At 51.9% G+C, this 113,023-nt stretch carries 116 protein-coding genes, 1 tRNA gene and 2 pseudogenes (1 of these 119 cut by a window edge); 57 read left to right on the forward strand and 62 right to left on the reverse strand.

From position 1 onward, the window contains the following. Positions 1-151 precede the first annotated feature (151 nt). Positions 152-1,432 carry an MFS transporter gene (locus AArcSt2_RS08055; RefSeq protein ID WP_250583814.1) on the forward strand — a complete coding sequence of 427 codons (1,281 nt, stop codon included), beginning with the start codon at positions 152-154 and terminating at the stop codon, positions 1,430-1,432. Between the two features lie 4 nt (positions 1,433-1,436). On the opposite strand, the gene ligA is transcribed toward AArcSt2_RS08055, so the two are convergent. Continuing rightward, entirely contained in the window at positions 1,437-3,095 is a 1,659-nt protein-coding gene (gene ligA, locus AArcSt2_RS08060; RefSeq protein WP_250583816.1) for an ATP-dependent DNA ligase LigA, read from the reverse strand. A gap of 125 nt (positions 3,096-3,220) precedes the next feature. Between ligA and AArcSt2_RS08065 the strand changes: the two genes are divergently transcribed. Both AArcSt2_RS08065 and AArcSt2_RS08070 read left to right on the forward strand, forming a co-directional pair. Next, positions 3,221-3,460 carry an amphi-Trp domain-containing protein gene (locus tag AArcSt2_RS08065; RefSeq protein WP_174654624.1) on the forward strand — a complete coding sequence of 80 codons (240 nt, stop codon included), beginning with the start codon at positions 3,221-3,223 and terminating at the stop codon, positions 3,458-3,460. Positions 3,461-3,517: 57 nt separating this feature from the next. Continuing rightward, complete coding sequence (locus AArcSt2_RS08070) at positions 3,518-5,056, forward strand: glutamate-cysteine ligase family protein (RefSeq protein WP_250583818.1); 1,539 nt, start codon at positions 3,518-3,520, stop codon at positions 5,054-5,056. 65 nt (positions 5,057-5,121) lie between these two features. Here AArcSt2_RS08070 and psmB read toward each other — a convergent pair whose 3' ends face one another. Both psmB and AArcSt2_RS08080 read right to left on the reverse strand, forming a co-directional pair. Further along, positions 5,122-5,847 carry an archaeal proteasome endopeptidase complex subunit beta gene (gene psmB, locus AArcSt2_RS08075; RefSeq protein ID WP_174653952.1) on the reverse strand — a complete coding sequence of 242 codons (726 nt, stop codon included), beginning with the start codon at positions 5,845-5,847 and terminating at the stop codon, positions 5,122-5,124. A 104-nt stretch (positions 5,848-5,951) separates the two neighbouring features. Further along, positions 5,952-6,125, reverse strand: coding sequence for a hypothetical protein (locus AArcSt2_RS08080; protein ID WP_174653951.1), 174 nt, complete (start codon positions 6,123-6,125; stop codon positions 5,952-5,954). Between the two features lie 280 nt (positions 6,126-6,405). Here AArcSt2_RS08080 and AArcSt2_RS08085 point away from each other — a divergent pair, with 280 nt between their 5' ends. Both AArcSt2_RS08085 and AArcSt2_RS08090 read left to right on the forward strand, forming a co-directional pair. Continuing rightward, positions 6,406-6,762 carry a DUF555 domain-containing protein gene (locus AArcSt2_RS08085; protein ID WP_250583820.1) on the forward strand — a complete coding sequence of 119 codons (357 nt, stop codon included), beginning with the start codon at positions 6,406-6,408 and terminating at the stop codon, positions 6,760-6,762. A gap of 61 nt (positions 6,763-6,823) precedes the next feature. Beyond that, positions 6,824-7,363, forward strand: coding sequence for a CBS domain-containing protein (locus AArcSt2_RS08090; protein WP_250583822.1), 540 nt, complete (start codon positions 6,824-6,826; stop codon positions 7,361-7,363). 9 nt (positions 7,364-7,372) lie between these two features. Here the strand turns inward: AArcSt2_RS08090 and AArcSt2_RS08095 are convergent, their stop codons facing one another. The 4 genes from AArcSt2_RS08095 to AArcSt2_RS08110 form a co-directional block, all read right to left on the reverse strand. Then, a complete protein-coding gene (locus AArcSt2_RS08095; protein WP_174653948.1) occupies positions 7,373-8,389 on the reverse strand; it encodes a proline racemase family protein in 1,017 nt (338 codons plus the stop codon). Between the two features lie 49 nt (positions 8,390-8,438). Further along, positions 8,439-9,425: a phosphoribosylformylglycinamidine cyclo-ligase gene (purM, locus tag AArcSt2_RS08100; RefSeq protein ID WP_174653947.1), complete on the reverse strand. Its 987-nt coding sequence runs from the start codon at positions 9,423-9,425 to the stop codon at positions 8,439-8,441. Between the two features lie 133 nt (positions 9,426-9,558). Then, positions 9,559-10,194 carry a zinc metalloprotease gene (locus AArcSt2_RS08105; protein WP_174653946.1) on the reverse strand — a complete coding sequence of 212 codons (636 nt, stop codon included), beginning with the start codon at positions 10,192-10,194 and terminating at the stop codon, positions 9,559-9,561. Beyond that, positions 10,191-11,897, reverse strand: a complete 1,707-nt coding sequence (locus tag AArcSt2_RS08110) for a TraB/GumN family protein (protein ID WP_174653945.1) — start codon at positions 11,895-11,897, stop codon at positions 10,191-10,193. The genes AArcSt2_RS08105 and AArcSt2_RS08110 overlap by 4 nt, the downstream gene beginning before the upstream one ends. Before the next feature lie 114 nt (positions 11,898-12,011). On the opposite strand from AArcSt2_RS08110, the gene AArcSt2_RS08115 reads away from it, so the two are divergent. The 3 genes from AArcSt2_RS08115 (at position 12,012) to AArcSt2_RS08125 (ending at position 13,879) form a co-directional block, all read left to right on the forward strand. Further along, positions 12,012-12,770 (forward strand): ArsR/SmtB family transcription factor, encoded by a 759-nt coding sequence (locus tag AArcSt2_RS08115; protein WP_174653944.1) that lies wholly within the window; start codon positions 12,012-12,014, stop codon positions 12,768-12,770. Positions 12,771-12,827: 57 nt separating this feature from the next. Continuing rightward, positions 12,828-13,328: a bifunctional nuclease family protein gene (locus AArcSt2_RS08120; RefSeq protein WP_174653943.1), complete on the forward strand. Its 501-nt coding sequence runs from the start codon at positions 12,828-12,830 to the stop codon at positions 13,326-13,328. A 62-nt stretch (positions 13,329-13,390) separates the two neighbouring features. After that, positions 13,391-13,879 carry an acyl-CoA thioesterase gene (locus AArcSt2_RS08125; protein WP_174653942.1) on the forward strand — a complete coding sequence of 163 codons (489 nt, stop codon included), beginning with the start codon at positions 13,391-13,393 and terminating at the stop codon, positions 13,877-13,879. Here the strand turns inward: AArcSt2_RS08125 and AArcSt2_RS08130 are convergent. Then, positions 13,868-14,926: a S1C family serine protease gene (locus tag AArcSt2_RS08130; RefSeq protein ID WP_250583824.1), complete on the reverse strand. Its 1,059-nt coding sequence runs from the start codon at positions 14,924-14,926 to the stop codon at positions 13,868-13,870. The two genes, AArcSt2_RS08125 and AArcSt2_RS08130, sit on opposite strands and share 12 nt — an antisense overlap. 354 nt (positions 14,927-15,280) lie before the next feature. Here AArcSt2_RS08130 and AArcSt2_RS08135 point away from each other — a divergent pair, with 354 nt between their 5' ends. Together AArcSt2_RS08135 and cobT are read left to right on the forward strand one after the other, a co-directional pair. Then, positions 15,281-15,739, forward strand: a complete 459-nt coding sequence (locus tag AArcSt2_RS08135; RefSeq protein WP_250583826.1) for a DUF7992 family protein — start codon at positions 15,281-15,283, stop codon at positions 15,737-15,739. Positions 15,740-15,752: 13 nt separating this feature from the next. Continuing rightward, positions 15,753-16,802 carry a nicotinate-nucleotide--dimethylbenzimidazole phosphoribosyltransferase gene (cobT, locus tag AArcSt2_RS08140; protein ID WP_250583828.1) on the forward strand — a complete coding sequence of 350 codons (1,050 nt, stop codon included), beginning with the start codon at positions 15,753-15,755 and terminating at the stop codon, positions 16,800-16,802. Here cobT and AArcSt2_RS08145 read toward each other — a convergent pair. Beyond that, positions 16,799-18,019: an MFS transporter gene (locus AArcSt2_RS08145; RefSeq protein ID WP_250583830.1), complete on the reverse strand. Its 1,221-nt coding sequence runs from the start codon at positions 18,017-18,019 to the stop codon at positions 16,799-16,801. The genes cobT and AArcSt2_RS08145 overlap by 4 nt on opposite strands. 111 nt (positions 18,020-18,130) lie before the next feature. Between AArcSt2_RS08145 and ileS the strand changes: the two genes are divergently transcribed. Then, complete coding sequence (gene ileS, locus AArcSt2_RS08150) at positions 18,131-21,277, forward strand: isoleucine--tRNA ligase (protein WP_250583832.1); 3,147 nt, start codon at positions 18,131-18,133, stop codon at positions 21,275-21,277. Here ileS and AArcSt2_RS08155 read toward each other — a convergent pair. The 6 genes from AArcSt2_RS08155 to AArcSt2_RS08180 all read right to left on the reverse strand — a co-directional run bounded on the left by AArcSt2_RS08155 (position 21,270) and on the right by AArcSt2_RS08180 (position 25,540). Continuing rightward, positions 21,270-21,491, reverse strand: a complete 222-nt coding sequence (locus AArcSt2_RS08155; RefSeq protein WP_250583834.1) for a hypothetical protein — start codon at positions 21,489-21,491, stop codon at positions 21,270-21,272. The genes ileS and AArcSt2_RS08155 overlap by 8 nt on opposite strands. 71 nt (positions 21,492-21,562) lie before the next feature. Then, positions 21,563-23,323, reverse strand: a complete 1,761-nt coding sequence (locus tag AArcSt2_RS08160; protein ID WP_250583836.1) for a DNA mismatch repair protein — start codon at positions 23,321-23,323, stop codon at positions 21,563-21,565. 49 nt (positions 23,324-23,372) lie between these two features. Next, entirely contained in the window at positions 23,373-23,612 is a 240-nt protein-coding gene (locus AArcSt2_RS08165; protein ID WP_174653933.1) for a UPF0058 family protein, read from the reverse strand. 93 nt (positions 23,613-23,705) lie between these two features. After that, complete coding sequence (locus tag AArcSt2_RS08170) at positions 23,706-24,176, reverse strand: YeeE/YedE family protein (RefSeq protein ID WP_250583838.1); 471 nt, start codon at positions 24,174-24,176, stop codon at positions 23,706-23,708. Further along, on the reverse strand, positions 24,173-24,664 hold the full coding sequence (locus AArcSt2_RS08175; protein WP_174653931.1) for a YeeE/YedE family protein: 492 nt from the start codon (positions 24,662-24,664) through the stop codon (positions 24,173-24,175). The genes AArcSt2_RS08170 and AArcSt2_RS08175 overlap by 4 nt, the downstream gene beginning before the upstream one ends. Before the next feature lie 72 nt (positions 24,665-24,736). After that, complete coding sequence (locus tag AArcSt2_RS08180) at positions 24,737-25,540, reverse strand: N-acyl homoserine lactonase family protein (protein ID WP_250583840.1); 804 nt, start codon at positions 25,538-25,540, stop codon at positions 24,737-24,739. An 87-nt stretch (positions 25,541-25,627) separates the two neighbouring features. On the opposite strand from AArcSt2_RS08180, the gene AArcSt2_RS08185 reads away from it, so the two are divergent. Then, on the forward strand, positions 25,628-27,028 hold the full coding sequence (locus tag AArcSt2_RS08185) for a serine/threonine protein kinase (RefSeq protein WP_250583842.1): 1,401 nt from the start codon (positions 25,628-25,630) through the stop codon (positions 27,026-27,028). Continuing rightward, the gene (locus AArcSt2_RS08190; RefSeq protein ID WP_250583844.1) at positions 27,025-27,753 is read left to right on the forward strand and encodes a hypothetical protein; all 729 of its coding nucleotides are present in this window, start codon (positions 27,025-27,027) and stop codon (positions 27,751-27,753) included. Before AArcSt2_RS08185 ends, AArcSt2_RS08190 begins: the two co-directional genes overlap by 4 nt. Here the strand turns inward: AArcSt2_RS08190 and AArcSt2_RS08195 are convergent. The 5 genes from AArcSt2_RS08195 to AArcSt2_RS08215 form a co-directional block, all read right to left on the reverse strand. Then, positions 27,746-28,150, reverse strand: coding sequence for a desampylase (locus AArcSt2_RS08195; RefSeq protein WP_250583846.1), 405 nt, complete (start codon positions 28,148-28,150; stop codon positions 27,746-27,748). The two genes, AArcSt2_RS08190 and AArcSt2_RS08195, sit on opposite strands and share 8 nt — an antisense overlap. A 37-nt stretch (positions 28,151-28,187) precedes the next feature. Then, positions 28,188-29,336, reverse strand: a complete 1,149-nt coding sequence (locus tag AArcSt2_RS08200; protein WP_174653926.1) for an acyl-CoA dehydrogenase family protein — start codon at positions 29,334-29,336, stop codon at positions 28,188-28,190. A gap of 61 nt (positions 29,337-29,397) precedes the next feature. Further along, entirely contained in the window at positions 29,398-31,089 is a 1,692-nt protein-coding gene (gene menE / locus AArcSt2_RS08205; RefSeq protein ID WP_250583848.1) for an o-succinylbenzoate--CoA ligase, read from the reverse strand. A gap of 48 nt (positions 31,090-31,137) precedes the next feature. Further along, positions 31,138-31,566 carry a universal stress protein gene (locus tag AArcSt2_RS08210; RefSeq protein ID WP_174653924.1) on the reverse strand — a complete coding sequence of 143 codons (429 nt, stop codon included), beginning with the start codon at positions 31,564-31,566 and terminating at the stop codon, positions 31,138-31,140. Positions 31,567-31,612: 46 nt separating this feature from the next. Beyond that, complete coding sequence (locus AArcSt2_RS08215; RefSeq protein ID WP_174653923.1) at positions 31,613-31,888, reverse strand: DUF7964 domain-containing protein; 276 nt, start codon at positions 31,886-31,888, stop codon at positions 31,613-31,615. Positions 31,889-31,995: 107 nt separating this feature from the next. Between AArcSt2_RS08215 and AArcSt2_RS08220 the strand changes: the two genes are divergently transcribed. From AArcSt2_RS08220 to AArcSt2_RS08245, 6 genes are all read left to right on the forward strand, one after another. Continuing rightward, positions 31,996-33,621: a flippase activity-associated protein Agl23 gene (locus tag AArcSt2_RS08220; RefSeq protein ID WP_250583850.1), complete on the forward strand. Its 1,626-nt coding sequence runs from the start codon at positions 31,996-31,998 to the stop codon at positions 33,619-33,621. 66 nt (positions 33,622-33,687) lie between these two features. Continuing rightward, positions 33,688-33,963: an ArsR/SmtB family transcription factor gene (locus AArcSt2_RS08225; RefSeq protein WP_174653921.1), complete on the forward strand. Its 276-nt coding sequence runs from the start codon at positions 33,688-33,690 to the stop codon at positions 33,961-33,963. 105 nt (positions 33,964-34,068) lie between these two features. Beyond that, positions 34,069-34,374 (forward strand): DUF8036 family membrane protein, encoded by a 306-nt coding sequence (locus AArcSt2_RS08230; protein ID WP_250583852.1) that lies wholly within the window; start codon positions 34,069-34,071, stop codon positions 34,372-34,374. Positions 34,375-34,945: 571 nt separating this feature from the next. Further along, positions 34,946-35,932 carry a transcription initiation factor IIB gene (locus AArcSt2_RS08235; RefSeq protein WP_174653919.1) on the forward strand — a complete coding sequence of 329 codons (987 nt, stop codon included), beginning with the start codon at positions 34,946-34,948 and terminating at the stop codon, positions 35,930-35,932. Between the two features lie 65 nt (positions 35,933-35,997). Next, positions 35,998-36,177: a DUF7836 family putative zinc-binding protein gene (locus AArcSt2_RS08240; protein WP_174653918.1), complete on the forward strand. Its 180-nt coding sequence runs from the start codon at positions 35,998-36,000 to the stop codon at positions 36,175-36,177. A gap of 180 nt (positions 36,178-36,357) precedes the next feature. Further along, positions 36,358-36,597 (forward strand): UPF0058 family protein, encoded by a 240-nt coding sequence (locus AArcSt2_RS08245; RefSeq protein ID WP_174653917.1) that lies wholly within the window; start codon positions 36,358-36,360, stop codon positions 36,595-36,597. Positions 36,598-36,689: 92 nt separating this feature from the next. On the opposite strand, the gene AArcSt2_RS08250 is transcribed toward AArcSt2_RS08245, so the two are convergent. From AArcSt2_RS08250 to malQ, 4 genes are all read right to left on the reverse strand, one after another. Next, positions 36,690-37,112: a DUF555 domain-containing protein gene (locus tag AArcSt2_RS08250; RefSeq protein ID WP_174653916.1), complete on the reverse strand. Its 423-nt coding sequence runs from the start codon at positions 37,110-37,112 to the stop codon at positions 36,690-36,692. Between the two features lie 64 nt (positions 37,113-37,176). Next, positions 37,177-38,091 (reverse strand): DNA-3-methyladenine glycosylase family protein, encoded by a 915-nt coding sequence (locus AArcSt2_RS08255; RefSeq protein ID WP_250583854.1) that lies wholly within the window; start codon positions 38,089-38,091, stop codon positions 37,177-37,179. 75 nt (positions 38,092-38,166) lie between these two features. After that, positions 38,167-39,429: a Zn-dependent hydrolase gene (locus tag AArcSt2_RS08260; protein WP_250583856.1), complete on the reverse strand. Its 1,263-nt coding sequence runs from the start codon at positions 39,427-39,429 to the stop codon at positions 38,167-38,169. 50 nt (positions 39,430-39,479) lie between these two features. Next, on the reverse strand, positions 39,480-40,967 hold the full coding sequence (malQ, locus tag AArcSt2_RS08265; RefSeq protein ID WP_250583858.1) for a 4-alpha-glucanotransferase: 1,488 nt from the start codon (positions 40,965-40,967) through the stop codon (positions 39,480-39,482). 102 nt (positions 40,968-41,069) lie between these two features. On the opposite strand from malQ, the gene AArcSt2_RS08270 reads away from it, so the two are divergent. From AArcSt2_RS08270 to AArcSt2_RS08280, 3 genes are all read left to right on the forward strand, one after another. Then, entirely contained in the window at positions 41,070-41,495 is a 426-nt protein-coding gene (locus tag AArcSt2_RS08270; protein ID WP_174653912.1) for a DCC1-like thiol-disulfide oxidoreductase family protein, read from the forward strand. 340 nt (positions 41,496-41,835) lie between these two features. Continuing rightward, positions 41,836-42,618, forward strand: coding sequence for a helix-turn-helix transcriptional regulator (locus AArcSt2_RS08275; protein ID WP_250583860.1), 783 nt, complete (start codon positions 41,836-41,838; stop codon positions 42,616-42,618). Positions 42,619-42,692: 74 nt separating this feature from the next. After that, positions 42,693-42,983: a PRC-barrel domain-containing protein gene (locus tag AArcSt2_RS08280; RefSeq protein WP_174653910.1), complete on the forward strand. Its 291-nt coding sequence runs from the start codon at positions 42,693-42,695 to the stop codon at positions 42,981-42,983. A 53-nt stretch (positions 42,984-43,036) separates the two neighbouring features. Here AArcSt2_RS08280 and AArcSt2_RS08285 read toward each other — a convergent pair whose 3' ends face one another. Further along, on the reverse strand, positions 43,037-44,494 hold the full coding sequence (locus AArcSt2_RS08285) for a DHH family phosphoesterase (RefSeq protein ID WP_250583862.1): 1,458 nt from the start codon (positions 44,492-44,494) through the stop codon (positions 43,037-43,039). Positions 44,495-44,644: 150 nt separating this feature from the next. Here AArcSt2_RS08285 and AArcSt2_RS08290 point away from each other — a divergent pair. From AArcSt2_RS08290 to gyrA, 5 genes are all read left to right on the forward strand, one after another. Continuing rightward, positions 44,645-44,718: transfer RNA gene (locus AArcSt2_RS08290), tRNA-Lys, on the forward strand. A 135-nt stretch (positions 44,719-44,853) separates the two neighbouring features. Next, on the forward strand, positions 44,854-45,249 hold the full coding sequence (locus AArcSt2_RS08295) for a hypothetical protein (protein WP_250583864.1): 396 nt from the start codon (positions 44,854-44,856) through the stop codon (positions 45,247-45,249). A gap of 84 nt (positions 45,250-45,333) precedes the next feature. Then, a complete protein-coding gene (locus tag AArcSt2_RS08300; RefSeq protein ID WP_250583866.1) occupies positions 45,334-46,518 on the forward strand; it encodes a cytochrome P450 in 1,185 nt (394 codons plus the stop codon). Between the two features lie 116 nt (positions 46,519-46,634). After that, on the forward strand, positions 46,635-48,548 hold the full coding sequence (gene gyrB / locus AArcSt2_RS08305; RefSeq protein ID WP_174653906.1) for a DNA topoisomerase (ATP-hydrolyzing) subunit B: 1,914 nt from the start codon (positions 46,635-46,637) through the stop codon (positions 48,546-48,548). A 12-nt stretch (positions 48,549-48,560) separates the two neighbouring features. After that, complete coding sequence (gene gyrA, locus AArcSt2_RS08310; protein WP_250583868.1) at positions 48,561-51,080, forward strand: DNA gyrase subunit A; 2,520 nt, start codon at positions 48,561-48,563, stop codon at positions 51,078-51,080. A 23-nt stretch (positions 51,081-51,103) separates the two neighbouring features. On the opposite strand, the gene rocF is transcribed toward gyrA, so the two are convergent. Next, on the reverse strand, positions 51,104-52,012 hold the full coding sequence (gene rocF, locus AArcSt2_RS08315; RefSeq protein WP_250583870.1) for an arginase: 909 nt from the start codon (positions 52,010-52,012) through the stop codon (positions 51,104-51,106). A 140-nt stretch (positions 52,013-52,152) separates the two neighbouring features. On the opposite strand from rocF, the gene AArcSt2_RS08320 reads away from it, so the two are divergent. Then, complete coding sequence (locus AArcSt2_RS08320; protein WP_174653903.1) at positions 52,153-52,686, forward strand: Rrf2 family transcriptional regulator; 534 nt, start codon at positions 52,153-52,155, stop codon at positions 52,684-52,686. Between the two features lie 112 nt (positions 52,687-52,798). On the opposite strand, the gene AArcSt2_RS08325 is transcribed toward AArcSt2_RS08320, so the two are convergent. Both AArcSt2_RS08325 and AArcSt2_RS08330 read right to left on the reverse strand, forming a co-directional pair. After that, positions 52,799-53,962 carry an NAD(P)/FAD-dependent oxidoreductase gene (locus AArcSt2_RS08325; RefSeq protein WP_250583872.1) on the reverse strand — a complete coding sequence of 388 codons (1,164 nt, stop codon included), beginning with the start codon at positions 53,960-53,962 and terminating at the stop codon, positions 52,799-52,801. Between the two features lie 77 nt (positions 53,963-54,039). After that, positions 54,040-54,861 carry a nucleoside phosphorylase gene (locus AArcSt2_RS08330; protein ID WP_250583874.1) on the reverse strand — a complete coding sequence of 274 codons (822 nt, stop codon included), beginning with the start codon at positions 54,859-54,861 and terminating at the stop codon, positions 54,040-54,042. Positions 54,862-54,948: 87 nt separating this feature from the next. Here AArcSt2_RS08330 and AArcSt2_RS08335 point away from each other — a divergent pair, with 87 nt between their 5' ends. Further along, positions 54,949-56,085, forward strand: coding sequence for a serine hydrolase domain-containing protein (locus AArcSt2_RS08335; RefSeq protein WP_250583877.1), 1,137 nt, complete (start codon positions 54,949-54,951; stop codon positions 56,083-56,085). 4 nt (positions 56,086-56,089) lie between these two features. Here AArcSt2_RS08335 and cdd read toward each other — a convergent pair whose 3' ends face one another. Beyond that, complete coding sequence (gene cdd / locus AArcSt2_RS08340; RefSeq protein ID WP_174653899.1) at positions 56,090-56,515, reverse strand: cytidine deaminase; 426 nt, start codon at positions 56,513-56,515, stop codon at positions 56,090-56,092. A 91-nt stretch (positions 56,516-56,606) separates the two neighbouring features. Here cdd and AArcSt2_RS08345 point away from each other — a divergent pair, with 91 nt between their 5' ends. Further along, positions 56,607-56,885, forward strand: a complete 279-nt coding sequence (locus tag AArcSt2_RS08345) for a hypothetical protein (RefSeq protein WP_174653898.1) — start codon at positions 56,607-56,609, stop codon at positions 56,883-56,885. A gap of 50 nt (positions 56,886-56,935) precedes the next feature. Further along, a complete protein-coding gene (locus AArcSt2_RS08350) occupies positions 56,936-57,193 on the forward strand; it encodes a DUF8142 family protein (protein WP_174651920.1) in 258 nt (85 codons plus the stop codon). Here AArcSt2_RS08350 and AArcSt2_RS08355 read toward each other — a convergent pair. Next, the gene (locus tag AArcSt2_RS08355) at positions 57,190-57,768 is read right to left on the reverse strand and encodes a GNAT family N-acetyltransferase (RefSeq protein ID WP_250583879.1); all 579 of its coding nucleotides are present in this window, start codon (positions 57,766-57,768) and stop codon (positions 57,190-57,192) included. The genes AArcSt2_RS08350 and AArcSt2_RS08355 overlap by 4 nt on opposite strands. A 100-nt stretch (positions 57,769-57,868) precedes the next feature. On the opposite strand from AArcSt2_RS08355, the gene AArcSt2_RS08360 reads away from it, so the two are divergent. After that, complete coding sequence (locus AArcSt2_RS08360) at positions 57,869-59,872, forward strand: AMP-binding protein (protein ID WP_250583881.1); 2,004 nt, start codon at positions 57,869-57,871, stop codon at positions 59,870-59,872. Positions 59,873-59,898: 26 nt separating this feature from the next. On the opposite strand, the gene AArcSt2_RS08365 is transcribed toward AArcSt2_RS08360, so the two are convergent. The 3 genes from AArcSt2_RS08365 to dnaK all read right to left on the reverse strand — a co-directional run bounded on the left by AArcSt2_RS08365 (position 59,899) and on the right by dnaK (position 63,921). Continuing rightward, on the reverse strand, positions 59,899-60,615 hold the full coding sequence (locus AArcSt2_RS08365; RefSeq protein WP_174653895.1) for an acetyl-CoA synthetase: 717 nt from the start codon (positions 60,613-60,615) through the stop codon (positions 59,899-59,901). Between the two features lie 151 nt (positions 60,616-60,766). Beyond that, positions 60,767-61,921, reverse strand: a complete 1,155-nt coding sequence (dnaJ, locus tag AArcSt2_RS08370) for a molecular chaperone DnaJ (protein ID WP_250583884.1) — start codon at positions 61,919-61,921, stop codon at positions 60,767-60,769. A 113-nt stretch (positions 61,922-62,034) separates the two neighbouring features. Then, positions 62,035-63,921, reverse strand: coding sequence for a molecular chaperone DnaK (gene dnaK / locus AArcSt2_RS08375; protein ID WP_174653893.1), 1,887 nt, complete (start codon positions 63,919-63,921; stop codon positions 62,035-62,037). 262 nt (positions 63,922-64,183) lie between these two features. On the opposite strand from dnaK, the gene AArcSt2_RS08380 reads away from it, so the two are divergent. Beyond that, positions 64,184-65,833 carry a sensor histidine kinase gene (locus AArcSt2_RS08380; protein ID WP_250583886.1) on the forward strand — a complete coding sequence of 550 codons (1,650 nt, stop codon included), beginning with the start codon at positions 64,184-64,186 and terminating at the stop codon, positions 65,831-65,833. Here AArcSt2_RS08380 and AArcSt2_RS08385 read toward each other — a convergent pair. From AArcSt2_RS08385 to AArcSt2_RS08395, 3 genes are all read right to left on the reverse strand, one after another. Next, positions 65,814-66,566, reverse strand: a complete 753-nt coding sequence (locus AArcSt2_RS08385; RefSeq protein WP_250583888.1) for a DICT sensory domain-containing protein — start codon at positions 66,564-66,566, stop codon at positions 65,814-65,816. The two genes, AArcSt2_RS08380 and AArcSt2_RS08385, sit on opposite strands and share 20 nt — an antisense overlap. Positions 66,567-66,628: 62 nt before the next feature. Further along, a complete protein-coding gene (locus tag AArcSt2_RS08390; RefSeq protein ID WP_174653890.1) occupies positions 66,629-67,237 on the reverse strand; it encodes a nucleotide exchange factor GrpE in 609 nt (202 codons plus the stop codon). A 66-nt stretch (positions 67,238-67,303) separates the two neighbouring features. After that, on the reverse strand, positions 67,304-68,044 hold the full coding sequence (locus AArcSt2_RS08395) for a proteasome assembly chaperone family protein (RefSeq protein WP_250583890.1): 741 nt from the start codon (positions 68,042-68,044) through the stop codon (positions 67,304-67,306). Positions 68,045-68,152: 108 nt separating this feature from the next. Here AArcSt2_RS08395 and AArcSt2_RS08400 point away from each other — a divergent pair, with 108 nt between their 5' ends. Both AArcSt2_RS08400 and AArcSt2_RS08405 read left to right on the forward strand, forming a co-directional pair. Continuing rightward, positions 68,153-69,061, forward strand: a complete 909-nt coding sequence (locus AArcSt2_RS08400) for an RsmB/NOP family class I SAM-dependent RNA methyltransferase (protein WP_250583892.1) — start codon at positions 68,153-68,155, stop codon at positions 69,059-69,061. Further along, positions 69,058-69,612, forward strand: a complete 555-nt coding sequence (locus tag AArcSt2_RS08405) for a DUF7122 family protein (RefSeq protein ID WP_250583894.1) — start codon at positions 69,058-69,060, stop codon at positions 69,610-69,612. Before AArcSt2_RS08400 ends, AArcSt2_RS08405 begins: the two co-directional genes overlap by 4 nt. 1 nt (position 69,613) lies before the next feature. On the opposite strand, the gene AArcSt2_RS08410 is transcribed toward AArcSt2_RS08405, so the two are convergent. Next, on the reverse strand, positions 69,614-69,823 hold the full coding sequence (locus AArcSt2_RS08410; RefSeq protein WP_174653886.1) for a hypothetical protein: 210 nt from the start codon (positions 69,821-69,823) through the stop codon (positions 69,614-69,616). Positions 69,824-69,880: 57 nt separating this feature from the next. After that, positions 69,881-71,392, reverse strand: a complete 1,512-nt coding sequence (locus AArcSt2_RS08415) for a DUF790 family protein (RefSeq protein ID WP_250583896.1) — start codon at positions 71,390-71,392, stop codon at positions 69,881-69,883. 110 nt (positions 71,393-71,502) lie between these two features. On the opposite strand from AArcSt2_RS08415, the gene AArcSt2_RS08420 reads away from it, so the two are divergent. Continuing rightward, positions 71,503-71,922, forward strand: coding sequence for a hypothetical protein (locus tag AArcSt2_RS08420; protein WP_250583898.1), 420 nt, complete (start codon positions 71,503-71,505; stop codon positions 71,920-71,922). Between the two features lie 8 nt (positions 71,923-71,930). On the opposite strand, the gene AArcSt2_RS08425 is transcribed toward AArcSt2_RS08420, so the two are convergent. Beyond that, the gene (locus AArcSt2_RS08425) at positions 71,931-73,283 is read right to left on the reverse strand and encodes a DEAD/DEAH box helicase family protein (protein ID WP_250583900.1); all 1,353 of its coding nucleotides are present in this window, start codon (positions 73,281-73,283) and stop codon (positions 71,931-71,933) included. A gap of 51 nt (positions 73,284-73,334) precedes the next feature. Between AArcSt2_RS08425 and AArcSt2_RS08430 the strand changes: the two genes are divergently transcribed. Both AArcSt2_RS08430 and AArcSt2_RS08435 read left to right on the forward strand, forming a co-directional pair. Then, positions 73,335-74,273, forward strand: a complete 939-nt coding sequence (locus AArcSt2_RS08430; protein ID WP_250583902.1) for an alpha/beta hydrolase — start codon at positions 73,335-73,337, stop codon at positions 74,271-74,273. A 111-nt stretch (positions 74,274-74,384) separates the two neighbouring features. Then, the gene (locus AArcSt2_RS08435; protein ID WP_174653881.1) at positions 74,385-74,726 is read left to right on the forward strand and encodes a hypothetical protein; all 342 of its coding nucleotides are present in this window, start codon (positions 74,385-74,387) and stop codon (positions 74,724-74,726) included. 11 nt (positions 74,727-74,737) lie between these two features. On the opposite strand, the gene AArcSt2_RS08440 is transcribed toward AArcSt2_RS08435, so the two are convergent. The 4 genes from AArcSt2_RS08440 to mvaD all read right to left on the reverse strand — a co-directional run bounded on the left by AArcSt2_RS08440 (position 74,738) and on the right by mvaD (position 78,116). Then, positions 74,738-75,880: an NAD(P)/FAD-dependent oxidoreductase gene (locus AArcSt2_RS08440; RefSeq protein ID WP_250583904.1), complete on the reverse strand. Its 1,143-nt coding sequence runs from the start codon at positions 75,878-75,880 to the stop codon at positions 74,738-74,740. 36 nt (positions 75,881-75,916) lie between these two features. Next, positions 75,917-76,402 (reverse strand): toxin-antitoxin system TumE family protein, encoded by a 486-nt coding sequence (locus tag AArcSt2_RS08445; protein ID WP_250583906.1) that lies wholly within the window; start codon positions 76,400-76,402, stop codon positions 75,917-75,919. Positions 76,403-76,407: 5 nt separating this feature from the next. Continuing rightward, positions 76,408-76,953 carry a DUF7342 family protein gene (locus AArcSt2_RS08450; RefSeq protein WP_250583908.1) on the reverse strand — a complete coding sequence of 182 codons (546 nt, stop codon included), beginning with the start codon at positions 76,951-76,953 and terminating at the stop codon, positions 76,408-76,410. 191 nt (positions 76,954-77,144) lie between these two features. Then, the gene (gene mvaD / locus AArcSt2_RS08455; protein WP_174654622.1) at positions 77,145-78,116 is read right to left on the reverse strand and encodes a phosphomevalonate decarboxylase MvaD; all 972 of its coding nucleotides are present in this window, start codon (positions 78,114-78,116) and stop codon (positions 77,145-77,147) included. Between the two features lie 124 nt (positions 78,117-78,240). Here mvaD and AArcSt2_RS08460 point away from each other — a divergent pair, with 124 nt between their 5' ends. Next, positions 78,241-78,567, forward strand: coding sequence for a 2Fe-2S iron-sulfur cluster-binding protein (locus AArcSt2_RS08460; protein WP_250583910.1), 327 nt, complete (start codon positions 78,241-78,243; stop codon positions 78,565-78,567). A gap of 3 nt (positions 78,568-78,570) precedes the next feature. Here the strand turns inward: AArcSt2_RS08460 and AArcSt2_RS08465 are convergent, their stop codons facing one another. Further along, positions 78,571-79,035: a hypothetical protein gene (locus tag AArcSt2_RS08465; RefSeq protein ID WP_174653877.1), complete on the reverse strand. Its 465-nt coding sequence runs from the start codon at positions 79,033-79,035 to the stop codon at positions 78,571-78,573. A 155-nt stretch (positions 79,036-79,190) separates the two neighbouring features. Further along, on the reverse strand, positions 79,191-79,505 hold the full coding sequence (locus AArcSt2_RS08470) for an ASCH domain-containing protein (RefSeq protein ID WP_174653876.1): 315 nt from the start codon (positions 79,503-79,505) through the stop codon (positions 79,191-79,193). A gap of 167 nt (positions 79,506-79,672) precedes the next feature. Between AArcSt2_RS08470 and pyrB the strand changes: the two genes are divergently transcribed. From pyrB to AArcSt2_RS08490, 4 genes are all read left to right on the forward strand, one after another. Then, positions 79,673-80,590, forward strand: coding sequence for an aspartate carbamoyltransferase (gene pyrB, locus AArcSt2_RS08475; RefSeq protein ID WP_174654621.1), 918 nt, complete (start codon positions 79,673-79,675; stop codon positions 80,588-80,590). Next, positions 80,587-81,048 carry an aspartate carbamoyltransferase regulatory subunit gene (gene pyrI / locus AArcSt2_RS08480; protein WP_174653875.1) on the forward strand — a complete coding sequence of 154 codons (462 nt, stop codon included), beginning with the start codon at positions 80,587-80,589 and terminating at the stop codon, positions 81,046-81,048. Before pyrB ends, pyrI begins: the two co-directional genes overlap by 4 nt. A gap of 230 nt (positions 81,049-81,278) precedes the next feature. Next, positions 81,279-82,139, forward strand: coding sequence for a hypothetical protein (locus AArcSt2_RS08485; RefSeq protein WP_174653874.1), 861 nt, complete (start codon positions 81,279-81,281; stop codon positions 82,137-82,139). Between the two features lie 194 nt (positions 82,140-82,333). Further along, positions 82,334-83,674 carry an RNase J family beta-CASP ribonuclease gene (locus AArcSt2_RS08490; RefSeq protein WP_174653873.1) on the forward strand — a complete coding sequence of 447 codons (1,341 nt, stop codon included), beginning with the start codon at positions 82,334-82,336 and terminating at the stop codon, positions 83,672-83,674. A 215-nt stretch (positions 83,675-83,889) separates the two neighbouring features. Here AArcSt2_RS08490 and AArcSt2_RS08495 read toward each other — a convergent pair whose 3' ends face one another. Further along, on the reverse strand, positions 83,890-84,084 hold the full coding sequence (locus AArcSt2_RS08495; protein ID WP_250583912.1) for a DUF5786 family protein: 195 nt from the start codon (positions 84,082-84,084) through the stop codon (positions 83,890-83,892). Between the two features lie 120 nt (positions 84,085-84,204). Here AArcSt2_RS08495 and dacZ point away from each other — a divergent pair, with 120 nt between their 5' ends. Next, positions 84,205-85,011: a diadenylate cyclase DacZ gene (dacZ, locus tag AArcSt2_RS08500; RefSeq protein WP_174653871.1), complete on the forward strand. Its 807-nt coding sequence runs from the start codon at positions 84,205-84,207 to the stop codon at positions 85,009-85,011. Between the two features lie 4 nt (positions 85,012-85,015). After that, entirely contained in the window at positions 85,016-85,822 is an 807-nt protein-coding gene (locus tag AArcSt2_RS08505; RefSeq protein ID WP_174653870.1) for a mechanosensitive ion channel family protein, read from the forward strand. Here the strand turns inward: AArcSt2_RS08505 and AArcSt2_RS08510 are convergent, their stop codons facing one another. The 3 genes from AArcSt2_RS08510 to AArcSt2_RS08520 are packed head-to-tail and all read right to left on the reverse strand — an operon-like array spanning position 85,823 to position 89,950. Next, a complete protein-coding gene (locus AArcSt2_RS08510) occupies positions 85,823-86,356 on the reverse strand; it encodes an acyltransferase (RefSeq protein ID WP_174653869.1) in 534 nt (177 codons plus the stop codon). A 48-nt stretch (positions 86,357-86,404) separates the two neighbouring features. Continuing rightward, positions 86,405-87,685, reverse strand: coding sequence for a phosphoribosylamine--glycine ligase (gene purD / locus AArcSt2_RS08515; RefSeq protein ID WP_250583914.1), 1,281 nt, complete (start codon positions 87,683-87,685; stop codon positions 86,405-86,407). Positions 87,686-87,745: 60 nt separating this feature from the next. Further along, positions 87,746-89,950 carry a hypothetical protein gene (locus AArcSt2_RS08520; RefSeq protein WP_250583916.1) on the reverse strand — a complete coding sequence of 735 codons (2,205 nt, stop codon included), beginning with the start codon at positions 89,948-89,950 and terminating at the stop codon, positions 87,746-87,748. 87 nt (positions 89,951-90,037) lie between these two features. On the opposite strand from AArcSt2_RS08520, the gene AArcSt2_RS08525 reads away from it, so the two are divergent. Both AArcSt2_RS08525 and AArcSt2_RS08530 read left to right on the forward strand, forming a co-directional pair. Continuing rightward, entirely contained in the window at positions 90,038-92,161 is a 2,124-nt protein-coding gene (locus AArcSt2_RS08525; RefSeq protein ID WP_250583918.1) for a thioredoxin domain-containing protein, read from the forward strand. A 64-nt stretch (positions 92,162-92,225) separates the two neighbouring features. Beyond that, entirely contained in the window at positions 92,226-93,461 is a 1,236-nt protein-coding gene (locus tag AArcSt2_RS08530) for an HAD family hydrolase (RefSeq protein WP_250583920.1), read from the forward strand. Between the two features lie 15 nt (positions 93,462-93,476). Here the strand turns inward: AArcSt2_RS08530 and AArcSt2_RS08535 are convergent, their stop codons facing one another. The 9 genes and pseudogenes from AArcSt2_RS08535 to tnpA all read right to left on the reverse strand — a co-directional run bounded on the left by AArcSt2_RS08535 (position 93,477) and on the right by tnpA (position 103,494). Next, positions 93,477-94,643, reverse strand: a complete 1,167-nt coding sequence (locus tag AArcSt2_RS08535) for a DUF5305 domain-containing protein (protein ID WP_250583922.1) — start codon at positions 94,641-94,643, stop codon at positions 93,477-93,479. Between the two features lie 36 nt (positions 94,644-94,679). Continuing rightward, on the reverse strand, positions 94,680-95,828 hold the full coding sequence (locus tag AArcSt2_RS08540; protein ID WP_250583924.1) for a signal peptidase I: 1,149 nt from the start codon (positions 95,826-95,828) through the stop codon (positions 94,680-94,682). Positions 95,829-95,904: 76 nt separating this feature from the next. Beyond that, positions 95,905-96,750: a hypothetical protein gene (locus tag AArcSt2_RS08545; RefSeq protein ID WP_250583926.1), complete on the reverse strand. Its 846-nt coding sequence runs from the start codon at positions 96,748-96,750 to the stop codon at positions 95,905-95,907. Between the two features lie 66 nt (positions 96,751-96,816). Then, positions 96,817-98,352, reverse strand: a complete 1,536-nt coding sequence (locus AArcSt2_RS08550; RefSeq protein ID WP_250583929.1) for a PGF-pre-PGF domain-containing protein — start codon at positions 98,350-98,352, stop codon at positions 96,817-96,819. Positions 98,353-98,686: 334 nt separating this feature from the next. Beyond that, the gene (locus tag AArcSt2_RS08555) at positions 98,687-100,039 is read right to left on the reverse strand and encodes a hypothetical protein (protein ID WP_250583931.1); all 1,353 of its coding nucleotides are present in this window, start codon (positions 100,037-100,039) and stop codon (positions 98,687-98,689) included. Then, on the reverse strand, positions 100,036-100,641 hold the full coding sequence (locus tag AArcSt2_RS08560; protein WP_250583933.1) for a hypothetical protein: 606 nt from the start codon (positions 100,639-100,641) through the stop codon (positions 100,036-100,038). The genes AArcSt2_RS08555 and AArcSt2_RS08560 overlap by 4 nt, the downstream gene beginning before the upstream one ends. Before the next feature lie 248 nt (positions 100,642-100,889). Beyond that, positions 100,890-101,571, reverse strand: a pseudogene (locus AArcSt2_RS08565) (IS6 family transposase). Positions 101,572-102,093: 522 nt separating this feature from the next. After that, entirely contained in the window at positions 102,094-102,714 is a 621-nt protein-coding gene (locus AArcSt2_RS08570) for a DUF1102 domain-containing protein (protein ID WP_250583935.1), read from the reverse strand. A 381-nt stretch (positions 102,715-103,095) separates the two neighbouring features. Further along, on the reverse strand, positions 103,096-103,494 hold the full coding sequence (gene tnpA / locus AArcSt2_RS08575) for an IS200/IS605 family transposase (protein WP_250583937.1): 399 nt from the start codon (positions 103,492-103,494) through the stop codon (positions 103,096-103,098). 53 nt (positions 103,495-103,547) lie between these two features. Here tnpA and AArcSt2_RS08580 point away from each other — a divergent pair, with 53 nt between their 5' ends. The 8 genes and pseudogenes from AArcSt2_RS08580 (at position 103,548) to AArcSt2_RS08615 (ending at position 109,841) form a co-directional block, all read left to right on the forward strand. After that, the gene (locus tag AArcSt2_RS08580) at positions 103,548-103,697 is read left to right on the forward strand and encodes a DUF2080 family transposase-associated protein (protein ID WP_250583939.1); all 150 of its coding nucleotides are present in this window, start codon (positions 103,548-103,550) and stop codon (positions 103,695-103,697) included. A gap of 83 nt (positions 103,698-103,780) precedes the next feature. Next, complete coding sequence (locus AArcSt2_RS08585) at positions 103,781-103,918, forward strand: hypothetical protein (RefSeq protein ID WP_250583941.1); 138 nt, start codon at positions 103,781-103,783, stop codon at positions 103,916-103,918. Continuing rightward, positions 103,918-105,192: an RNA-guided endonuclease InsQ/TnpB family protein gene (locus tag AArcSt2_RS08590; RefSeq protein WP_250583943.1), complete on the forward strand. Its 1,275-nt coding sequence runs from the start codon at positions 103,918-103,920 to the stop codon at positions 105,190-105,192. The genes AArcSt2_RS08585 and AArcSt2_RS08590 overlap by 1 nt, the downstream gene beginning before the upstream one ends. A gap of 127 nt (positions 105,193-105,319) precedes the next feature. After that, positions 105,320-105,716 (forward strand): annotated as a pseudogene (locus AArcSt2_RS08595) (zinc ribbon domain-containing protein); the annotation flags it as partial. Between the two features lie 418 nt (positions 105,717-106,134). Next, the gene (locus AArcSt2_RS08600) at positions 106,135-106,722 is read left to right on the forward strand and encodes a DUF7344 domain-containing protein (RefSeq protein ID WP_250583946.1); all 588 of its coding nucleotides are present in this window, start codon (positions 106,135-106,137) and stop codon (positions 106,720-106,722) included. 6 nt (positions 106,723-106,728) lie between these two features. After that, positions 106,729-107,484 (forward strand): hypothetical protein, encoded by a 756-nt coding sequence (locus AArcSt2_RS08605; protein WP_250583948.1) that lies wholly within the window; start codon positions 106,729-106,731, stop codon positions 107,482-107,484. Positions 107,485-107,555: 71 nt separating this feature from the next. Next, positions 107,556-108,794, forward strand: coding sequence for a mandelate racemase/muconate lactonizing enzyme family protein (locus tag AArcSt2_RS08610; protein ID WP_174653864.1), 1,239 nt, complete (start codon positions 107,556-107,558; stop codon positions 108,792-108,794). A 75-nt stretch (positions 108,795-108,869) separates the two neighbouring features. Further along, positions 108,870-109,841 (forward strand): acetamidase/formamidase family protein, encoded by a 972-nt coding sequence (locus AArcSt2_RS08615; RefSeq protein WP_174653863.1) that lies wholly within the window; start codon positions 108,870-108,872, stop codon positions 109,839-109,841. Here the strand turns inward: AArcSt2_RS08615 and AArcSt2_RS08620 are convergent. Beyond that, positions 109,838-110,362, reverse strand: a complete 525-nt coding sequence (locus tag AArcSt2_RS08620; RefSeq protein WP_250583950.1) for an MOSC domain-containing protein — start codon at positions 110,360-110,362, stop codon at positions 109,838-109,840. The genes AArcSt2_RS08615 and AArcSt2_RS08620 overlap by 4 nt on opposite strands. Before the next feature lie 29 nt (positions 110,363-110,391). Next, positions 110,392-110,757: a hypothetical protein gene (locus AArcSt2_RS08625; RefSeq protein WP_174653861.1), complete on the reverse strand. Its 366-nt coding sequence runs from the start codon at positions 110,755-110,757 to the stop codon at positions 110,392-110,394. 87 nt (positions 110,758-110,844) lie between these two features. Here AArcSt2_RS08625 and AArcSt2_RS08630 point away from each other — a divergent pair, with 87 nt between their 5' ends. Both AArcSt2_RS08630 and AArcSt2_RS16710 read left to right on the forward strand, forming a co-directional pair. Then, entirely contained in the window at positions 110,845-111,585 is a 741-nt protein-coding gene (locus tag AArcSt2_RS08630; protein WP_250583952.1) for a ThuA domain-containing protein, read from the forward strand. A 53-nt stretch (positions 111,586-111,638) separates the two neighbouring features. Next, positions 111,639-111,764: a hypothetical protein gene (locus tag AArcSt2_RS16710; protein ID WP_302928649.1), complete on the forward strand. Its 126-nt coding sequence runs from the start codon at positions 111,639-111,641 to the stop codon at positions 111,762-111,764. Between the two features lie 70 nt (positions 111,765-111,834). Here AArcSt2_RS16710 and AArcSt2_RS08635 read toward each other — a convergent pair whose 3' ends face one another. Then, the gene (locus AArcSt2_RS08635) at positions 111,835-112,464 is read right to left on the reverse strand and encodes a response regulator transcription factor (protein ID WP_250583954.1); all 630 of its coding nucleotides are present in this window, start codon (positions 112,462-112,464) and stop codon (positions 111,835-111,837) included. A gap of 117 nt (positions 112,465-112,581) precedes the next feature. Continuing rightward, positions 112,582-113,023, reverse strand: partial view of a TrmB family transcriptional regulator gene (locus AArcSt2_RS08640; protein ID WP_174653858.1) — the 3' end only. The gene runs 650 nt beyond the window's last position; 442 of the gene's 1,092 nt are visible here — the last part of the coding sequence; its start codon lies beyond the right edge, outside the window — the gene reads right to left on this strand; its stop codon occupies positions 112,582-112,584.

Below are 113,023 nucleotides of genomic sequence, written 5' to 3' on the forward strand. Positions count from 1 at the left end.
TGTACTCCATCGCTGTCTCTTGATTAGTGGTATGTTGAGTTAATGGTTTGTTTCATAGTCTGTCGGATTCAACCTCGGGGCATTCTCCTCGCATTCTGTAAAACCGTGAGCAAACCCAACCGTTAGTACGCTCGATCCCAACTGTGAGACTGTGTTTAACGACCCCACAAAGCGACGCTGGATTGGGTGGGGTGCGCTCGCTATTGTGTTTTTATTGGTGAATATTCACCGGCTCTCAAGTGCGGTTCTCTCCGAAGAGCTCCAAGCAACATTTCAGACATCCGCTGCACAGCTCGGGACACTGCACGCTGCGTTCTTTTATATTTATGCGATCGTCCAGATCCCAACCGGATTGTTGGCAGATCGGGTTGGCCCTCGATACGTTGGGGCTGCTGGTGCAGTAGTGCTCAGTGTCGGTGCAATCTTGTTTGCACTGAGTGATAGCTATCTTGCTGCGTTTGCCGCACGGGCACTGATTGGGCTTGGCAGCGGTGTCATCTTTATTTCGATGCTCCGATTCAGCGCAAACTGGTTCCGACCCGATGAGTTTGCAACGATGACTGGACTCACTGCCGGGATCGCAGGACTAGGAGCGATCCTCGCAACGACACCGCTTGCACTGGCCGTAAGCGCAACCGGCTGGCAGCCAACAATAATCCTGCTTGGAATTGTGGGGTTCCTTGCTGCTGCTGGTGTGTTTGTATTTGCTCGAAACTCTCCTTCGGATGCTGGATTAGCGCCGATCGACGGCGTTCCTGAACGCCCAACAGTTACAACCGCAGATGCACGGCGTGCGCTTCGGCAATTAGCTGGCGATATTGATCAGTGGCTGCTGTCGATTGTCTTCTTTTCGGCAATGGGGACGTTGTTGACACTGCTTGGTCTCTGGGGAGTCCCATATCTGGTTGTTGTCCATGGCCTCGATCTGACGACAGCCTCTTACTACACACTTCTTGGCTCAGTTGGAATGTTATTTGGTGCGCCTGTGATTGGCCGCATCTCCGATCGGATTGGCAAACGAATCGTACCGATGATTGTCGGTGTTGGGCTCTTAATGATTGCACTCTCAATTATTCCGATCTTTGGGCGTCCACCGCTGGCTGTTGTTGCACTCACATACATTGCGATCGGATTTTTCACCGGTGCAGCAATGCTTTCGCTCTCGATCATTAAAGAGCGCTATCCTGGTGAAGCGAGCGGTGTGGCAACTGCAACAGTCAATACTGCGGGCTTCGTTGGTGGTGCACTCTTTCCGACACTCATGGGCGTTGCGCTGGATACATATCAACAAGACGAACTTGTGGGCGGAACCGTGGTGTATACGGAGTTTGGCTACCGCGTCGCGTTTGCGATCGTTACGGTTGCGGTCGCCGCTGGGTTCCTCTGTGCGATAGCCGTGTATATCCGTGAACACCGCCGTCAACTAGTTTGATCTACTACTGTGATTCAGCGAGCCGATCGACCCGATCGAGGCTGTCTGCCGTTTCTGGCGTCTTGTCATCACGAACTGCAACAAATCGTGGGAATCGAAGCGCATAGCCGGACGCATACGTCGGCGACTGTTGGATCTCCTCATATCCAACTTCAAACACCACCGCCGGTGAGAGATCGATCGACTGCCCGGATTCGGACAGAATATGGGGTTCACAGAGCGTTGTAAGCTCTTCGAGCTGTGCGTCAGTGATTCCGGTTGCAACCTTGCCGATCGGTGCAAACGAGTCTCCATCACGGACGGAGACAAGAAAGGTTCCAATATGGTTTGCCCGTCGCCCCTCACCCCATTCCGCCCCCGTCACAACAAGATCAAGCGTCTCAATATCGGGCTTTCGTTTCAACCAGTGTTGTCCTCTATTTCCTGGTGAGTAGACTGCGGCTGGGTCTTTCAACATAATCCCCTCGTGACCAGCTTCTAAGGACTGCGTCTCAAATACAGCAATCTTATCAAGCGAATCCGTTTGGATCGTCTCAGACACTGCTTGAGATCCATCTAATACCGATCGGAGCGTTGCATGACGCTCTGTCACCGGCTCATCAAGCAGGTCAACACCGTCGGCATGCAGACAGTCAAACGCATTCAGCTCAAGCGTCACTTCATTGCGCATCTTGGCAATATCGTGCTTCCTTCGAAACCGACGAAGCACTGCTTGGAACGGAAGTGGGTCACCATTCTCGTCGATCGCAATAACCTCGCCGTCCAAAATACACGGCACAGTTGCGGTTTCAGAAACGAATTCGACGATTTCTGGAAGCGGGTCTGTTACGTCATCCATATTTCTCGAAAACAAAGACACACTAGTCCCATCGTAATGAACCTGTACTCGTGCGCCGTCAAACTTCGTCTCGGCGATCGCCTCACCCCATGTGTCAATGCCTTCGGCTGCTGTGCCTGCCTGTGCAAGCATCGCTTGGACTGGCCGTCCAATCTCTAGTTGGAGTGCGGTAAGTCCATCCGCACCATCTTCACGCGCGACCCGCGCAACATGGCCGTAATCGTTCGTCACCTGTAGCGCACGCTCTACGGTATCGGCAGGAACCGAGAACGCGTCCGCGATCGCATCCCGCACAGCCCCTTCACCAACCCCAATTCGCATCTCCGAAAGGACAATCCGTGCAAGATATCTGGCTTCGATCGGCGAACACCGCGTAAACAGCCCAAAAAGGAGATCCAATTTTCGATCTTGGCTTCCCGAACCACTCGTTTTTGCAAGCGATCGAAGCTCCGAATCAACCTCCGAAACTGTGAGTCTCCCCTGAGATCCACCAGCACCAAACGCAGCTAATCCTTGTTGGCCGCCAAAATCATAGCTCTCTGCAACGGCACCGATCTCGCCACGTTCTGCGAGCCGATTCTCAATATCCTCTGGACGTACGTTCGGACCTGCAGCACGGGCGATCGCCACATGACAGAGCGATGTGCCGATATTGAGCGTTTCAGAACTCCATGCTGGAAACACACGACCCTGAATGAATCGGGTAATCGTCGAGAGATCTTCGTCTGACTCAGAAAGTAGTGCTGCGACGAGCGACACAGTCTCAAGATCACCGGACTCTGCCTCAATCGCAGCGGACCGCTTGCAGAGCGATTCAAATTTCATCTATCGGTGTTCAGTCTGAGACGTACGTAAGTACGACGATCAGGGAATCCGATTCATCGGTGCCCGTGACGGTCACGACCAGCGAAAAAAGCTTCAACCGGCCGGACGTGGACCGTTTAGATGTCATGGCAGACAAAACGGTACATACACGAGAACTCACCCGTTCAGACATTGCAGCTGAACTTCGAACACTTGCGGATGAGTTCGAAAACAGCGAACAGGTCAATGTCAGCGTTGGGAACAAAATTGTTGAGCTGCTCCCGCCAGAGACGGTTGATTTTGAGATGCGGGTTGAAGAGAAAGGATCAATCATTGGTGGGAAAAAAGAGCGTATTACCATTACAATGGGTTGGAAAAAGCAGTAGTGACCCACTCAACAGAAGCCGCCACACTTGAGAGGCTCGACAACAGATAGATGAGTCATGAGTACGTTCGAGTTGGTGGAGTCGATACGTGATATCTTGGCAGTTGATTCGGATGCGTTCCGAGCGGAGGCACAAGCAGACGCTGACGTCATTCTCAAAGAGATACAAAACGGGACATTCGATAACTACCAATCGATCATCGGCCTTGAGTACGAGTTCTATGCGGTTTCGGAGGGTCGGTGGCGAGATGACGGCGATGAAACACAGTATTCACTGACCCGTGTTCCACGTCGGTTACTAGAACTTATTGGATTTGAAAAAGAACTCGGGCTTCATAATGCAGAGATGACAACGAGCCCACAGCCATTCAACGAGCATGGGCTCCGTGCCCAGGAGTCGGAGGTTCGTGGACGACTGCAAGCAGCACTTGATTGCACAAGCGCAGAAGGGATGCGACTCGTAAGTGACGCAATGTGGACGGTTCCACCCGCAGGTGAGACTGCACGGGGGTACCTTACCGACAGCATCGAAGAGGATGGGATTCGGATTGCGACGAATATGACCGATGCAGTTCGGTATCACGCGATGGCAAATGGTGACACAACAGCGAATACATTTCGTGTCGACGCACCACATATCGATATTGAGGCGGATACCGTCATGCCAGAGGCGTTGATTACCTCGATTCAACCACACTATCAGATGCAGCAGGCTGAGGATCTTCCTCGATATTTCAACTATGCTGTTCGGGTTGCAGGACCACTTCTCGCACTTGGCGTCAACGCACCGTTCTTCCCAGCAGATCTGTATGAAGATGTCTCCGCAGAGACAATCATTGACGAGGGGTGGCATGAAAATCGGATCGCTGTATTCGAGTCCGTCCTCAACAGCGCAACAGAGCAGAACAAAGTTGCGTTCCCTGAAGATCTTAACTCGATCGAGGAGGCTGTCGATCGTGTTGTCGAAGACGAAACGATCGTTCCAATGCCTGTCGAACGTGGAGAGCGTTTTGATGATCGCTTTGCAACACTACGTCGAAAACATGGCACCTACTGGCGTTGGGTTCGGCCGGTATTTGATGGCCCGACGCGATCGTCTGCCAATGCTCGGATCGAGTTCCGACCGATTCCTGCACAGCCAACAGTCCGCGACTCAGTTGCGCTCCAAGCGGCGTTTGCTGGCTTAATGGAGAGTCTGACCCGACATGAGCATCCTGTAATCAATCTTCCATGGGAAGATGCACGAAATAACTTCTACGTCGCAGTCGAGGATGGTATTGCGGGCGAACAGCAGTGGATTACGAGCGATGGCAGAGAGACAACCGATCAATCGGCGCTCTACACGGAGCTGTTAGCGCATGCACACGCAGGGCTTTCAGCAGTTGGCCTCTCGGATGCAGAAGCCGATCGGTACATCGAACCGCTTCGATGGCGTGTCGAGAATACAGTGACCCCAGCTGCATGGAAGCGATCGATCGTTCGCGAAGAGATTGAATCGGGCGCATCGCTTGCGGAAGCGATCGGAACCATGCAACGGACGTATATTGAGAACCAACGAGAGACGCTGATCGACGGCTCGTTCTCTGATTGGGGGTAGACGGGTCTCGGCACGCGATCGCGATATACTGTGTGAAAAAACGAGACAGAAAGGGACGTTGCTACTTACAGTACGTCGTCGAAGTCCTTGTGACGGGTTACGTCAACACCATCTTCGGTCACGACTGCGATGTTGATTCCGTTACCGGATGCAAGGTCACGCTCAACTGCAGATTTGACCGCACGTGCGGCGGCGTGTTTTGCATCTTCGATCGACATCTCGGACTCGTACTCCTGCTCGAGCAGTCCAAGTGCATACTGGCTACCCGATCCCGAAACAGTATATTCTTCCTCTGTTGTGCCACCAAGCGGATCGAGGCTGTAGATGTGTGGGCCGTCGCTGTCAACACCGCCGAGAATTGGGCTCACAATAAAGAACGCGCCTGATCGGAGGAAGTTTCCAGTGAGCGTTGAAAGCGCTTTCATGCTCATATCCTCTCCGCGGCGAGCCTCATAGAGACGGACCTCCGCTTTGAGCGAGCTAATCAGGTTCTGTGCAGCAGAAACCGAGCCAGCGATCGTCAGCGCACCGGTCGGATGGATCTCCTCGACCTTCTGGACGTCTTTACTGGAGACCATGTAACCCATGCTCGCGCGCATGTCGGTTGCGAGTACAACGCCGTCTTTGGCTTTGATGCCAACGGTCGTGGTTCCTGTTTTGAGCGTTTCGTCGTCTGACGCGCTCTGTTGGCCGTTGGACGGGAACTCGCCGAGTTCCGGACCAAAGACACGTGAGGCGTCACCATCAAGCTGACCTAACTCGCCAGCAAAACCGCCATTGGGAGTTCGCATTAGTTCATGTAACGCTCCGTCGCTGATAAATGCAACCCTTCAGGGAAACACCTCCGGAAGCGATGCTGTAGCTCAGAGATAAAAATACACGGTGAAAAGAGGCGTTATTTTTGCGTGGCGTTTTCGTATGCGGTTTCAGTTGCTTCGATCGCGTTTCGGATCGGAACTGTGACACCAAATTTCTGGAGTGTGATCGCAACTGGGAGCATGACGATCCCAAATGCAACGGTCAGTTGGTACAGCGTAAACAGCGTGAGCCGGGTGGCCGATTCGATCATTCGATACTTCTGCTGGCGTCACCTGTGTATAAATACTTGTTGGCCATGATCATTCATCTAGGTAGACGCAGTCTTGCGATTCAATTTGACTTGTGTCAGACACAACAACAGTTGTTATTCAGTCACTGAATAGCATATTACAGCCGTCAGCAACTGAAGAGATAGCCATAAGTTATACAGATAGCGTAGGATTCGTACGCCAATTTGTGGTGACTGCTGGCACACACCGAGGAGAGAACCAAACCACAAGCTACGAAACCCTGCATCTCATTGACCACATATGAGCAACTATCTCGTCGCCATGGAAGCGGCATGGCTTGTGCGCGACGTTGAAGATATTGATGATGCAATTGGCGTCGCTGTGAGTTCAGCTGGCAAGCGACTCAATCAAAAGAACAAAGAGTATGTTGAGGTCGAAGTCGGTGTCACTGGCTGTCCTGCCTGTGGCGAACCGTTTGACTCCGCATATATCGCAGCAAACACTGCGCTCGTCGGCCTTCTCTTGGAGATAAACATTTTCAATGCAGATGGTGAAGAGCATGCGGCACGAATCGCAAAGAGCGAAGTCGGTGGTGCACTCCGAGACGTTCCGCTCGAAGTCATCGAAGTCATCGAGACCGAACCCGACGACGAGTAAGCACCGGCTGGGACTGTCGCCGACGAAACGTTTTCATATAACCCAAAGTAATTAGTGGAATATGGAACTTCCGACGCCACAGGATTTACGCGAGCGTCGCACCGCTCTTGGATTAACACAAAGCAGTCTCGCAGATGCTGCTGGCGTCTCACAACCGCTTATTGCGCGGATTGAGGGCGGTGATGTTGACCCTCGTCTGTCTACCCTTCGGCGGATCGTTACTGCGCTTGATGAAGCAGAGGGCGATGTTGTCCGGTCGGAGGATCTGATGAATGAGACGGTTATCTCAGTTGCACCGGATGACTCGGTCCGTGAAGCGATCGACCTGATGGAACACGAGGCATACTCACAACTTCCTGTGCTGCAGAACGGTATTCCGGTTGGGTCGATCAGCCAGGGTGATGTAATCCGAGCAGGCAACGATGTGAGTAATCTCCCAGTGAGCGATGTGATGAGCGAATCATTCCCAACTGTTGCGCGGGATGCAACTGTTGATGAAGTCCGGAATCTGCTTGATCACTACAAAGCGATTATGGTCACTCAAGGCGGTGAAACAGTTGGCATCATCACTGAAGCCGATCTTGCGGCACAGCTCTCGTAGCGCTCATCATCATAAGAGAAACCCATTTTTAAACGGGTCTGTGGGGTCGAGAACAAATGTGTGTACACCAGTAATGTACGCACTGCCTTCGATCGTCGGAATAACCGCATCGTATCCACCATATGTTGTTTCCGTGTAGCTTCCGGTAAACGTGGAGCCGACAATGCTTTCGACGGTAAACGGCTCAGTGGGTGCGATCGTCTCATCCTCATGTCCAAGCGCCAGCCGGCCGCTCACACCGGTTCCGGTCGGACAGCGATCGATCTCTCCATCAGCAAATACACAGATGTTTCGGCTATCAGCAGCTCCGTTTGCGGGGCCGGTGAAGATCACACCATACAGAAATGAGAGGTCACCCTCATACGGATGGATAATCTCACAATCAGCGGCGACTGCGGCTTTGATTTTTCGTCCCACATCAATTAATGATGCAGCGTCCGCGCCCGTTAATCCAACACCGGCATCCGTAGCCTGACAGTATGCGTAAAATGCGCCGCCGAATGCAATATCATACTGGAGTTCACCAATTCCGGGAACGGTCACGGTTCGATCGCGAGCGTAGACAAACGATGGCACATTAGTGAACGCGACACGAGAGACGCGATCACCATCGTCGATCGGCTGTGCGGTCACAATCCCTGCCGGGGTTTCGATCCGAAGTTCCTCGGCTTTGTTCTCAACAAGATTGCTCTCTGCGAGAATCGCACCAAGCGCGATAATGCCATGCCCACACATTGTGCTGTAGCCTTCATTGTGCGTAAACAGGACACCAATATCGGCGTCATCCACGGTAGGTTCGACGAGAATTGCGCCGTACATATCGGCGTGCCCACGAGGTTCGTACATCAACGCTTGTCGATACCTATCCAGTTCGCGCTGCATATACTGGCGCTTCTCAAGAATTGTCTCTCCCTCGATCGGCGGCAGTCCATCAGTCACGATCCGGAGCGGTTCGCCACCCGTATGCGCATCAATTGTCTGAATCTGAGTCCAGCCCGCAGGAGGAGAGATGTCGATCGGTGTCATACCATATGAAGCGGTACACCGACAGAAATAGCTATCCGAAATGTGAATATTAGAGCGTCAACCCTCGAATTGACACATCTGATCCCTCTTCGACCGTTCCAATAACCTGCCCACCAGTCTCAGCTGCGAGCGACGAAGCGGCCTCCGAATCGGGGACTGCCGCGACAAATCCAGTACCCATATTGAACGTTTTATGCATCTCTTTCTCGGATACGGAGCCACGCTCTTGAATGAAGTCGAAAACCGGCTGTGAATCGTGAGGATTCTCGATCAGATAGCTGTTCTCTCCTAACCGATCGAGATTCGTCCATCCACCACCGGTGATGTGGGCGGCACCGCGAACGCCGTGCTCGCGCATCGGATCAAGTAGTTTCGTGTAGATCGCCGTTGGCTCTAACAATGCCTCACCGATCGTTTCGTAGCCAACAAACGGACATGGGTCCGTGTATTTTCCACCATCTTTTGTCGTCGCTTTTCGTGCGAGCGTAAGACCATTTGAGTGGATCCCCGAGGATGCCCATCCAACGAGCGTATCACCAGGCCTTGCTTCGCCGTCAAACAACGCATCTTTTGCTGCAAGCCCGGCACAGGCTCCTGCGAGATCGAGTCCCCGAACAACCTCCGGCATCACTGCAGTCTCACCGCCAACAAGCTCAATACTCGACTGTTTCGCGCCGGCTGCAAGCCCCTCTCCAACCTGTTCCGCGAACGTCTCATCGGGTTCGTCGATCGCCAAATAATCCACAAACGCCACCGGCCGAACACCTGCGGCAACGAGATCATTGACATTCATCGCGATGCAGTCAATGCCAACCGTACTGTAATCAGAAAGCGCCTCCGCAACAAGGAGTTTTGTTCCAACACCATCCGTTGCAAGTGCTAAGTAGCGATCGCCAATATCCAACAAGCCTGCATAGTCGCCGGCGCTTTCACCGACTGCGCCAATCAGCGCCGCTGTTGCGCTCTCACTCGCTGCAATATCGACACCCGCATCCGCATAGGTTAGCCCTTCGGTTTCCTCAGCATCGTCGCTCATATCCAAGGTGGCGTCACGAACCCACAAAATCCCACCGATCACTTCCCTCTATCTATGCACGATCGTGCCTTAGAATACAATACGAAAACAGAATGACCGGCGTATATTGCACTACTGTGCAACACGCCCACCGTTAGAATCCGATGCCAAACAGCAGTCCAATCGTTAACAGGAGGCTTGGGAGGAAGACGCCGGCCCAGACACCTTTGTTCCAGCTCATCACTGTCTTGCCATCGAGCGGTCCATATGGGATCATATTGAACGCAGCAAGGAACATGTTCACGAGCACACCATACCAACCGAGGAGGAACAGGAGATTACTCTGTAGCAGTACGCCCCCAAACAACGCGGGGACAAAAATAATCGCAAGCCCGATGTTCGTCACCGGGCCAGCAAGGGCAATCAGGCCGTGCTCTTTGTCAGTCAGGTAGCCGCGGTGGTGGACGGCACCCGGTGCCGCAAATATGAACCCGATCATTGCGCTCATCACTGCAATAAAGAGCATACTATAATCGGCTCTGAACTCCGCAAACTGGCCAAACCGCACCGCAACAACCTTGTGTGCGACTTCATGCAAGAGGAACCCGACACCGGCTGTAAACAGACTTACCACAAAGATTGTTGGATTGATGAGCTGTGAGAGCGATCGAGCCCCTCCGGAGAAGAAGATGGCAAACGCCACACCGAGAACACCCCATGCGATGAGTAGATCTTTGATTTCTTGGTTACTGAACTGGTAGCCAGCGATCGTTCGGCCACCACTGCTCATCGGAGTACCCCCCAAATGAGCTCAGCACTATTTCGAGCGCCTTCAAGCATTAAGCGGGAGACGCCATCAACACCCCCAATTTCTGCCGCGAACAGCGGTAACACGTACGCGACAAACAGAATACTTGCGATGATACTACCAACGTTCGTCAGTGCAACAACCATGATGAGTTTGAATAGGGGCACGTCAAACATATCTGAAACGATATCGCTGACTGCCCGCGTCTCATCAGAGAGCAATGCATTCAGTTTTGAAATATCTCCAACATTGACGCGGAGATGTCGAAGCTCCATGTAGCCGGTGAACCAGCCAGGAGCGAGCAGTGGATTGATTGATGTCATCCATGCAACCGCTCCACCAACGCCTGCGGAGCTCCACCGTGCGCCTGCGAGCTTTGCAAGGCCTGCTGCGAATACGGCATTAATTACGAACCATGCACCGAAGAGTCGAAGCAGGAAGCCATCTCGAACGCCCGCCATCGCAAGCAGGACAAAGAACGAAATGAATGCGATCGAGACACCGTAGCCGATGATTTTCCCCCACGGAATCCCGCGGCCTTTCTCTGTCCCAACCAGCGAGTCCATCGGTGGCAGTGTCGATGGGTCCGCAAGATATCGCTCAATGCCGGCTCTGTGGCCTGCACCAACGACAGCGACAACGTGGTAACCTGCGTTTCGAAGCGCAACCAGCTGGTGGCCGATGTACGCATCTCGCTCGTCAATCAGCGCTTCTGCCCCACCCGGGCTGAACTGACGGAACTCCTCCATCATCACTGTCACAACGTCTGCATCAGTTAATTGCTCGATATCCATCTCGTCGATTCCTTGATGCTCAGGCTCTGTTGAGCCAAAGAGCCCAATCAGTGCAGCCGCGGCAAGGCCAAAGGCAAGTCCGCCGCCAAGTCCAAGCGACATGCTTCCGATGATCGTAATTGCAAACTCTCCGAGGAAGCGATCGACAATTCCATCGGCGAGGCCAAAGACGAGTCCACCAACGATACCAGCACCCAACCCGCCGGCGATCGCCGCATAAAAGCGATCGTCTCCATCAAGCACAGTTCCACCAACGGTATCAATGACAAGTGCGGCTGCAATCGCCAGCAGTGCTGCACCAGTGATCGTCGCAAGGAACGGTGTTGTGATGCCAACAGCCCCACCAAAGATTGCAATCCCCGGCCCTGCAAGCAGCCCAACGATCAGCCCGACCATAATCCCAACAACTCGGCTATCGGTGATTCCAAATGCAAGCCCACCAACCATCCTGAGCTTTTCTCGGATCGTCATCCGTGCCCAGAATCGCTGGATCGTCTGTTGGATATCGCGATCGACAAGCGCAACATCGATTCCATGCTCCTCTGCAGTCTCGATCGCAGCCATCATATCTGCACCTGGCTTCACGTCAAACTGATCGCCAAGCCGTGTTTGGACATACGAAAGCATCCAGTATGCGAGGAACTGAAAGACGGTGTTTCCTTTTAGAAGGTCGCTTGCATCCAAATCTTCAGGCTCTTCGCCCTGCATCTGTCGGTATCGACCTTCATCCAATTCAACTGCAACAATATCGGGGTTTTCGGCCGCGATCGTCTCTTCAACCTCTTCAACGCTCTTTTGAGAGACGTGCGCGGTGCCGACGATTGTAATGCGGCCGTCACCAGAAGCAGCGCCATCTGGAGGGCCATCGATTGTATCCGCCGGTTCACTCATTAGCGACGTTACATGGCCGTGCGGTTTACTTGTGTCGGACTGCAATTGTGAGCGTATCCCATGCACAGTATGTTACAGCAGAAGATTTGTATCCATGTGCGGTAGTGGGAGGATATGGCGAAGCTCCTGCCCTCCAGTTCGGACGTTCCGCCAGCAGTTGATGGAGACCCACGCATTGTTGGCTTAGATAGCGACGATGCCGAGTCCGTGATTGCTGCACTCTCGTCTGAAACCGCGAGACAACTACTAACTGCGCTGCACGAACAGCCTGATTCTCCCGCTGCGCTTGCCGATCGGATCGATACCACGCTACAAAACGTACAGTACCATATCAAAAAGCTCGAAGAGGCAGCGTTGATCGAGGTCGTGGATACCGTCTACTCCGAGAAAGGGCGTGAGATGAACGTCTATGCACCGGCAGATGAACCATTGGTACTGTTTGCCTCCAAGGAGCCGGACCGAACAGGACTCAAAGCGACGTTGATGCGACTTCTTGGAGGTGTTGGTATTCTTGGACTCGCAAGCCTCCTCGTCCAACGGTTTGCGGATCGCGGCGGCGTTCCGGTGCAACCTGGCGGCGAAGATGCAGGTGCTGCGACAACCGAAGATGCAGACACTGCAGAGTCAACCGCGACACCGAGCGACGATCGATCGACAGAAACACCAGCTGAAGCGGCCGAAGAACCAGTTGCGGATGAGGTAGCGGAGTCAGCAGACGCTACTGATGACGCTGGCGGGACCGAAACGATCGCAGAGTACACTGCAGAACTTGTCGAGATGATCGTCAATTTAGAGCCTGGTGTTGCCTTCTTCCTTGGTGGGGTAACAGTCATGCTTGCTGTCACTGCACTCTGGTACTATCAGCATCACTGAACGTTTTGTTGGGTCGCGAGGAACAGCTATTCATACCGTCGCGTAATAGATGTGAACATGGAGCATACTGCCGAGATCGAAGGGATTGGAATGGGTGTCGGCCCCGACGGTGCAAGCATCCCTGCAGTGATTCTCGCAGCGAGAGAGGAGTATGTCCCGATCTTCATCACCGATGATCAGGCACAGTCAATCCAACTCGCGATCGAGAGTCACACATTTGAGCGGCCACTCACGCATGATCTGCTCGTTGAGATGGTCACAGAGCTTGGCGGAGCGATCGACAGCGTTCGTATTGATGACCTTGCTGATGGGACATTTTATGCAAAAATTCGAGCCGAGCGGTACGTTAGCGGTGAGCCAGAGCCGTTTACCTTCGATGCACGACCAAGCGATGCGATCGCGATCGCCGTCCGATTAGAGTGTCCAATTATCGTATCCGATGCGGTGTTAGATGCTGCTGGACGGCCGCCGTCAACTATCGATGTCGCCGACTCCGGTGTCTCCGAACAGGCACTTGATACGCGAGATGATTCAGATCACGAGTCTGAAGATCGATAACTAACCGTACACCCAAACACACAACCACAGGTGTTCTTACTGTGTCTCTCTAACATATTCGTATGACAGAAACAGCAACGCTTGCGGAGTCCTACACAGAGATGACTGAGCTGCTGCTCCCGAACGATACGAACAATTTGGAGCGAGCACTTGGTGGACGCGTTCTTCACTGGATGGATATTTGTGGGGCAATTGCTTCGATGCGGTTCTCAAGTCGTCAGTGTGTAACTGCATCAATGGATCATGTTGATTTTATTAGTGCGATCGATCTCGGAGAAGTTGCCGTGATTGAGGGGTATGTGTTCAATGTTGGTCGGACAAGCATTGATGTCAAAGTCGACGTTCGTGCAGAGAATCCAAAAACAGGAGCTGAGCGCCAGACGACGACATCCTACTTTACGTTTGTTGCACTGGATGAGCGCGGAACCCCAACGCAAGTGCCACGATTGGAGTGTCCGACCGAGGCGGAGCAAGAACTCAAAAACGAAGCAATTGAAGGCCGACGAGAGCAGCTTGAAGCAGTTGTCGATCGCTACGGGTTAACCGAGTGAGTCCGGCCGAGGCTCAAGCTCAACAGTCCCCGTCTGTTCATCGCCGTCTCTAATAAACGTGATCTCGATCGAATCGCCGGGTGATGTTTCAAGCGTTAGATATCGAGAGAGACCGGACTGATTTTCGATCTCGGTACCGTCGAGTGCGCGAATCACATCTCCGCCGATCGGATACTGTGTCCCGTCAACAACTGTTGAATCGGATGCCCCTTCTAGCACCCCTTCAGCTGGGCTCTCTCCCGGTAGGTCGACAACCATCACGCCGCGAGCATCGGCTAATTCGTTCAACTCTGCAAGCGTCGGGTCCACATCCACCGATTGGATTCCAAGCCATGAGTGTTCGTACGAGCCATCTGTTACAAGTTTCGGAAGCACTCGTTCTGCCAATGCCGCAGAAATTGCAAAGCCAATGTTTTCGCCACCTGTTGCACTGACAACGCCTGCCACGTCTCCATTGAGCGTGAGTAGTGGACCACCGCTATTCCCTGGATTAAGCGCTGCATCGGTCTGGACGGTATCGGAGATGGAAAATCCTTGTGGCCCAGGCAGCGATCGGTTTCGACCGCTAATAATCCCTTGTGTGACCGTATTTTGCAGATCAAGCGGCGCACCGATCGCAAGTACCTCTTCACCAACTGGTGGAACCTCACTTACCAATGACAGTGGCGTGGCATCCGATGGTGCCTCAGCCACAGAAAGCACTGCTAAATCACTGAATGGGTCTGTTCCGAGAACGTCAACATCCGCCCAGGTTCCGTCGTGGAAGGTCACACTGACATCTGAGCCATCCGGCACAACGTGATCGTTTGTGACAATGAGTGTCTCTGTAGTGTCGTTTACATCATCAATTGCAGCGACAAATCCGGAGCCTTGTCCGTCTTGACCACCAACGCTGGCGTGGACCTGCACAACCGACGGCACTGTCTGCTCATACACTTGTGTATAGATTCCGTCCGGGTTCGATCGGCCGCTTTGCGTTGGCGCGGTACAGCCAGCAATAAGACCACCGCCGAGCGCGAGGAGGAGCCCGCGTCGAGTCTGCTTCATATGCAGTATTCGTCTGCGCGATCAAAAGCCCCCGGTGTCAACAACACAGACAATTTCTCACGTTGTGAGATGGTATTTGGCGACTGGAAGGTATTCGTGAGAATCAAACGCGATCGACCGACCGTACCGATACCGAGCACAATCACAGTCACACCGGGAAGCGTCAGCGCTTCCCGACGGTACATCCGATCGAGAGAGCACGCTCTTTGCGTGGATGGTCTCGATTAGTGATTTGCGATTGCGTGGGCGCCGCTTGTGTGGGTGTTGTTGGTCGGTGCAGACGAACTTGTTGTCCGTGTCGCTGCAACCGACTGACCGGACGCGTTTTTGTACTCCGACATGAAATGGTGAGCCATGACATTAGATGTCGATATTCCAGAGCCACCTGAACCGACAGACATCGACCCGAACCAGTATGAGGATGCCGAAATCATCGGTGATACCGACTATCGACGGGATGAAATCAAAGAGTTGCTTCAGGCGGGTGCATGGAGAGACTCCTTCGAAGAGTGGGCAGCGAGTGCAGACCTCACAGAAGACGAGTGGACGATCGTTGAGGACCTCAACATGATCGAACAGTTCGATTTTTTCTGGGATGACTTTGCCGATCGCGTTGGATATCACGCGCCTGGAATCCCTGAAGACTGGAAAGAGCGAAACCTCCACCCTGAACTTACAAGTTGGGAAACCGTCTCCGGAATCAACGCGGGGCTCACAGAGCTTGGACAGATTGTGTGCGATGTGTTGAAAGAGGAGTACATTGACTGGGAAGCAAGCTATGATGCACCGGATGATCTGCCGGATTTTGAGTGAGCAGTGAGTTCGCGTGCAGACATTTACCCCACCGACGATACCCCCAATTGATGCGGCAGCGATCGAGCAGGCAAGGACTCAGCAAGAATCGCTTGCGAAACCACCGGGAAGCCTTGGACGTCTTGAGGAGTTCGCGATACGGATTGCAGGGATACAAGCGACAGAGACTCCCACTGTCGACCCTGCAACGATCGTGACTGCGGTTGCGGATCATGGCGTCGCAACGGACGGTGTGAGCGCATACCCACAGTCGATTACAGGTGGGATGCTCAACGCGCTTGTCAACGATCGGGCAGCAGTCAATGCCATTGCCCGATCGAACGCTGTTTCAACGATCGTCTGTGATTTTGGCGTTGTTGATGGTGAAGATGCGGTTGGGTCGGACGCCTATGCTTCGTCTGTCATTGATTGTCGAATCGGTGCAGGCACGGCAAATATGCGTACGGAGCCGGCTATGTCACGAAAAGCAGCCGTTGCATCGATCGAACAGGGACGATCGGTGGTTACGTCACACCTTACAGATGCCGGCTGTATCGGGCTCGGTGAGATGGGGATTGCAAACAGCACCGCGGCCGCAGCGATCACTGCAGTTCTCACCGGAAATGAGGTGTCAACAGTCACTGGCCGTGGCACTGGTGTTGATGATGAAGGGCTGACCCACAAACAGCAGGTAATTGCAGACGCGATCGAAACAACTGAGCCGGATCGAACGGACCCGATCGACGTCCTTCGCTGTGTTGGCGGGTACGAAATAGGCGGGCTTGTTGGTGTGACGATCGAAGCAGCCTCCAGACGGATTCCAGTCGTGATTGATGGCGTTATTACGGGTGCTGCCGCACTGCTTGCGGTGGCGATCGATGAGCGCGTACAGCCGTATCTCCTCCCTTCGCATGCATCTGTGGAGCCGGGTCATACAGTGCAGCTAGAGTCGTTGGGAGTTGCGCCGCTGTTTGACTATCAGATGCGCCTTGGTGAAGGAACGGGTGCAGCACTCGCAATCGCGACCTACCGATCGGCATGTCAGACACAGACGGAGATGGCGACAATAGCCGAACTCACCTAAGCGGCCTTTTTAACGAGCAGCACGCCAAGCGCCGCACAGACCGTCAGAAACCCTGATAATACAATAAAGAGGAGTGGGAGCGTTCCGAAATCCAACACTGCACCAGCAACTGCGGCACCGATTGCACCAACGCCGAACGTCCCAAAGTAGACAAACCCAAACGAGAGGCCGTGGCTATCGTCTGCGACATACTCAGCAACGAGCGTTTGACCGATCGGCGCAAAGGCATATATAAAGAAGCCAAGCACAGCACATACCGCCAGCAATGGGAGGACGCCAATCTCGGACGCCGGGACAAACAGGAGTGATGCAGCAATCAGAATACAGAATGTTACAACAACCGTTCGCTCAGGGTCGACACGATCGCTCAGCGCACCACCAGCATACTGGCCAAAGACGCCAACGAGTAACAGACCAGAGTACGCGAGCTGACCAGCCTCAACCGTTCGCTCGCCGATGGTAACCGGTTCAAAAATCGGGAGTCCAGACAGGACATCCGGAAGGAACGTAAAGATTCCCCGATAGTACATTCCGTACACCATCTGGATCGCAAGCACGATGACGAATCCACCGACCAATAGCTGCCGGCTATCTGTAACGAACGATCGGAGCGCGTCGGTAAGCGGCCGACCACTTGGCTCACCGTCAGTGTTTGAACTCGCCGTTGATTCGTCGATCTGCAAGAGCGCCCCAATGAAGAGTGCGATCATAGACGGCACTGCGAGCAGTACGATCACGATCCGCCAGTCGAATATCGACAGCAGCGCAATCGCGACAAGCGGCACAATAACGGTCCCAAGACTGCCACCTGCCCCATGGTACCCGAGGACGGTTCCACGTTGGGTTGCGTTTCGGCTAATCAGTGACAGTCCTGCCGGATGGTAGATACTTGCTGCTGCTCCCCAGATGATAAGTGCGATCGCAAGCGTGACGATCGATGTTGTGAGGCTGATTGCAGCGAACGAAAGCCCCATCCCTGCGATCGAGACGAGGACCAACTGTTTTGAGCCGTACTGATCGGCCAACACTCCAGCAAGCGGCGATCCCAGTCCAATAATCGCGTAGCCAGCACCAACAACAACGCCAATGACGGCGGGAGAGGCATCGAAGGCGGCAATCCAGATCGGAACAAAAAGCGGGATCGAAAGCTCAAATCCGTGAAACGTCCCGTGTGAGAGGCCTGTAAAGCCGGCAATAGCGTTATCCTCGCGATCCATATTTCCGTCATCACGACCGGTGTATAATGACACACGCCTTGCGGCGAAATCTTCCCACTACTGCAGTGCCGGATCACCGTTTTGATATATACGGGCGAACACCACTCACACATGGACGATATCGGAGAGCAGTACACACCCGCTGACGTGGAGGAAGCGGTCACTGCGTACTGGGACAAACACAACGCCTACGAGGCGACGAAAGAGGCACATGCCGATGATCCGGATTTCTTCTTTGTTGATGGACCGCCGTATACCTCCGGACAGATGCATCTCGGAACGGCGTGGAACAAAACGCTGAAAGACGCCGTCATTCGGTACAAACGCATGACCGGTCACAACGTAACTGATCGGCCGGGGTACGATATGCACGGTCTCCCGATCGAGGTGAAAGTCGAGGAGGAGCTCGGCTTTGAGAACAAAACCGACATCGAGGAGTACGGAATGGAAGCATTCATCGACGAATGTATGCGGTTTGCAGAGGAGAACCGCGAAGCGATGGATGAGGATTTCAAATCGATCGGTGCATGGTTTGATTGGGATAACCCGTACAAAACGATCTCACCGGAGTATATGGAGGCCGCATGGTACGCGTTCAGCCAAGTGGCAGAGCGTGGCCTTGTTGAGCAGGGGAAGCGATCGATCTCACAGTGTCCACGGTGTGAAACTGGCCTTGCAAACAACGAGGTTGAGTACGAAGACGTCGACGATCCATCGATCTACGTGAAGTTCCCGCTCGTAGATCGAGAGGGAAGCGTTGTCATCTGGACCACGACACCATGGACAATCCCCGGAAACACATTCGTCGCTGTTTCGGATGAACTCGACTACGCTGCGGTCAGAGCAACGAAAGATGGTGAAGAGGAAGTCATTTACGTTGCCGAAGAGTGCGTCGAGGAAGTCCTAAAAAAGGGCCGATACGACGACTACGAGGTTGAAGAAACAATTGCTGGCGAAGCAATGGTTGGATGGGAGTACAGCCATCCGCTCGCTGAGGAGGTGCCGCAGCATCCGAGTTTCGAGGGTGCAGCCACGATCTATACTGCCGACTATGTTGAGGCCGATCGAACCGGATTGGTCCACTCCGCACCAGGGCATGGTGAAGAGGACTTCCACCGCGGGACCGAACTTGGATTAGAGATCTTCTGTCCGGTCAAGAGCAACGGAACCTACACGGGCGCGGCCGGCAAGTACGCAGGCCAGTTTGTTCGTGACGCAAATGAGGAGATCCGTTCGGACTTAGACGCAAACGGCGCACTGCTTGCTGATGAGACGTACAACCACTCTTACGGCCACTGTTGGCGCTGTGACACCGGAATTATCCAGATGGTCACCGATCAGTGGTTCATCTCCATCACCGACATCAAAGACGAACTCCTTGACAATATCGAAGATGCAGAGTGGCACCCACAGTGGGCCCGAGACAACCGGTTCCGTGACTTCATCGAGAACGCACCCGATTGGAACGTCTCCCGACAGCGTTACTGGGGGATTCCAATTCCGATTTGGGTTGCAGAAGACGCAGACCAGAACAACCTAACCGAGGACATGATTGCGATCGGCAGCCGAGAAGAGTTGGCCGATCGAGTCGATCAGGATATCGACCCAACCGACATTGATCTTCACCGACCAACGGTTGACGAGCTTACGATCACCGAAGGTGGAACAACGTATACACGCGTTCCTGATGTGTTCGATGTGTGGCTTGACTCCTCAGTCGCAACATGGGGAACCCTTGATTATCCTGGCGAAACGGATGCCTTCGAACAGCTGTGGCCCGCTGATCTCATCATCGAAGCACACGACCAGACGCGTGGCTGGTTCTGGTCCCAACTTGGCATGGGGACTGCGGCATTTGGCGAGAGTCCGTACAAAGAGGTGTTAATGCACGGCTTTGCAAACGACAAGAACGGCCGAAAGATGTCGAAGTCGCGTGGGAACATTGTGACTCCCGAAGAGGCGATCGATCGCGCCGGCCGTGACCCGCTCCGGACATATCTGTTGAGCCACGATCAACAGGGTGTTGATCTCTCATTCGAATGGGATGGCCTTGGCGATATGGTTGGCCGGTTCAATATCCTCTGGAACGTGTTCCGGTTCCCGCTGCCGTACATGGAACTTGACGGCTACGATCCAGCTGACGCTAATCTCGATGACGGCGAGCTGACGATCGTTGACGAGTGGGTACTCTCGCGACTGCAAACCGTCAAAACAGAGATGGACGAGGCATGGGATTCGTACGAAGTTCACGATGCACTGAACACACTCATCAACTTCGTCACTGAAGATGTCTCTCGCTTCTACGTCAAAGCAATCCGAGAGCGCATGTGGGAAGAGGATGAATCCGCATCGAAACTCGGTGCATACGCGACATTGGCGACAATTATGGATCAAGTCATCCGACTGCTTGCTCCATTTGCGCCGTACATTACAGAGCGAATGTACCAGCGATTCGACGGATCGGCGACGACTGTGCACGCGCTCTCATGGCCAACAGTCGATGCGGATCTGCACAATCCCGCACTTGAGACTGACATGGCTGTGCTTCGCCGTGTTGAGGAGGCTGCAGCAAACGCCCGCCAACAGGGTGGGCGAAAGCTTCGGTGGCCCGTCCAACGGATCATCGTCGAGACTGACAGCGACGAGGTTGCAGGTGCTGTCGATCGGCTTGAATCGCTCTTGCTCGATCGCGTCAACAGCCGATCGCTCGAAGTCGTCTCACAGTTCGATGAGTTAGTTGAGTACGCAGAGCCGGAGATGGGTGCAATTGGCCCCGCATTCGGTGCAGACGCACAGAAGGTGATGAACGCAGTTGATGGAGCAACCCGCACAGAGATTGCGGCTGGCATTACTGTTGATGGTGAGACGATCGAACTCGATGAGGAGATGGTCACCTATCATGCGGAGCCGCCGGAAGGAATCAGCGGTGCTAGCTTCGATGGTGGAACCGTCTACATCGATACGACGCTCACAGACGAACTGGAATCAGAAGGGTATGCTCGGGACGTCATCCGGCGTATTCAGGAGATGCGAAAACAGCTTGACTTGGACGTTGAAGAGTCGATCGAGGTTGGCGTTACTGTCACCGACGACCGTGTTGCTGGATTCGTTGCCGACAATGAAGCGCTCATTGCTGAGGAAGTTCGCGCAGAAACGTTTGACACGGATCCCGATGCACGATCGGATCTCGTTGAGACGTGGGACGTCGAAGAGACTGAGATTCGGATCGGAATCGATCGAACTGCCTCATTTAGCTAAGCAGCCCTTTCGAACTCACGTTAGTCGATCGCCGTCCACCGTGATACGATCGACGCTGAAGGAACTGGCTCACATCAAGCGGATCAATCGCTAACCGATGGGTATCCCAATGATGTTCGCAGAGCTGTTCAACTGCCTGGTCCTCGTTCCCGACACTAACCGAAAAACCACACTCATACAAACAATCGCCAATATATACTATATTTCTATCCACATTTGCTACTATCGGTCACAGTATGTATCAGTATCGGCTGAAAAACTAGTTCAAACAAACGTCGCAACTGCCTAGTTGTCTGTTGGGCTCCACTGTGAGTCCACAAGTGTCCGCTGGACCGCCTCTTGTCCTACTGCGGCCGCCAACGCCTCAAACCCAGCGCGTTCGCCCCGGTCACGCGCATTTGCAACTAGTCGCGACACAATGAACTCCGGCGTAGACTTTCCAAGCGTTCCAAACCGCGGCTGGTAATCGACTCGTAACTGGAGGTCTTGCGTGAGCCCCTCTGCAAAGATGCCATCAACCCGAGCAGTCTCCGGGAGCGGACTCAGATCCTCAGCGAGGTGTGTGACATAGACACCGAGTGCCCCCCGATCAACCGTCAGTTCGACAAGGCCATTCAACAGATCTGCAGCGCGGCCTGGCTCTGTAATCGCCTCAAACTCATCGACGAGCATGAGCGTATTTGAGTCCGTTGTCAGTGGTGGCACGATCGATTTAAGCGTCGATTCAAGCACACCGGCATTGAATGAGGCATGGCGACGATGGAAGACGATCGTCTCAAACCGACCAACTTCCGCGTTTATTGCCGGGACCGGCAGCCCCATTGACGACAACAAGACGACTTGACACAGCGTTTCAAGGAGCGTCGTTTTCCCACCGGAATTGGCTCCAGTGAGGATTGTGACTCGGTCGCCAGACGGTGGTGTTGGTGTCCCATCTGCTGTGAGTGTGTGTGTCCCAACACCGTAGGTAATTGGCTCAACATTCTCAATAAAGAGGTTTCTTGCACCAACAACTGCGATCCCATCAGAGACAAACGTTGGCCGAGTGAGTTCATGCGCGGCTGCAAACCGACCAAGAGAGAGGTCAAACGCAATCTCCGACACTGCATCAATGACACCGTCAATATCGCTGTCAGTTTCTGCAATCTGTGCCTGCAGCGTTTCAATAACGGTCTCTTCTCGGCGATCAACTGCCGTCTGTAGGTCCGTCGAGAGCGTCCGGAGTGTTGTGCTTACGAAATCAGCTGCATCCGCAGGATCGTCTGCGGCTGCGCTTCTGATCGTTTCTCGATCAATCTCGGTTTCGTTCCCAACGTGGCGAATAACGCCATTTTTGAACGATTCGAGATCACGAGCACCCTCGCTTCTTACCGTTTCAATCACATCAAACGCCGCATTTTCGATCGCCGTCGCCGCCTCATACTGCTCTCTGAGGCGATCGAGCTGGTCGTCACTCCCCGTTTCAACTGTGACGCCCGTATTGGTGTCGCGAAGCGACCCAAGCGCCGCTGCTGCGGCTTCCAGTTCGGCTGGCTCGATCGCCGCTAGCGTCTCAAATGGCTCTCCGGAGAGGCCAACCGTTTGGAGTGTGAGCGCGGTCTCGACGGCTGCTCGATCCGAGCCACCTGCAGCATCATAGGTTGAGAATGCCTCAGTAACAGCGGTGCGCTCGGATTCACTGAGCGTTTCCCACGCGTCTTTCGCCCCAAGTACACGTTCGAGGCGCTCCGTAACGACAGTCTGCTCGGTCAGTGGTGTAAGCACACGAATCCGATCGGCAGCATGTGCCGTGACGGCATACTCACTGGCGAGTGTTACAAGCTCATCGTAGACCGTACGTGTGTCACGGGTTCCAAGCATGTCCATCCCCGCACCACCGGTTGCACGACGAAGAATACGAACTGCTCGCCCCCGTGGAATTCCTGCGTCTGTGAGTGTTCGAACCGCGCCCGATTCGATCGCTTCGATCGCTTCCTGTTCGCCAAGCGACTCGCGAAGCTGTGTCGCGGTCTTTGGCCCAACGCCCCAAAACTCCTGCAGTCGCATATCTGTCGCTCTCGCGGCGATGGCTTAGGGGTTTTCTTCTCGATGCTACTTATCGGGCATGAACACTCTCGGTGGACTGTTCAGTGTCGGTTACTGCCGAAGCGAGAAGCGACGCAAGAAGGAGTACCGCTTCTTCGTGTCGGTCACGTCGAACACGGAAATCCACTGGTGTGATGTCAAGCGATCGGTAAGGTTCAAAATGCGCAGATGAAACAACCTCACGGCTCACAAGGTCTTCGACCAACTGCGCTAAGAGCGCATGCATGTGCATCAACTCGTTCTTTTTCACTGTAGGGGTACTACGTTGTGCACGCGGGTAAATCCAACGACGAGTGTCGTGAAAATCATGGATTTTGAGACGTGTAACACCGAATTTGTCTATTTAATCTGCAGGCTGTCCACTCATAGATTCGGCCTTGGCTTCTCGCAGATAGCCTTGGAGATATGCACCAATAAACATCCCAACGATTCCATACAGAATTGCAGCATTTCCGATTCCCAAACTTGCATATGCTGCACCGGGACAGATGCCGGAGAGGCCCCATCCAACACCGAAAATTGTGCCTCCGTACATTACATTTCTGTCCATTGATTTCAGCCGTCGAGCATATCGCTTTCCGGTCAACGGTGCTGATCGCCCCGATTGTGATGCAACGAAAATCGTTGTCCCAACGACCGCTGCGGCACCACCCATGACAAACAACAACCCAAGATCAGAGAACTGCAAAAAGGCCAGTACAACTTCCGGACGGGCCATCTGACTCATTGCCAATCCAGCACCAAATATGAGTCCGCCAACAAAGATGAGCGGTAAAAATAACGGATGCTGCTCGTGGTCCTTTTGAGCGCTCATGGGCTCACCCCCAGTGCCATCACAAGCTGTGCGACACCAACTGCAACAATCATGAATACCGCGACGTTTGCGATCGATGTTGATGAGCCGGAACCAACACCACAGACGCCGTGGCCGGAGGTACAGCCCTTACCGAGTCGTGTTCCAACGCCAATCAGAATTCCACCAAGAAAGAGTCGCCACGGCTGGACCTCAGTTGTCCATCCAAAGTCACCCGCAATGAGCGAGTAGCCCGCTGCTCCGGCTACAATTCCGAGTGTGAAGACAACACGCCAATCGCGTGAGGCAATGAATTTCGGCTGCTGGAATCGCGAGAGCTTTGAGACGTACGAAAGCGTTGATTCAAGAAATGTGCTGGCACCTGCAGGGATCGCCGTGCCAAGATAGATAACAGCTGTTCCCAGTCCGATCAGGATCCCACCCAGAAGATAGTGGCTAATCCCGTTAGGAAACAGCGTCTCAACCAAGAGTGGTACTGTCGCTGTCATTACCATCTTTCAGGTATCGAACCCCGAAAAGGTTGCTGTGAGCGTGCTTGTTGCCGATCTCTGTCAGAGCAACTACATCGAAAATCGGGCAGCAAGCCGTTCGAACACATCCAAATCGTGCCCATACAGTACTGCTGCGTCTGTCTGGCGCTCAATCTCTCGCAGTCGCTGACGACTCTCCTGCCAGTGAAGCTGGCTCCACATCAGTCCAGGACCGAGCGGCGCACCATCGTGGTAGTTTGCCTCAACATACGCTTCATCACCCGCAATAAGGAGTGCCTCCCCACCATCTATCGAGAGCTCTGCACCAAGCAGACCTGGTGTGTGTCCCGGAAGATGGAGCAGTTTGAACCCTGGCGCGAGCGTGTGGGTATCCCCCTGAACGAGTTGCCAATTATATGCCCCCGTGAAATCTGCGTGAAGGTATGCGATCGACCCGGCTGTCGTTGTCGCACTCAGATGCGCAAATGGGAGCTCATCCTCGTGTACGTATATTGGCGTCTCTGTACCTGCAAACTGCGATAGCTCTCCAGCATGATCGAGGTGCAGGTGACTCATCACTACCGCATCGATGTCTTCGATGCGATATCCAACCGTTTGGAGATCGGATTCAAGCGATCGGTCCGTAGCATTGTATGCTTCAAATGCATCATACAACGGCTCCGGCCAGTATGTCTCCGCATTTGGTGGACAGCCGGTGTCCCACAGGAATGTTCCATTCTTTGTCTCAATGACCGCAGCCCACACCACGAACTCACCAATTTCGTGATCCGGGTTTGGAGCACTTGCGCTTGCCATACTGTACCCGCTGATTACATATCCCATATCTGCACGGACACGACCTCGATCGACGAGTGTTACTCGTGGACTATCCATAGGTAAAATACGACGTACAAACTGATGAACCCAGTTGCCGAAAGCCGAACAGTATTTGTGTTGTCTATGAGACATTCATGAATAGAGATGAATCTGAGTCCTGATGCCCAGATTGCTGAACGCCTGCTCTCGGATGTTATGGACTATCCAGCGGAGCTTGGCCAGCGCCAACTCCGACACATGATCTCACTGTTGGAGAGTGAAGACCCACAGGCACGACTCAGCGCATCTTGGGGAATTGGACTCGCAGTTGAGCATGATCCCTTGATTGTTGATTCGAACACCCGACGATTAGCACGAGCAGTTGAGAGTGAGGTCGCTGAAGCTGACGCACTCCGCACAGTCTCATACATTGCAGAACACAGGCCACAGATGGCAAAACGGATACTTGACATTGCAGATATCGACCCCGATCGTGTCAACGAGATCGCCCCGCGCATCATCCACGGATACAAAGAGTGGGAGCCAAGCGGTGATGCTACTGTTATTGGTGGGCGTCGTTACAACGGTCCGATTGCTCCACAAGAGACTGACACAGCCGCGAACACCGATGAAGAGACATCCGATGCATCGCTTCAGCAGCAATCTCCCCGATCACCATCCTCCGGGGAATATCCACCAACAGCTGCTCCACCGACGCCTGAAACGCGTCCGATCTCTTTTGAAGAGTTCACCGAGATTGAGACACTCGCTGAAAAACCATGGCTCACGCTCCGTAAAGTCAGCTATCAAGCCTATGGAAACGTCTACCCTGCAATTCTCAAACAGTTCCATCATAGCGTCTCGTTTGGAAGCTCATCAGGATTTGACTCGGAGATGCACTTGTGGGAGAGGCTCAGCGAGCACCCTGCGGTTCCAACCGTCGTTGGATGGGGTGAATTCCCAACCTCGTGGGTTGCGCATGAATATACTGGCGGTGAATCCCTCGCCGATCGACCGGGAGCAATTCCAGTTAGTGAGGCGCTTTGGATTATTGAGCAGATTAGTGATGTCATACAGTATGCGCACAATTACGGGGCAACACATGGGGGATTAACACCGGAGACGATCGAATTCGTCGAGCTATTTGGCGATCAACACGGCGATCCGTGGGATTATCCAAAAGTCACCAATTGGGGGGTTGGACGGCTGTTTGATGATAAAACACGTGCACCACTCAGTCAGATACCGGGACATGCAGCACCGGAACAGATTCAACCTAACCGATTCGGATCCATTGATGCAGCGACCGATATCTATCATCTTGGGGTGATCGCATATCAGGCGCTTACTGGGCGGCCGCCATACGTTGGTGAGACGGATGCGGTTCTCCGAGCGGTACTTGAATCGGAGCCGGAGCCAGTCACCCGATACAACCGATCGATTCCAGATGCGATCGGACCAATTATTCAGAAATCCATGGCAACATCGAAGGTTGAGCGATATGAGACCGTACAGGCATTCAACCGTGACCTCCGCAACATTATCCGAACGGCTGGTGGTCAATGATGGAGCAAGCGGTTGTCACTCCTGGAACAGGCGGTCTCACACGGTTTGTTGCATCCGTCCTACTTACGGTCTCGTGTTTTGGGGCATCTTACTACGCTGCAGGCAGTGCACGTCACTCAACGTTCAGTACTCTGTTGTGGCGATATCTCTCGCTTGCGACAGCCGTGGGTGGATTATTTGGTGTGTTTTCAATAATTGTCACGATCGGTATTGGTGGCGCAACACTTGTGGCTGTCCGTGGACTGTTTGGACTGTTTTTCATTATCTTCCTTGCCCTCTCGATGCGAGAGCTGTACTATCAAGCGCCATATCGCAGCAGTGAGTCTGATGGGTGGATCTCACTTACTCGTGCACGACGTCTTGAAACCATATTCATGGTGATTGTGGTCATTGAATTCAGCATCGCCATTCTCATCGGTCTCACCAGAGTTAGCCAAACCATCCAACTCTTTGCGAGCCTTGGATTCACACTGTATGGTGTTTCGTTCGCACACAGTATGCGCAATGAAACGCTCTCAAGCGGAACCGTTATTGACTCTGTACTAACGTACACAATTGCAGTCCTCTTGTGTATCGGCATTGGATTCGCTGTCGAAAGCGGTGCCGTAGTGGGACTTCCCGACACAACCATTGACAGTGCAGTCAACATCCTCACCGTGATGGGTGCTTCTTTCCTTATTTCACTAATTATCCGACTGAAGCAGAATGTTGAGGCAGTTAAATAATCGACACATTTCTTTTTGAGAATTCGTGCCCATCCCAGTCCCACGCAGTTACTGTCTGTGTCGGTTCGAGTGACACAATAACGTAAACCACATCGGGCCATGTTGCCAACCTTTTATCAGTTTCACTCGGCTCTGCTGGACCACATGGATGTGAGTGGTAGAACCCAATCAGCTCGCGTTGTTCCTCTATCGACTCGATCGCACGCAATTGTGCTTGGGGTTCAAGTTCATATCGAATTCGCGGCTCGGCTGCCGTATTCGAGACTGAAATGAGTGTCGTGACAGTTGCATCGTTCCCAGACCAATACCCACCGAGAACCCCACACACCTCACGTGGTGCACCATGCTCTGCCCGTTCGAAAAGCCAGCGTCGTTGATCTGCAGACAGCGAAAACACACCAAACCTACGCTAGTGGGAAATAAAGGCCTATGGCTCAGCGACTCTGCCGATAGATGAGGTTTCGCTGCACTTCGTTTGCGCCTTCGTATATCACTGGAATCCGCACATCACGGTAGACTCGTGCAATTCGGCGCTCGGTAAGGATCGATCGGCCACCGTGTAGCTGCATTCCTCGCTCTGCACACTCGGTTGCGACCTCCGTTGATTTGGTTTTCGCAAGTGCAGCCCAGTAGCCCGCGTTGTCATGATTTGCGACCTTCTCGCACGCACGCCAGTTGAGCGCCCGTGCTGATTCAAACTCAAGATGCATATCCGCGATTGAGTGCTGGACTGCTTGGAACTCGTTGATTGTCCGACCAAACGCATCACGGTCATGAACAAACGCTTCCGCCTCTTCGATCGCGGCCGCAGCAAGTCCAAGACCATGTCCACCAACAATCACACGTCCATGATTGAAGAAATCCGCAAGCATGTAAAACCCACCACCAGCAGTCCCAACGACGTTTTCTTCCGGAACAAAACAGTCCTCAAGAACGATGTGCCCCTGTTTTGAAGCTCGCATCCCCATCTTCTCCGGAATATGTTCGGCGTTGTATCCCTCAGTGTCTGTTTCGACAATAAAGAGCGAGTAGTTGCTGTATCGATCGTCTAGGTCACCCGTTTTTGCATAGACGGTGAGCCAGTCTGCTTCGACCGCATTGCCAACCCAGTATTTCTCTCCGTTGAGTTCATAGCCACCATCAACTTTCGTGGCCGTTGTCTGCATTCCTGCAAGGTCAGATCCGGTCTCCGGCTCCGACACTGCAAGCCCTGAAATTTGATCGTTTTCCGCAACCGGGCGGAGGTAGTTTTCTTTCTGTTCCTCACTGCCGTATTTTTCAACGAGCTCACAGCCAAAGCTTGCAAGCTGAAGCGTCAGTGCAATGCCTGCGTCTGCACGATAAAACTCCTCTGCGATCGCAAGGATCTGTGCAAGATCAAGCCCTCGACCACCATACTCTTCGCTGATATCTTGGGCGATGAGTTCGGCATCCATTCCTGCTTCAAGAATTTCCCATGGATACTCACCACTGTCAAAATACTGCTGTGCGTTCGGTGCAATGTGCTCGGTTGCAAACTCACGGGCCTCGTGTTTTACGTCCCGTGCGTGCTCTGGGACGATACTGTCATCGAGTAGTTCCATAGCTACTCTGTGGGTGCTATGGTAAAAACAACCATGGAATCACAATAAACAGATTGATTGTTTATTCTTGTACGGACTCGTCAGTATCGCTCTCGTTGCTCTGTGGTTCTGTCGGTTCCGTTGTCGTCTCTTCTGTTTGGGATTCTGGTGTGTGGGCCTCGCTATTTTTAGTCTCTTCTGCTGTGGCAATGTCGTCTGAAACAAGCTCATCAGGAACGAGTACATCGTCACTTTCTGCATCGGGAATCTGGTGTGCCTCACGGATCGATTTTGCAAATGAAAGAAGCTGTTCTCGAACGGTGCTTCGGTCGATCGTTCCTGAGACCGTTCGAGGAATTTCATCGGTAAAGGTCAAAAACCGAGGGAGTTTGAATCCGGCAAGCCGTTCACGACAGAATGCATCGATGTCGTCCGCAGAGACTGACTCATCACTTCGACAGACGAGTGCAGCAACCCGTTCATTCCATGTTTCATCAGGAATACCGACCACCGCTGCATCAGTGATTGTTGGATGCGAAAGTAGTACCTCAACGACCTCTCCTGGATCGACGTTTTCACCGCCGGTGTTAATCCGATCGTCAACACGGTTGAGTATATATAAATAGCCGTCATCGTCTTCATATCCAATATCGCCAGTTCGGAGCCCATACTCACAGAATGCCTCCGACGTTCGCTCTTGATCTTGGTAGTAGCCCGGTGTCACTGTTGGGCCACCCACAATAATCTCACCCTGCTCTCCCGGTGACACCGGCTCATCATCAGAATCAACAATCGTCACATCTGTCCACAGGAGCGGTCGGCCGACTGTATCTGGTCGTTCAAACGCCTCAGACTGGCGTGCAGTGGCTATCTGCGAGGCGGTCTCGGTCATTCCATAGGTTGGAAACACCGGAACAGAGTAGTTTCGACATCGATCAATAAGTGCCGTAGATGCAGGTGCACCACCAAGAAGCACAACGCGAAGCGAGTCCGAAAGCGTCCCTCGACTATCAAGCATCGACAATAGCATTGTTGGTACAAGCGAAACAATCGTCACACCATGGCGATCAATATCGTCTGCAGTTCTGCCTGCCTCAAACTCCGATCGAAGAACAACGGTTGTGCCATACAGTGTTGACCGAAATAGCGGCGCAATTCCACCCATATGAGCAAGCGAGAGTGTGACAAGCCATCTGTCAGCTGGGTCGATACCCAATTTGAATCCGGATGCAACTGCACTTGCGAGAAGATTCCCCATGGTGAGTGTCACAAGCTTTGGTTTTCCCGTTGTTCCAGAGGTTGATAACAGCAGTTGCGGATCAGACCGCTCCCACTCGTATGGCTCGATCTCCGCTGGTTCGGTCTCTGGAATTGATGCGACACCTTCCCATTGTGGCTCATCAACCGTTGCGACCGGTGTCTCACCCGCCGCTTCAACAGCGACCTGCTCTGTTTCTGCGCTACAGACAACCAATGCTGAATCGCTTCGTTCTATCCGATCAGCAAGCTCCCGTGGTGTGAGCCGATTGCTGAGAGGAACAATCGTTAATCCAAGCCGCATTCCTGCATGGAATAGTCCTACAGCAGTGACTGTGGTTGGCAGCAAGAGTGCAACTGTATCGGTCTGTTGGATACCAAGCGCACAAAGCCGCCCCGCGGCTTCTTCAACCGCTCTATCAAGTGCCTCATAGCTCCACGTCTCGTCATCGTCTGCAGAGACGATTGCAGTTGCATCAGGGGTTGCACGCGCACGGTGCGTCAGCCAGTCACGCATTGCGTCGAGATTTGTGGGCGGTCACTACACTCTTTCCCTTCATCGGAGCTATTCCTCCTGCCGAACAGTGAGCACTGGTACGTCCGAACTCCGTACAACACGCTCGGTAACACTTCCTAGGAGGTAGCGATTGAGCCCTGTCCTCCCATGTGTTCCCATTACTATGAGATCGACATCGCTCTCATCGGCATACTCCAGGATCTGTGCATGTGGTGCCCCGTGGGAAACTGCGGTTGTAACAGTTACTCCTCGTTCGCGCCCAGCATCTTCGATCGCACCAACCGCACGTTCTCCCTCTGTTTTTAATGAATCAAGGACAACGTCAGCTCCCGCTTCAAGCGACGCATACATCGACCCATCAATAACGTAGAGCGCATGTACCGTCGCGCCGTACCGTTCGGCTAGGTTGAGCCCATGCTCACACGCTGCATCTGCTGCGGGGCTTCCGTCTGTTGGGATCAGGATTGAATCGTACATACCCGATAATCACAACCAGCATACAAAATCGCATCGCCACTTAGGGCTACATTTTTTTAATCGCAGCCACAACCGCGTCTTCACACCGCTTAAGGCCATCAAACCGGGTTTGTTTGTCAGTTGTATCGACTGTTTTGACGACTTCCCATCCATCTCCAGTGAGTGCCAGCCCTTTGACCCACCTCTCGGTTGCAATAATCAGTCCCAGTGTTGGACCTGATTCAGCAGTCGCGATTACAAGAGAGAACGCATCCGTCCGGTTGAGTTCTGCAACATCTCGCTCCGTAAGGGCCCGGTTTGGAAGGGTCGAAAGGATACTCATAGCTTCATTTTCAGCTGGCAACACATGTCTTTCACGGTCACAGCCGGTGTCTGCTGCCCGTTGTGAACCAGAAAGGTTCTATTCCTTGCTCTCACTGTTCGATACATATGCGACGTCCCCGTGTCCGTCTCGATCGGACAGTTCAAGCAATCTGTGTAATTGCAGTGGTTGGACTGTTGCTCCGCCTTGGTGGGCTTGGTACACGACCGTTCCATTGGGATGAAGCCCGCGTTGGATATTGGACGCTTAGATATCTTGACAGCGGGGCGTATTCGTATCGTCCGGTTGCTGGTGGACCGCTCTTATATCACCTCAACGAGTTTTTGCTTCCACTTATCGGCACCACAGACGCCACTGCACGGCTTTCAGTTGCCATTGTTGGCGCACTTACACCGTTTTGTGCCCTCTTATTTCGAGATCGACTCCGAGAGGATGAGACGATCGCAATCGCTTTTGTCCTTGCGTTTACACCGCTCTTGCTCTACTATTCGCGCTTTCTTCGTGGTGACCTTCCGGCTGCGATCTTCATGCTTACAACCGTTGGGTTTGTCGTTCGGGCGATCGACCGATCGGACCATCGTTATTTATACGCAGCTAGCGTTTCCCTCGTGGCTGCGCTAAGTGCCTCCGCATTTGTGGTTGTCCATCTGCTCTGTTTGGCAGTCGTGTTGGTATTGACATTTGATCACCGACGTGTTCGCGGCAATCGTGCACGCACCGTCCTCTCAGACCTTCGAGCTGGTGTAACAACGACTCAAAATTGGGGGACACCGCTTGCACGTACGTTCTTTGTGTTCCTTGGCACATGGACCCTGCTGTTTGCCCCACGCGGAACGGACTGGACCTCTCTAGACGGAATCGAACGGCTCCTTGCTGGGACCTATATTGAACCTATTTCACTCTTTCGTGCGGTTCGAGTTGCGAATCACGATGGTCACGAGTTTCTACCGTATATGACTGATGCTGCAGGGACACTTCTTGCGGTCTCACTTCCAGTTGTATTGCTCGCAGTTGTCGGGTTCGTCGCCGACCGATACGGTGTCTTCAGTTCGAATGGTGCTCGATCGATTGTCACACTCACCGGTCTGTGGGCACTGTTTGGATTCTTGCTATTCCCAACACTGAGTGAGGTGAGTGCCCCGTGGGTACTTGTTCATATCATCGTCCCGCTTACAATTCCAGCAGGTATTGGACTTGCAGCACTTGTCCGATATGGGAGCCATGGCGCACACACGCAAAACCCTGCTCCGGTTGCGATTGCCGCTTTACTTCTTGTCTCAGGTGGAGTCGTTGCCGGGGCAACGATCGCAGATGCTGTCTACGGAGAGCAGACTGCAGAGAATGATCTGTCTCAGTATGCACAGCCAACAGATGATCTTGAAGCAATTGTTACGGCCGCATCTGCTGTCCCCTCCGAGGGTGACTCCCCAACCACGGTCTACGTTGGCGAGCAGTTTGTTATGGAGACGGAGCCAATACAGCCGCCGATACAGGGTGCTGAAAACCGCGCCGCATTTGCTGAACGCCTCCCGATTGTGTGGTACACCGAACGGCTTGGTGGCACCACTGAAAGCGTCGCAACACCGGCTGATATTACAGGCTCACCATCTGTTGTGGTCGCTGCACCTGAACACCGATCGGAACTTGACGACCAACTGCAGGCGTATGATGCAACGACGTATCAAACCGGATTGTGGGACCGAGAGGTTGTTGTGTATGTCCGACATCAGTGAGGCGGTTATTGCACGCAAATTCCCGTGTCGATGGAATTACTATCTTGACTGTTGAAAGATCATTCAATGGAGGCAGTCCTCTGGTATGTGTTGACCGGAACCCGTGGCGGAGCGAACCGCGTGCGGATTCTTCGGGCGCTTAATGAGCGGCCGCGAAACGCCAACCAGCTTGCAGAGGCGCTGTCACTCGATTATAAAACGATCAGACATCATCTGGATGTCCTCGTAGAAAACGGCATTCTACAGAACAGTGGGAACGATTATGGCGCAGTGTATCTTCCGAGCGATCGTGTCCGAACGCATTGGGACACCGTTGAGACAATTATTGGGCAACTAGAGTAAACAGATGACTACTATAACGAACAGAACACAGACTGAACTTCTGGGAGGTATTCGGCATGAATTTGGGAAAGCCGTTATATCCTCACAACAGGTAGAGGCAACATAATGAGTGTGTGGTTCGATATTGCGCGTATCTCAGCAGGACTTAACATTGTGCTGTTAGGTGCGCTGCTCTATATTTGGGGGCGGAACTACGTTGAGTTCCGATCAAAACACACGCTTGGGCTCCTGCTATTTGCACTCTTTTTGCTTGCAGAAAACGCGCTCAGTCTCTACATCTACGTCGTTGATCCAACGCTTTCAGCGTGGTTTGCAAGCGACGTGCCTGCGATAGCATGGCGGGGGATGATGGCATTGCACGTGCTCGAGACGATCGGGCTCACGTTCCTTGTCTGGATCACGTGGGACTGATCCTCGGCGATGCTGTACTCCTTCCTAATCGTTCATCTCATCGCACAGTATCCACTTCGTCGCGGTAGCTTTTCAAACCCGATCGGTGTGGCTGGCTCTTGGGCTGAATTTGGGTCTCACTCAGGTTGGAATGCGGAAAAATCCCGCTTCATATTTTTGAAGGTGGGTGCTCCATACGACAGCGCATGCCAGTTCGACAACGAGCACGGATACCCACGAATAGGCAACGGCTTCCTGCAGTGAAGAAGCGTCAACGGCACAACGATCGTCGTTGTCATCGTGATAGTGGCGCTCCCTAGGGAAGTTACGAGCACGACATAACTGAAGTGTCCAAATATTTTTATATTGAACTCTGTTTCTCTTGACGATATATTTAATATTGTGTGCAACCAGTGAGCAATGCTAACACGGTATGTAGTAACACCGCCTAATCCGTCGCTGGCTGCGTCTTTTGAGACATTTTAGAATAGGTGCATTTATATGCTCTGAACACATTACTTGTAGTAAGGACATTCCCCGATAAACGGCTTCTCTTCTTCTACATCTGTCACGGGTCGTCCACGAAACTATCATGAGTGAAAGTGAAACCAACATCCGAACCTATAGTCGAACCGACGAGTCAGAGACGCGATCGGAGCGCGAGCGTGCACAGGAATCGACGACTACCTGCCCAGAATGCAGTGGTCGGCTCCTGACTGACGAAGAACATGGCGAAACCGTCTGCAGCGATTGTGGATTGGTCGTCGAAGATAGCGCGGTCGATCGCGGGCCAGAGTGGCGTGCGTTCGACTCTGCAGAACGCGATTCAAAATCCCGCGTCGGTGCACCAACAACGAAGATGATGCACGACAAAGGGCTGTCAACCAACATCGGCTGGCAGAACAAAGACGCCTACGGAAAGTCGCTCTCCTCACGACAGCGCCAGCAAATGCAACGGCTCCGTACCTGGAACGAGCGCTTCCGCACCCGTGATTCGAAAGAGCGCAACCTCAAACAAGCGCTCGGTGAGATCGATCGCATGGCATCCGCGCTTGGACTGCCAAAGAACGTTCGGGAAACCGCATCAGTGATCTACCGCCGTGCCCTCTCGGACGATCTGCTCCCTGGCCGATCGATCGAAGGCGTTGCGACAGCTGCGCTCTACGCAGCTGCCCGTCAAGCAGGGACCCCCCGGAGCCTCGATGAGTTCACCGCGGTTTCACGTGTTGATAAGATGGAACTAACGCGGACATACCGCTATGTTGTCCGTGAACTCAAGCTGGAGGTCCAACCAGCAGATCCAGAGAGCTACGTCCCACGGTTTGTCTCTCGGCTTGGTCTCTCCGAAGAGGTCGAACGAGAAGCGCGTGGCCTGCTCCGAGGTGCGAAAAACGCAGGTACGACGAGTGGCAAATCACCAGTCGGCCTTGCAGCAGCGTCAGTGTATGCTGCAGCCCTGCTTGCAAACGAAAAAGTCACACAGAGCCAAGTGAGTGAGGTTGCTGACATCTCTGAAGTGACGATTCGAAACCGATACAAGGAACTTCTTGAGGTCGATCACGGCGATCTGTTTGCCTGATACAGAGATAATGCGTGTGAAACACACGCAAACTTTTACTCGATAGCGCCCGTCATCTGCTTCGTATGGTCGAAGCATTTGTCCGATTAGTCTGCCCAGAATGTGGTAAAGAATGGCAAGAAACACCAACTGACTTACCAGAGGTGCGAAAGAATTTCTCTTGCCCTGCATGTCACGCAACACGGCGACTCTCGGAATTTATGCGTACCGACCGAGACCTTCGCGCCGTTAAACAGTTCCAGTAGGCAGGTACTACCGGACTTATTGAATACTGCTATTGGACTAACACTAATAAGCCATGCTATCAAATGTCATGACAAGCAATATCTGCCAATAACGGCTATTTTGATCGCTCTATTCAACGTTGTGTGTTAACTCATATCAAGATAATACTATAACCCCTCGGTCGTTAGAACTCATCGCACATGAAAAAACAGGAGCTCATCCATCTGCACGGTCTTCTTTCAGAAGTACGAAATCAGTGTCAACACTGGGAAGGAGATCTCGATCTTGAAGCGTATGAGACGCTTGGTGTAAAGCCGACATCAATTCACAAGTCAAAAACTGATCACAAAGCCGCTGTTTTTAAACTCGCTGAGGGAATTACTGGATCGATGCAACAGGCAGAAGCCGAGCCTGAAACTGTCGCTCCAACTGCAGACTAAACATACGACGACACCTCCTAACGAATGTTACAATCCTGAGCGAGTGCTCTATTTAACACATCGATCCTCGAAAATACTATACTCGGTGGTGTCTACTCCGACGATTCGTCCGTTTTTGGGCTACCGATCGACACATCTTCATCCTGTTCATCTGTTTCCTTTTCATCAGCGGAATCCTCATCTGGAAGTATCTCCACAGACAGCACTTTCAGCGGGATGTTATGGAGTCGTTGCCCGATTTCTTTTCGCGCAATCCGACTTGCGTGCTCTTCTCGTTCAACATTGTACACCGTCATTTCTAGCTCCAGTGCGACAAGCGCCTCATCCGCCGCAATAAACGCGGGCGCCATCTCATCTCCGGATGGTGATGTTCGCATTGTCATATTAATCTCGACATAGTTGAGATCGGGATTGAGCATATCGCCCGTCTTTGAGATTGCGATCCGGACAGCCTCGTCCGTGCTTGCAACGTCGTACACTGGAACAGCGGCCTCAACGACGACTCGGCAGTCCATAGTGAGTATACATACCACACCAAGGAGTATGAAACTTCGCCTGGATTACAACTCTCAAAGAACGTTACTCTCCGCCGTTTCGGAGATGATGAAAAACGTAGGTCTGAACATAGCCCGCAAACTCCCCACCAAACCGTTCTCGAATGGCGCGTGAGGTGTTCGTATAGTTTGATTTCTCACAGTCGGGGTAGTACTCTGCAATTGCGGTTTGAATCCACGTGTCCAACGGGACTGGCTCTGTAAAGCCAAGTGAGAATAGCAGTACACAGTCTGAGACTTTGTCACCAACACCAACGAACTGTGTCAGCAGTTCACGTGCTTCCTCATACGGTAGTGATTGTGCGTCGTATGGATCACTCTCCTCGGTCGCAACCATCTCAGCGGTTCGCTGTACATACGGTGCTCTGTATCCCAAACTCAGATCGCGGAGTTCATCTTCGGTTCTCGCAGCGAGCGTCTCTGCTGTTGGATAGCTGTAATATGTGTTGTCACCCAGTTCGATCGGCTCGCCATACGTTTCCATGAGTGATTGTTGCATCTGATGGATTCGAGAGACACGCATCTGTGCCGAGCAAATAAACGAAATGAGGCTCGGAAACGCAGGATCTCGAACGAGTCGCATACCAGCGTATCGATCGAATGCACGGCCCAGCATGGCATCCGGTGGTGTTTTTGCCTCAATTGCAGCTAGGTCATCGTCAAGCCGAAGGATGTGCGTGAGGATTGGCACTGCATCAGCTGTCGATTCCCACTGAAGCGATTCATCTTGTTGCCGAATTCGAATTGGGACCGCCTCATCACTGACACCAGGTATTGGGGAGACTACGGTCTCATACCATGCATCACCACCATGGACGTCTGATTCGGCGTACATCTGTCCGTCAGGACGGTTCCACAAATAGCTTTGACCGCTTTCGACAGTTGATTGGAGATCAAACGCCCCATCAAGTGTCGCTAAATCGATTGCCCCACGTTCCATTGACTCTCTTAGGTGAGCTGTGTGTATTGGGGTTTCGAAACCGTCATTCAAAACCGCGCTTACACCCTCTCTTGGCTACTCTTGGGCAGCGCGCGCAATTGCGCCCGCGAGGACCCTGGTTGCCTCTGCACAGTCCTCCCAATCAGTCCACTCTCGTGGATTGTGCGAGATCCCATTCTTTGATGGCGCAAAGAGCAATACTGCATCTGTCACGTCCGCAATATACATTGTATCGTGTGCCGCGCCCGAGTGCATATCATGTGTCGCAATCCCTGCAGTTGACCCAGCATCGTGGACGTACTGTCTGAGCCGATCGCTCATCGGTGTTGGCTCAAGATCAAATGGCCGATCGATCGCCGTCTGTACTCCACGGGTATTTTCGATCGCGGTGAGCGCATCTTCGGTCGCAGTCACAAGCGTCTGCATCGACTCATACGCGACATCGCGGATATCAACACCCAGTGTGACACGCCCTGGGACTACGTTTGTCGCGTTTGGCTCAACAGAGAGCGAACCGACGGTCCCAACTGCGGATTCACTGCTCTCTTCGACGATCGTATTCGCGCATTCCTCAACGTCAAGAATGACCTCTGCAGCGGCTGTGAGCGCATCTGTCCGCTCTGTCATTGGTGTTGCACCTGCATGGTTCGCCTCGCCATCGATCGTCACATGACAGTGTGTAATCCCTGTGATTGTGGTTACAACACCGACTGGAATCCGTTTTCGCTCAAGGACTGTATCCTGCTCAATGTGAAGTTCAAACCAGCTATCCCATGAATGTGGATCGATAAGCCCGTCTCCGTGATATCCAATCTCTGTGAGTGCCTCTTGGAGCGTTACCCCGGAGTCACTGGTGAGCGACAACGCTTCGTCAACGGATCGATCGCCGACTGCGACAGAGGATCCAAGGAGTCCATCACTGAACCGCTGGCCTTCTTCTTCGGTGAAGCAGACCACATCGATCGGTCGTGTTATCTCAATATCCGACTCTTGAATTGCTCTCACTGCTTCAACTGCGGCATACACGCCAAGCGGCCCATCAAAAATACCACCGTGTGGAACGGAGTCAAGGTGGCTACCAGCGGCAACCGGTGCTGCATCTGGATCGGCAGTTGCAGGTTCAAATCGGCCAGTAATGTTTCCAACCGCGTCAATTGAGACAGAGAGCCCTGCTTCTCGGAGCTGTGAGACAAAGTAATCACGTGCGCGCTTGTTTGCGGTTGTCCCTGCGAGAACGGTTCGGCCGATTCCTTCCGCAACATCTACTGCACCAAATTCCGAATTGGTCTCAATATCTGCTCGGAGCCGATCGGCGTCAACAGAAACTGTGTCTGACATAGCTACGAAAAAGACGCCAGTATCAAAGGCTGTTCGCTTCCCGGAAGCCGTTAGCGGTTATATCGATCGGTGAGGTCTGCAAGCCGTGCTGCAATCTCTTCAGCGAAGCCTTCCGCAGTACACCGCCACTGCCAGTTCCCGTCAAGCGTTCCTGGTGTGTTGTAGCGCGCATGTGAATCCAATCCGAGCAGATCCCACATCGGTGTAAATGCGAGCACCGCATCTGACTCCCATACCGCCTTGATAATTGACCAGCTAATTTCGGAGCCATCAACACCCAGATTGTAGTGAAGACAGCCACGCTGTCTGTCATCAAGATCGTCGTAATAGCCAACGAACGTGTCCGTATCATGCGTTGATGTGTAGCCGACAACGTTGTGTGGATACTCAATCGGTTGGTGTGTCGAGCCTTCTTGACACCAATCCGAATAGATCGGAACTCTCATTCCTGGCAGATTAAAACGGTCCATCAAAGCATATAGCTCCTCATCCGGGAATCCGAGATCCTCTGCAATGAATGGTACCGAACCAAGTTCTTCATCGATCGACTCAAAAAATGCATCCTGAGGTCCATCCCGCCATGCACCTGCGGCAGGGGAATCCGCATCAGCAGGGATTGCCCAGTATTGGAGGAAGCCTTGGAAATGGTCTAATCGAGTGACATCGACAAGTGAGAACAACCGCTCAAGCCGATCGATCCACCAGCCATAGCCGTCTTCACGGAGCGCGTCCCAATCATACAGCGGATTTCCCCACCGCTGTCCATCATCGCCGGGGTTCGGTGGGACGCCCGCAACAGCGGTTGGCTCGTTTTCGTCATTAAGTTGGAAGGCGTCTGGATTTGCCCACACATCGGCGCTATCAAGCCCGACATAGATCGGGAGATCACCAACGAGTGAGATGCCCCGGTCTGCAGCGGCGTCTCTCAGTGATTGCCACTGGGTATCGAACCAATACTGTGTGACAATGTGGTACCGGATCGTCTCTTTCGCCTCGGTTTGGAAGGTTTCGATTGCCGCTGGCTCACGATTCCGGAACTGATCCGGCCATGATGGCCACGGCTGTTCGTCGAATCGGTTTTTGAGTGCCATGTACGTCGCGTACTCAGTGACCCAACTGTGTTCGGCAACAAACGCATCAACAGCACGCTGTTCATCCGCAGTCGCAGTCTCCTCGAACTCCGCAACCGCGGTTCGAAGAAGCGGCTCCTTGTACTCGGTGACCGCGTCATACGCAACTGCGTGGTCGTCAAACGGTGGAATTGGCTCACAATCACTCTCGCTGAGCCATCCATCGGCTTTCAGCTGTTCAAGATCAATAAACAGCGGGTTGCCTGCAAATGCGGAGTATGACTGGTATGGTGAATTTCCAAGTCCTGCGGACGTGGGGCCCAGCGGACAGAATTGCCAGTACTGTTGCTCTGCTGACGCAAGGAAATCAAGAAACAAGCGAGCGCCGTCTCCGAGGTCACCAATCCCATACTGGCTCGGGAGTGACGAAATATGGAGAAAAACACCACTTGCACGATCGAATTGCATAAACAGTAGGTATAGCGCATTCGTGTCAAAGCTTTTGATTACGACCGTAATTTAGCCGTCTTCCGTCAGTGCAGTTTTGTTTCCAGCACCCCAATTATACATATGGTTGCGTACGATTCGATACTAATCTACGATGGTGAGTGTCCATACTGTTCGATCGCGGCACGAGCGCTGAAACGACTGGACAATATCGGTTCGATATCGTGGTACGATGACGCTGCGCAATCATTCCTTACAGCCCAATTTGATGAGCCACCGTTTGCGATGGTACTTGTCGATCGATCCAGAAACCGTGTCTATGCCGGTCGATCGGCTGCAAAAGAGCTTGCTGAGAGAGCGGGGACCCCCTCTCTTGTAGGCTCGCTGGTTCGGCGCAACTACGATCGGATTGCCTCTGTAGTCGGTACTGCAAGCAACCGTGGCCGCGATCCGGATGATGTCCACGAGATTTATCAGCTCCGTACGGATGCAAGAACGCAATTCGACCAGCTTGCGACGAATGCTGCAGAACCACCCGAGACACTCTAAGGAGCACTATCGCTCAGAAGTATTGAGAACAGCTGTCCGGCCAAAATAGTAGCCAGACAGCCGTGTACCCAGCCGACCCGGGCAAAGTCGGCCGAGCGAACCCAACGATCCGGGCAAGGTCATTGGGTATACTGTAGCGAGCGCCCGGGCAGAACGCTCGGCTACAGTTGCCGGATTGTCAGAGGCACCCCGGCGTATACAATGGGTGCCCGCAGCGTATTTAATTCACCCGTTGACATCTGGACCATCAATACATACTAATTTATATAGTTTTTGATTCTTTATATACTCTTGCGGGCAGCAGAAGTATTATAAATATGATGACACAACTAATTAAGGGATGACAGACACGGGCCCTAGAGATCTATTATCACTTATTGTCCGGCGGGGAGACGTGTTGCGCACAATTGATTCGCCCGGAATGGATAAACGTGACATCGTTTCGCAGTTGAACGTCTCACGCTCCACCGTTGACCGTGCCGTACGCGAACTGGAAAGTGCGGAACTTATCGAACGCACTGACAATGTTTTCCGCCGCACACTTGCCGGAGAACTAGCTTTGGATGCGTACGAAACGTTCGAAGAACAGCTATCAGCTATCTCTGCTTCCTGCTCCGCACTTAGACCGCTCCCACCAGAAACCGAAATCGACTCTGCGTTGCTAGTTGATGCGGACGTCATCTCTGCAACGATTCATGAGCCTCACCAACCGATCGCAAAACTGTGTGAACTATGTGAGTCTGCTCGTTGGGTCCATCTCGTGCTTCCAGCCGTATTTCCACAAATACTTGATTCAATTGTTGACGCTGCTCAAAGTGAACAACTCAGAGCCGATCTTGTAATTACTCAACCAGTTCTTCAACGGTTGCTCTCGACCGACAAATCAAAACTGACAACCCTTACTGAGTCCGAGTATGTGACAATTCGACAAACAGAACTGTCACAACAGTACGTTCCGCTCATCATTGAAAATGACTCCCGGACGATCGGTGGACTACTTATTGTCGAGACAAACGGTGCGAGTGCGCTCATTTTGAACGAAGATCCGGATGCAGTCACAAGGGTCTCTAATAAACTAAGAAAGTATCTCGAAAGCGCAGAGCCAATTAAGAGCCACCACTGAAGGAGTGTTAGCTCCGTCAGACGTGTGTCTGTCGACCACGAAGTCTTATTACTTGAGGCTTCAACGAACTGTGTATGAGCAAGAGCCCAGAAGAAATTACCACGCTTGTCGGCCGAGAAGTATATTCGAATAACGGCGTTTTTGTCGGTGAGATAGAGGACGTTCGACTCAATCTTGACCAACAAGCCGTCACTGGACTCGCACTTGGACAACTCAATAGAGAGCTCTTTTCAGAGACTGTCCAGCTAGGAACCGGTGTTATTGTTCCGTATCGCTGGGTGCGAGCGGTTGGAGATGTTGTACTTATTAACGACATAATTGAGCGGCTCAAACAACCAGAAGAGAGCGAAGAAGTCGTTGTCTGAGCTGAAACGGAGTTGTTTTTATTCTTGATAATGGTGTGGTGGGCGACAGTGTGTTAGGATCCGTTGCTGCCCTCACCGACACCCTCAACACCCATCGCATCAAAGAGTTTTCGACGAACTGCTTCCTCCGTTAATGAAAGAAGTGTGTCTCTGTTATCCTCGCTTGTTTCAATACCAGTAAAGATTCCAAGCGGGATCTCGACACTTCCTTGCGTTGAATGGCCGGCGGCTTCTCCAATCCCTTCAAACGCGTCTTGGAGAATGTTTCCGATATTGATTCGGATGTCTTTCGATCGAGCCGCAACATAGATGGTATCATCTGCAATACCGAACACTGCTGTCGTCGTGATCCCTTCAAGATTAAGCAGATGCTGGGCTGCTTGGCTAAGCGCATCCCGATCGCGGATGAATCCTGCTGTCGAAAAGAGATGGCTTCCTTGAACTTCGCGCTTTTGAATCGCCTCTGCAAGCACATCAAGCGTCTCCGGCGACATAGACGGCGATTCAACCTGCTCGAGCGTGTCGTGGTTTGCAAAAGGATGTAAGTACGCTGCTGCAGTGAGGTCTGCAGGCGTAGTATCTCGTTTGAAATCCAGTGTCTCAGCCCGAATCCCATACAGAAGTGCTGTTGCGACGGCTTCGCTTGGGCTCAGATCGAACTCTTGGAGATACTTTGTGAGAATTGTTGATGTCGAAGAGAGATTTGTCCGTACATCGACAAATGCCGAATCGATCTCGTCATCCGGCTCATAGTGATCAATGAAGATATCGATATCGACGCTGAGATCTACGTCTCCCGCTTTCATATTATCGACGAGTGCGACTACGTCATACTCTGATAGATCATCAACTGAGGATCGAGCACGAAGTTCGATTCCAAGCAGGTTTACAAACGCACGATTCTCTTGGTGACCAATATCTCCATCATAGAAGATATCTGCCTCAACATCAAGCTCTGCGGCGATCGCCTGCAGTGCAACCGCACTGGCGATTGAGTCGGGATCTGGACTATCGTGTGTGAGTATTGCAAGTTTCCCGTCTGCGGACTCAAGTATGTCCGCCAACTGTCGAGCCTTATATTGTAATTCTCCCGACTCAATGCTTCGGAGTGCAGAGTCAGAGATAACCGTTGATGGGTTAATAACCACGTCCGCACCGAGTGTTCTGAGTTCATCCTCACTGACTGGGTCGGATGCGCGAACAACGATATACTGGTCCCCTCCCCGGTCACGGATCGCAGAGACGGCTGCTTTGTTCGCCTCGACCTCCGATGCAAGAATTAAAATAATATCTCGATCGACAATCACGTCATACACGGACGGGTCGCTGATATCCTGTACACGTGCATCGAGGTCTTGATCACGGAGTGCTTCAACACGGCTCTCATCTTTGTCCAAGATGAGGACATCGTTGCCCTCCTCGGTCAGTTCTTCGGCGACCGCATGCCCAACACTTCCGCATCCAAGGATGGCATACGATGATCGTGAAGAACCAATAGCCCCAGCGCTCATTAGTGCCGATATTCAGGTCGCACACCACTTAACGACATTTGTTTGTCTCTCTGAATGTCAATAATTAATGATTGATTTCACAGAATACACAACCGATCGATCGGACAAGAAGGAAACGTCTTTTAGTACCCCCTGAATATCAGTGTACGAGGGCTGGTAGCTCAGTCAGGGAGAGCGACGGACTCTTAATCCGTCGGTCGCGTGTTCAAATCGCGCCCAGCCCGTTTTTCTGCACACAACGTGAGCAATAGAGATGTTCTCTTTGCGGGTTTGACTCTGTTTTGGAGACGTTGGCGAGCAAAATAATCTGATGACTACCTTGTGACTATTCTTTTTGATCCCACTGTGGAACTAGCGGTATGTTTCGTCGAATTCTGACACTCGTTGGTATAACAGAAATTCTCGCCCCCGAGCGGTTAATTTCGAGCGCAGAATCAGTTGTTGCTGAAAATCCAGAGCAGTGTCAATTAAAATCGTGGGTTGTTCCTGCCGCACGAGTGGAAGGTATCTGTTATTTATATATGGTGTGGCAATCGCCGCAAACATATACCGCATTTAAAAAGCTCTTGGGTGTAGTAGGGATCCTTGCGCTGGTCTTCCCACAGCAGTTCATTCAGTATGCAACGGAGTCCGTATATGAGAATGGTGATGCGGTTATCTGGAAACCGTGGGTCTATCCTCTTTGTCGCGTAGTTGGGGTTCTGTACCTGCTACTTTCGTTGGCGACCGCCGTCCGATCAGGTAGCATCGACTAGATCTCTGGTATTGTGTTTTGGCTGCGATGTACGTGAGAGTTGATAGATACCAACGTTGATACCGCTTGTACGTAATTCACTAGTATGAGTGTTGGTCCTCTCGGCGATTATCCACCCGAACTATCCAAACCAACCGAACAGCTTCACCCACAACAGGTTTACGAGGAACTGCATGCGAACGGTTCGCTTCGATGGGATCAAAATAGAGGGTGTTGGGATATCTATGGCTACGAACTGGTCAAAGAGGTCGCAAACGATCACGATCGGTTCTCAGTCAGATTTGATGCTGATCCTGAATTTGTTGAACCGGAAGGCGGAATGATCACTGGGAAATCGATGCTGTATCAAGACCCGCCACGACACGATGAGCTTCGCTCAGTGGTTGATGACTTTTTCAAACCAGGAGCCGTTCGATCGCTCACACCTGAAATTGAGACGACAGCCGATCGACTCCTCACTGAAGCAACAGCCGCGGGAGGTGAGTTCGATCTTGTGACTGCCCTCTCATATCCACTCCCAGTGTTGGTGATTGCAGAGATGATCGGAGTGCCTGCAGACGATCGCGAACTCTTCCGTGAGTGGTCCACGTTTGCCGTCTCCGCATCTGGGAACAAAGGCCCGGAAGATGAGATGATGCAGCAGTTCCGAGATGGAATTACAGCCTATTTTGATGATCTCGTTGCAAAGCGTCGTGAGAATCCGAAAGATGACCTGCTCTCGAAAGTCATTGCAACGGAGGGACTCGACCGCGAGGAGATGCTTGGATTCTTCATCATCCTCCTCATTGCAGGGAACATCACTACAACTAACCTCATCACGAATGCCGTGTGGACACTTGCTGAGGAAGATTCCTTTGACACACTCAGAGAGAACCCCGAAATGATCGATGTTGCACTTGAGGAGGTGCTCCGATACCGATCGCCTGTCCAAACACACACTCGAGTTGCAGTGAAAGATACCGAACTCGATGGCAAATCAATCTCCGCAGGCGATCGGATCGGTGTCTGGTTTGGCGCTGCAAATCATGACCCAACCGTGTTCGATCGTCCAGATGAGTTCATCATTGGTCGGCAGCCAAATCCACATGTTGCATTTGGTCATGGAACACACTTCTGTCTTGGCGCGCACCTTGCACGGCTTGAAGCAAAAGTGGCAATTAAAACGCTGCTCGATCGGTTTGAGACGATCACGCTTGTTGAGAAACCGACCAAACCAAGCGGAAGTATGTTAGTGTATGGTCCGCAGTCATTACGAGTTTCCGTTTCGTAAACGGAACCATCGATAATCATAAATTAATCCAACTATTCACAAACATCTTATTTGACACTGCGCCCGCGCGTGCGAGGCTTTATGCAGTGGCACCCACTAGTAAACTCTACGTTACTATGTCAGGAGAAAACGAGTATGGTGCCGGGCAGATTCAGGTGCTTGAAGGCCTGAAAGCCGTCCAAAAACGTCCGGCAATGTACATCGGTTCCACGGATACACGTGGCCTCCATCATCTCGTCTATGAGGTTGTTGATAATTCTATCGACGAGGCGTTGGCTGGGTATTGCGATGACATTCAAGTGACAGTCCACGAGGATGGGTCTGTCTCCGTTTCGGACGACGGGCGTGGTATTCCGGTTGATACACACGAAAAGTATGAGCGGCCCGCACTTGAAGTGATCATGACTGTCCTCCACGCCGGAGGAAAATTCGACAACAAATCCTACCAAGTTTCAGGTGGGCTTCACGGTGTTGGTGTGAGTGTCGTTAACGCGCTCTCAAAACGGTTTGAGATTGAGGTGACTCGTGATGGTGGTGTATTCAAACACCAGTTCGAACACGGCGAACCGATTGGCGATATGGAACGTGTTCGTGACATGGAACCTGCGGAGTCAACGGGTACGTATCAACGATTCTGGCCGGACGATGAGATTTTTGAGGCAACAGCATTCAATTACTCGACACTTGCAAACCGCCTCCGCGAGTTGGCATTCCTCAACTCAGGGGTACGAATCGTCCTCACCGACGAGCGTTCCGGTGAAGAGGACGTATTCGAGTATGAAGGGGGCATCCGTGAGTTTGTTGCGTATCTCAACGAGACACGAACCACTCTTCACGATGATACGGTCTATTTTTCGGACGAAGATCAGAATATCTCGGTTGAAGTCGCACTCCAAGCAACTGAAGAGCTCCAAGGCTCTGTGCATGCATTTGCGAATAATATTAACACTCGAGAGGGTGGGACACACCTCACTGGGTTCAAAACAGCTCTCACGCGGGTTGTAAACGATTATGCAAATGAACACGGCTTAATCGACGATCTGGACGACAACCTCCGGGGTGAAGATGTCCGAGAGGGGCTTACGGCGGTTATTTCGATCAAACATCCAGATCCACAGTTTGAGGGACAGACAAAGACGAAGCTTGGAAATAGCGAAGTTCGAGGGATTGTTGAAAGCGCAACGCACCGAAACCTCTCGACGTATTTTGAAGAGAACCCACAGGTTGCGAGGACGATCGTCCGGAAAGCAGCAGAAGCTGCACGCGCACGAAAGGCCGCGAAAAAAGCGGAGGAGCTAACACGTCGAAAGTCCGCGCTTGAGTCCACATCGCTCCCTGGGAAACTTGCAGATTGTCAGTCACGCGATCCGGCTAAATCTGAGCTATTCGTGGTGGAAGGAGATAGCGCAGGGGGAAGCGCCAAACAGGGTCGTGATCGGAAATACCAAGCAATTCTCCCACTCCGTGGAAAAATTCTCAACGTTGAACGCCACCGCCTTGACCGTATCTTGGAGAATAACGAGGTTCGTGCACTGATCACAGCGATCGGTGCGGGCATTGGCGAAGAGTTTGATATTGAAGAGGCTCGGTATCAGAACATAATCATCATGACAGATGCGGATGTCGACGGGGCGCATATCAGAACGCTGCTTTTGACGCTTCTCTACCGACACATGAAACCGCTCGTCGAGGCAGGCTACGTCTATGCAGCACAACCACCGCTGTACAGAGTTCGATACCGCGGTGAAACGTACGATGCAATGACTGAAGCGGATCGCGATCGGATTGTTGAGGAAAAATGCAATGGCAATCCAACCCAGGTCCAGCGGTTCAAGGGACTGGGTGAAATGAATCCTGATCAGCTATGGGAGACCACGATGGACCCGGAGAATCGGATTCTCAAACGCATCACAATCGAGGACGCTGCCGCAGCTGATCGGATGTTTTCGGTGCTGATGGGCGATGCTGTAGAGCCGCGAAAACAGTTTATCAAAGACCACGCTCGCAATGCTGAGTGGGTGGATATTTAATCTAATCTACGGATGAGTTCAGAGATACCAGATCCAGCAGACGATACCGCATTGGCCGCACGGGTTGAAACCGCGCGAATTGAGGACGAAATGGAGCAGTCCTACATCGACTACGCGATGAGTGTCATTGCAGGTCGGGCACTCCCTGACGTTCGAGATGGACTGAAACCGGTTCACCGTCGCATCCTCTATGCGATGCACGAAGCCGGTGTCACCTCCCGATCGAGCCACCGAAAATCATCCTCGATCGTCGGGGAGACAATGGGTGATTACCACCCACACGGTGACAGTGCGATCTACGATTCGCTCGCTCGGATGGCCCAAGACTTCTCGATGCGTAATCCACTTGTCGATGGCCAAGGAAACTTTGGTTCGGTCGACGGTGACCCACCAGCAGCAATGCGATATACGGAGGCACGGATGGCCTCGATTGCAGAGGAACTGCTCAACGATATTGAGAAAGAGACGGTTGATTTCCAGGCCAACTACGACGATCGTCTCGAAGAGCCGTCAGTCCTTCCATCAGCGTTTCCAAATCTCTTAGTTAATGGCTCTTCGGGGATTGCGGTTGGAATGTCGACAAACATTCCGCCACACAATCTTGGTGAGGTAATTGATGCATCGATTCACCTAATCGACAACCCTGAGTGTACGATCGAGGATCTGATGGGCCATGTCAAAGGCCCTGACTTCCCAACAGGTGCAAATATCGTTGGCCGAAGCGGTGTCCATCAAGCATATAAGACTGGCCGTGGCCGCGTCCGCGTCCGTGCGGAGTTCGAGGTTGACGAAGCGGAAGGCCAAATCATCATCACGGAACTTCCGTTCCAGTCGAACAAAGCACGGATGGTCAAACGAATCGCAGACGATGTCAACTCGGGTGCGATTGAGGGTATTCGTGACCTCCGTGATGAATCCGATCGCGACGGTATTCGTGTCGTTATCGAACTCAAGCAGGGTGCGATGGCAGAGGTTGTTAAAAATCAGCTCTTAGAGAGCCACCTTGAGCGGACGTTCGGTGTGATTAACCTCTCATTGGTTGATGGGACCCCACAGGTTTTGACACTGAAAGAGACGCTTGAGCACTACGTTTCTCACCGAAAAGAAGTTGTTCGCCGCCGCTCGGAGTTCGATCTGGAGGAGGCTGAAGACCGCGCCCATATCCTTGAAGGGCGACTCATCGCACTGGACAACGTTGATGCGGTTGTCGAATTGATTCAAGAGGCTGACGACCGTGACCATGCAAAAGAAGAACTGCAAGTTGCGTTCGAGTTTTCGGAGCCACAAGTAAATCACATCGTTTCGATGCAACTTGGGTCGTTGACGTCGATGGAAACCCAAGAAATCGAAGACGAGTACGAAGAAGTACAGGCGACGATCGAACGGCTCAACGAGATTCTCGGAAACGAATCAGAGCTGTTGGGTGTCATCAAGGATGAACTTCGAGAGATCAAAGACGAGTATGCAGACGAACGGAGAACCTCATTTATCGCGGACACGGGAACCGTTGCACATGCAGATCTGATTCCAGAACAGGACGTTGTCGTTGTCCTCTCCGAAGACGATTACATCAAGCGGATGCCGCTCGCCACATTCAAGGCCCAAAATCGTGGTGGGAAGGGAATCATTGGGACAGACCTCAAAGAGGAAGATAGCGTCTCATCAGTGTTTGTAGCGAATAGCCACGACTATCTGCTCTGTTTCACCAATAAGGGTCAAATATACAAACTGCGGGCATTCCAGATACCGGAAATGTCCCGTACGGCTCGGGGGAAATCCGCAGTAAACCTGCTCGACCTTGACGATGGAGAAGAGCTTGCAGCCGTTGTCAACTGTGAAGAGGTCGAAGACGAAGCGATCGAAGGCGATCGGTTCCTCACAATGGTAACCCGCGATGGCTACATCAAGCGAACAAGCGTTTCCGAGTTCCAAAATATTCTCTCAACAGGTATCCGGGCGCTCAGGCTTGAAGACGGGGATGAACTGGTTGACGTTGAAGTAACAGATGGTGGTCGAACACTCGTAATCGGTACTGCCGGTGGAATGTCCATTCGGTTTGACGAAAACGAAGTTCGTGCAATGGGTCGCAGTGCTCGCGGTGTCCGAGGAATTACACTCACCGGTGGTGATACGGTTGCTGGTGTTGCAGCCGTCGATACCGATCGGCACAGTTGGGTGCTTACTGTGACCGAAAACGGCTATGGGAAACGATCCAATATCGATGAGTATCGTGTGCAATCCAGAAACGGAAAAGGGCTCATCGACATCAAAACCAACGCTCGAAACGGTGATGTCTGTGCGATCGAAACCGTTGGTAAAGGAGATCACCTTGTTGCCATGAGCAACGGTGGACAGATTATGCGCACACCTGTTGAGGGTATTTCAACAGTTGGGAGAAACACCATGGGCGTTATTGTAATGGATCTTGACGAAAACGACTCTGTAGCGTGTCTTGACGTGATCCCACGAGAGATGATTACAGAAGACATTAAAGAGCAATCTGCAGAGATCACTGAAGTTCTCGAAGAGTAGTCCCGTTCTCGAACTTCCAATTATTATAAAATCGTTTTTCCAAATGCACTCGCTGCTAATTCGGTTGCCAGCGATGCAGTCTCGTTATGCTGATCCAGTGTTGGGTTAACTTCGACCAATTCGAACGATCGCGGCCCATCGTGATTTGCAACGAGTTCCATCGCAGCGTGTGCTTCCCGGTAGGTTGCGCCACCTCGGACTGGCGTTCCGACCCCGGGAGCTTCTTTTGGGTCTAGCCAATCTAAATCAAGGCTAATATGGACTCCATCAACACCATCGTGTGCAATTTCAAGGGCTTCTTCTGTAACCGCTGCAATCCCTCGCTTATCAATATCGCTCATGGTGTAGGCGGTAAACCCTCGCTCTTCGAGGAGCTGGTTCTCGCTTTTGTCGACGCTTCTGAGGCCAACTAACACGACATTTTCTTCCGATAGCCGTGGTGCATTTGCCCAAACTGTCTCTTCGAATTCACCAATCCCCAGTGCTGCAGCAAGCGGCATGCCGTGGACGTTGCCGCTTGGAGAGGTTTCTGGCGTATTTAAATCTGCATGTGCGTCGAACCAGATCGTCCCGATATCTGCGTCAGCGGCAGAGCCAACTAACGAACCGATTGCAACGGAATGGTCACCACCAAGAACTAAGGGAGTCTCACCATTGTTTAGCGCGTCCGAAACACGTGTTGCGAGCTGTCGTGAGACATCTTCGATCTCCTTGAGAAATTTGGTCTTTCCTGTTTTTGGCTGAACAACATCAGGATCACGCTCTTCTGCACGCGGTGCTTGCACATCGCCATCGTCAATTGTGCCAACGCCTGCGGACTCTAACTTCGCTGCAAGACCTGCGTATCGGATTGCAGATGGGCCCATATCGACCCCACGCCGATTTGCACCGTAATCTGTTGGTGCACCAATAATACGTGCCGATCGTGTCATACCAGAAGGTCCACGGGTGTGCTATTTATCTCTGTGCTTATGTTATCAACAACAATGTTGTATATATATCATAAATTACTTATTCAGATCTGTGCTAGTTTTCCATCGGGTTTAATAAGGTTCCTCACGAAGCAAGTTTCATGTCATCTATTGAGCTCACACCGAGCCAAAAGACAATCCTTACGGCACTTATTAATCTCCACCGAGAGACTGAAGATGCAGTCAAGGGTGAAGATATTGCAGAAGAAGTTAATCGGAACCCGGGCACAATCCGTAACCAGATGCAGAGTCTGAAAGCCCTTCAACTGGTAGAGGGCGTCCCAGGTCCAAAAGGTGGGTATAAACCAACTGCAAATGCATACGAAGCGCTTGACGTCCAGCAGATGGATGAGCCTGCCTTTGTCCCACTCACACACAATGGTGAAGCAGTTGAAAACGCAAACGTTGAAGAGATTGATCTCTCAAGCGTCCACCACCCTGAACTCTGCCGCGCAGAAATCCACTTACAAGGATCTACGAAAGATTTCCATGAAGGAGATAAGATTGTCGTTGGTCCAACACCTCTTTCAAAACTCGTTGTTGAGGGAACATTGGATGGCAAAGACGACACCAACAATATCCTCATCTTGCAGATTGACGATATGAAGGCTCCTGCAGAAGAGCCTGCACACTAACCGCTGTTTTACCAATTTTCTATATTTGTGAGCAACCGCGCTTACAGAGATTTTCTACAATAAAATAGAGTGGTTGAGTACGTAGTTACTCGGCTCAAACGAGCCGCGGTGCCTACATGTCGCTGAATGCACTCATTGCACGTTTCGTTGAGGACACATCCGCAATCCAGCGGCATGCAATTGTCTTTTTAAGAAGTTTGGCTGCTGGGCCACCGAATGTATTGATTGGAACACCGATCACATCGTGTGCAACCGCTTTATCACCGACTGAGACAACGGTTCCTTTGTCTTTATGACGCCACGATTTCAGTGGAGCACCCTGAACCGATCGAGCGAGGTTTTCTCCTGCAATCTCGGCTGCTTGCCAAGCTGCTTGTGCGGTTGGCGGGGCAACCTCATCAGTTCCTTGGTCGATCAGTGCGGAGTCACCGATCGCAAAGACACGCTCGTTGCTGGTTTGGAAGTCGGACTCCGCAAAGATGCGGTTCGATCGATCGTCTTTCTCGACATTTGCGTCAGCAACCTCTTCATGACCGGTAATACCACCGGTCCAAACAAGAACATCGTATTCGAGTCCATCGTCGCCAAGGTGGACCTCCTGCTCGTCGACCGCGGAAATGAAGTCACCGGTAAGAATCTCAACGTCTTTTGCAAGCAGCCGCTTCTTTAGTGCGCCTTGCACTTCGGGGTCCTGTCCAGGGAAGATCTCATCAAGCCCTTCGATCAGTTTGATTTCAAGCGGTGCGCGATGTGCATCTCGATACTCTGCGATCTCACCGGCGGTCTGGATACCGGAAAGCCCTGCCCCGCCGATCAGGATCTGCGCTGGCTCGCTTTGGGTTGCCTCGTCGGTGGCCGATCGGATCGCCTCGTGAATTGCACGTGCATCATCGAGCCCTTTGAGAGTGAGAGAGTGTTCTTTGAGGCCTTCGATGCCGAAGAATGCCGTTTCGCTCCCGATAGCAACGAGGAGGTAGTCGTACTCGACTGACTCGCCATCTTCGAGTTCGACGGTCTGCTCGTCAGTATCGACGTTCGTGACACGATTTCGGATGAAATTCGTCGTGTCGGATTTAATTTCGTCCACCGGGATCGCAATCTTTGACTCAACCTCTGGTTTTCGGATTGCACGGTGTACTTCGTGGAGAACAAGATGGTAGTCGTGCTCAGAAATCCACGTCAGTTCGGCTTCACCTGGCTCAATATGCTTCTCAAATGCTTTCACCGCACCAGCACCAGCATAGCCAGCACCAATAACGACGACATGATCGCTCATGTGTAACTATCCGAAGTCATGGGATAAATCGGCTTTGAAAGCGTCGCGTCAGTGACGACAGGTTTTTTGTTTCGGTATCACTCGATAGACAGCCCAGCATGCCATGTTTCGACGCCAGCGTCCCTTTTGACTGCATCCATTTTTGCTAACAGCGCCGCAGCAAGGCTTGCCGTCTCAGCGGCCCGTGATTCACCCTCAGTGCGGAACTCGCCGGTCACACGGTTTGCGTAGACCGTACACACAGCGCCTGCGCGGAGCCCGTAAATATTTGCAATAGTCAAAATTGCGCTGGCTTCCATCTCGATATTCTTTACATTCGCGTTCTGGAGCTCTTCAACCAGTGCATCATTCCCGGCTGCACGAAACCCATTGTATCCTGGTCGGCCTTGCCCAGCATAGAAACTATCTGCGCTCATAGTGATTCCAACATGGTAGTCGTATCCAAGTCGCTCTGCAGCAGCAATGAGTGCAGAAACCACTTCATGATCCGCCGACGCTGGGTAATCTTCTCGAATGTACTCATCGCTTGTGCCCTCCTGTCGGACTGCACCGGATGTAATAACAAGATCGCCAACGCTCATTTCCGGTTGAATTGCACCACACGACCCAACCCGGATGAATGTATCTACTCCAACTCTGGCAAGTTCTTCGACAGCGATCGCCGTCGATGGACCACCAATACCAGTAGATGTTACTGAGAGCGACTCTTCATCGTAGGTACCTGTTGCAGTGCGGTATTCGCGGTGATACGCAATCTCTTCGTGCGTATCCCAGAGTGACGTTATTTTGTCCACGCGCTCTGGGTTCCCCGGGAGCAACACTGTCTCTGCAACATCTCCCTCCCCGACTTCGATATGATACTGCACATCCGCATTTGGATCCTCGCTATCGCCAGTCATACCCTGTGGGTTCTCACCTTCCCGTGATAGCTCTGTCGCGTTCGCCGCTTTCGGACCTGTTTTTATTTTTACGTACTATCTGTCTGCATGGATAACCCGTCCCCACTTGACCGATCGCCGCTCGAACGAGCATCACCAACTGACATGGGTATTGACCCGGATGCGATCGCAGATGCAATTGCGTTTCATAAAACACACGACACACTAGCCGAGCAGGTTGCCTACGACTTTTCAAATCTTGACCCATGGGACGAAGCTGAAGGTCCATACGGCCGACGACTGGGACCGATGCCACCACGGCGCGGTGGGCCAAGCGGGATGATACTCAAAGATGGAGACGTTATCGCAGAGTGGGGTGATATTCATCGCGTTGATCACACCTTCAGCGTTGCAAAGAGCTTTTTATCGCTTTGTGCTGGGATTGCGTTCGATCGTGGACTCTTGCCACCCCTTGATGAGCCTGTTGCAGAAACGATTCAAGACGGTGGATTCGAGAGCGAGCACAATCAACAGATCACGTGGCGACACCTCTTAGCACAAACAAGCGAGTGGGAGGGAACGCTTTTCGATCGGCCGGACACCGTTGACCGGAACCGAGCTGTCGGGAAAACTGATGCGCTTGACAAAGCAACAACACGCACACTGGAGCAACCGGGCACGTTTTGGGAGTACAATGACGTCCGAATCAACCGTCTCTCGCTCGCATTGCTTCGGCTGTTTGGAAAGCCACTGCCACGAGTCCTTGCCGATGAGATTATGACGCCGATCGGTGCAACCGAATGGGAATGGCATGGGTACTACAACTCTCGGGTTGATGTGAACGGGCAAGCGATGGAATGCGTCTCTGGCGGTGGACACTGGGGTGGTGGGCTCTGGATCTCGACCGATTCGCTCGCTCGGGTTGGGATGCTCCTTGCGAACGGTGGCGTATGGAATGGGAACCGGATCCTTTCGGAATCATGGATCGATCTATCTACCACTCCATGTAATATCTATCCCGGATATGGATTTTTGTGGTGGCTCAACACCGACCAGACCGTCTGGCCTGCTGCGCCAGAGGCCTCATATGCCGCACTTGGTGCCGGGCAGAATATGCTTTGGATCGACCCAAAGGACTCCCTTGTTGTGGTTCTGCGTTGGCTTCGGATGCACCCCGATCGAGCGGAACGCTCCGATAATCCGAATCAAGCCGCATTTTTCGAACGGCTCTTTGCCACTAGCTAACTAGCTACTCTTCCGCAACTGAGCCGGCGTCTTTGAGGGTCTGTAACGAGATTGTGTTTGGCAAGAGCTCTCCAAGCGTGTATTCGGCACGGTCGTTATCACCAAGATCACAGATAACAGGGAGGTCACCTCGGCAGAACTCTGCAAGAGACTGTCGACACATTCCACAGGGAGTTACTCCATCCCGAACACCGGAGGTGACAACAAGCGCGTCAAACTCCGTGTGCCCATTCTTCACAGCCTCCGCAAGCGCAACCTCCTCGGCATGAAGGCTATTTGAGTAGTTTGCATTTTCAATGTTACAACCGGTGTATACCGTTCCATCAGCACTCCGAAGCGCAGCACCCACTCGGTACTCTGAGTACGGTACATATGCATCGTCAAGCGCATCGCGAGCAACAGCAATGAGATCGTCAAGATTCTCAACCATGCACTGTTTCGTGTGGCAACGACTGTGTATATTTCGACTTACCGGCCCATCCAATGGAAACCCACAAATCGCTTGACCCGCTATGTTCGGTGTGGACGACGCAGACGCAGACACTGCTCAGGGTAGCACAATTCTCATTGCGGTCGCCATTAGTGCGATCATCACCGCAGGTATTCTTGGTCTATTTGTCGGTGAACTTGGTGCAGAACAAGGTGAGATATCGGAGATTATCGTTTTGGACATCCTCACAGTCCCACTCAGTCCAGTTCCGCTTGCAGTGTATGCGATGGGCGCGACATCTCTCATCGTCATTGTGCTTTTTGGTGCTGTTTCGATCGCAGCCCGATTTGATTCACATGCAGAGCGATAGCCAAACATAAATCCAATTTGTTTTTGAATATAGACTACGTATTTTGTAGTATGTCTGCATCGTCTGGCGAAACAACAGACCCTCCAACAGAGCGTTTTTCACCGCCTGAAGAAGCGAATGCAGGAAAAAAGCGAAAACGTGCTGTGCTCTTATCGCTCCCGTTCTTACTGTTGGGGCTCGGTAATGTCGTACTCATTCTCAGCTGGGGATTAGAGCCACTGTGGGGGTTCGCGCTCCTCCCGCCAATTCTGTTTTGTACGGTGTTAACGTATATTGTATTTAGTACAGACTTTCTTGAAGGTCGTTAACGACCAGTATTGTATTTGTACGTCGCTTCCTCCGGATCAATTCCGAAATCCTCTGCGGTCGCCGTCGGCTCACCACCGGTTCCGTCATCTGCTCGTGCGTTTTTAAATCGTTCTCTGGCACGTTCGGAGATCTTGAACTCCCCGCTGAGTTTACATCCCACGACATCGTCTGAGATCGTGTTTTGTTTTATTTCAAGACGGCGCTTCAATACGTCTGGTAACACTGACTGTTCGATTGTCTCGAATCCAAACTGTGCAAGATATGTTGGCTCATCAGTAAGCGAGTAGACCGCTTCAAACTCTTCATCGCGAGCCTTTACAACTAATCGCTCAACAACATGTGCGCCAACACCTTGTTCACGCCACTCTGCAAGCACCCCAATCCCTGTGAGTTCGCACACATCTGGATCTCCCGTATGGATTCGAAGCCGTCCAAAGCCCACTCTTGTGTTTGTATCTTCATCCACTGCAATAACATAGTCCCGTGATCGAAATGCTTCATCGTCTAGACCCATTGACTCAATCTGATCGAGGAGCCACACTTCATCTCGATTTTTAGCATCACGGACGTACATGTCAACATATACTGTCGGTGAGAGCAAAAACGTTCCCCGGCACAGATGCACTGCGTATCAGTTGTGAAAAATTATGTAGGTACGGCAACGACCTATGTGTATGTCTGCGTACGATGAGTTTGACACGGTTGTCCATGAGCCTGATTCTGCATTTATCGAGTCAACGAATGTTGCTGCATTTATGCGAACCTATGGTATTGATGACTCCGATGCGCTCATCGATCGCTGTGGATCGGGTATTGAGGGGGTAGCGGAATCCGGTGTTGAGTGGTTCTGGGACGAACTGCCGTCGTATCTCGGTGTCGAATTTTACGAGCCGTATGATCGGGTTCGGGACAACACTGATGGCCCCCAATTTTCTTCATGGTATCCCGGCGGGCAGATTAATATCGCACATAACGTGCTCGATCGCCACGCAGCAGTAGAGAGCCCAAACCGAAATCGTGTTGCGTGTATTTGGGAGGGTGAAGGTGGTGACGTTCGGGAAATCACATTCCACGAGCTTGCTCGACAGTCAAACAAGGTTGCAAACGCGCTTGCGGAGCGAGGCATCGAAACAGGAGACACTGTCGGTCTGTATATGCCGATGGTTCCGGAAGTAATCTCAATTCTGTATGGCTGTTTCAAAATCGGTGCGATCGCGGTTCCGATCTTCTCCGGATTCGGTACTGAGGCAACCGCAACCCGGATCCGGGACAGCGAGTGTTCCGTTCTTTTCACCGCTGATGGCTTCTATCGGCGTGGTTCTCCGGTACCTCTTAAACAAACTGCTGATGATGCAATCGCGAACACGGACTCCGTTGAGCACAGCATTGTCTACGATCGCTTAGGCTCAATTAGCGACCCTGACAAGTCTATCAAATGGAAGCGGTATGACGAGTCATGGGAGGATGCGATCGAGTCATGTGCGGACACCTACGACACCAAATCGCTTCCATCGGACCAAGCGGCGATGCTTCTGTACTCCTCTGGAACGACTGGCAAGCCAAAAGGAATTATCCATACCCATGCGGGAGTGTTGATGCAATGCGCAAAGGAGATCCACTTTGGGTTTGATCAGAAACCAAGTGATCGGTTCTTTTGGGTATCCGACATTGGCTGGATGATGGGTCCATGGATGCTGATCGGAAATCACACATTTGCGGGAACGATCTTTATGTACGAGGGCGCTCCCGATTATCCACAGCCCGACAGATTCTGGGAGATGATCGACAGACACAGTCTAACGACGTTTGGCATCTCACCGACTGCGATCCGTGCGCTTCGAAAACACGGCGATGAGTGGGTTGAAGGACATGACCTCTCCAGTATCCGGCTGCTTGGATCGACTGGTGAGCCGTGGGATCCAGAATCGTGGCTGTGGTTCTATGAGAACGTTGGGCAGGGGCAGGCACCAATTATGAATATCTCCGGTGGGACCGAAATCTGTGGCTGTTTCTTGATGCCACTTCCGACCCAACCACAGAAACCATGCACACTTGGCGGCCCAGGCCTGGGAATGGATATTGATATTGTCGATGTTGATGGAAACAGCGTCCGTGAAGCAAACGAACGCGGCTACTTGGTTGCTCGTGATTCCTGTCCATCACTGACAAAGTCGCTCTGGTCTGGTGATGAGCGCTATCTCAACACCTACTGGAGCACGTGGGACAATCTCTGGGATCATGGCGACTGGGCACAAAAAGACAAAGACGGTTTCTGGTTCCTGCATGGCCGATCGGACGATGCACTCAACATCGCTGGTCGAAAAGTTGGCCCCGCAGAGATTGAAGCAGTGTTGATTGATCACGAAGCCGTCAATCAAGCCGCCGCTGTTGGTGTCTCAGACGAGACAACGGGAACTGCGGTTGTTGCATACGTTGTGCTTGAAGATGGCGTTGACCAATCTGCGGAGCTTCGATCGGAGCTTCGATCGCTTGTCGGTGAGGAGCATGGCAAACCATTCCGTCCACGTGAGATCCGCTTCGTCTCACAGTTCCCAAAAACACAGAGCGGCAAGATCATCCGCCGGGCGATCGCTGCCGTCTATGAGGGCGACGATCTTGGCGATCTCTCGAGCATCGAAAACCCGGATGCGTTAGCTGAGCTAGAACCATCTGAGTAACAGTGAGTAACGCTAGGTGGCGTCGCTTACTCGGTAATCGTATACACTCGATCGGTCTCGATGTCGACGGTTCCGTTCGTCTCATCAACTAGATACGCATCAGCGATCGGTTCATCAGTAAATACTGCGGTTGCACCGACGGATAGCGCTCCAATGAGACCGCGACCGATCGTCTCTGGCTTCGAAAGTGCCGGGTGGATACCAAGCCGCTCACCAGCAGAGAGCGAAAGCACCGAGACGGTTTGTTGTGCCATCTCCATGAGATCAGCGTGAGTGTAGGTTGTTTCACCAGCAAGGAGAACAGGTGTCTCCGGTGTCACTGTGCTCGGCGGGAATCCTGGGTTTTCGCTCCACACTTCCTTCTCCCAATGCGTGGTTGCTGGCTTCGTTGGCGGTCCACCGTATACTGCAAGCCGTGTCCCCGGTTCGACCGTGACTGTTGCTTCGTGCTCCACATTGGTTAGAAGCACTCTTCTGTGCTTTCGATCGGTTTCAAACGTTGCCACCGCACCAAGCTGTGCAGCTCCGAAAAACGCGAGCAGCGGCTCTGGACGCAACTCCGGTTCGATCGCTACTGTTGCACCCGATCCAACACCAAGATACCGAAGTACATTCCCCGATTTATATGCCGTCGTGATAAAATCGTGATAGCTCATCTCTCGATCGATCGCTGGAAACGAGACTGCCGGCGTACTCTCTCGCCGATCGCGTGAGAGGAGACCCGGTACTGTATCCATAGCCATATTTACTGTTTGTTGTGAGGATGGAAAATACCGCTGACAGACGCTGAACAACCGTAGTGAAATGTGGGACTATGTCACACTACGTTTCCGATGAAATATCGCATTCAGTAGGAACATCAGGTCAGCCGAAAACAGCGAAAATCACCCTCTCTCAAAAGGAGTTTTTGATCTTCTCGAAGAAACCTTCAGAGATGTTCACTTCCTCACCGCCTGCTTCTGCAAATGCTTCGAGCGCTTCTTTCTGTTCTTCGTTGAGTTTTTTCGGTGTGACTACCTGAACTGTGACATATAGATTACCGCTCCCGCGTCCTCGAAGCCGCGGCATCCCCTTGCCACGAAGACGGAATGTCTCACCGCTTTGGGTCGCTTCCGGAATCTCAAACTCAACCGGTCCATCTAGTGTCGGCACTTCGACTGTCGATCCAAAGACAACCTGTGGGAACGAGACCGCAAGGTTGTACCGAAGATCGTCACTGTCACGCTCAAACTCATCGTGTGGTGTTACCTCAACATCAATAAGGAGGTCGCCGTTTGGCCCACCATTCTCACCAGGTGCACCCTCTCGTTCCATTCGGAGTGTCTGTCCAGTTCGGATTCCAGCTGGCACGTCAACCGAAAGCGTCGCTTCAGCACGAATCTGTCCCTGCCCACTACACGATGAGCAGGTTTCATCAGCAGTCTCCCCATCACCGCCACACCGACGACAGGTTGTTGACTGCTGCACTCGGCCAAATGGCGTCTGTTGTACCTGTGTCACCTGTCCTTGGCCGTTACACTCTGGACATGTTTCGACGTTCGCATCCGGTGGGTGACCATTTCCATCACAGTCGGGACACTTCTCTGGGCGCGTAACTGTAAACTGTTTTGTGGCACCCTCATACGCCTCTTCGAGGTCGATCGTCATCGACGTCCGAAGATCGCGGCCTTGTCGTGGCCTATTTGCTGCTTGGCGACCACCTCCACCCCCGCCGAAGAATTGATTAAAGAGGTCTTCGAAACCGCCAGCGCCAGCACCACCTGCACCGCCAAAGCCACCACCAAATCCACCGGCCCCGGCTCCGCCAGCGCCACCGCGTTTTTCAGCTTGCTCAAAACGATCGTGGCCAAGCCGATCGTACGCTTGTCGCTTTTCTTCGTCGGTGAGGACTTCTTTTGCCTTCTGCACTTTTTTAAATTTTTCCTCTGCATCAGGCTCGTCGCTCACGTCTGGATGGTACTGTGCTGCTTTCTTTCGATACGCACTTTTTATCTCCGATTCATCCGCATCGTTGGAGACGCCAAGTACATCATAAAAATCCTCACTCATACTCTATGTTCCTCCGGGCTGTCCGTGCTCATTCTTGCGTTACGGTTTGTGTGACGGTACTTGTGTGGTGTGACTTCGATTGGTGGACTCGATGTAATCGATACGTTGGGTACTTACTTTTCGTCTTCCGCAACGTCTTCGAAGTCCGCATCTACGTACTCATCACCGTCGGCTGCGTCAGCATCTGCACCTGGGCCTTGGCCTCCCATACCGGCTCCGCCTGCACCACCTGGACCGGCTTGTGCTTGCTGTGCCTGCTCTTGATACATTCGCTTCCCGATTTCTTGAAGTTCTTTCGAGAGGGATTCAGTCGCGTCTTGGAGCTCTTCTGTGCTTGCATCTTCGTCCTCAAGCACTGACTCAAGCTCTTCTACAGCAGCCTCGATATCCGCCTGCAGTTCATCATCGACGTTCTCTTCGTTCTCCTCTAGGAGGGTTTCTGCTCGCTGAACCGCCCCTTCTGCCTCATTACGGGCTTCGATCTGCTCTCGGCGCTGTTTATCCTCTTCTGCGTGTTGTTCAGCTTCGTCCTGCATTCGCTCGATCTCCTCATCGGAGAGCCCAGCGCCACCTTCGATCGTGATGTTCTCTTGATTTCCGGAGCCTTTGTCCTCCGCAGAAACGTTCACGATCCCGTTTTCGTCAATATTGAATGACACTTCAATCTGTGGTGTTCCGGCAGGCGCAGGTGGAATGCCTGCAAGCATGAACTCACCAAGAAGTTCGTTCTGGTTTGCGATCTCTCGCTCCCCTTGGAAGACACGAACCTGCACTGAGGTTTGGTTGTCTGCTGCCGTTGTGAAGATCTTTGACTCCTCAGTTGGGATCGTGGTGTTCTTTTCGATCAGTCGTTCGAAGAGCCCACCCTTAACCTCAATACCAAGGCTGAGTGGCGTTACGTCAAGCAGGACGATGTCGTCAACTTCGCCACCAAGGACGCCACCTTGAATTGCTGCTCCAAGTGCAACAGCCTCGTCTGGGTTGACGTTCTTTTTCGGCTCTTTACCGATAATTTCGGTTACCTTCTCAGAGACCTGTGGCATTCGGGTCGATCCACCGACGAGAATAACCTCATCGATGTCGTCCGTGTTGTAGTCTGCGTCAGAGAGCGCCTGCTCAGTCGGGTCGACAGTTCGATCGATTAGATCCTTCGTGATCGACTCGAACTTTGCACGCGTGATTGAGGTCTCTAAGTGAACCGGACCAGTGTCAGTTGCCGTAATGAACGGCAAGTTCACTTTGGCTTCTTTTCGGTTTGAGAGCTCGATTTTTGCTTCCTCTGCGGCGTCTTTGAGACGCTGGAGGGCTTGTCGATCCTCTCGAAGGTCAATACCATGATTGCCCTTGAATTCATCCGCAAGGTAATCAATAATCGCCTGGTCCCAGTCATCGCCACCTAGGTCGTTGTCACCGTTTGTTGCAACAACCTCGTAGACACCGCCACCGAGATCAAGAACGGAGACATCGAACGTTCCGCCACCAAGATCGTAGACAAGAACCGTCTGATCGGAATCATCATCAAGGCCGTATGCCATTGATGCAGCAGTTGGCTCGTTTACAATCCGTTCAACATCGAGCCCGGCAATCTCTCCTGCATTCTTTGTTGCCTGTCGTTGTTTGTCGTTGAAATATGCAGGGACTGTAATAACTGCCTTTTTAAGTTCGTCGCCGAGGTATTCTTCGGCGTCACGTTTGATTTTCTGGAGAATCATTGCCGAAATCTGTTCAGGTGTATACTTTTCACCCTCGATATCGACAGTGTAATTCTCCTCGCCCATGTGTCGTTTTATGGACTGAATCGTCCGATCTGGGTTTTGGACTGCCTGGTTTTTCGCCGGCTTCCCGACGAGTCGCTCTCCGTCGTCCGTGAACGCCACGACGGATGGTGTTGTTCTGTCACCTTCCGAATTCACGATGATCTCGGGATCTCCGCCTTCCATCACCGCGAACGCGCTGTTGGTGGTACCGAGATCGATACCGAGAATCTTGTTACTCGCCATCTTGTTCTCCTTTATCGGCTTGTGTCGGTTAAAGGTTACTAGATATGCTAACTCACACTTTGGTGGTAAGTCTACGCTGTCTTCCGATTATCTAAAATACAATGATTGCTTTGACCGAGGATTTAAATCAACCACAATATCATCTTTCCTTGTCCATGACATGGCATACCTATGGCTTTTGATATCGTACCATATCAGTACGTATATGGCATATTCCATCTAATTATCTGGTAGCTACCAGTTGTTGTGGATCTCCCAACTCATGTTATCGTCACTTCCCGGCCAGTTACTGTATCAAGGCTACATTGTTCTCTTTGGTCTCTCTGCGATCGCTTGTTTTTTGAGTCTCAAACGGTCGCTTTTGATCGATGACCGCGACACTAGATATGGACTCTTTTCACTTGTGTTGGTGAGTGGGCTTTGGGCAGCCGCCCATGTCGGCTACCTGCTCGCACCCACAGCCGAGACACAATACTTATTGTATCTCTTTGGTCTCGTGGTCGGCTTTGGTGCAGTTGGTCCATGGCTCTACTTCTGTTCCGCATATACGGGTCGTTCAATTCATCGGAGCAAGAGAATCCAACAGTTCGCGGTCGCACTCTATCTTGGGATCGTTTCAATCAAACTCACGAACCCACTCCATGAGTTCTATTTTACAACGATACCGAGAAGCGACCCGTTTGTTCACCTTGCGATCGTACATCAACCCTTGCATTGGGTCATTATGGGACTGGCGTATGCCCTAGCGATTGTTGGATTCTTTATGCTTTTTGAGTTATTTATTCACGTTGGTGGCGATACAAGACCGCTCTCTATTCTGGTTCTCTTAACCGGCCTCCCAGTTGTATTAGATGTCCTCGGCTCGGTTAGTCGGTCCATTCTTGAGTTCACCTACTCTTCGCTTGGCGTTGCAGTGTTTGCAGTCGGTGTGCTGTTTATTTTTGCAGATGAATTTAAGACCGTTCAGCTTGCTGGGGGATATGATGACCCTGTCGTGGTATTGAATGAAGATGGCACGATACGAGATTACAATCAGCCGGCTACGTTAATCTTCCCGCAATTAGCTAACTCGATCGGGACCGCTGTTTCAGAGGCTGTGCCGGCGTTATCGAGCGCCCTGTCGGGACCTGAGAATGATCTCATCCGTATCGGCGATGGTGACACCCAACAGTTCTACCAACTCACCCGGACACCAATTCAATCCGGACAAACATCGCTTGGAAGGATTATACAATTTATTGATGTGACAGAACGTGAACAGTACCGAAATGAGTTAGAACGGCAGAACGCACGATTAGAGCAGTTTACAGGTGTCGTCTCACACGACCTTCGGAACCCACTTTCAATTGCGAGCGGGTGGGTAGCGGAGGCTCGCGAATCAGGGGATACTACACAACTTGATCGAGCAAGCGATGCACTTGATCGAATGGAACTCTTGATTGATGACCTCCTGTTGCTGGCAAAACAGGGCCGGCCGATTAATGAGACCGAGGAGGTTTCAACGGAGTCGATCGCAAACAACGCTTGGAATATGATCGATCAAGGAGATGCGACACTGACTATTGAGAACGCTACCACGCTTATCGCAGACCCCGAGCGGCTCCAACAGCTCTTTGAGAACCTCTTTCGAAATGCGATCGAACACGGTGGTGACTCTGTCTCAGTCACGGTGGGAACGCTTTCAGAGGCTTCGGGATTCTATATTGAGGATGATGGTCCGGGCATCGATCCAGCGGACAGAGATGAAATATTTGAATCCGGGTTTACGACAAACCCGGATGGAACTGGGTTTGGACTGTCCATTGTGAGCGAAATTGTTGATGCACACGGCTGGCAGATCTCCGTTGCTGAATCCGCAACTGGCGGCGCCCGGTTTGAGATCCAATCCGAATCTACAACTGCGTTGCAATGAACTGATCTAACTCGGATACAACTGTTGTCTCTGTCGTCCAGAATCCATCCCATGACTTATCGGGTTCTTGAAGCGCTAAGAGCGCCATTCCACTTCCGTCAGCGTCGTTTGAAAATACAACAAACCACGAACTTCGGTATGGATACGTTCCACCAGCATGCACGGTCACAGGGATATCGCCAACATCTGTGTCATCACCGGTTCCGTATACGTGCACATCCACATTCGTACCTCCAAGCGATCGGTACACCCGATTCGTCCCCTTTTCATCACGAATTCGTGAAAGCTGTTGGAACGACGATCGTAGCGTCCCCGAGCCGCTTTCAAATGCTCGACGCTCAATAAGCCGAGAAATCGTAATCAGTAACAGTTTTTCACTCTTTGAACGCGGATACCCCTGAACGGTAAACCGCTGATTTTCCAACTTTGAGAGGACATCCGGAAGTGTCACTGCAGTGAGATCGCGTGCCCCTGTCGTGTAGATGTCCGAGTTGACTAATAAAACGGTCTCCATCAATGATTCAAGCGGCGACTGGGCAACGCTCACCCCATCTTCGAGAAGCAACACTGTATTTGGCGGATACGTCTCATCGCTTGTAGCGTCTACATTGACGTCTTGATTAGCAAACAACGATTCAAGCAGCCGCTGGACTGGCTCGGGCTCCGACCGGTTCACAACAACGAGCGATCGGGCAGGAGAATCAACCAGTTCAAAAAATTGATCCAGCGACATTATATGATCTTTATTATTTCAGTAAATGAATGTATAGGACAAAGATACTTTCTCCGGTTTTATTAGTTATCTTGGTCACTCACCGTGACTTGTGCTGTTTTAATGACTTTCTCTGCCATTTCGTACCCCGGCTGATATACGTCTACGATCGTTCCCGCTGGTTGATCGCTTTCGACACGCATCATGACTTGGTGGCGCTTTGGGTCGACATCTGAGCCAATATCCGGATTAATTACCGTCACGTTCTCCTCGTCGAGGATCCGATCGAACTCTTCGAGTGTCGACCGGACTCCTGGTCGAATATCTGCGTCCGCATCTTGATCGAGTGCACGCACAAGGTTATCGCGAACTTTGGTTGTTCGTTCAACGAGATCTTCTGTCGCGCGTGCCTTCATTTCCTCCTGTTTGCGCTTGGTTCGTTGCTTGTAGTTTTTGAAATCCGCTTGTGCACGCCGGAGCTTAGACTCTAGCTCATTGATCCGCTCATCTTTTGTTGCAGCCGCGTTTTCCGCTTCTTCGACACGTTCTGTAAGCCGCTCGACTGTTGCTGCGAGTTCGGAATCATACGCTGCAACACGTTCGACAAGCTCCTCGTCGATTTGTTCATTTTCGACGGCTGCAGATTCGTCGGCGGATTCCTCAGTGGCTGGCTCTGCCGAGTCGTCACTCATATACTATCTCTCATAGCTTTGCAGGCTTAAGAGTTGCAGAACTGATTTCCGTCGTGTGATACTTTTTTATTGGTACATACGCAACGGATGGGCCTTTGTGCTCTCTTCGTCGGCTTGTTGCATTCGTTGAGCAAGCTGTTCACGAGCGCTGCGTATCTCCTCTGCTCGATCGACAAGTTCCCCAGTCGGTATCTCAACCGATGCAAGTGGACCGACCCCATCAACAAGTACTCGTCTGGCAGCTTCCGGATCTGGGAACTGTGGATCCGACTCGACTATGAGCCCGATCGCATCAAGATGATGCTCAAGCGCATGTGCGAGCAGTGCCCCAGTTGGTCCAGATACCAACCCCATTTCAGCGGGTGTGTCGATTCCAGCGGACTCCAGCTGTGAGACACCATCTCCTATGCCAATACCATGCATCGTTGGCGGTTCGGACTGCTTCTGTGCAGGAAGCCCAGAGAGGTATATCGGAAGCACATTGGTCTCAGTGAGCCATCCCGAAATACAGTTTGCAAACGTGATCGCAGCCTGTGGTGTGATTGGTACGTCACTTTGGAGGACCAAAAGATCACGATCGGCATCAGCGTATAACCGAACCGGTGTGACAACACTCGTCTGTCCGGGTTGATACGTCACTGTTTGTGGAATCCCTTCACAGTAGACATTCGCGTAATGTTTCATTTCAAATGTGTTAACCAGATGGTCCGCAACGATCTTTCCGACGAGACCGATGCCAGGGAGCCCCTCCACGAGCACTGGTTCGGACAACGAAATCGATTTCTCAATGATGTCAAATCGAGCCATAGCTGAACCAACGACAGCAACCTACCTAATTATTCAGGGTAAATACGATCCACTGTGGCTGTTGGTGTAACCCGAAACGGACAAACGATCGGGCCCGAAACGTCCTGTATGAATCCCTTAGAGCGGTATGCACCGCTCGTTGATGACCGCGATGCGTTTTTTGCGGCCTGCGAGCGGCCACTACCATCTGTTGTTCGGGTGAATCCAATCAAGGCACCACGATCACGTGTGTGTGACGCGTTCGACGAAGAAGGCGTTGGATATGAACCGGTTACGTGGAATGACTCACTCCTCCGTCTTGATGAACGCGGCCCAGGGACAACGTGGCCGTACTATCACGGGTGGATTCACGGGCAGGAAGAAGTCTCTGCATTTCCAGCCACCGTTCTCGACCCACAACCTGGCGAGCGTGTCTGGGACGCCTGTGCAGCACCAGGGAGCAAAACGACACAGCTGTCCGCACTCATGGACGACACTGGCATCGTTGTCGGAAACGACAACAATCTGGGTCGACTCTCAGCACTCCGACATAATGCAGAACGTCTCGGCGTTACCAACCTCGTAGTTACACACCAAGATGGGCGGAGCTTCTCGCTCAAGCCGTTCGATTTCGACGAGTTCGATCGCGCGCTTGTCGACGCACCATGTTCGTGTGAGGGCACCTGTCGAAAGAATCCAACTGCGCTGGAGGGCTGGACACTGAACCACGTTCATGGCGTTGCAGGCGTTCAGAAAGGGATTCTCTCACGGGCGATTCAGGCAACGAAACCGGGTGGAACGGTTGTCTACTCGACCTGTACGTTCGCCCCTGAAGAGAACGAGGCTGTCATCGACTACGTACTGGAAAATGAGGACTGCAAAGTCGTCCCGTTCGAGACACCATTGGAGACCGCTCCTGGTGTGACTGAGTGGGAAGACGAGACGTTTGACCCTGCAGTGACTGACACACATCGTGTCTACCCGCATTTCAACGATACTGGCGGGTTCTACTGCGCAAAGTTGGAGGTGACAGCATGACTGACGAGCGCCGTGTTCCAGAGGATGAGTCGCTTGAAGATAACATCGGACAGCAGTTCGATCGGCTTCCAGCGACACCCGATGATCGAACCGTCTCAGGCCGAGCGTCCAGAAAAGAGATCGTTGATTGGTGGGTCGAACAGTACGATGTTGATCCGAAGATCTTTGACCCGTTCACCTTCTGGGAGAAGGGTGCTGGAAAAATTTGGATCTTCGGGGACGATACGAGTAGTCCGATCGAAGTCGAGGGGCTTGGGATGACAGTCATGCGAACGCGACAGCGCCACTGGAAACCAACAATGAGTGCAGTCCAGCGCTTTGCCCAGCACGCAAACAAAAACGTCATTGAGCTTTCGGGCGAGGAAGCCGTGCGATTCGCTCAAGGAGAAAATATCCAGTATGAAGCGTGGGATGGTGACTGGGGGTACCTGATTGTTGCGCACGAACTCGCAGGGTCGCTTGCACCGATCGGTGTAGGGCTCTATCTGTATGGTGAGCTGCGATCGACGGTCCCGAAAGGCCGACGAGAGTCACTCGACACGTTAGAGTAGCCTACGCCCCACGCTGTTTTACATAACGGCGAAGCAGCAGTTCAAGAACAATCACCAGCGGAGACCATCGGTATGCTAACAACAGCACTCCAAGCAAGAGGAGACCTAGCCGACGATTGCCACGGTAGAACGTTCGAGCGATCTGCACCGCTGCAAATCCCAACGAGAGCCGTCGTGACCACACCGCACCGAGAACCCGTTTGAGTACCATGCTCAATCTCCGATACTGGCGGCAAAAAGGGTATCCTCTATTCGGATGTTTGATTAGTCACTCTGGAAGTGATTTTACGGTCCCACCGCTCAATCCGTCCCACTTGACACGGTACCCAATCGTAGAGAGGAGTGCACTCGTTTCTGTAATCTCGTACTTGCCTGCGATCGACTCCACATCCGCGTATGTCATCCCATCTGAAACTTCATCGCCGATCGTTTCAAGCACTGTGGGAGACACAAGTTGCTGTCCAAGCTGTACATGAGCGGGAAATGATCGGTTTTCGATCGCTTTCACGCTCACGCCGTACGCTGTGGCAACTGCTTCGAGCGATGTTACCTGTGCAGATGGCTCAATAGCCGCTGGGAGCGTTTCGGCAGCTGCAGCGAGGAGCTGTGTTTCGTACGATCGAAGCACGTCAACAACAGCCTTCACGCGGACGGTGTTCGTGTACGGAATAATGTGACTCTCTGTCTGTTTTAGCATCTCACCGACGCCTAGGCTCTCATCAACAGCAACAATCAGCTCAACATCCTCTACGTCCCGTATTTGGGTGAGTTTCTTTTCGATATACTCCGGTGTCCAAAAGCCCATCACTTCAAAGTACACACGAAAGTCGCTGTGGGCATAATCAAACGCAAAATCCGGGATCATTACACGATGGCCGGTTTCCAGTGGCTCAGGCTCACGTTGTAGCTCCCAATCCGATTCAAGCGCAGTGAATCTGGCTGCAAAATCCGCTTCGATCGCACTATCGTAGGTTGGCTCCGCAATTGGCTCACTTTCAGGGACTGTGATATCCCCGTTGTGAAGCGTGAGTGTTCGCTCGCTGCCTCGATCGTCGATCGTTGCCACAAGCTCCCATGTGAGCGCAGACTGCGCAACTGTTCGAAGCAGCCTTGCAAATGCGGTCCCATAGCGCCGCGTCCGCCGGAAGAGTGCATCAGGGCCGGTAATGACGACGACACGTCCGTCTTCAGTCCGTTCAATCTCATAGAGCAACCGAAGCCGACCGAGTGCGGAAATAAGCGCTTTTGGGTCATCACTTCGGATTCGGACTTCGGTAGCATCGAACAACGCAGTCTGTGCAAGCGAGAGGTTATACTGCGCACAAAGCCCGTCAGCATCCCATCGCGGCTCAAACGCAGTGAGAATCTGATTTTTCGATCGATCGGCATACAGTCCTTCCGCCACCGTGTCCGATGTTGTTCCGAGCCGTTTGGCAGCTTGTTTGAGAACGTCATCACGCTCGGCCGAAGATGCGACGCCATCTGCGGACTCTGCAGCCGCAAAGACGACCCGACGGATCCGATCGGGCGGGATCTCCGAAACGGTTGCAACCGTTGTTTCACGCTCACAGAGTGCACGAAGCCCACGTACAAGTTTGAAATCCGTCTCTTCGCGCTCCAACTGTTCGATCGCGGCATCTAGCTCATGCTGTGGCGTTCCAACATGCGAGCGAAACGTTTCGAGAATCGACGCTGCCAGTTGAGCGTTGGCTGGACCAATGAACTGTGGTTGGTAGCGTCCGCCCCTTCGAGAGACTCTGAGCAGGTCTTTCCGCAGCACACCATAGCTACACGCGAGAGTTGTATAAGCCCGACGGGATCGCACTGGCAACTGTGTGACTGAAGACAACAAGAACAAGACTCATCAGCAAGTACGTACTCGCGTCTGATATGAAGCGGAAGCGACGGTCCCTCATCGCAGCGGTTGCGATCGGGCTTGCAGGGTGTTTAGATAATCCGCAAGCCGAGTCTGGGCCTCGAAATCCACCGTCTGGCCCGGATGGGTCCGTTGGTGAGCGGCAAACACCACCGGACGAGGACGTTGATGGGCCGCTTGTCGTCGTTTCCTACAACTTTGACGTCGCCGATGATGACACGCTGTTGGTTCCTGCAACCGTCGCAAACCGATCGGACACCGATCGGACTGGTCGAGTGATCTGTACTGTCCGTGCACAGGAGGATACATTTGAACAGGAGGAAACGGTGGAACTCGCTGCTGGCGCTGAAGAGAATCTTGAATTCGCGTTTGATATTTTGTTTGAGGAGTTTGCGATCGATGGCACTGTCCGCGTTGACATTGAAGAAGTCTAGCTATCTCGTCAGCGACGACGATCGGCAACCCGTTCTTCCGCCGTTTCATTGCTAACGAGCTCATACAGCACCGCTTTTGAGCCATCCTGTTTCGGCCGGAGAATTCGACCAAGCCGCTGTGTAAACTCACGCTCGCTCCCGCTTCCAGAGATCACAACCGCAACGTTTGCGTCCGGAACATCAACACCCTCATCAAGCACATTTGCAGCAATCACGCGGCTGTAGGTCCCATCCCGGAATTTTGAAAGAATTCCCCGGCGTTCCGTTGTTCCTGTTTCGCTCGTAATTGCGGGGAGTAGGAATCGTTCGGAAAGTCTGTAAACCAGTTCTGTGTGTGCCGTAAAGACAATCACTCGGTCCTCTCGGTGCCGATCGAGAATTCGACTCAGTTCGATCGCCTTCTCTTCTGCGTTCATCATAATCTCGCGGGCACGCTGTTTCGCAAGCAGTGCTTCACGTGCCCGTGGATCATTCCCCGATCGCTTCACCAGTTGGAGATAATCACTACCGCTGGTAAACTGAATTCCTGCGCTGCGAACGTAGTCCAAAAACGTTTGTTGGGCATCCTCGTAGTTCGCCCGTTCTTGTGGTGTCAGTTCGACTTCGATGCGGCGAATGTCGTACGCTGCGAGGTGTTCGCCTGCAAGCGAATCTACATCGATCGAATACACCTGTGCCCCGATCAGCTCTCGAATCTCTTCGTGTGCACCATCAGGCCGTTCAAACGTTGCTGTCAGCCCAAGCCTCGCAGGCGCAGCACAGAGCCGTCCAATGTCTTGGTATCCTTGCCCACCGAGATGGTGTACCTCATCACAGACAAGCAGACCAAACTTGTTCCCAATCTCTGCAATGCGAAGATACGCCGAATCATACGTGGAGACTGTTATTTCGCCAAGTCGTTGTTCACCCCCGCCGAGCCGACCAATTTCGACCATATCGCCAAACTCCCTCGTGAGCTCTGTCTCCCACTGTTCGAGCAGATCGATCGTTGGGACTACAATGAGTGTTGGAACACCAAGTGCTGCGATTGCACTAATTGCGATCACGGTTTTCCCGCTTCCCGTTGGCAACTCGATTACACCGCGTTGTGAGCGATCGGACCACGCAGCAAGGGCATCTTCTTGGTACGGCCGAAGCTTGTAGGCGGTCGTCAGTTGGAGCGTCTGATCGACATGGATCGCGTCATCAACCGGGATGTCTAACTGTGCAAGGATTGCTCGAATCGCTGCATATCGGTATGCGGGTGCACTCTGTATGCCAGTCCGTGGATCGGTCTCAACACCCGGTAGTGGTGGTCTCTGATCGGGGCTCTCCGCATCGATCTGAATCATACCATCCGCAAATCGCAGCGATACTGTCACACTGATCTGTTGTATAGCCGCTGTTATATGATCTCCGGGAGAGCCTCATGTATGAGTATACCGATCGATCCACAGCTACAGACCGTCATCGACGAGATTGCTTCCAGAGGGATTCCAAGATGGCATGCTCTGAGTGTTTCTGCGGGTCGAAAGATCGAGGATACGACATTTGGAACCGACGATGAACCATCGCTTCCTGTCGGCGCTGTTCAAGATATTGGTATTGACGGGCCAAACGGAGAGATTCCGATTCGAATGTATCGCCCGGCGGGAGACGGACCGTTTCCGACGATCGTCTACTATCACGGCGGTGGCTGGACGCTTGGAACGTTGGACTCGGTTGAGACCATTTGCCGACGACTGACGCGCCAGGCTGGATGCGTGGTTCTCTCGGTCGATTATCGACTCGCCCCTGAACACCCATTTCCGGAGCCGCTTGATGATGCCGTCGCCGCGTTAGACTGGGCCAGTACGCACGCGGATGTATTCTTTGGGGACCCCGATCGGCTTGCGGTGGCGGGCACAAGTGCAGGTGGGAATCTTGCAGCTGCAGTTGCGTTGCACGCTCGTGAGTTTGACGGCCCCAAAATTGAGACACAACTGCTGTTGTATCCTGCAACCGGATCTGATTTCTCAACAGAGTCGTACACAAACAATACGGAGGGACCACTGCTCACACGCGATGATATGATCTGGTTTTTTGAACAGTATTGTCGCACGCCTGTCGATCAATATAATCCATTTGTCGCACCGCTTCTGACACCGAATCTGTCCGATCTCCCACCTGCAACGATCGTCACCGCAGGCCATGATCCACTGCGAGATGAGGGACGACAGTATGCCGATCGGCTCTCGGATGCAGGTGTGGATGTTTCGCTATTTGATTATCCGTCGATGACACACGGATTTTTGAGCCTCGTCTCGGATGTCGATCGGGCAGCGGACGCGTTTGAAGAGATTGTTGCCGATCTGCAGATGCGGCTGGTTTGAGCAAGACTCTCCGGTTGGCGTTGCGTCTGTTATCGGGTCCATACGTTTGGTGTTTCGAAGGTTGCAACCCAAACCACCGCATTCTTCCGATTGGCAGATAACATAGAATACATGAGTATACTTGGATCACTTGTCGCATTTATCGTTGGGCTGCTCGTTGGTGGACTCGCAATATACATCGGTGCCCGTGTTGTCGTTGATGTGAATGACTACAGCCACGCTGTATTCACCGCGCTCATTGGGGCGTTGGTGTGGGCGATCGCAGCCTTCACCGTAGGATGGATTCCGCTTATCGGCTGGATCTTCCCACTTCTTGCGTGGATCTGGGTGATTAACTGGCGATACCCCGGCGGGTGGAAAGACGCTGCCCTCCTTGGATTTATTGCATGGATCGCTGCCCTTCTCGTCCTGATTGTGTTGCCGTTCGGTGCAATTGGCGTCCCGGGCGTCTAACGCGTACCGTATCAGGCGTGTAGCTCTTCTTCAACCAGATCAACTGCTTGTTTAATCGCCCGTACCGAACTGAGATACCCCGCCCCAACAGTCGCTTTCATGGCTTTGGCTGGCTTGCCGGTGAGCACTTTTGGTCCTACCTGTGCCACCGCGCCGTCTCCAACTGAGACAATCCACCCCGGAACCTCGAACCGATATGGTTTCATCCGCGGCTCAAATCCGCCTTCCTCTGAGCGTTCGTGTTCAACAAGTGCTGTGAGGTTCTCACCAACAACTTTCGCTTCCCTAATCGCCGCAGACGCGCTCGCAGGAACGGGCTTACCATCTGCATCGACAGCCCGCGCTGCATCACCAAGTACGAATGTCGCTCGGTTCACTCGGAGATCGTTTCGAACCAGTGGTCGATCGCCTGCGAGCGACTGCTGCCCGGCAATCCCACCGGTCCAGACAAACACATCGTAGTCGATCGCACCGCTGTCGGTCTGGATTGCCGTCTCTGTTGCTCGCTCGACCGTGATGCCGGTCCGAATACGAATGTCACGATCGACGAGTTGGTCATGGACGGCTTGTTGGAATGCCTCCGGAAACGATGGTGCGACCGTCTCCATCATTTCAAGCAACACAACCTCAATTCGATCGGCTGCGTCTTCCGCATCGACGAGTGCTGCAATCTCACCGGCAACTTGAATGCCCGAGAGGCCGGCACCGCCAACAACAACCGTCCCATCCTCTTCTGCCGCGAGAAGATCGAGTACCTGTGATCGGATTTGGTCGGCATCCTCCAGCCGCTTCAGTGGAATCGAGTGTTCCTTGAGACCGTCTAAGCCGTAGTAAGCAGTGTCGGCTCCGAGACAGATTGCACCATAATCATACTCGACTGTCTCACCTGTGTCTAGCCTCGCCTGTTTTGAATCCGGATCAATCGACTCGATATGTGCTGTTGTGACGGTTGCCCGATCGAACAGCGAATCGAGCGGGAGTTGAATTGCCTCGGCGATCGATGGGCGTCTGATTGCACGATGGACCTCGTGTTGAACGAGGTGATTTGGTGACTCATCGATCAGTGTGAGCGAAACATCTCTGGGGAGTGATCGTTCAAGACTCCGTGTCAGCGTCACACCGGCGTACCCTGCACCGAACACAACAACGTGCATACCTACAGTACGGACTGGAGCATCTTGAGGCTGCGGTCAAATCTCCACGAGGTAGTCAGAACCGTACTCGTATTGGAATTCGTATTCTGACGGGTAAACCCAATCTGTTCCAGACCAGATCTCATTAATCCGTGTCTCAATAGTCTGAAGAACTAATCGGAGCACGTCATTCGGGTCAGTTGGATAGTTCGCATCAACTGCACGCTCTTCTTGCGGTTGTGGTGGTATGTGGTAGTGATCATCTGTGTTGTGTGAATTTGGGTGCCGGTCCCACCGACACGACCAGCGCTCATCGTCCCACTCCTCATAATACTGCATATTGAACTCCCCATTCAGCCGAAGGCGAACATCGAGAGTCGCAGTTTCTACGATATTTGGATAGTAATTCGGTTGGAGAGTGGAGACAACACGGTCTTCTTTTCCAGACGGAAAATACTGAACTGTTTTGATTACTGAAAGCTCCGCGAGGTGGCGACCGAGAAGTCGCATTCGTTCTTCATTGAGGTCATCCGTGCGCCCCATTTAATTCAAGGAAACGATGAGACGGGAGCTCCGCTGTGATTTGATTCGATGCGGAATTTAGCTTCTCTGAGCTCTCGGAGCCGACGAGTGACGGCTCGCCATTCGCTCAGTCTGTCGTACGCCTTGTTAGAATCATCATTTCTTATTTCAGAACGGATGACTGCCTCAGGTGAAGATTCGGTAAAGTAACTCGAGAGCTCCTCCTCGCGGGCGTGGTACTCATCAATTGCGTTCTCAACTGCGTCTGGCGTTTCAAGCTCCCGAACTAGTTCCGTTATCCGTCGAAATTCAAAGTACGCCTCATTACGGACGAAGAGTGCAGGATTGTGTGCGACTTTTTCGAGAACTCCGACATCAACGAACCACTCAAGATGGGGACGAGCGCCTTCTTTGGTGCAGTCAGCACGTTCGGCGACATCCGAAACAGCGGTTGGTGACGTGAGCGTCGTCACCGCTTCATAGACACGATCCTTGACTGTCCGGCTTTTGATGACTTTGTCCCACTCACCGGTTAGATCCATGTCTGGTGGGGCCGGTGTATCTTCACTCATTGTTCTCAAATATCGGTTGCGCGTATATTAATTTGTGGGTGCTAAAATATATTTGTGATGCTGTCAGTTGAAACCGTTCATCGTTGGAATTCTCGGAGAGTTACAGACTTGTCCTGTCATACCATGAGACGAATAGCTTCCTGAAGTTGCAACTGTTTCATCTTACTGAGAATGTATTCCCGGAGTTTTTCTTAAAACAGCGCTTCGGACTCGTCCAGCACGTGTGCTGGCCCACCAACTTCCCACACGTCGGTTTCGATACCGATCGCCGCAATTCGTGACTCAACCTCTTCTACGTGCGCTTCTGTTGTGTTCACGTACACACTTGCGCCGGTATCTGTGGAGAAGTACACCTCAACGCCCTCCTCACGAAGTTCGCGAACGGCGTTGAAGACAGCGATCGTCTCCGGCTGCCAGTACACCCACCCGGCAGGCCCAGTCATCGTTGCGGCAGTGAGCGACAACGAATCATGCTCTGCGAGTTTGAACACATCAGTAAAGTCAGCACGATAGAGTGCATCCCGCATATCCGCAATCTGGGTTGGAATGTGTGCCATCCGTGCTTGGAACATATGGCTCTCTGCAGCCTCTTTGTGTGCGGCTTCAGTCTCTTTGTACGCAGGCACATGTGCTGCAACAATTTTGAGATCGTCTTCAAGCTCCGAATCAATCCGGTAGGATCGACAGTCCTCATCATTCATTCCGGCGTATAGATGCGAGAACGCACCGGTCACTGCACGAGCTGCGGATGAAGAACCACGTCGAGCAACTGTAGACACTTCCGGGAGCGACATCTCCAGTCCCGCTGCCTCAACGAGCGCGAGTGCTGCGGCCGCAAACCCAGATGATGATGATCCAAATCCAATGTTCGACGGGAACGAATTTTCGCTCTCAAACCGAACTGCATAATCAAACCCTGCAAGCTCTCGAACGTGATCGGTGACCATCTCGATTCGCTCTGCTGCGCGCCCGTCAACGACCTCGCCATCAATTTTAAATAGATCTTCCTCGCCATCTGGAAGCCACTCGATCGTCGTTGTCGTGTTTGTTGGTGCAGTGCAGACGCTGATTGAATCGTGATACGGCAGCCGTCGTTCCGGGTCACGCATCCCGTGGTACTTTACAAGCCCTTGAATTGGGTGTGCGCGTGCGGTCGCCTTCATACTCATTGTGCGATGTGGGGACTGCCTGCGGGTTAGTCGTTCCGAATCGTTGTGAAATTTCGTCCTCAATATAAGGACAAAACCGACAACAAGACCTTTGAGGGTGTTCGTCAAATCCTGCGGTATGACAGAATACACCGTTGAGTTTGTCGGGACGGGCGAAACGATCACAATGTCCGACAAACAGACAATCCTCAAAGCGTGTATTGAAGAGGGCATCGCACAGGAGTACTCTTGCCGCGTCGGCATGTGTTTAGCTTGTACCGCAGAGATTATGGAAGGAGAAGTCACACAGCCGGCTGCCCGTGGGTTTACCGAACAAGAACGGGAGAGATATGCGTTGACTTGTATGGCTCGTCCACAGTCCGATCTGAAACTCAAACGTGGTGTCTATCCACCGAGCATTGAGAACAACACGGCCACACAGACACCGGAAGCGGCAGACGACTAGCCATTAGTGATACTGCGCGTTCGGTGTTGATTCGACAGTAACAACGACCATTTCGTCACCAGTCGGTCGATAGGCTTCCGGATCAACCTCTTTACCGTCAACAGTGACGGTTACGGTTGTCCAGATGCTGTTTGGATATGCGGTGTCTAACTGCTTGATGTCAGCATTAACGTCGACACCAACAGTTTTCAACGCTGTCGTCAATTTGAGCTGTTCTGACTCATCCAACTCGATTGTCTCCTTCGGATATAGCTGTGTAACCGCACCATCGACCTCTTCAATTTGGACTGTTGCCTCTGTCGGCTCTGCATCAGTTGCACCCAAGTCAGTGTTCACGACACTTTGTCCCGATACTGTTGGGTCGTCGGCAAGATACTGCCCACCGATTCCAATACCACCGATCACAACCGCTGCAACGAGTGTCGTCGCTATGACTGCTGTGACTCCGATCTTACTACCCGTATTCATTGCTGTTCAGTTGCGCACATGAACGCCATCAAAAAACGCGTATCGGCGGCTTACTCACATCCGTATCTCACGTTCACCTGAATAATCTGAGCTTACTCACGGATTGTTTCCAGATTGCAGTATCTCTCTGTTTGATGGATACCACTGCGATCGAATTAACGCCGAACAAACCGGTGGGAAACAACGTCCGCATCGTCGTCCCATGTGAAGTGTCCGCCATGCGCTTTCACCATACGCTCTTTGTAGGCTGCGAGAGACGGGGATCCTTCTGCGTTCGCATCTTCATCCGTAAACGATCCGAGTGTTCGCTCAACCAACTCGTCAACTTCGAACGTCTCTCCGTCAATGCTAAACGTATCTCCTTCGTCTGCGTAGGCTTTGCCTCTCGTTATTTGTGTCATCTCTCCTGACTTTACTGCGTCTTTCACACGATCGTTTGGAAGGAGTGTCTCTGGATCGATCTCAGCCATAGCGTAGATACGCGCTTGACAATCAAATACTACTGGTATGATTCTCGTTAGCATACAAATTCTTCGAAATCCGTAATCGGTGTTTTACGGGTGTGCATAGGCGTGTATCACCGATACGACGCCGAGACCCGAGGGATTCAAGAGTCTGTACGAACCCTTCTTTGATGATGCGACAGGACCACCTCATCACAGCAACCCAACTTTCGCGAGCCGACATCGAGACTGTGCTCGATCAGGCCGCAGAGATTGCAGCCGACCCACAAGCATGGGCTGAGTCTCACTTTGGATCGGTGCTTGCGCTCTGTTTTTTTGAGCCGAGCACACGGACGAAGATGAGTTTTGATACAGCAATGAAACGGCTTGGGGGAACGACAACCGACATGGGTACGGTTGAGTCCTCATCAGTCAAAAAAGGAGAGAGCCTCGCGGACACTGTGCGCGTGATCGAAGGCTATGCTGACGCGATCGTCCTTCGGCACCCAAGCGAAGGATCCGCGCAGATGGCGAGCGAATTTGTTGATGTACCAGTAATCAATGCTGGTGACGGTGCTGGACAGCATCCGAGCCAGACGTTGTTGGACCTCTACACAATCCGTGAAAACGCCGGTCTTGATGATCTTTCGATCGGCATCATGGGCGATCTCAAATATGGCCGAACGGTCCACTCGCTTGCAGATGCGCTCACCAACTTTGATATCCGCCAGCATTTTATTAGCCCAGAGAGCCTTCGACTTCCACGCAATGTCCGATATGACTTACACGAAGCAGGCGCGCAAGTGAGAGAACATACCGAACTCGACGGAGTTCTTCCGGAGTTGGATGTACTGTATGTCACCCGGATTCAGCGTGAACGGTTCCCGGATGAATCGGAGTATCGAAAGATTGCTGGTGAGTATCAAATCGATGCTGACCTCCTTTCGGAAGCAAAAGAGAACCTTACCGTGATGCATCCGCTTCCTCGCGTTGACGAGATTGCACCAGACGTCGACAAAACAACGCACGCAAAATATTTCGAGCAAGCACACAACGGACTCCCTGTTCGGATGGCGCTTCTTGACTCGCTTCTCGGTGGTGATGACAAATGAGCGATCGAAAACTCCGTGTCTCAAAGATTCGAAATGGAACCGTTATTGATCACGTCTCCGGCGGGCAAGCGCTCAACGTACTTTCGATCTTGGGCATTGACGGCTCCGAGGAGTTGGGCGTCTCGATCGTCATGAACGTTCCAAGCGCACAGCTCGGCAAAAAAGATGTTGTAAAGGTCGAAGATAGAGAGCTAAGCCAATCAGAGGTTGACGTACTCTCATTGATCGCACCTGAAGCGACGATCAATATCATTCGCGATTATGATGTCACCCGAAAGACTCGTGTTGAACAGCCAGAGACGGTGACTGGTATCCTCTCATGCCCAAATCCAGGCTGTATCACAAACGGCAATGAGCCGGTTGAAACGAGCTTTTCGATCGTTGCTGATGGCGTCCGCTGTTCGTACTGTGGGACAATTATTCGCGACTCGCTTGCGGATCATATCGACGCTGAGTAGGCCCCTACCACTGCATTGAACCGAAGAGTTTTGACGGTCCCCTTCATTTGTCTGTGTATGTCCACAAAAGCAAAACTCGTCCTCGTCCTGTCAGTAATCGTCCTTGCGTACGTCCTCTTCTCCGGCGACACTGAGCCGGTTGAAGTCGATCTGGAAGAGTAACATTATTTTGGCTGTCAGGTACGTATTTCTAACGAATCACTTACACTGAGCGACAGCAAAGTATCACTATGTACGGTGTCGTGACTCGAAATAAGCCCGAGGTTGACTGGCCCGAGTTTGATCTCGCATTCTTTGAGGTTAAAGATGTGACTGGCAGGCCAGCAGAACCGATCGACAACGCAGTGAACATGGTTTCTTGCTTTGGTGACAACGCAGCTGCAACTGATAATCCCGACCTTGTTCCGATTGACGAGGAGGGAACCCCTGCGACCCGTGATCAGACCTATTTTGACTGGGCGTATATTTGCCCGACGCACGAAAAATATCGCGCGGGGTTGCTCGAAATCATTAGCGACTGCGCTGCGGTACACGGTGATGTCCGGCTTGATGATGTTGGCTTTCCACGGGAGGGATACTGTCACTGCGATCGGTGTGAACGCCAGTTCGCTGACAGTCAATTTGAAGACTGGAGCAAGTGGCGAGCAGCAGTAATCACCGATTTTGTTGCAGATGCTGCCGAACGGATCCCCGGACGAACATATCTCACGCTCTACCCGGATCCATACCCAGGCCATCTCTTTGAGCGCGCAGGACTCGACATTGAAGCTCTCGCAGAACACGTGGATGAGTTTGTTGTTCCGCTGTACGATCTGGACTATGGAACGACGTACTGGCTGGAAACGATCGCTCGCGGGTTCCGATCCGCGCTTGGTGGTGCGTACGATCTTGATGGTGCGGAGCCAGAAACGCCGTTTTCGATCGAACTGTATGCCGTTGACGTCGACATTGATAACCTCATCCATGCAACGGAGGTCGCAGAGGTATACTGCAAAGACGTCCTATACGGGTACGATGCCAGCCAGGCTGCGGCGACAATCCGTCGGAAGGGTGCAGACAGCCGTGATGGAAAAACGTACCATCCGGAGTAACCGTCCGTGAGTCACTGGCTATTTATGTCTCCGATTCAGTTGGTACAATAACCGGCGCGTGGTCGCCTTCCATCGACGACACAAATATTTCGAACACATTTTTACACGAATGGGCTTTGCGGCCCATTTGTCGAATACAGTCTCGGAGTGCGACTCGATGTTTGTGCGAACCGCTTTGTTGGACTATATTAGCTATGGAAATTGAAATTGCAACCGTTGGCGGCTATGAAGAAGTCGGCCGACAGATGACCGCAGTCCGCGCAGGTGACGATGTCGTCATCTTCGATATGGGACTGAACCTTTCGCAAGTACTGATTCACGACGACGTTGAGACGGAGAACATGCACAGTCTCGATCTGATCGACATGGGTGCTATCCCGGACGATCGGGTGATGAGCGAACTTGATGGGGAAGTCAAAGCAATCGTCCCAACCCACGGGCACCTGGATCACATCGGTGCGATTCCAAAGCTCGCACATCGGTACGATGCGCCAATTATCGGTACCCCGTTTACCATCGAACTCGTGCGTGACCAGATCGCTGACGAAGGGAAGTTCGACGTTCAAAATGAGCTTGTCGTAATGGACGCAGGCGAGACGATGGATATCGGCCCCGAGTGTGAGCTGGAGTTCGTCAACGTCACACACTCGATTATTGACGCGATTAACCCGGTATTACACACTCCAGAGGGTGCAATCATCTACGGCCTTGATAAGCGGATGGATCACACACCTGTTATCGGTGACCCGATCGACATGGACCGATTCCGTGAGATCGGCCGTGAGGGTGTTCTCTGTTATATCGAGGACTGCACGAATGCAAATAAAAAAGGACGAAATCCGTCTGAAGCTGTTGCGCGAGAGAAACTCCGCGACGTCATGTACTCGATGGAAGATTATGACGGTGGAATTGTGGCAACGACTTTCGCAAGCCACGTTGCGCGTGTCAAATCACTTATTGAGTTCTCTCGCGATATCGGTCGAAAGCCAGTGCTGCTTGGTCGATCGCTTGAAGGCTACAGCTCAAGCGCCGCCAGAGTGGATGCACCAATCCCAACCGATATTGAGATGCACGGCTACCGCCGATCGATAAACAGTGCCCTGAGTCGGATTATGGAAGAGGGCAAAGAGAACTACTTCCCAATTGTGACTGGGCACCAAGGCGAGCACCGAGCGCTTTTGACACGAATCGGCCGCGGTGAAACACCATTCGAACTCGACGATGGTGACAAAGTGCTGTTCTCTGCAGGAGTGATTCCAGAGCCGACAAACGAGGGTAACCGATATCGATCGGAGACACTATTGAAAATGCAGGGCGCACGGATCTACGATGAGATTCACGTCTCTGGGCACTTGTGTCAAGAAGGGCATTACCAGATGCTTGAAGCACTCCAGCCAGAACAGATCATTCCTGCCCATCAGAACCTGAAAGGTTTGTCCGGATATATTGAGACTGCTGGCTCATTCGGGTATGAGCTCGGTCGAGATATTCATACGACTCGAAACGGAAACATCATTTCGATCGTCGACGAGTAACTTCGGGTTCACTCTTTTTTGCGAGAGTCTGCCGATCACAGTGTTGACAGTGCTTCCAGCGTTGCGTCTTATTCGCAGATCGTGTTCTGAGAATGAGAGTCGAACCCAGGAGGGTACCGACCAACCACCAACAGTGGTTGGTCAACTTCCGAACAGATAGAAAATTCGTAGAACAGAAGGGAGGACGTGTTCCGCGGTTACTGACGGCGAGGCACTTACTCTTCGCTCTCTTTTTTACTGTCTTTGATCTCTTGGAGCTGTCCAAGCAGATCATCTGTCGATGCCCCCGATTCAACAGTCATCTGTCCATCGTGATCGTTTTCGTGCACGTTTACGGCTGCGTCCTCATCTGCATCCGTGTTCACGTCTTGTCGCTGCTGTTCGGATTCATCGTAGCTGCCAAAACCCATGCAACTGAATCAGTAATTCCGGCCTAAAGTTCCGGCGATTGTCTCTGAAACATTCACGGTGTCCGACATGCGCATGACATCCCCGCAAACACTTTGGTATCGCTCAGATAATACAGAGTAATGTCGTCGCTATCAGCTGTGCTGTCGGAGTTTGCGTCAGATGTTGACGCGGTGTTTTTGTTCTCTCCGAGTCGTGGGTTCTACGAATCGTTCGAAGAGATTGAGAATCTCGTGGTTGTCGCTCCCGAAAATGCTGTTGATGCGCCTGAGTTCGTTGAACTCCCGCTTGAGTTTGACAACGTTCGTGACCGAATTCGATTTGGTATTGAGGGTGCAATGGGTTCCGAAATTGTTGACGAGGGAGATACAGCAGCGTGTATTGCTTCCGTCTTCGATGATGACAGTGACTCATTAATTCGGGTTCGAGTCGAAGAATCGATGCGATCGGGAATCTACGATCTCTTTACAAACTCTCGAGCAGACCCAAGCGTCATTCGGGATGTGTTTGAGGTTGCGATCGAACTCGGAAAGAAGGGACAGAAAGGAAAGCCGGTTGGAGCGCTCTTTGTCGTTGGTGACGCCGGTAAAGTAATGAACAAATCACGGCCACTGAGCTACAATCCATTCGAAAAGAGCCACGTTCATGTGGGTGATCCGATCGTGAACGTCATGTTAAAAGAGTTTTCTCGACTTGATGGCGCGTTTGTCATCTCCGACTCAGGGAAGCTCGTCTCTGCATATCGCTATCTTGAACCGGGTGCAGAGGGCGTCGATATTCCGAAAGGGCTCGGAACGCGACACATGGCTGGTGGAGCAATAACAAGAGATACGAATGCGACTGCGATCGTGCTCTCCGAATCGGATGGGCTTATTCGGGCATTTAAAGGTGGAAAGCTGATTCTGGAGATCGATCCGGAGGAGTATTAATACCATGCGCTCTACGATTGGCATCCACGCACAAGTTGATGCGCAAACGCTTGTCGAAGTAATCCCACCGCGTGCTTGGCTTGCAATCTTTGTCGTTGCGGTTGGGTTCATTCTGAGCTACATCGTAGCCGTGATTAACCGTCGAATCCTCATTCGCGCAGGTGTCCCTGACACGATCGAGGGGACTGCATTCGAGCGAACCGCGCGAAACTTTGGCACCTCAACAGTCACAATTATTGCAAAACTCAGCGGCTACTTTATTCTGTTACTCTCAATTCTGGTTGCGCTCACAATTGCCGAACTTGAGTACGCGGATCTCTTTTGGAGCGGTGTTGCCGTCTTTCTCCCGCAACTTTTTGTCGCAGTTGTAATTTTGCTGATTGGGGTTGTCCTCGCTGACAAAGCGGAACTGATTGTTGCTGAGCGACTTCGCGGTGTCAAACTTCCAGAAATCGGGCTCATTCCAGCGGTTGTAAAGTACAGCGTCCTTTTTGTTGCGGTCCTTATTGCACTTGGTCAGGTAGGCGTTGCAACGCTTGCACTCATTATTCTGCTCGGTGCATACGCATTTGCACTTGTCGTGTTCACCGCACTGGCAACGCACGATCTGCTTGCCTCGGGTGCTGCTGGTGTATATCTCCTCTTGAACCAACCGTACGGGATCGGCGACGAGGTGCGGGTTGATGGACAACGAGGCATCGTTCAGGAGGTTGATCTCTTCGTTACACGCATCGAAACAGATGAGGAAGAACACATTATCCCAAACCGGAATGTATTCAAAAATGGGATCGTTCGTATCCGAAACTACTGATTATTCATCTTCCGTCTTCTCACGCGATAGCGGCGTTGCTGGAACACCTGCAACAGTGGTCTCCGGCGGTACATCTTCAGTGACGAGCGAGTTTGCAGCGACTTGTGCACCGTCCCCGATCGTGACACCAGGAAGCACGATCGCCCCGGCACCGACCATCGCTCGCTCACCAACGTGAACATCTCCAAGCCGGTACTCGTCCTGCAGAAACTCATGGCAAAGGAGGGTCACATCATAGCCAATGATTGCGTGATCCGCAACGGTGACTCGTTCCGGCCAAAAGACATCCGGTGTGGATTCAAGCCCCCATGCAACGCCAGTTCCAACTGTCACGCCGATGCGTCTGAGGAGCCAATTTTTTGCATGCAAGCTCGGAGAGATTCTTGCAAGTACGATTACAATATAGTTGAGCATGACACGAAGCGGCGACTTTGCGTTTGGCCACGACCAAAGCGAGTTTCGCACACCAGGTGTCTGTATTCGATCGAGCCGATCGTGTCGTCGAGTCGGAGAGGCCGCTGAATCGTCAGTCACACTCTCTTCTTTCGACTCAATGATAAAAACTTTCGCTGGTCTCGATCGTTATCGAAGTTCGTTCATGTGGTCAATTCGGGATTGAACCAACTCGGCAGTTCCAATGTCGTGTCTAATGCGAAGCCCATCACCGGCAGCAGCTACTGCAGATTCTGCAACCGCTTCGGCGCGTTTGATGCTGTCTCCGTGTCCGACGACGGCAAACGATCGAGACGTTGTCGTGTAGAGCCCATCTTCGCGCTGGTCAACACTCGCATAAAATAAGAGGGCATCGCCGACGCTCTCCTCATCTACCTCGATTCTTGCGCCTGCGTTTGGATCGTCCGGATAGCCTGCTGGAACGGCATATTTACACACTGTCGCAGCTCCTGAGACCGAAAGCTCCGGAAGCGACTCTCCATCTCTTGCTGCTGTGAGCACATCGATGAATGGTGTTTCGAGAATTGGAAGCGTGTTCATTGCCTCAGGATCACCAAACCGAGCGTTGTATTCGATAACCTTCGGTCCCTCGCTTGTCAGCATAAACTGTCCATAGAGGATTCCTTTGTAGTCCGAAAGCGCATCAACCGTTGCCTCGATCACTTCAACTGCTGCGTCATAATCCGCTTGACTCATGAAGGGGAGATATGGTGTTGTATCGCTGTATGATCCCATTCCACCAGTGTTTGGCCCCTCATCACCCTCATACGCCCGTTTGTGATCTTGAATTGCAGGTGTAACGCGAACATCACCGTTCGCAACAAACGCTTGAATCGTAAACTCCTCACCAATGAGCCGCTCTTCGAGCACGACGCGATCGTAGTTCGCTTCCTTCAGGTATGTTTTTGCCTCGGGTTTCGTCACCTGGTCACCGGTTACTTTCACACCTTTCCCACCGGTTAATCCAGCAGGCTTCACGGCGAGATCGCCATCATACTCGTCAATGTATGTACAGGCAGCATCCATGTCATCGAACGTCTCGAAGTCTGGACACCCCGGAATGTTCTGTTCAGCCATAAACCGGCGCTGAAACGCCTTATCAGTCTCAATCCGTGCATGCGCTGCGTCTGGACCAAATGCATAGATGCCGACCGAATCAAGCGCATCAACAACACCCGCTTGCAAACCTGACTCCGGGCCAACGATAGCTAACGTCGCATCGATCTCTTCGGCGTACTCCACAATGGAGTCCGTATCGGTCTCATCACAGACAGTGAATCCGTCGGCCAATTCGACGATACCCGGGTTTCTGTTGCTCGCACACGCATACAGCGTACAGTCCGGCGCTAGCGCACGTGCGATCGCATGCTCACGGCCACCGCCGCCAATAAGAAGTACGGTCTCGCTCATACATTGAGTGGTACTGCATAGAAGTGTAAATCTTACTCATGAAGGCCCAGAACATATACACTATTTTGTATAGATATCTTGTTTAGAGAGAACCGTCGCCACAACCACAATCCCAACCGAGAGTAGAATTCCGATCGTGAATATAATTGCGACAATTGAATCGTCCGTTTGCGTTCTCTCTGTTGTGGCTTCCTCATTGTCTGTTGTCGGTGCCGGATTCACAGTAAGGTCGCCCGCGACACCCTCGTCAACACCAATCGAAAATGTACCAGTTGCAGTGAACGGATACGAGTATTCGACCGATCGATCCTCATACGGTCCAAGCGAGACGTTCTCTGTCCGGAACTGAGCTCCGTTTACCGTAATGTGAATTGTCGTGTTGACCGTCTCTGCAACTGGATTTTGGAGCGAGGTCTCTACAGTGAATGCATCTCCTGATTCGATTTCCGGTGTTGTAAGCGAGACTGTATGTTGCTCAACGGGGACCTCAATACCTGCTGGAATCGTCACTGCAACGATCCCCGGTGACTCAAGGCGAACTTCGTAACCATCAGCAGTCTGTTCTGTTGGAAGGGGATCTCCTGTTCCATCTACCTGAATAAACTCTATATCAGTCTCCAGAACAGATAACTGGTCGATCAATTGATCATCAATCGATATAACCGCACGAATATCATCGGATTGCTCGGTTGACTCAATCGTCTGATAGCCCACTACCTGTCGCTGAGGGTCACTGTACTGTGTCTCTGGAATGCTGTGATCGATCGAAACCGTTGTCTCATCACCCGGACTCTCGCTTGTAATCGTTAGCTCCGAAGTGGATATCGGTGACACTGATTCGATCGGTTCTACATCAAACACAACTGGTTGGTTTGTCCGAAGGTTCCGGACTGATAGATCTATGCGCTGTGCTGCATCGTGTTGTTCTACTGTCGGCCCAGTTGCAGCGGCTTCATGACCGATCGAAGCCCGCTGTGTGGGGTATCGTTCACCAGGCGCAACGAGTTCGATCGTTCCATTAGCTGCTTCAACAGCCGATCGGTCATCATGGTCTACAATATGGACGTAGTGGTATGTCCCCGGATCCCACTCAGCATGTGTTTGGACAGCGATGGTTGAGTCACCCGCAACATCCGCTCGCGCGGTTAGTGATGCATCAAACGCATCGCTAGCAGTTGTTAGTGCTGCATTTCGAATGTGAGATGCTAAAATCCCAATCTCTGACCCATGTGCTTGCGACCCCGTTGTAAGTCGTGCACCATAGATTGTTGTCTCTGGATCCGCATCGATCGATCCACGGACGCGACCGGTTGTCGTCATACGAACGTCCCGTGGCGATCGAACCCCGAGGAACGGACGCGGATGTGGTTCATACGCAACCTCTGTGTTCTCGATCGTCGCTGGATTATATACCAACACTGTGTGTGAGACCGCATCCGAGTCGGTTTGTAATGTACTATCGAACGAGAGCTCATCACCGACTGTCGCCGCAAATGGTGCGTCAACGGTTGACTCACCGTCATGGACCGCAACAACATCGGCTCCCAAGATACGCACATCCTCAGTAACTGTCAATCGACCCGCCTCTGAGACGGCCACTGCCGCTGGATCATCGGTATCAACAACATAGAATGCGTAGATACCAGGGCCATCCTCATACCACCCTAAATTGTAGTAGAACCCTTCAAACCCATCTTCGTCGATCGATCGTGCCGATCGGTCATCAGCGGTGTGGAACACGTGTCTGAATGTTGCCCTGTTGTTTCGATCCGCAGCGGTGAGGAGCTCACCCGCGCGTTGTGGTGAAACCTCACCGACGCCCTGTACTGCACGATCTGTCGGTGAATGTAGCCGCGCTGCAATGAGAGAGACGTTTTCGCCGGCAAACTGTGTGGTATCGATATCGCCTGTTGAATTAAAATCAAGCCGTACCCGTGCATCGTCTGCAAACACAAACGCCCCCGGATTATTCACCGAACCTGAAAAATCGCTTTGATATATTGAGACATCCCGATCGATCGTTTCGGAAATGACGGTCCCATTTGCATCAACTGCGGTGTCTGGCTGCTTTGTGTGCAGCGCAAATCCGGCACCGTCCCAAATTTCGACATTATTCCCTGCGGCTGTAAACTCGGACGATGTATGATGAGTGTTTGCTGCAGCTGGTGTAACGAAGCTACAACAGAGAAAGATAACACAGACAATGACTGTTGTTTGTTGCGCTCGATTCCGTGTTGTGCCCGTATTGCCTCGCCTTGCTAACACAGTAGAGGACTGTATTCAAGCTATATTGTAACGCGTATAATACGGCAGGTAAGAAACGCCTTTTCCGCCAGCGTCCAAATATAAGGTATGACCAACCCCACGTCGACAAACCGCCTTGCTGATGCAGGGAGCCCGTACCTTCGCCAGCATGCCGATAATCCGGTCAATTGGCAACCATGGGACGATAACGCGCTTGCAGCCGCCACCGAGCGAGATGTTCCGATATTTCTCTCGATCGGATATTCCGCATGTCATTGGTGTCATGTTATGGCTGATGAGAGCTTTTCGGACGACGACGTTGCAGACAAACTGAACAACTCTTTCGTACCGATCAAAGTCGATCGTGAGGAACGACCCGATCTCGATCGAATCTATCAAACGATCTGTCAACTCGTCAGCGGTGGCGGCGGATGGCCGTTGTCTGTCTGGCTCACACCGGACGGAAAGCCATTCTATGTTGGAACATATTTCCCAAAGCACTCACGACACAACCGGCCCGGATTCATACAGCTACTCGAGGATATCGCCGCATCATGGAGCGATCCCGAACAGCGCCAAGAGATGGAATCACGTGCTGAGCAGTGGACTGGCGCAATTGCCAACCAACTCGAGCAGACACCCGACGTCCCTGAATCGGTCTCCCAAGACCCGCCCGGTGAGGAGCTGTTGTCCGAGGCCGTTCGTGCAGCACTCCGTGGGGCCGACAGAGAGCATGGCGGCTTTGGTGTCGACGGACCAAAATTCCCACAAGCACGCCGGCTCGAACTCCTGCTTACCGCGGCAACCACCGGGAGCGACGACGCACTTTCGGTTGTAACCGAGTCGCTTGATGCAATGGCTGGAGGCGGTCTTTACGATCATGTTGGTGGCGGATTCCATCGCTACACTGTCGATCGTGAGTGGAGCGTCCCGCACTTTGAAAAAATGCTGTATGATAACGCTGAACTCTCTCGCGTTTTTATCCAAGCGTATCAGTACACTGGAATCCAGTGGTATGCGGATGTTGTTGATGAGACGCTCTCGTTTGTTAGCCGCGAGCTCCAAGCAGACACTGGGGCGTTCTTTAGTACGCTCGATGCACAAAGCGAGGGTGAAGAAGGAACGTTCTACGTGTGGACTCCTGAACAAGTCCATGACGTAGTAGATCAGGAGACGGCATCGCTCATCTGCGATCGGTTCGGGATCACTGACGGCGGCAATTTCGAAAATAAGACGACGGTACTAAATATCAACAAATCGATCGAGAGCCTCGCCGAGGACCACAAGTCAGATGCAGAAACTGTCGAATCCACCCTTGCTGAAGGAATCTCAGCACTGTTTGAAGCCCGTAGCGATCGAGTCCGACCGGCACGAGACGAAAAAGTGCTTGCAAGTTGGAACGGACTGATGATTGGTGCATACGCACGCGCGTCCTCAGTTCTTGATGAGTCGTATGAGGAGACCGCGACGCAAGCACTCACTGCTGTCAGAGAATCACTCTACAATGCAGACACCAACAGACTACACCGACGTGTCATCGATGGCAACGTTGCCGGAGTTGGCTACCTTGACGATTATACCTTCTTAGCGCAGGGTGCTTTTGAGCTGTATCAAGCAACCGGACGGATCACGCCGCTTGCATTCGCGCTCAGACTTACCGATGCCATCGTTTCGGAGTTCTACGATCCGGATGCAGGGACGATCTACTTTACCCCACAAAGCGGTGAGGCGCTGGTCGCTCGGCCACAGGAGTTCTACGACCAATCAACGCCATCAAGTCTCGGCGTTGCAACACGATTGCTCCTCCAACTTGATGGGTTTAGAACGGATACCACATTCCGAGATATCGCCGGAACGGTCCTCGAAACACACACAAATCGGATCACATCGAGCCCGCTTGAACATGTTTCGCTCACGCTTGCGGCGATCGAACACGCCCGTGGTACAACAGAGCTGACAATCGCCGCAGATGAGATTCCACAGCCGTGGAAAGAGACACTCGCCGATCGGTTTATTCCGGGTGTCATCTATGCTCCTCGACCACCGACTGATGAGTCACTTGCGCCATGGCTATACGCAATTGGAGCAGAGAGTGTGCCACCGATCTGGGCAAACCGATCGGCAGTCGACGAGCAACCAACGGTTTACGCGTGTCAGTCCTACACCTGCTCACCGCCGAAAACAGATCTCTCTGCGGCACTGGGCTGGCTCACGAGAGATGAAGACCAATAAATCGCTACGCGTGTGACTGCTGTACTCCCGTTTGCTTATCGCCCTTCAGCATCTGGACTCAAATATGGAGACGCAGCAGTACGATCAACTCTATCAATTATATACGGAGTTCGATACCCAACCCCTCCGCGAGTATCAGGATTTTGTCGATCTCTTTCCTCCGCTTGACTCCCGTGTTGCACTCACACATTGGCAAGAGGCAAGCAATGAGCTCGAGCGCAAAAAAACCGATATTGCGGAGATGTTCACCGATGGAGAGACGCTTGCAGAGATTGCCGCTCGTGCCGATCGGGACGCCGCGTTCACTGCAATTGACTTATATAATAAATATGGACGCTCAGTGAATGCCCTCATCCTTGATGTTGATGAGACGCTTCGATCCGCTGGCGGGACTGATAACGAAATCCCACGTGAGACACTCCATGTGCTGACAGAGTTTCATGACGCTGGCATGCCAATCATCATTTGTACGGGCCAAACGCTCGAGAACGTCAAAGGGTTCATGATCCAAGGCCTCGGCAATGAAATCGTCCACTCTGGTAATCTAAGCATCGTTTATGAGGCCGGTACTGGTGTCTTTACGCCCGGACACGGCTCTGACACAAAACAGCTATTATACGAGTCGCTCGATCCCGCCGTCCGAGATGTATTTGATGAGATTCGAGGACGTGTCCTCCCTGATGCACCATCCTCACTTCGTCGAGGCTGTCACTTGCAGGGCAATGAATTCAATGTTACGCTCAAGCCAAACTTCGAAACGGGAAGCGATCGTGCAGAGGCAGTCATCGATGAGGGGCTACTCTACCTGCTTGATCTGCTTGCAGATGCGGTCTGCGACGCACCAGAGCGCCATGAATGGGCACGATCGTACTATGCTGCGGTCGATCCAGAAATAAAGAGCGTCCTTGAGTCCAAAGAATGCCTTCCAACTGTTGCAATCACGGAGATTCCTGATGCAGTCATTTCGCTTTTCGATCGGATTGACGTTGCCTACTACCATGCAGATGCTGCAGAGATTAGCTCGCGCGAACTCAACAAGGTTGCTGGCGTTGAGGCTGCACTCTCCGTGTTGGGAATTACGGATCCGTTTGTCACTGTGATGGGTGACAGCAAATCTGATTTGCGGGTGATGCAGTGGGCCTCCGAACAAAATACCGGACTGGCCGCAGCCCCTTCACACGCATCCGAAGGTGTCTTATCACATGTACGTGAGACGGATGAGTTGGTGTTCGATCGAGGCAAATCAGCGGACATGCTCCGTATAATATATGTACTGAACCTGCTTGCAGCAATTCAGTAACCGCTTGTCCGTCGGTTACTCGTCGGTGTCTTTGGGCAGTGTTTCGTTGTCGTCAGTGTCTTCTGTCGGCGGTGATCGATCTGCTGTCTCGGCCGCCTCTTCGTCCCATTCAAATGCGGTCGATGCTGGCTCTGTTGGTGGGGTAAATCGGTAGACAAGGTCGTCACCTAGTACATAGCAGACGTGCGTCTCAGGATCTTCTGTGACTGCTGCATCCGCATCAATTGCAAAATCAACCAGATCTGCGAGCGTTTGAGCGGTTGCATACGGCCGATCGTGAACCTGTGCCGGAAGTGAGACTGTTGTGATCCACTCATCGAAATTAGTACGGTTCTGTTTGTATGTGAGCCAGTCACGCTCCGCATCTGTGAGTGTAAATAGCTCATTTTGGCGACCAACGAGTAACCCAGCGACGCCGACGAGACCAGCCAGCACGAACAACGGCCCACCGTACTGTCCGAGCGGCCCTGGTTCTACAGTTCGTGTAACTGTCGTTGTCTCGTCAAACGATTCAGAAATTGTTCCAGGGTCATCAACGGTGTACGTGTTTCCGCCTAAATCAAGCTCCATCCGATGATCGCGTGTCAGAGTGACCGACTCCCCGTTGATTGTTCCCTCGATCGTAGACTCTGCCTCAACGAACACCTCAACTGATCCGGGGTCAGAACCTAACTCATTTGAAATGTTGTTGAGGCGATCTTCGAGCGCTTCTGTCTCAATTTCGAACGCAAGCTCTGTGTGCTCACCTGCTTGCAGGTCATCTGCTGTGTGATTGTCGAGCGGTTCCTCTTCGCTCCAATAGACCACATTGCTATCATCGTCGACCGATCGATAGATGAGCGTTGCTTCTTCTGTGACCGTGACTCCGTCGGACTCACCACTGTATGTTGTGCCATAGTTCACATCAAGCACTGGCGCAAGGGTTCCGAAATAGATGTTCCGGTCCTCGAGGACGGTTCCAGTTGCGAAAACCGAGTTTGGCTCGGTTACGATTGCACTATGTTCAAATTCGTGTTCCAGACTCCATGTAGAAACGGTCTGTTGTTCGGTAACCGTTTCTGGAGAAACATAGGCACCGTAGGCGAGCCATCCACCAAGAAGGATGCAGAGTACACATCCGATAATTATGAGTGTCTGTTGTTCGCCAATCGTCTTTCGTAGCTGCAAGTTCGTGCGTGTCATTCGTTATTATTTCAGTCGTTTCGATTGTTAGATTCGTTATTCAAAGAGTCGCGATACAAACGAACTGCTTGGCCTGTCTCGCGATCGGATTCTGACCCGATCAGTTCCAATAACCACACGTCCAATGAGATAGATACCGCCGCCCAACAGGCCATTAATCACTCCGAGTGGTACCCATGGATGAATCCCATGGAGGTCTGCAATAAGGGATGGCGGTAGAATTGCCAAATATCGGTGTTCTGTCAGGAAATATCGATAATACCCTGTCTCCGGCGGTGCGGTGATAGAGACTGTCGCATTCAGTGATGACTGGCCTTCAAGATAGAGCTCATCTGGAGCCGCTTCAATTCCATCTGTTTCTGATTCTAAAAAGACAACTGTTGGTACAAGCCCACCGTTTGGAACAATGTACGTGAGATTCTCAGTCGTTCCCTGTTGAATAACCGTTGGATTCTCGGATGCAGACTGTGAGCTAACAACTCCAAACTGTTCGGTTCCTGCGGGAACAACCATTGCGGCGGTTGCAGATATCATAAGCACCGCTGCAAGAACAACAAGGATAAGGGTCGTGTCAGTTCCGTTTTCTCGAGTTCGTGACCGACCACGTTCTCTGGATTTCCCACCTTCTCGCATCGTTTCAAAAATATATGCGAGAACTGAGAGCCCAAATAGGAGATATGCAAGCCCCTGCGTCCCTTGTAATGACTGAAACCCAAACAGCATTGCAGCCTGTTGTTGCACGGTTTCGATTGCGTCTTGTAACCCCATCACGACGGTACCGAGATGGGGAACGACGATGACAGTGCTGCCAACCGTGCCTGCTTTGGCTACGATTTGTGCTTCTTGTACATGTGGTTCACCGCCATCTTGATCAGTAAACGGATTTGCATCACCACGGGTTACATACCCCTGTTCGGTTTCACCAACAATTCGGTGCGTTGTGAGTCCGCCTCCTTGGATCTCTTCTGCCTCAAATGTGATTACATCACCTTCACTGTACTCTGTCACCAATGCAGATGGGACCGCAACGAATCCATCACCTGGATCCATCGTAGGTGCCATACTTCCGGTGAAGACGTAGCTCAACAAAATTGGCTGGCCAAGGAGTTGTCCCAAAAACAGTGCGAGCACTATCACTACAATGAGTGCTTCAATGCCCAACTTTGCGTACTGTTTTGTACTCACAACGTCCTCCGTATCATCTAATGGTCAGGCAGGGATGAATATAAACTTCAGTGATAGATACACTCATACTCGTTGACTAGTCCACATGCAACAGCTGCTCAAACACATATGCCGAGATGAACGCAAGACAGAACCCCAACAGGTGAACGTAGAGATTAATAATTGCATCACCACCCTGTGAAACGCCAGGGAATGCAACAAACGGATAGAACACAAACAGTGCAAACGAAAAGGCCGCAACATCGATCGCGGGCGATTGTGACAGTAGCCATCGAACCGAACGCATGGTTGGTACGCTAGTATGGCTGATCATCGATCGAATGTAGTAGCTGCTAATCGCAACACAAAGGGCCATCGTCCCGAGCGTTACCGCTGACGGTGGCACTGCAATAAACGCAACAATGCCCATCGCAATAAAGAATAAAATCGGTGCATTCCGGATCTGGAGGTCGCTGTTGATCTGCTCAATAACAAAGATTGCAAGCGACATCGCAAGCAAGCCATAGAGTGCCATATTTATCCCGGAGAAGCCATATCCGATCGCATCACGAGGCAGTGCAAGATTGAGTGCTGATAAGACAAATGGGAACACGAAAATGAATGTAATAAGACAGACATAGAAGAACTGCCGCCGCCCAGAGAGCACACAAAGGACATATGAAACAGATGCCAACAGGAGATAGCCAATAAGATTGGATGCGATGTGTGCAGTCGTAATATGAATGAAATGGTTTGAGAAGGCGGTTACAATTTCGGGCTCTAGGTAGTAGAACGTGTATGCGCGCTTGAGTTCTTCTGGCTGGTGATATATGATAAATAAGACTACAGGAACTGCAAGCAGTACTGCAAAATCGAGTATGCTATTCCGAGACAGAAGCTCGTGTCGAACAGAAATATCAGATGAGTGTGTTGTCTCGGACATTATCCTGTTCAAACCGCTCAAAAGTATTAGCCGTAGTGATTTACAAACACCCGACGAATCGAGGTATTATTTGTAGGCTTTTCGTCCAAGGATAATTGTGGTCCCGATCAAAGAGAGCAGGAGGACGAGTCCAAGCCCCTCGAACAGTCCAAATCCACCTGCTTCCTCTGCCGGCTCTGCAGGTTCTTCGTCAGACTCTGCTGGTGGTTCGTCCACGGTAAACACACTGACGACAACATCATCGAAGTAGACGACATGAATACCTGACTCAACCGCGGTGAGTTCGATCGATGCTGGAACTGTTTCGTTTGCATCAACTGAGACGGTTTCTGTCGCAAGCGGTTCGCCATCTGTTCGGACCTCGAATGCTCCCGAACCAACTGCGGTGCCAAGATTCGTAATCTCCGCATTCACCGTCACATCATCTCCTGCAGTTACCGTTCCCACATCATCGACAGCGACATCAAACACCGGGACACGGGTTGCGACCGCGTAGATATCGAACCGGGATGTGTTCGCAGTGAAGCGCTCTCTCGTTTCATCTGATGCGGTGGCTGTTGTTTGCACTTCAGTCCACGATCCAAACTGATAGAGGGTAACCTGATCCGCGGTTACGTTTGTATCGTTTAGATACGTTTGTGCAACGCTGAAGTTCATTTCGACAGGGATTTCATCGGTCTCAAACGGATGCTCAACACCAACGTACCCGACTGGTGTAGCGCCGGTTTCTTCCACTGTGAGCTCACGATCGTCAATCGGGTTCTCATCGCCAGTCAAGATGAGCTCATACCCGGTCTCGTTGCTATCGACTGGTGAATCAAATGCAATCTCATCGAGTGTGACGTTGCCGAGCTCCATGCTGTCAAGCGGGACCGTGACTCGCTCGCCGGTTGTTGCGTTTCGAACCGCGATCGTTCGAGTGTTGTTCTCGCTTGTGTCAACCGAGACGTTGTACGCTGTCTCTGTTTCAGAGTCAGTTTCGTTTGCCTCATCCGCATCTGCATCTTCATCGTCGTCATCGCTACTGGCTTGTGGCCCACCTGTTGCTCCACCAGCATCGTCATCTGCAGTCTCGATTGGACTTTCCGGAATTGTTGCGCTAATGATGATGCTGTCGAGATCGAGTAGACCGACCGCTGCGGTATCCTCCCGTGTATCGATTCGCATATCGATCGGGACCACCTCGCCTTCAGTGAGTGTCACATTCGTCTCTTCGGACATGATCGACTCGCCATCAACCATGAAACTCACTGCAGCAGTCTCCTGTGCGAGTTCGATCCAGACATGTGCGGCGTCGTCGCCGTCATATTCAAGATAGAACACCTCTGAGAGATAGGTTACCCCGTTTTCATTGACGCCGTCTCCTTCAACGTATGGGTTGCCGTCGCTGAGGTCGATGACGAACTCACCGTTTTGGTCGTAGTATGAGTAGTTCCCGTGCTCGCCCTCGCCAGGGAATGCGGTCACAAAGTTATCGCCACCTTGCTCATCGGAAAAGAGCTGGTCACCTGGCCCAAGTGGGACCGCTCCAGTGGCAACGGCGAGCGTTAACCCGCTGACGATCGCCGCTACAAGTGCGACTCGCCGAATCATCGTACTCATTAGGTGCCACCAATGCGGTCCGATCGCCTCGAACCGTCGCCGTTTGTTGTTTGTCCGCAAACAGATCCTATGTGTATCATATATTTTTCGCGTCTGCGATCGACAGCTGACTCGATATCCCGATTCTGTTTCCAGTCCAGCGTACAGCCCATGCCCAGCTGGATTCTAAATCGCTCTTTGTCGTATTTGTCAGTACGGTCGATCGTGCTTGCTACCTGCGTAGACGTACTAGTATGGTATGGTATTGAGGGGTCTGTAGGGGTTCAGGGTATGTCTGAACACTCAATTTACGTGATTAAAATACACATCCGCCACAAAATGTCGTTGAATTGTATTATTCGGTTGGTGGAGCGTCAATCACTTCATCGATATCTGTCATAGGAGGAATTCCGTTCGCAAGATCTGTGAATTTCAAGGTACCATCACCACCCTCGACCTTTCCGAGCGGCTGGGTAGTTATGTTTCCACCATCGATTGTTATTTCATAGAACTCACCGTCTCCCGCATCATGGCCATACAAAGTTTGGTCACCTTCTTCGCCAGAGAAGCCAAGTTGTAAGTTCCCTGCGCCGTCTCCATAGTCATCTTTAAATTCTCCATCACTAGATTCTAAGTTTAAACTAAAGAAGTCGCCTTCTGTCGTGCTTGCATAAAGCATACCCTCGCTATCTATTGCAATATCTCCAAATGTGTAACTGTCTCCATCATTGAATTCTTCAAATTCATCGATTTTTGTGTTTTCATCGACTGTTCCATCGATATTGAAGCCAACTTTATAAACCGTATCATCATGATTTGGAATGTAATAGTATTCATCTTCGTACCAAGATGAACCAACGACACGGTCCCCGTTTAATCTTTTTCCATCAGAATTAGCCGGCTTATTATCACTATCTTTATTAAAGAACCATAATTTGCTTCGGCCATCATTACTGTCATCGACAGTGTAATACATCCGTTTGTTTCCTGCATCATACGACACCGCGTTTGGTGTCGTATCCACTTCGTCATTCCCTTCTAACTCGCCTAACGACGTAGCAGTAATGCCGGGGTTATCCGAAATTTCGATTTTATATAACTCATCATCAAAACCGGTTCCGTACACGTGTTTTGTATCTGGCTGTTCAGGCTCTTCATCAACGGAACAGGAGCCTGCCTCCGCACTGAACGTGATTCCGTTTACCAACTCCGATCCTGCGCTATACTCAGTTGTGTCAATCCGGATTGTCACGGACGATTCGTTCTGTGCTGCATCTTCGCCCGCCGAGAGCGACTCCATCTCAAATGGGCCATCAGTGAGGAGATTCGGCTCGTTGTCAAAATCAGTTAGTGTGAACTGCAGGACGTCATCAATATCATCTTCACTCAGATCGTCCCCAGTAGAGACTGAAACACTCAAACAGATGTGTTGTGTCCCCAAGTTCTGGATTTCAAAGGCGTTTTCGATCGTCGTAATCGCGTTTGCGTTTACTTTATCCAGCTCGATCTGGATCTCATTCTCGTCATTCTGATACACTATATCAGTCGAACTGTTTTTCGCATCCAAGCGAAGGTAGGCAGTTGAGTCCTCTGCAACGTTGATGGTGGCTGTTCTTTCGGCGGTGACGCTTGAAAATGCGCCTGTTCCGAGTGCGGACCCAAGACCGATCGTTGCACCGCTGAGAAGAATCAGCTGTCGTCGCTTCATTGTTCCGCCTCGCTATGTTCATCTGCACTGGCAGTTATGTCGAACGCTAGCTCGAAGTTATCCTCCGCAACATCAAAACTCTCTGTAAAGACGATCGAGACATACATCGTGTCTCCTGTTGCAAGGTCGGTCCACGCCTCTTCTGCGCCGAGGTCGCCGATCGAACCGTTGTAATCTTCGCGTTCGCCGTCAACGTCGCCTTCGTTGGCGTAGGCTGGAAGTTTAACGCCCTCGTTAGTGAGGCTCTCTGGTGCAGTTATTTTGACGCCGACATCTTGGGTGCCGTTGTTGGTAATAGAGAACGCATCTTCAAACGAGGTGAATGCGTTCGGGTTGAGACCCTTGCCGAACTGGTCGAATGTTTCATCGTCACCGTCTCCACCGGCGAAATCAAACTCGATGATATCGTCGCTATTGAATGCGACGTAGTTGTCCGTGTGTGGGTCGAGTGGCTCCAATGCAAGGAATGCGTCTGCATCGCCGACAACACTGACTGTCACCCCCCGTTCTGCCGTTACGCTTGAGAATGCACCGGTGCCGATCAGGCCAGCTCCGCTAGCCGTCGCCGCACCGATACCGATAATAAATGTTCGTCGTTGCATAATGTGGGACGCGACTGGGTACCGATCTCCGATCTGGAGATTCAACATCGATCGCGCTCTGTATACACACATACACTATGGTGGTATGGTATTCAGGTGCCAGAAGGGTCTTCAGGGTGTGCTTGAATGTGATTACCGTAGTGGACACCATTATACTCGGACATTTTATTTTCAACACCGATCAAAATGTATGAATTCTTATTAAATAATATATCATGAGACAAAACTTATTCTTGATGCGGCACTGTCTAGTTAAGAACCTCCTCAGCTGGCGTTCGATTATCTAGCGATTGATGCGGTCGTTGATGGTTATAATAGTGTACGAACTGTTCAATCCATTGGCGAACGCTTCTCCGACTGCCCACCCATGAGTGGATAGAAGCGGTCGATACGTTGTTTGAGTGTCTGAAACCATTTTTCAATGAGGTTTCTGTCGGTATAGTTTCGGTGACCGCGTAATCCTAATCGAGCAAGGGCAGTCTGATAGCCGAAGCCGTCGACGAGAAACACGGTCTCGGAGAGATCGTGTTTCTCGGCAAGGCGGTGAAGGAACGCAGCCGCTGGATCAGTGTCATGGCGTCCAAACAGCTCGGCGTCAAGAATCAATTTTGACTCAAGGTCTATTGCAGCGTACAACCAACACAGCTCGCCGTTAATTTTGACAGCGGTCTCGTCAACCGCGACCCGCTTCGGCTTCGCCTCAGGCGGGTCGGGAACGCTGTTAGAAACTTGATGTACCCACTGCCAAATAGCTTGATGAGAGCGTTCTACGCCGAATAATCGAATAATTTCTTGTGTTTCTCTGAGAGAACAACCGGTTGCGTGGAGGCGGACGGCAAACGCCCTGACGGGCGTGGCCGTCCGTTCACGCTCCCAACATTCAAGATTCGCCGTGTCTAACGTTTCTTTGAGCAGATCTTGGTTGAGCATTGAACACCTAAACCATTGATCTGCTCGCTTCTCAAACTGGCTTATCTAGACAGTACCCTTGATGCTGAATTGTTTGGACGCCATGGCACTCATCTGGCAGTTGTATTTCTTCATTGCCTCGCCGAGGAACATTTTCCCTCAGAGATTGTGTTTCTCGCCGAAGGTATCGGCGTACCAGACTGACCTTTTTCCGTTAAGGTTGCGCGGTCGGTGCAACAATACTAACAGAAATCTCATTGAAAGTGTTTTCAAACACTCAAACAACCCATCGGCCGCTTCAATAACTTGTGGGTGAGAAGTAATAAAACCCTTCGCCAATTGGTTGAACAGTTTGATGATTATTATAACCGTCAACCACCGTATTAATCGATGGACAACCAAATACCAGCTGAGTTGGTTCTTAACGAGACCACGCCATACGAACTATTATATCAAATTTGATGAATGTAAAATGACGATGGACTAGCCGAGTACAAATAATTAAACGTTATATTTGTTCTAATGTTGGTAACTTAAACGATATTAGTAATTGTCTTCAGCACGGGCGAAGATGGTTACTTCGTCATCATCTGCTTCATAAGTACGTGTATCGATTTGTACCGTTATTTCGCCCATCGTTTCCCCTACTGGAACAACAAGAGGTGTATCTCGATTTGGGTTATCGTCTTCAGCAGCCCACTCCTCTGTTGGATCTCCTCTCTGGGTACCCCCACCAGGCCAGTATACCAGATCGATCGGAGTACCTGCATCAGATGAGCTTCCATTATCTTGGTCTGGGTACGATTCTGAAAACATTCTTACACCGTCAGGCAGATCTACGTACACTTGAACATCTTGTGTCCCTGCATTTGTAACTTCAAATACATCAGTAAATGTCGTTATTGCACGGTTGTTTACTCCTGTCCCGGCAGGTGAGGAATCGTCTGCTTCTGCATTATCATTGAATGTTAATTCTAGCATTTCATCTGATTCCCTTGCGTATGGACTTGTTGCGTTGAGCTCCAAGTAGGCACTACTGTCATCTGAAATATTCACGCTCAAGTCTCGCTCTGCTTGCACGCTACTAAATGCACCTGTACCCATTGCTGCTCCTGATCCTGCTACCAATGCACCGAGTCCGATTACGAATTTTCTTCGTTCCATGATTATTCACTTCGTTTCCGCGATCGGGTCGGAAGTCAGCTCCCGACTCGACCACATCTACATATCTTCCAAGAACAGCAGGGGGTATTGTATTCGGGTGCCAGAAACGCTACAGGGCCATCCTGAACACCGAATTAGTTAGCAAAATATCATATTCTATAAAATCACTAAATCGGAGAGTAAGCAGTTTCTAACCGCGTTTCAGCCCTGTCCTGAAACACACAAAACGTAATAAACAAGCAAAAATCTCCGGTTTTCGATACTGCGCTCTATGCTGTGTAATTCCCCTCGCCCTGCCGATCGATCGCGCACGAGAATCTACAGGCTGAACAGGCCGAGTGCCTCGGGGCTTGACCCCGAGGGTGAAAGCCGTACGCTCCGCTAAACGTGTTCCGTGCGCTCGATATACTGCTCAATCGTGTCTGTCGAAACGTCGCCTGCCGTCCCAACGTAGTACGATTCCTCCCAGAACCCACCGCCCCACAGATACTCCTCCAAGTACGACTCGTGCTGTTCCCACATCACCCGTGCCGTGATGCTCTTGACCGTTCGCACAATCTCGCTCGGTGCGTGCTTCGGGTGGGCTGACAGGAACAGGTGTACGTGGTCAGGTGAGATGTGGAGCGACAGTATCTCATAGCCGTACTCGTCACACACGTCGCGGAAACTCGCTTCCAACGAATCTTCAATTGGTTCGAGAATCTCGTGACGGTACCTCGGGCACCACACGAAGTGGTAGTTGACGTTGTACACCGTGTGGTTCGACCGCTTCTCACCCATATCGAACATTCAACACAAATACAATTAAGTATATCCAAAATATATACTTTAGTATGGTGAATCGCTTTGAAATAGACGGAGAGGAAGTTCTCGACGGTGAGGTCAAACCGTTCGGGAACAGCGCCCACGTCACCGTCCCCAAACGCTGGCGTGGAGCCGACGTGAAAGTCGTCCGAACCTCAGAGCCCTCCGAGGAAGAATGACAGTCGATACTCCACTGACTTGCTATATCTGTGGCGAAACATCAGATAGAGCAACAGTAGACCTTATCGGGTGTTTCAAAGATATGCAAGACGCTAAAGAACGGTTTATCGAAAAACACGGGCATGAAAACGAAGGCTACCTCGACATCTGCCCGGACTGCCAAAAGAAGAATCCTAACCACGCAGAGAACGCATACCAAAAATACGGAAAGTACGAGTAATGACCGACGCACAGGCTCTCGTCAAGACGCTGGACTTCCAACTCGACATTCAGAGTGACAACGAGAGTCTGTTGTACGACGCCACACTCGAAGCCCGCTCGGTGTACAACGAAACCATCCGTCTCGCCAAAGAAGGCGTTGACTGGGACGACATCCCCGACCGAGTAGCCGACGACGCCAACCTCGTGAAGAACACGACACAGCGCGTTGTCGCCAAGGCTCTCGGCGCGATGAAGAACTACTACGAGTACGACGACTTCGGCCAGCCGAGCCACACCAAGGATGGCGCGTATCCGCTCCGAGCGAACTACGAGGAAGGATACAACCTGTCGCTCACCGACGACGGCGATGTGGCGTTCCGAATCAGCGCGAAGCCGTACAAGCATGTCACGGGCGTCCTCAAAGGGAGTGACGCTCACCTCGACATTCTCCAGACCGCACTCGAAATCGATGAGTGGAAGATTGGGACGGCGGAAGCCCTGTTCCACAACGACAACGCTGAGTTGCACGTCAACGTCACCAACACCGAACAGACCGTTCGAGACAAGCAGGACTCACTGACGGTCGTCGGTATGGACGTGAACGAGGACAACGTGGCCCTCACCGCTCTGTCCGAGGGTGGCGTTGAGGATACGTTGGTTATCGACTTCCCTGAAATCAAGTTCGAGCGTCACCATTACTTCACGATGCGGAAGCGCGTGCAGAACGCGGGAAAGGACAGCATTCACAACACGTTGGAAGGACGTGAGGAACGGTTTGTCCGTGACCGACTCCACAAGGTGAGTCGTCACATCGTGGCGTGGAGCCAGCAGTTCGAGAAGCCGTGTATCGTCTTTGAAGACCTCAAAGAGATGCGCGACAGTATCGACTACGGCACGCGGATGAATCGACGCTTGCACCACCTCCCGTTCCGCACCCTTCAGTTCTATACGTCGTACAAGGCGTCGTTCGAGGGTATCCCGACTGCGTGGATTAACCCCGAGTACACGAGCCAACGGTGTCCGATGTGCGGACACACGGAGCGTGCGAACCGTAACAAGAAACGGTTCAAGTGTCGGGACTGTGGGCATCAAGACCACAGCGACCGTGGTGCAAGCGTCAACATCGCCGTGAAAGGCGTGAAGAAACTCGATTGGAATGTGCCTGCTCTCAACAGCCTTCCCACCGTGCGGAAGGTGCGACGGCAGGCATCGGGGGCCGTGGACGCCCCGACCGTGACCCACCCGACCGTTCGAGGCTATCAGGCCGATGGTCGGATGGGAGTGTCCGACTAACCCACGGGAAGCCTCGGGGCTTGACCCCGAGGCGGTTCACGATCCAGCTGCTCACACGCGATCGACTTGGAGCTGTGGAACCGACTACGTACGCTAAAACGGCCTTCGACCCGACAGGAGCACAGTCCGATTCCACGCATGGGCGTTCTAACGTTGTACCAGTATGTAGAAAACAAAGCTGCAATGTTCGGTATCGAGGTCGAGCAGGTGAGTCCCGCACATACGTCTCAGTGGTGTTCGTTGTGTGGGTTTACCCACGAATCAAATTGACGGTCAAACACCAGCTCGTGTGTCAACAATGCGAGTACGAACTGAACGCGGATTACAATGCGAGCAAGAACATCGCCCGCAAACTTCTCAAACGTCTCCACTCGGAGCAGAAGTCTTCGAATGGAGGTGCACGCTGTCAGTGTGCGCTAACGTCAGGAACCCTGAACCTAAACGATGATTTCCACGCCTCCGTTACATCGACGGCAGAAGGGGCGTCCCCTGACAAGCCCACGACTGCAGTCGCGGGCTACTGACGGAGCAAATAAACTCAAATAAACAAACTCGATCGTTATTTATCGGTTTATATACAGTCAATCTCTCGACTACGAAATCGACACACAAAATGATACTGAATGTGATACTTTTGTGTTGCGCGAACCATTCGATATGACCCAATTGCAGTTGAAACACGTATTCCCATTATTTTTGCTAGTTTACAAATGTGAGAGTTAGGCTCTGTTTGTTACCACTACGCACAATATTGCTAAAACCGCTAATTCTGTGTTTTAAACCGGTTTTGAACGGGTAATAGGCTCCTAACGACATCCCAATTTACATCCCGTAAGCACACCTTACGTATCAATATTGATATACAGGGCCACCCAGAAACATGTAAAATGGTTTAATCATACTATGGATTTATTAGCGTAAAATAATTATCTACATGTAAGAATGAGTGTCATTGGAAGCTCTGAAACAAACTCGTCTCCGGATACGATGATTCCAGATGATGACATTTTTGATGTCCTCGCGAATCAGCGCCGTCGGTACGTCCTACACGCCCTCAAACGAGAGCGTGAACAAACAGATCTTGGGTCGCTTGCAGAACAGATTGCTGCGTGGGAGAATGGAATCTCGATCGCAGAAGTAACGGGCAATCAGCGAAAGCGGGTTTATACTGCACTTCAGCAGTCACACCTACCAAAGATGGATTCGGTTGGTCTCGTTGAGTTCAACAAAAACCGTGGTATAATTGAGCCATCGCCAGCGCTTGCAGAGGTTGATATCTATATTGATGTCGTTCGTGGGAACGAAATCCCGTGGAGCGAGTACTACCTCGGGCTCACTGCGGTCTGTGGGGCACTTGTTGCAGCGGTGTGGGCGGGCGCATATCCGTTCGCTCTTATTTCTGAATTCAGCTGGATGGTCTTCATGGTTATCGCATTTGGATTCTCCTCGGTTGCACACATATACTATTCCAATAAGTCCCAAATTGGTCAGAGTGCGATGCCAAAAGAGGCAGCACGGATGGAGGAATAATACGCGATGAATCTCAAAGTTGCAAGCATCGTGCTCGCAGTTCTTGCTGCGATGATACTACTGACGGGGACATTTGGGTTTACATCGGTTACAGCCGATCGAGGACTACAGGTTAGCGTTGCTGATAACGATCACGCGAAAGTTGGGATTGAAAAACTTGGCGGAGAGGCTTCTGCTGGCGACACGATTGAGCTATTGAATATTACAAACAATTGGGCTGATGGCATGATAATCTCTGATGTCACTGTTGAATCACTTGATGGTGATGACATATCAGATACTAACTTAGATGTTGGAGAGGATGCCGTGATTTCCGCAGCATGTACACTTGGTGCAGGCACAACTGAAGATGTGGTTGTTACATTTACTGCCTCTGTCGATGGTGCACAGACGACAATCACTCGGACTGTTGAAGTACAGTGCCAAGAAGAGTCAGCTGATTCTACAATTATCGATGTGTCCTTCTTTGGTGGAGGTCAACAAGATGTCAATCTTACTGCACCCGCAACTGCGAATGAAAATGTAACCGTTTGGTCCCGCACAGGTAATGGCGTCTTCTCTAAAAATACGACTACCGATCTAAGCGAGAAGAACAATAAAAAAATCGGAGTTGATTCGAAGCAGGGTCAAGTATTTGCGATTTATTTTGAGTCATTTGACGTAACGTATCTAAAGAACGGAGACACTGATCGTGGTTGCGAGATTGATGGGTTTGTTGATTTTGAAGACGGTGATGTAAGTCAAGAATGCAGTGATTATTAATGAGTTATCTCTGATTTTGTAAGAGATTAAGAACTCCAAAGATTTACCCATTGGCGAGTAAACCATGAATTATGAGCAAGAATTACGCTGACTTGCACGACCCAAACGCGGAGTACACCATGCGTGAACTCTCGCGCGAGACCATGGGTGTGACGGCCAAACGAGGCGGTAGCCGTGACGTTGAAATTACTGACGTTCAGACCACGATGGTTGACGGCAACTTCCCATGGACGCTTGTCCGTATCTACACCGACGCTGGAATCGTCGGAACAGGTGAGGCATACTGGGGTGCAGGTGTCCCCGAGCTGATCGAGCGAATGAAACCGTTCGTTATCGGCGAAAACCCGCTTGACATCGATCGGCTCTATGAACACCTTATCCAGAAGATGTCCGGTGAGGGCTCCGTTGAAGGTGTTACTGTCACCGCAATCTCCGGCATTGAGATCGCACTCCATGACCTCGCAGGCAAGATTCTTGAAGTTCCTGCCTACCAACTGCTCGGTGGAAAATACCGCGATCACATGCGCGTCTACTGTGATTGCCACACCGAAGAAGAGGCCGATCCAGAGGCCTGTGCAGACGAAGCAGAGCGCGTTGTCGAAGAGCTTGGATACGATGCACTCAAATTCGATCTTGATGTACCATCCGGCCTCGAAAAAGATCGGGCAAACAGACACCTCCGCCCAGGCGAGATCCGGCACAAAGCAGAGATCGTCGAAAAGGTCACAGAACGCGTGAAAGACCGCGCAGACGTTGCATTCGACTGTCACTGGACCTTTTCCGGTGGCTCCGCAAAACGCCTTGCGGCAGCGCTTGAGGACTACGATGTCTGGTGGCTCGAAGATCCTGTTCCACCGGAGAACCTCGAAGTCCAAGAAGAAGTTACAAAATCTACTCTCACGCCGATCACCGTTGGTGAGAACCGCTACCGTGTGACCGAGCTTCGACGCCTGATCCAAAATCAAGCAGTCGATATCGTTGCACCGGATATGCCAAAAGTGGGTGGAATGAGAGAAACCCGGAAGATCGCAGACGTTGCAAATCAGTACTACGTCCCGGTTGCAATGCACAACGTCTCCAGTCCGATCGCAACGATGGCATCCGCACACGTCGGCGCTGCAATTCCAAATTCGCTTGCTGTTGAGTACCACAGCTACGAACTTGGCTGGTGGGAAGACCTTGTTGAGGAGTCCGTTATCGAGAACGGCTACATCGAGATTCCGGAACAACCAGGCCTTGGGCTCACACTCGATATGGATGCTGTCGAAGAACATATGGTCGAAGGCGAGACGCTCTTCGACGAAGCGTAATCCCAATCTCCGTTTCTCCGGCACCGATCGCTTTTACCCTCGGTTTTATCGACTCATACTGGTATATGATATCGTATGACAGAATCAACAGAGAGCTACACGATCGATCATCGACTTTCGGCAGCAGACAGAAACGTTCACAGCGTGTGGGACAACTCGCTTGACCCGGTACTCACGATCGAATCTGGCGATGTGGTCCGGTTTGATTGTCGGGATGCGCTCGACGGACAGGTTGGATTAGATTCAACCGCTGACGACCTCGCAAATGCAAGCTTTGATCCGGTTCATCCACTGACAGGCCCAGTCTATGTTGAAGGGGCTGAACCGGGTGATGTGCTTGAAATTGAACTGCTTGACCTCCAACACAAAGGCTGGGGATTCACCGGCTATATGCCGGGTGAGATGGGACTTGGACTGCTTCCGGAGGATTTCGAGGAGGCAGGCTACTATGCATGGGATCTTGAGGGCGACATTGGCAAGTTTGTCAACGGAATCGAAGTACCGCTCGATCCATTCCCAGGCACATTGGGTGTTGCCCCGGCAGAAGACGGGGCTCACGATACGCTCCCACCACGCAATGTTGGTGGCAATATGGATGTCAAACACATGACGAAGGGGTCCACAGTGTATCTGCCGATCGAAGTCGAAGGTGCACTCTTCTCGACTGCAGACTGCCATGCAGCACAAGGTGACGGTGAGGTCTGTGTCACGGGCATTGAATCACCGATGTTTGTCACCGCACGGCTCAGCATACGCAAAGAGATGAACATCAAACAGCCGCAATTCAAAACTAACGGGCCATTCACTCCAAGCGGTCAGGATGAACCAATGTATGCGACAACCGGCATTGCAGAGGATTTGATGATTGCAACAAAGAAGGCAGTCCGACACATGATCGATCATCTGGAAGCAAACCACGATCTCACACGAGGTGAAGCGTACATGCTCTGTTCTGCGATCGTTGATCTCAAAGTGAGTGAAGTGGTTGACGCGCCGAATTGGATCGTAACAGCGTATCTTCCAGAGAGTATCTTTCCAGAGAACTAACCGCTCTCGTTAGTATCGTCTTTGAGTCGATCGACAATCGACTGCCCAACCGTTCGTGGGTCTTTTTCGACGATCGAAAGCCGATCGCCAACTGCGATTGTTCCCGGCTCAATAACGTCTGCACAGATTCCACCCCGACCCTCACTCATCGCACGTGCAAGCCCATCTTCACCGGCGACCCGTTCAACATGTGCACATGGTGGTCGAGGCCGTGTTCCACGAAACGTCGCATTACCCAACTGAAACGTTACTTCCAACAGTTCACGAAGGTTGTGTCCATCAAGAACAATATTCCGCCGATGACGACCATCAGTAAGATCAATGCCATAGCGATCGCTGATTGTGTCAATCGCTGCTGCTGAAATGAACGTCACCTCACACACGTCATATGGCGCGTAGTGTCCCGTGCCGGTGAGATACCGATCGCCAGCGAGCCCACCAGAGACCACCTCAATCCGCTCGTGCGGTTGCATTGGTTTTCCATCCGACTCAGCGGTGTAAATATCGATAATTGATGTCATACTGTAGCTACCGTGGCCGCGATCAAATATCAGTCGCTGTTACATGAGTGGTTCTTTGTGAGCCACCATCGGTGTAGTGCATATCCGATCACAACGGGGGGAGCCAACAGAATGACGATTGCATATATCCATTTGATCGGGCCGACGGTGATATTTCGAACCGCAAGCGCTCTCGTATCTTGGAGCACTCCGGCGGCAGCCAATGGCGCACAAAAGAAGGTGTAGCCGATCCGAACCGTTGCCCAGACAAACGTCCCCTCTACAAGAAACAGCCAATCAAGACTAAACAAAAGTATCCATCCAATAGTGGAAATGACGATAATCTGTATCCAAGGTCCTGCTTCGTCTGGCTCCGGCTGATCGTCTGGATGCAATACCGGTTCCTCTCTAAACACATCCATCCTAGGTGGTCAGTGCGATTGAATGTGTGGCCCAAGCAGCCATGGCGGTGGTTTCTTATCGACCGACTCTGCATACTTACTATGACCCGAGTTACTGTTTGGAACGAATTTCGACATGAGAAAGAGAGCACTGTTGTCGCCGAAATCTATCCAGATGGCATTCATACTGTACTGGCAAGCGTGTTCGAGGACGCGGGGTTCGATGTCACAACAGCAACGCTAGATGAGCCAGAGCACGGGCTCACTGAAGATGTGCTTGCAAACACTGATGTGCTCACGTGGTGGGGGCATGCTGCACATGATGAAGTGAGCGATGAGATTGTTGACCGTGTCCGCGATCGGGTTCTTGAGGGTATGGGATTGCTCGTCTTTCACTCTGGACACTACTCAAAGATTTTCAAACAGCTCATGGGGACGACGTGTTCGCTCAAATGGCGAGAAGCAGCCGAAAAAGAGCGATTGTGGGCTGTTGAACCCGGCCATCCGATCGCAGACGGTATTGACGAGTATATTGAGATTGAAGAAGCCGAAATGTATGGTGAACGGTTCGATATTCCAGCACCGGATACGCTTGTATTCACGTCGTGGTTCGAGGGTGGTGAAGTGTTCCGATCGGGATGCTGTTACCACCGCGGTAACGGAAAAGTGTTTTATTTCCGACCGGGACACGAGACGTATCCTGTCTATCATAATGAAGACATCCAACAGGTACTTGTAAACGGTGTTAAATGGGCGACACCGAATGATGGACCAGCACCAGCGTTTGGGAACGCAGACCCGATTGAAGCAATCGATCTCAGCGACGAACGGACCGTTCACTGAGACTCTTCGTTTCTCAGCGAGCCATCTTTATTTGTTGGTCGCCTATACTGTCTATGGCCGATAACGCCGAAAAGAGTCGGGAGGCAGGGCTTAAATTGATGGTTTTTCTCGGTGGCGTTGCGTTTGCAATATTTATTCTTGGAATCGCAGTGATTTGGATTCTTAGTAGCGGGATGTGACCACAACAAATCGCTTCGAAAGCCAACTTCGGAGAAAAATCGAGATCGGTTGTCAGTTGGGGGATTTCCGTTATTGAGTGCCACCAAACGGATCGCTATCATCGAACTCGGCCGCTGCGTCGGTATCAGCATCCGCTTCGATCGATCGGAACATATTGACGAACTCGTCGTGTTCGGATACCTCGCCAATAGACCGATCCAATTCATCTCGAAGTTCTTCGATTCGAGCAGTAAGCTCTTGGTACTCTTCGTTTGCTTCGAGTGCTGAGTTGCCCTTCTCAGCTTCAAGAAGCGCCTTTTTTGAAGAGAGGCTGAATAGCTCCTGAACACCCTTATCATATGTATTACGGAAGAGGAGATTCGAGACTGTCTTTTTTAGTGCATCTTTTGTAACTGGTTTGATTAGGTAGTCGTCGAATCCCATCGCAATGATATCAAAATCAGGTTCAACTGCGGTCACCATCGCGACACGGCAATCTATTCCTCTCTCACGGAGTGCAACAAGGACCTCGTCACCGGAGAGACCTGGCATACGACGATCGAGAAGTACAATATCAAGTTCGCTGTCTATCTCATCTAATGCTTCTCGGCCTCCGTAGGCAGTCCGTACCTGGTAGTCGGTCTGAAGCCACGCAGCGTATAGATCTGCAAGATCTGGCTCATCCTCGACAATAAGTACAACTGGAGGTTCCTCACTCATGTTCCTTTCCTCCCTCTCGATTCACACATCACAGTGACAGTCCCGTATATAAGAAAATACCTCTTGGCGACAGCGATATCCCACATGCATATTTATACTCACACCCCAACACCGTAGTTATTCCGACTGGACTGGTGCAACGTCAACGACCGTAATTCGGGTTGCTTCTGTATCTTCGACCACCGCGCCCCATCCACCAACAGTATGTGTGTTACCAGTCTCATCCTCTACATACAGAGTAACTTGTCCCGCAAGCTGTGCGAGTGGAACCGCTTCACCCGGTTGTGATGCACCAGCGTACGCGACATCAGTGACGATTCCACAAATACGCTTTTCGGCACCGGACCCTGTATCGTACCCCTCAACCGTCACACGGACCGTATCACCCGCTGTGATGAGCGGTTCGATGTCTCGAACACACCGCCGGATGTCCGTATATAATATTGGTGGGGCCTCCGATCGGACGCTGTAGATCTCCTCCCAGACTTCCCACAGGCAAGTGAGGAAATACCAGTGAAAAACATATGTTAGCGTTCGATCATTGACCAGCACGCCATAC

The organism is Natronocalculus amylovorans (assembly GCF_023638035.1).
Classification (GTDB): Archaea; Halobacteriota; Halobacteria; order Halobacteriales; family Haloferacaceae; genus Natronocalculus; species Natronocalculus amylovorans.

Bases quoted from the DNA above. Each gene is read 5' to 3' on its own strand.
- cdd (WP_174653899.1), bottom strand. From the start codon at position 56,515: ATGGTTGAGAATCTTGACGATCTCATTGCTGTTGCTCGCGATGCGCTT.
- AArcSt2_RS08465 (WP_174653877.1), bottom strand. From the start codon at position 79,035: ATGAATACGGGTAGTAAGATCGGAGTCACAGCAGTCATAGCGACGACA.
- gyrA (WP_250583868.1), top strand. From the start codon at position 48,561: ATGAGTTCAGAGATACCAGATCCAGCAGACGATACCGCATTGGCCGCA.
- AArcSt2_RS08255 (WP_250583854.1), bottom strand. From the start codon at position 38,091: ATGGAACGTGGGGCAATCGATTTAGCGACACTTGATGGGGCGTTTGAT.
- AArcSt2_RS08260 (WP_250583856.1), bottom strand. From the start codon at position 39,429: ATGTCAGACACAGTTTCTGTTGACGCCGATCGGCTCCGAGCAGATATT.
- malQ (WP_250583858.1), bottom strand. From the start codon at position 40,967: ATGCAATTCGATCGTGCAAGTGGTGTTTTTCTCCATATTTCGTCACTC.
- AArcSt2_RS08530 (WP_250583920.1), top strand. From the start codon at position 92,226: ATGGAGACGCAGCAGTACGATCAACTCTATCAATTATATACGGAGTTC.
- AArcSt2_RS08505 (WP_174653870.1), top strand. From the start codon at position 85,016: ATGCGCTCTACGATTGGCATCCACGCACAAGTTGATGCGCAAACGCTT.
- AArcSt2_RS08635 (WP_250583954.1), bottom strand. From the start codon at position 112,464: ATGAGTGAGGAACCTCCAGTTGTACTTATTGTCGAGGATGAGCCAGAT.
- AArcSt2_RS08545 (WP_250583926.1), bottom strand. From the start codon at position 96,750: ATGTCCGAGACAACACACTCATCTGATATTTCTGTTCGACACGAGCTT.
- AArcSt2_RS08240 (WP_174653918.1), top strand. From the start codon at position 35,998: ATGGTCGAAGCATTTGTCCGATTAGTCTGCCCAGAATGTGGTAAAGAA.
- AArcSt2_RS08445 (WP_250583906.1), bottom strand. From the start codon at position 76,402: ATGGGGCGCACGGATGACCTCAATGAAGAACGAATGCGACTTCTCGGT.
- AArcSt2_RS16710 (WP_302928649.1), top strand. From the start codon at position 111,639: ATGGCCGATAACGCCGAAAAGAGTCGGGAGGCAGGGCTTAAATTGATG.
- AArcSt2_RS08385 (WP_250583888.1), bottom strand. From the start codon at position 66,566: ATGTCGCTGGATCAATTTTTTGAACTGGTTGATTCTCCTGCCCGATCG.
- AArcSt2_RS08585 (WP_250583941.1), top strand. From the start codon at position 103,781: ATGCAAGACGCTAAAGAACGGTTTATCGAAAAACACGGGCATGAAAAC.
- AArcSt2_RS08090 (WP_250583822.1), top strand. From the start codon at position 6,824: ATGGAACTTCCGACGCCACAGGATTTACGCGAGCGTCGCACCGCTCTT.
- AArcSt2_RS08230 (WP_250583852.1), top strand. From the start codon at position 34,069: ATGAGTGTGTGGTTCGATATTGCGCGTATCTCAGCAGGACTTAACATT.
- AArcSt2_RS08320 (WP_174653903.1), top strand. From the start codon at position 52,153: ATGTCATCTATTGAGCTCACACCGAGCCAAAAGACAATCCTTACGGCA.
- AArcSt2_RS08495 (WP_250583912.1), bottom strand. From the start codon at position 84,084: ATGGGTTTTGGCAGCTACGATGAATCCGAACAGCAGCGACAAGACGTG.
- AArcSt2_RS08330 (WP_250583874.1), bottom strand. From the start codon at position 54,861: ATGACTGGCGATAGCGAGGATCCAAATGCGGATGTGCAGTATCATATC.
- AArcSt2_RS08620 (WP_250583950.1), bottom strand. From the start codon at position 110,362: ATGACATCAATTATCGATATTTACACCGCTGAGTCGGATGGAAAACCA.
- AArcSt2_RS08435 (WP_174653881.1), top strand. From the start codon at position 74,385: ATGAGTATACTTGGATCACTTGTCGCATTTATCGTTGGGCTGCTCGTT.
- AArcSt2_RS08450 (WP_250583908.1), bottom strand. From the start codon at position 76,953: ATGAGTGAAGATACACCGGCCCCACCAGACATGGATCTAACCGGTGAG.
- AArcSt2_RS08120 (WP_174653943.1), top strand. From the start codon at position 12,828: ATGGAGCATACTGCCGAGATCGAAGGGATTGGAATGGGTGTCGGCCCC.
- AArcSt2_RS08525 (WP_250583918.1), top strand. From the start codon at position 90,038: ATGACCAACCCCACGTCGACAAACCGCCTTGCTGATGCAGGGAGCCCG.
- purM (WP_174653947.1), bottom strand. From the start codon at position 9,425: ATGAGCGACGATGCTGAGGAAACCGAAGGGCTAACCTATGCGGATGCG.
- AArcSt2_RS08115 (WP_174653944.1), top strand. From the start codon at position 12,012: ATGGCGAAGCTCCTGCCCTCCAGTTCGGACGTTCCGCCAGCAGTTGAT.
- AArcSt2_RS08280 (WP_174653910.1), top strand. From the start codon at position 42,693: ATGAGCAAGAGCCCAGAAGAAATTACCACGCTTGTCGGCCGAGAAGTA.
- AArcSt2_RS08135 (WP_250583826.1), top strand. From the start codon at position 15,281: ATGACATTAGATGTCGATATTCCAGAGCCACCTGAACCGACAGACATC.
- ileS (WP_250583832.1), top strand. From the start codon at position 18,131: ATGGACGATATCGGAGAGCAGTACACACCCGCTGACGTGGAGGAAGCG.
- AArcSt2_RS08460 (WP_250583910.1), top strand. From the start codon at position 78,241: ATGACAGAATACACCGTTGAGTTTGTCGGGACGGGCGAAACGATCACA.
- pyrI (WP_174653875.1), top strand. From the start codon at position 80,587: ATGAGCGATCGAAAACTCCGTGTCTCAAAGATTCGAAATGGAACCGTT.
- dnaJ (WP_250583884.1), bottom strand. From the start codon at position 61,921: ATGAGTGAGGATTTTTATGATGTACTTGGCGTCTCCAACGATGCGGAT.
- AArcSt2_RS08105 (WP_174653946.1), bottom strand. From the start codon at position 10,194: ATGAGCAGTGGTGGCCGAACGATCGCTGGCTACCAGTTCAGTAACCAA.
- AArcSt2_RS08420 (WP_250583898.1), top strand. From the start codon at position 71,503: ATGAAGCGGAAGCGACGGTCCCTCATCGCAGCGGTTGCGATCGGGCTT.
- AArcSt2_RS08145 (WP_250583830.1), bottom strand. From the start codon at position 18,019: ATGGATCGCGAGGATAACGCTATTGCCGGCTTTACAGGCCTCTCACAC.
- AArcSt2_RS08235 (WP_174653919.1), top strand. From the start codon at position 34,946: ATGAGTGAAAGTGAAACCAACATCCGAACCTATAGTCGAACCGACGAG.
- AArcSt2_RS08160 (WP_250583836.1), bottom strand. From the start codon at position 23,323: ATGCGACTGCAGGAGTTTTGGGGCGTTGGGCCAAAGACCGCGACACAG.
- AArcSt2_RS08470 (WP_174653876.1), bottom strand. From the start codon at position 79,505: ATGGCTGAGATCGATCCAGAGACACTCCTTCCAAACGATCGTGTGAAA.
- AArcSt2_RS08200 (WP_174653926.1), bottom strand. From the start codon at position 29,336: ATGGAACTACTCGATGACAGTATCGTCCCAGAGCACGCACGGGACGTA.
- AArcSt2_RS08180 (WP_250583840.1), bottom strand. From the start codon at position 25,540: ATGGATAGTCCACGAGTAACACTCGTCGATCGAGGTCGTGTCCGTGCA.
- AArcSt2_RS08570 (WP_250583935.1), bottom strand. From the start codon at position 102,714: ATGGAACGAAGAAAATTCGTAATCGGACTCGGTGCATTGGTAGCAGGA.
- AArcSt2_RS08590 (WP_250583943.1), top strand. From the start codon at position 103,918: ATGACCGACGCACAGGCTCTCGTCAAGACGCTGGACTTCCAACTCGAC.
- tnpA (WP_250583937.1), bottom strand. From the start codon at position 103,494: ATGGGTGAGAAGCGGTCGAACCACACGGTGTACAACGTCAACTACCAC.
- AArcSt2_RS08550 (WP_250583929.1), bottom strand. From the start codon at position 98,352: ATGAGTACGATGATTCGGCGAGTCGCACTTGTAGCGGCGATCGTCAGC.
- mvaD (WP_174654622.1), bottom strand. From the start codon at position 78,116: ATGAAGGCGACCGCACGCGCACACCCAATTCAAGGGCTTGTAAAGTAC.
- AArcSt2_RS08335 (WP_250583877.1), top strand. From the start codon at position 54,949: ATGGATAACCCGTCCCCACTTGACCGATCGCCGCTCGAACGAGCATCA.
- AArcSt2_RS08185 (WP_250583842.1), top strand. From the start codon at position 25,628: ATGAATCTGAGTCCTGATGCCCAGATTGCTGAACGCCTGCTCTCGGAT.
- AArcSt2_RS08245 (WP_174653917.1), top strand. From the start codon at position 36,358: ATGAAAAAACAGGAGCTCATCCATCTGCACGGTCTTCTTTCAGAAGTA.
- AArcSt2_RS08365 (WP_174653895.1), bottom strand. From the start codon at position 60,615: ATGGCTATGGATACAGTACCGGGTCTCCTCTCACGCGATCGGCGAGAG.
- AArcSt2_RS08285 (WP_250583862.1), bottom strand. From the start codon at position 44,494: ATGAGCGCTGGGGCTATTGGTTCTTCACGATCATCGTATGCCATCCTT.
- AArcSt2_RS08170 (WP_250583838.1), bottom strand. From the start codon at position 24,176: ATGAGCGCTCAAAAGGACCACGAGCAGCATCCGTTATTTTTACCGCTC.
- AArcSt2_RS08325 (WP_250583872.1), bottom strand. From the start codon at position 53,962: ATGAGCGATCATGTCGTCGTTATTGGTGCTGGCTATGCTGGTGCTGGT.
- AArcSt2_RS08535 (WP_250583922.1), bottom strand. From the start codon at position 94,643: ATGACACGCACGAACTTGCAGCTACGAAAGACGATTGGCGAACAACAG.
- AArcSt2_RS08110 (WP_174653945.1), bottom strand. From the start codon at position 11,897: ATGAGTGAACCGGCGGATACAATCGATGGCCCTCCAGATGGCGCTGCT.
- AArcSt2_RS08065 (WP_174654624.1), top strand. From the start codon at position 3,221: ATGGCAGACAAAACGGTACATACACGAGAACTCACCCGTTCAGACATT.
- AArcSt2_RS08270 (WP_174653912.1), top strand. From the start codon at position 41,070: ATGGTTGCGTACGATTCGATACTAATCTACGATGGTGAGTGTCCATAC.
- AArcSt2_RS08630 (WP_250583952.1), top strand. From the start codon at position 110,845: ATGACCCGAGTTACTGTTTGGAACGAATTTCGACATGAGAAAGAGAGC.
- AArcSt2_RS08400 (WP_250583892.1), top strand. From the start codon at position 68,153: ATGAATCCCTTAGAGCGGTATGCACCGCTCGTTGATGACCGCGATGCG.
- AArcSt2_RS08190 (WP_250583844.1), top strand. From the start codon at position 27,025: ATGATGGAGCAAGCGGTTGTCACTCCTGGAACAGGCGGTCTCACACGG.
- AArcSt2_RS08605 (WP_250583948.1), top strand. From the start codon at position 106,729: ATGAATCTCAAAGTTGCAAGCATCGTGCTCGCAGTTCTTGCTGCGATG.
- AArcSt2_RS08085 (WP_250583820.1), top strand. From the start codon at position 6,406: ATGAGCAACTATCTCGTCGCCATGGAAGCGGCATGGCTTGTGCGCGAC.
- AArcSt2_RS08390 (WP_174653890.1), bottom strand. From the start codon at position 67,237: ATGAGTGACGACTCGGCAGAGCCAGCCACTGAGGAATCCGCCGACGAA.
- pyrB (WP_174654621.1), top strand. From the start codon at position 79,673: ATGCGACAGGACCACCTCATCACAGCAACCCAACTTTCGCGAGCCGAC.
- AArcSt2_RS08560 (WP_250583933.1), bottom strand. From the start codon at position 100,641: ATGCAACGACGAACATTTATTATCGGTATCGGTGCGGCGACGGCTAGC.
- AArcSt2_RS08215 (WP_174653923.1), bottom strand. From the start codon at position 31,888: ATGAGTATCCTTTCGACCCTTCCAAACCGGGCCCTTACGGAGCGAGAT.
- AArcSt2_RS08295 (WP_250583864.1), top strand. From the start codon at position 44,854: ATGTTTCGTCGAATTCTGACACTCGTTGGTATAACAGAAATTCTCGCC.
- AArcSt2_RS08220 (WP_250583850.1), top strand. From the start codon at position 31,996: ATGCGACGTCCCCGTGTCCGTCTCGATCGGACAGTTCAAGCAATCTGT.
- rocF (WP_250583870.1), bottom strand. From the start codon at position 52,012: ATGACACGATCGGCACGTATTATTGGTGCACCAACAGATTACGGTGCA.
- AArcSt2_RS08130 (WP_250583824.1), bottom strand. From the start codon at position 14,926: ATGAAGCAGACTCGACGCGGGCTCCTCCTCGCGCTCGGCGGTGGTCTT.
- AArcSt2_RS08350 (WP_174651920.1), top strand. From the start codon at position 56,936: ATGTCTGCATCGTCTGGCGAAACAACAGACCCTCCAACAGAGCGTTTT.
- AArcSt2_RS08125 (WP_174653942.1), top strand. From the start codon at position 13,391: ATGACAGAAACAGCAACGCTTGCGGAGTCCTACACAGAGATGACTGAG.
- AArcSt2_RS08275 (WP_250583860.1), top strand. From the start codon at position 41,836: ATGACAGACACGGGCCCTAGAGATCTATTATCACTTATTGTCCGGCGG.
- AArcSt2_RS08440 (WP_250583904.1), bottom strand. From the start codon at position 75,880: ATGCACGTTGTTGTGTTCGGTGCAGGGTACGCCGGTGTGACGCTGACA.
- AArcSt2_RS08225 (WP_174653921.1), top strand. From the start codon at position 33,688: ATGGAGGCAGTCCTCTGGTATGTGTTGACCGGAACCCGTGGCGGAGCG.
- AArcSt2_RS08300 (WP_250583866.1), top strand. From the start codon at position 45,334: ATGAGTGTTGGTCCTCTCGGCGATTATCCACCCGAACTATCCAAACCA.
- AArcSt2_RS08600 (WP_250583946.1), top strand. From the start codon at position 106,135: ATGAGTGTCATTGGAAGCTCTGAAACAAACTCGTCTCCGGATACGATG.
- dnaK (WP_174653893.1), bottom strand. From the start codon at position 63,921: ATGGCGAGTAACAAGATTCTCGGTATCGATCTCGGTACCACCAACAGC.
- AArcSt2_RS08580 (WP_250583939.1), top strand. From the start codon at position 103,548: ATGGTGAATCGCTTTGAAATAGACGGAGAGGAAGTTCTCGACGGTGAG.
- ligA (WP_250583816.1), bottom strand. From the start codon at position 3,095: ATGAAATTTGAATCGCTCTGCAAGCGGTCCGCTGCGATTGAGGCAGAG.
- AArcSt2_RS08490 (WP_174653873.1), top strand. From the start codon at position 82,334: ATGGAAATTGAAATTGCAACCGTTGGCGGCTATGAAGAAGTCGGCCGA.
- AArcSt2_RS08610 (WP_174653864.1), top strand. From the start codon at position 107,556: ATGAGCAAGAATTACGCTGACTTGCACGACCCAAACGCGGAGTACACC.
- AArcSt2_RS08070 (WP_250583818.1), top strand. From the start codon at position 3,518: ATGAGTACGTTCGAGTTGGTGGAGTCGATACGTGATATCTTGGCAGTT.
- AArcSt2_RS08410 (WP_174653886.1), bottom strand. From the start codon at position 69,823: ATGGTACTCAAACGGGTTCTCGGTGCGGTGTGGTCACGACGGCTCTCG.
- AArcSt2_RS08555 (WP_250583931.1), bottom strand. From the start codon at position 100,039: ATGAAGCGACGACAGCTGATTCTTCTCAGCGGTGCAACGATCGGTCTT.
- AArcSt2_RS08485 (WP_174653874.1), top strand. From the start codon at position 81,279: ATGTACGGTGTCGTGACTCGAAATAAGCCCGAGGTTGACTGGCCCGAG.
- psmB (WP_174653952.1), bottom strand. From the start codon at position 5,847: ATGCGAACTCCCAATGGCGGTTTTGCTGGCGAGTTAGGTCAGCTTGAT.
- AArcSt2_RS08355 (WP_250583879.1), bottom strand. From the start codon at position 57,768: ATGTACGTCCGTGATGCTAAAAATCGAGATGAAGTGTGGCTCCTCGAT.
- dacZ (WP_174653871.1), top strand. From the start codon at position 84,205: ATGTCGTCGCTATCAGCTGTGCTGTCGGAGTTTGCGTCAGATGTTGAC.
- AArcSt2_RS08380 (WP_250583886.1), top strand. From the start codon at position 64,184: ATGTTATCGTCACTTCCCGGCCAGTTACTGTATCAAGGCTACATTGTT.
- AArcSt2_RS08080 (WP_174653951.1), bottom strand. From the start codon at position 6,125: ATGATCGAATCGGCCACCCGGCTCACGCTGTTTACGCTGTACCAACTG.
- AArcSt2_RS08250 (WP_174653916.1), bottom strand. From the start codon at position 37,112: ATGGACTGCCGAGTCGTCGTTGAGGCCGCTGTTCCAGTGTACGACGTT.
- AArcSt2_RS08430 (WP_250583902.1), top strand. From the start codon at position 73,335: ATGAGTATACCGATCGATCCACAGCTACAGACCGTCATCGACGAGATT.
- AArcSt2_RS08405 (WP_250583894.1), top strand. From the start codon at position 69,058: ATGACTGACGAGCGCCGTGTTCCAGAGGATGAGTCGCTTGAAGATAAC.
- gyrB (WP_174653906.1), top strand. From the start codon at position 46,635: ATGTCAGGAGAAAACGAGTATGGTGCCGGGCAGATTCAGGTGCTTGAA.
- AArcSt2_RS08360 (WP_250583881.1), top strand. From the start codon at position 57,869: ATGTCTGCGTACGATGAGTTTGACACGGTTGTCCATGAGCCTGATTCT.
- AArcSt2_RS08615 (WP_174653863.1), top strand. From the start codon at position 108,870: ATGACAGAATCAACAGAGAGCTACACGATCGATCATCGACTTTCGGCA.
- AArcSt2_RS08175 (WP_174653931.1), bottom strand. From the start codon at position 24,664: ATGACAGCGACAGTACCACTCTTGGTTGAGACGCTGTTTCCTAACGGG.
- AArcSt2_RS08095 (WP_174653948.1), bottom strand. From the start codon at position 8,389: ATGACACCGATCGACATCTCTCCTCCTGCGGGCTGGACTCAGATTCAG.
- AArcSt2_RS08210 (WP_174653924.1), bottom strand. From the start codon at position 31,566: ATGTACGATTCAATCCTGATCCCAACAGACGGAAGCCCCGCAGCAGAT.
- AArcSt2_RS08395 (WP_250583890.1), bottom strand. From the start codon at position 68,044: ATGGCTCGATTTGACATCATTGAGAAATCGATTTCGTTGTCCGAACCA.
- purD (WP_250583914.1), bottom strand. From the start codon at position 87,685: ATGAGCGAGACCGTACTTCTTATTGGCGGCGGTGGCCGTGAGCATGCG.
- menE (WP_250583848.1), bottom strand. From the start codon at position 31,089: ATGCGTGACTGGCTGACGCACCGTGCGCGTGCAACCCCTGATGCAACT.